This is a genomic window from Mycobacterium sp. URHB0044, from assembly GCF_000620625.1.
Taxonomy (GTDB): Bacteria; Actinomycetota; Actinomycetes; order Mycobacteriales; family Mycobacteriaceae; genus Mycobacterium.
Genome location: NZ_JIAW01000005.1, coordinates 1 through 111,083 on the forward strand (window position 1 = coordinate 1; position 111,083 = coordinate 111,083).

The 111,083-nt window shown below is 64.9% G+C and carries 124 protein-coding genes and 6 pseudogenes (1 of these 130 running past the window's edge); 60 read left to right on the plus strand and 70 right to left on the minus strand.

Annotation, left to right across the window (positions count from 1 at the left end):
• The 11 genes from N536_RS0111470 to N536_RS38110 form a co-directional block, all read right to left on the minus strand.
• Positions 1-545 (minus strand): DUF222 domain-containing protein (locus N536_RS0111470; RefSeq protein WP_036436075.1); only part of this gene is annotated, 545 nt, incomplete at its 3' end.
• Between the two features lie 158 nt (positions 546-703).
• A complete protein-coding gene (locus N536_RS0111475; protein ID WP_369798418.1) occupies positions 704-1,480 on the minus strand; it encodes a hemolysin III family protein in 777 nt (258 codons plus the stop codon).
• Between the two features lie 169 nt (positions 1,481-1,649).
• The gene (locus N536_RS0111480; RefSeq protein WP_029113745.1) at positions 1,650-2,315 is read right to left on the minus strand and encodes an MOSC domain-containing protein; all 666 of its coding nucleotides are present in this window, start codon (positions 2,313-2,315) and stop codon (positions 1,650-1,652) included.
• 10 nt (positions 2,316-2,325) lie between these two features.
• Positions 2,326-2,937 carry an AAA family ATPase gene (locus N536_RS38100; RefSeq protein WP_036436078.1) on the minus strand — a complete coding sequence of 204 codons (612 nt, stop codon included), beginning with the start codon at positions 2,935-2,937 and terminating at the stop codon, positions 2,326-2,328.
• Positions 2,938-2,990: 53 nt separating this feature from the next.
• A complete protein-coding gene (locus N536_RS0111490; protein ID WP_029113746.1) occupies positions 2,991-3,380 on the minus strand; it encodes a hypothetical protein in 390 nt (129 codons plus the stop codon).
• A 66-nt stretch (positions 3,381-3,446) separates the two neighbouring features.
• Positions 3,447-3,962, minus strand: coding sequence for a methylated-DNA--[protein]-cysteine S-methyltransferase (locus N536_RS0111495; protein WP_036436080.1), 516 nt, complete (start codon positions 3,960-3,962; stop codon positions 3,447-3,449).
• Positions 3,959-4,270 (minus strand): Ada metal-binding domain-containing protein, encoded by a 312-nt coding sequence (locus N536_RS38105; protein ID WP_051574428.1) that lies wholly within the window; start codon positions 4,268-4,270, stop codon positions 3,959-3,961. Before N536_RS38105 ends, N536_RS0111495 begins: the two co-directional genes overlap by 4 nt.
• Positions 4,271-4,284: 14 nt before the next feature.
• Positions 4,285-5,001, minus strand: coding sequence for a 2OG-Fe(II) oxygenase (locus N536_RS0111505; RefSeq protein WP_029113748.1), 717 nt, complete (start codon positions 4,999-5,001; stop codon positions 4,285-4,287).
• 8 nt (positions 5,002-5,009) lie between these two features.
• Entirely contained in the window at positions 5,010-5,612 is a 603-nt protein-coding gene (locus N536_RS0111510) for a methylated-DNA--[protein]-cysteine S-methyltransferase (protein ID WP_029113749.1), read from the minus strand.
• A complete protein-coding gene (locus N536_RS0111515; protein WP_036436203.1) occupies positions 5,609-6,082 on the minus strand; it encodes an RNA polymerase sigma factor in 474 nt (157 codons plus the stop codon). The genes N536_RS0111510 and N536_RS0111515 overlap by 4 nt, the downstream gene beginning before the upstream one ends.
• A 46-nt stretch (positions 6,083-6,128) precedes the next feature.
• Positions 6,129-6,614 (minus strand): MarR family winged helix-turn-helix transcriptional regulator, encoded by a 486-nt coding sequence (locus N536_RS38110; protein ID WP_064751538.1) that lies wholly within the window; start codon positions 6,612-6,614, stop codon positions 6,129-6,131.
• A 105-nt stretch (positions 6,615-6,719) separates the two neighbouring features.
• Between N536_RS38110 and N536_RS0111525 the strand changes: the two genes are divergently transcribed.
• From N536_RS0111525 to N536_RS0111545, 5 genes are read left to right on the plus strand one after another with little or no spacing between them, the layout of a single operon-like run.
• A complete protein-coding gene (locus N536_RS0111525) occupies positions 6,720-8,105 on the plus strand; it encodes a hypothetical protein (RefSeq protein WP_231514494.1) in 1,386 nt (461 codons plus the stop codon).
• On the plus strand, positions 8,102-8,500 hold the full coding sequence (locus N536_RS38115) for a FixH family protein (RefSeq protein ID WP_051574429.1): 399 nt from the start codon (positions 8,102-8,104) through the stop codon (positions 8,498-8,500). Before N536_RS0111525 ends, N536_RS38115 begins: the two co-directional genes overlap by 4 nt.
• A 28-nt stretch (positions 8,501-8,528) precedes the next feature.
• On the plus strand, positions 8,529-9,647 hold the full coding sequence (locus tag N536_RS38120) for a hypothetical protein (protein WP_051574430.1): 1,119 nt from the start codon (positions 8,529-8,531) through the stop codon (positions 9,645-9,647).
• Between the two features lie 35 nt (positions 9,648-9,682).
• Complete coding sequence (locus N536_RS38125; protein WP_231514495.1) at positions 9,683-10,183, plus strand: hypothetical protein; 501 nt, start codon at positions 9,683-9,685, stop codon at positions 10,181-10,183.
• Between the two features lie 39 nt (positions 10,184-10,222).
• A complete protein-coding gene (locus N536_RS0111545) occupies positions 10,223-11,206 on the plus strand; it encodes an NAD-dependent epimerase/dehydratase family protein (RefSeq protein ID WP_029113752.1) in 984 nt (327 codons plus the stop codon).
• On the opposite strand, the gene N536_RS0111550 is transcribed toward N536_RS0111545, so the two are convergent.
• On the minus strand, positions 11,203-11,604 hold the full coding sequence (locus tag N536_RS0111550; protein WP_231514496.1) for a helix-turn-helix domain-containing protein: 402 nt from the start codon (positions 11,602-11,604) through the stop codon (positions 11,203-11,205). The two genes, N536_RS0111545 and N536_RS0111550, sit on opposite strands and share 4 nt — an antisense overlap.
• A gap of 62 nt (positions 11,605-11,666) precedes the next feature.
• On the opposite strand from N536_RS0111550, the gene N536_RS0111555 reads away from it, so the two are divergent.
• Together N536_RS0111555 and N536_RS0111560 are read left to right on the plus strand one after the other, a co-directional pair.
• Positions 11,667-12,542, plus strand: coding sequence for an SDR family oxidoreductase (locus N536_RS0111555; protein ID WP_231514497.1), 876 nt, complete (start codon positions 11,667-11,669; stop codon positions 12,540-12,542).
• A gap of 25 nt (positions 12,543-12,567) precedes the next feature.
• Positions 12,568-13,458, plus strand: coding sequence for an alpha/beta fold hydrolase (locus tag N536_RS0111560; RefSeq protein ID WP_197040115.1), 891 nt, complete (start codon positions 12,568-12,570; stop codon positions 13,456-13,458).
• A gap of 132 nt (positions 13,459-13,590) precedes the next feature.
• Here N536_RS0111560 and N536_RS40700 read toward each other — a convergent pair whose 3' ends face one another.
• The gene (locus N536_RS40700; RefSeq protein ID WP_051574432.1) at positions 13,591-15,624 is read right to left on the minus strand and encodes a caspase family protein; all 2,034 of its coding nucleotides are present in this window, start codon (positions 15,622-15,624) and stop codon (positions 13,591-13,593) included.
• A 263-nt stretch (positions 15,625-15,887) separates the two neighbouring features.
• On the opposite strand from N536_RS40700, the gene N536_RS0111570 reads away from it, so the two are divergent.
• From N536_RS0111570 to N536_RS0111580, 3 genes and pseudogenes are all read left to right on the plus strand, one after another.
• Positions 15,888-16,376, plus strand: coding sequence for a GNAT family N-acetyltransferase (locus N536_RS0111570; RefSeq protein ID WP_029113756.1), 489 nt, complete (start codon positions 15,888-15,890; stop codon positions 16,374-16,376).
• Between the two features lie 61 nt (positions 16,377-16,437).
• Positions 16,438-17,078 (plus strand): annotated as a pseudogene (locus N536_RS38135) (PaaI family thioesterase).
• Between the two features lie 161 nt (positions 17,079-17,239).
• The gene (locus N536_RS0111580) at positions 17,240-18,118 is read left to right on the plus strand and encodes an alpha/beta fold hydrolase (RefSeq protein ID WP_197040116.1); all 879 of its coding nucleotides are present in this window, start codon (positions 17,240-17,242) and stop codon (positions 18,116-18,118) included.
• A 1,050-nt stretch (positions 18,119-19,168) separates the two neighbouring features.
• On the opposite strand, the gene N536_RS0111585 is transcribed toward N536_RS0111580, so the two are convergent.
• Positions 19,169-20,554: an APC family permease gene (locus N536_RS0111585; RefSeq protein WP_036436082.1), complete on the minus strand. Its 1,386-nt coding sequence runs from the start codon at positions 20,552-20,554 to the stop codon at positions 19,169-19,171.
• 641 nt (positions 20,555-21,195) lie between these two features.
• On the opposite strand from N536_RS0111585, the gene N536_RS38140 reads away from it, so the two are divergent.
• On the plus strand, positions 21,196-22,173 hold the full coding sequence (locus N536_RS38140) for a DMT family transporter (RefSeq protein ID WP_197040117.1): 978 nt from the start codon (positions 21,196-21,198) through the stop codon (positions 22,171-22,173).
• Here N536_RS38140 and N536_RS38145 read toward each other — a convergent pair.
• Together N536_RS38145 and N536_RS0111605 are read right to left on the minus strand one after the other, a co-directional pair.
• Complete coding sequence (locus N536_RS38145) at positions 22,138-23,091, minus strand: LysR family transcriptional regulator (RefSeq protein ID WP_051574434.1); 954 nt, start codon at positions 23,089-23,091, stop codon at positions 22,138-22,140. The two genes, N536_RS38140 and N536_RS38145, sit on opposite strands and share 36 nt — an antisense overlap.
• 64 nt (positions 23,092-23,155) lie before the next feature.
• Complete coding sequence (locus N536_RS0111605) at positions 23,156-24,643, minus strand: NAD-dependent succinate-semialdehyde dehydrogenase (RefSeq protein ID WP_029113759.1); 1,488 nt, start codon at positions 24,641-24,643, stop codon at positions 23,156-23,158.
• Between the two features lie 175 nt (positions 24,644-24,818).
• Here N536_RS0111605 and N536_RS42970 point away from each other — a divergent pair.
• Positions 24,819-24,929: pseudogene (locus N536_RS42970) on the plus strand (hypothetical protein); the annotation flags it as partial.
• Between the two features lie 39 nt (positions 24,930-24,968).
• On the opposite strand, the gene N536_RS0111615 reads toward N536_RS42970, so the two are convergent.
• Positions 24,969-27,839, minus strand: coding sequence for an FAD-binding and (Fe-S)-binding domain-containing protein (locus N536_RS0111615; RefSeq protein ID WP_029113760.1), 2,871 nt, complete (start codon positions 27,837-27,839; stop codon positions 24,969-24,971).
• A 123-nt stretch (positions 27,840-27,962) separates the two neighbouring features.
• The gene (locus tag N536_RS0111620) at positions 27,963-29,033 is read right to left on the minus strand and encodes a tartrate dehydrogenase (RefSeq protein WP_029113761.1); all 1,071 of its coding nucleotides are present in this window, start codon (positions 29,031-29,033) and stop codon (positions 27,963-27,965) included.
• 153 nt (positions 29,034-29,186) lie between these two features.
• Between N536_RS0111620 and N536_RS40705 the strand changes: the two genes are divergently transcribed.
• From N536_RS40705 to N536_RS38170, 9 genes and pseudogenes are all read left to right on the plus strand, one after another.
• Complete coding sequence (locus N536_RS40705; protein ID WP_051574435.1) at positions 29,187-29,879, plus strand: GntR family transcriptional regulator; 693 nt, start codon at positions 29,187-29,189, stop codon at positions 29,877-29,879.
• Between the two features lie 81 nt (positions 29,880-29,960).
• Positions 29,961-30,434 (plus strand): hypothetical protein, encoded by a 474-nt coding sequence (locus N536_RS38155; RefSeq protein ID WP_155948552.1) that lies wholly within the window; start codon positions 29,961-29,963, stop codon positions 30,432-30,434.
• Positions 30,435-30,561: 127 nt separating this feature from the next.
• Positions 30,562-30,777, plus strand: coding sequence for an aminotransferase class III-fold pyridoxal phosphate-dependent enzyme (locus tag N536_RS42975; RefSeq protein ID WP_231514498.1), 216 nt, complete (start codon positions 30,562-30,564; stop codon positions 30,775-30,777).
• An 18-nt stretch (positions 30,778-30,795) separates the two neighbouring features.
• Positions 30,796-31,806, plus strand: a pseudogene (locus N536_RS38160) (aspartate aminotransferase family protein); the annotation flags it as partial.
• Positions 31,807-32,617: 811 nt separating this feature from the next.
• Positions 32,618-34,327, plus strand: coding sequence for a choline dehydrogenase (locus N536_RS0111640; RefSeq protein ID WP_029113762.1), 1,710 nt, complete (start codon positions 32,618-32,620; stop codon positions 34,325-34,327).
• Positions 34,328-34,409: 82 nt separating this feature from the next.
• On the plus strand, positions 34,410-35,864 hold the full coding sequence (locus N536_RS38165) for an FAD-binding oxidoreductase (protein ID WP_051574436.1): 1,455 nt from the start codon (positions 34,410-34,412) through the stop codon (positions 35,862-35,864).
• Positions 35,865-35,875: 11 nt separating this feature from the next.
• Positions 35,876-36,910, plus strand: a complete 1,035-nt coding sequence (locus N536_RS0111650; protein WP_197040118.1) for a phosphotransferase — start codon at positions 35,876-35,878, stop codon at positions 36,908-36,910.
• A 20-nt stretch (positions 36,911-36,930) separates the two neighbouring features.
• Positions 36,931-38,253, plus strand: coding sequence for an aspartate aminotransferase family protein (locus tag N536_RS0111655; protein WP_231514500.1), 1,323 nt, complete (start codon positions 36,931-36,933; stop codon positions 38,251-38,253).
• A gap of 233 nt (positions 38,254-38,486) precedes the next feature.
• A complete protein-coding gene (locus tag N536_RS38170; RefSeq protein WP_051574437.1) occupies positions 38,487-39,182 on the plus strand; it encodes a GntR family transcriptional regulator in 696 nt (231 codons plus the stop codon).
• Positions 39,183-39,267: 85 nt separating this feature from the next.
• Here the strand turns inward: N536_RS38170 and N536_RS0111665 are convergent, their stop codons facing one another.
• Both N536_RS0111665 and N536_RS0111670 read right to left on the minus strand, forming a co-directional pair.
• Entirely contained in the window at positions 39,268-40,104 is an 837-nt protein-coding gene (locus N536_RS0111665; protein ID WP_029113765.1) for an MBL fold metallo-hydrolase, read from the minus strand.
• Positions 40,101-40,925, minus strand: a complete 825-nt coding sequence (locus N536_RS0111670; protein WP_029113766.1) for an MBL fold metallo-hydrolase — start codon at positions 40,923-40,925, stop codon at positions 40,101-40,103. Before N536_RS0111670 ends, N536_RS0111665 begins: the two co-directional genes overlap by 4 nt.
• A gap of 214 nt (positions 40,926-41,139) precedes the next feature.
• Between N536_RS0111670 and N536_RS0111675 the strand changes: the two genes are divergently transcribed.
• Both N536_RS0111675 and N536_RS38175 read left to right on the plus strand, forming a co-directional pair.
• Positions 41,140-42,543 carry an aldehyde dehydrogenase family protein gene (locus N536_RS0111675; protein WP_029113767.1) on the plus strand — a complete coding sequence of 468 codons (1,404 nt, stop codon included), beginning with the start codon at positions 41,140-41,142 and terminating at the stop codon, positions 42,541-42,543.
• Positions 42,544-42,675: 132 nt separating this feature from the next.
• Complete coding sequence (locus tag N536_RS38175) at positions 42,676-43,647, plus strand: D-2-hydroxyacid dehydrogenase (RefSeq protein ID WP_036436090.1); 972 nt, start codon at positions 42,676-42,678, stop codon at positions 43,645-43,647.
• Between the two features lie 624 nt (positions 43,648-44,271).
• Here the strand turns inward: N536_RS38175 and N536_RS0111685 are convergent.
• The 3 genes from N536_RS0111685 to N536_RS0111700 all read right to left on the minus strand — a co-directional run bounded on the left by N536_RS0111685 (position 44,272) and on the right by N536_RS0111700 (position 47,073).
• The gene (locus N536_RS0111685; RefSeq protein WP_029113768.1) at positions 44,272-45,636 is read right to left on the minus strand and encodes an NAD-dependent succinate-semialdehyde dehydrogenase; all 1,365 of its coding nucleotides are present in this window, start codon (positions 45,634-45,636) and stop codon (positions 44,272-44,274) included.
• 904 nt (positions 45,637-46,540) lie between these two features.
• Complete coding sequence (locus N536_RS0111695) at positions 46,541-46,840, minus strand: type II toxin-antitoxin system PemK/MazF family toxin (RefSeq protein ID WP_029113769.1); 300 nt, start codon at positions 46,838-46,840, stop codon at positions 46,541-46,543.
• Complete coding sequence (locus N536_RS0111700; protein ID WP_029113770.1) at positions 46,837-47,073, minus strand: YlcI/YnfO family protein; 237 nt, start codon at positions 47,071-47,073, stop codon at positions 46,837-46,839. Before N536_RS0111700 ends, N536_RS0111695 begins: the two co-directional genes overlap by 4 nt.
• A gap of 456 nt (positions 47,074-47,529) precedes the next feature.
• Here N536_RS0111700 and N536_RS0111705 point away from each other — a divergent pair, with 456 nt between their 5' ends.
• Positions 47,530-48,081, plus strand: a complete 552-nt coding sequence (locus N536_RS0111705; protein ID WP_029113771.1) for a YaeQ family protein — start codon at positions 47,530-47,532, stop codon at positions 48,079-48,081.
• Between the two features lie 100 nt (positions 48,082-48,181).
• Here the strand turns inward: N536_RS0111705 and N536_RS0111710 are convergent, their stop codons facing one another.
• The 3 genes from N536_RS0111710 to N536_RS0111725 form a co-directional block, all read right to left on the minus strand.
• Positions 48,182-48,430 carry a DUF3297 family protein gene (locus N536_RS0111710; RefSeq protein ID WP_029113772.1) on the minus strand — a complete coding sequence of 83 codons (249 nt, stop codon included), beginning with the start codon at positions 48,428-48,430 and terminating at the stop codon, positions 48,182-48,184.
• Between the two features lie 327 nt (positions 48,431-48,757).
• Positions 48,758-49,360, minus strand: coding sequence for an LGFP repeat-containing protein (locus N536_RS0111720; protein ID WP_029113773.1), 603 nt, complete (start codon positions 49,358-49,360; stop codon positions 48,758-48,760).
• Between the two features lie 140 nt (positions 49,361-49,500).
• Positions 49,501-49,929: a cellulose-binding domain-containing protein gene (locus N536_RS0111725; RefSeq protein WP_029113774.1), complete on the minus strand. Its 429-nt coding sequence runs from the start codon at positions 49,927-49,929 to the stop codon at positions 49,501-49,503.
• A 322-nt stretch (positions 49,930-50,251) separates the two neighbouring features.
• Between N536_RS0111725 and N536_RS0111730 the strand changes: the two genes are divergently transcribed.
• Complete coding sequence (locus N536_RS0111730) at positions 50,252-50,674, plus strand: TIGR03618 family F420-dependent PPOX class oxidoreductase (RefSeq protein ID WP_029113775.1); 423 nt, start codon at positions 50,252-50,254, stop codon at positions 50,672-50,674.
• Positions 50,675-50,823: 149 nt separating this feature from the next.
• The gene (locus N536_RS0111735; RefSeq protein WP_029113776.1) at positions 50,824-51,981 is read left to right on the plus strand and encodes a serine hydrolase domain-containing protein; all 1,158 of its coding nucleotides are present in this window, start codon (positions 50,824-50,826) and stop codon (positions 51,979-51,981) included.
• Positions 51,982-52,090: 109 nt separating this feature from the next.
• Here N536_RS0111735 and N536_RS42155 read toward each other — a convergent pair.
• The 5 genes and pseudogenes from N536_RS42155 to N536_RS0111760 all read right to left on the minus strand — a co-directional run.
• Positions 52,091-52,183, minus strand: a pseudogene (locus N536_RS42155) (dihydrofolate reductase); the annotation flags it as partial.
• Positions 52,184-52,260: 77 nt separating this feature from the next.
• Entirely contained in the window at positions 52,261-52,581 is a 321-nt protein-coding gene (locus N536_RS38180) for a hypothetical protein (RefSeq protein ID WP_051574438.1), read from the minus strand.
• A 437-nt stretch (positions 52,582-53,018) separates the two neighbouring features.
• On the minus strand, positions 53,019-53,912 hold the full coding sequence (locus tag N536_RS0111750; RefSeq protein ID WP_029113777.1) for a helix-turn-helix transcriptional regulator: 894 nt from the start codon (positions 53,910-53,912) through the stop codon (positions 53,019-53,021).
• A gap of 64 nt (positions 53,913-53,976) precedes the next feature.
• A complete protein-coding gene (locus N536_RS0111755) occupies positions 53,977-54,771 on the minus strand; it encodes an SDR family oxidoreductase (protein WP_029113778.1) in 795 nt (264 codons plus the stop codon).
• 246 nt (positions 54,772-55,017) lie between these two features.
• Positions 55,018-55,227 carry a hypothetical protein gene (locus N536_RS0111760; protein WP_155948555.1) on the minus strand — a complete coding sequence of 70 codons (210 nt, stop codon included), beginning with the start codon at positions 55,225-55,227 and terminating at the stop codon, positions 55,018-55,020.
• Between the two features lie 75 nt (positions 55,228-55,302).
• Between N536_RS0111760 and N536_RS0111765 the strand changes: the two genes are divergently transcribed.
• Both N536_RS0111765 and N536_RS0111770 read left to right on the plus strand, forming a co-directional pair.
• Complete coding sequence (locus N536_RS0111765) at positions 55,303-56,988, plus strand: GMC family oxidoreductase (RefSeq protein ID WP_029113780.1); 1,686 nt, start codon at positions 55,303-55,305, stop codon at positions 56,986-56,988.
• Positions 56,989-57,086: 98 nt separating this feature from the next.
• Positions 57,087-57,896, plus strand: coding sequence for an LLM class F420-dependent oxidoreductase (locus N536_RS0111770; protein ID WP_029113781.1), 810 nt, complete (start codon positions 57,087-57,089; stop codon positions 57,894-57,896).
• Between the two features lie 36 nt (positions 57,897-57,932).
• Here the strand turns inward: N536_RS0111770 and N536_RS0111775 are convergent, their stop codons facing one another.
• The gene (locus N536_RS0111775; protein WP_029113782.1) at positions 57,933-58,499 is read right to left on the minus strand and encodes a TetR/AcrR family transcriptional regulator; all 567 of its coding nucleotides are present in this window, start codon (positions 58,497-58,499) and stop codon (positions 57,933-57,935) included.
• Positions 58,500-58,595: 96 nt separating this feature from the next.
• Between N536_RS0111775 and N536_RS0111780 the strand changes: the two genes are divergently transcribed.
• Positions 58,596-59,450, plus strand: coding sequence for an alpha/beta hydrolase (locus tag N536_RS0111780; RefSeq protein WP_029113783.1), 855 nt, complete (start codon positions 58,596-58,598; stop codon positions 59,448-59,450).
• Between the two features lie 67 nt (positions 59,451-59,517).
• Here N536_RS0111780 and N536_RS0111785 read toward each other — a convergent pair whose 3' ends face one another.
• The 4 genes from N536_RS0111785 to N536_RS0111805 all read right to left on the minus strand — a co-directional run bounded on the left by N536_RS0111785 (position 59,518) and on the right by N536_RS0111805 (position 61,198).
• A complete protein-coding gene (locus N536_RS0111785) occupies positions 59,518-59,829 on the minus strand; it encodes a type II toxin-antitoxin system PemK/MazF family toxin (protein ID WP_029113784.1) in 312 nt (103 codons plus the stop codon).
• Positions 59,819-60,052: a hypothetical protein gene (locus N536_RS43525; protein ID WP_029114147.1), complete on the minus strand. Its 234-nt coding sequence runs from the start codon at positions 60,050-60,052 to the stop codon at positions 59,819-59,821. Before N536_RS43525 ends, N536_RS0111785 begins: the two co-directional genes overlap by 11 nt.
• 340 nt (positions 60,053-60,392) lie before the next feature.
• Positions 60,393-60,758 (minus strand): DUF1330 domain-containing protein, encoded by a 366-nt coding sequence (locus N536_RS0111800; RefSeq protein ID WP_029113785.1) that lies wholly within the window; start codon positions 60,756-60,758, stop codon positions 60,393-60,395.
• 41 nt (positions 60,759-60,799) lie between these two features.
• On the minus strand, positions 60,800-61,198 hold the full coding sequence (locus tag N536_RS0111805; RefSeq protein ID WP_029113786.1) for a VOC family protein: 399 nt from the start codon (positions 61,196-61,198) through the stop codon (positions 60,800-60,802).
• A 56-nt stretch (positions 61,199-61,254) separates the two neighbouring features.
• Between N536_RS0111805 and N536_RS0111810 the strand changes: the two genes are divergently transcribed.
• Entirely contained in the window at positions 61,255-61,902 is a 648-nt protein-coding gene (locus N536_RS0111810; RefSeq protein ID WP_197040119.1) for a TetR/AcrR family transcriptional regulator, read from the plus strand.
• Positions 61,903-61,996: 94 nt separating this feature from the next.
• Here the strand turns inward: N536_RS0111810 and N536_RS0111815 are convergent, their stop codons facing one another.
• On the minus strand, positions 61,997-62,425 hold the full coding sequence (locus N536_RS0111815; protein ID WP_029113788.1) for a RidA family protein: 429 nt from the start codon (positions 62,423-62,425) through the stop codon (positions 61,997-61,999).
• Positions 62,426-62,469: 44 nt separating this feature from the next.
• On the opposite strand from N536_RS0111815, the gene N536_RS0111820 reads away from it, so the two are divergent.
• Entirely contained in the window at positions 62,470-62,937 is a 468-nt protein-coding gene (locus tag N536_RS0111820; RefSeq protein ID WP_029113789.1) for a MarR family winged helix-turn-helix transcriptional regulator, read from the plus strand.
• Between the two features lie 99 nt (positions 62,938-63,036).
• Here the strand turns inward: N536_RS0111820 and N536_RS0111825 are convergent, their stop codons facing one another.
• The 4 genes from N536_RS0111825 to N536_RS38190 all read right to left on the minus strand — a co-directional run bounded on the left by N536_RS0111825 (position 63,037) and on the right by N536_RS38190 (position 65,533).
• Positions 63,037-63,660: an NADPH-dependent F420 reductase gene (locus N536_RS0111825; RefSeq protein WP_029113790.1), complete on the minus strand. Its 624-nt coding sequence runs from the start codon at positions 63,658-63,660 to the stop codon at positions 63,037-63,039.
• 129 nt (positions 63,661-63,789) lie between these two features.
• Positions 63,790-64,215, minus strand: a complete 426-nt coding sequence (locus tag N536_RS0111830; RefSeq protein ID WP_029113791.1) for a nuclear transport factor 2 family protein — start codon at positions 64,213-64,215, stop codon at positions 63,790-63,792.
• Positions 64,216-64,250: 35 nt separating this feature from the next.
• Positions 64,251-65,195, minus strand: a complete 945-nt coding sequence (locus tag N536_RS0111835; protein WP_029113792.1) for an SDR family oxidoreductase — start codon at positions 65,193-65,195, stop codon at positions 64,251-64,253.
• A 38-nt stretch (positions 65,196-65,233) separates the two neighbouring features.
• The gene (locus N536_RS38190) at positions 65,234-65,533 is read right to left on the minus strand and encodes a dinucleotide-binding-like protein (protein ID WP_197040120.1); all 300 of its coding nucleotides are present in this window, start codon (positions 65,531-65,533) and stop codon (positions 65,234-65,236) included.
• A 214-nt stretch (positions 65,534-65,747) separates the two neighbouring features.
• Between N536_RS38190 and N536_RS0111845 the strand changes: the two genes are divergently transcribed.
• Positions 65,748-66,230 carry a MarR family winged helix-turn-helix transcriptional regulator gene (locus N536_RS0111845; RefSeq protein WP_029113793.1) on the plus strand — a complete coding sequence of 161 codons (483 nt, stop codon included), beginning with the start codon at positions 65,748-65,750 and terminating at the stop codon, positions 66,228-66,230.
• Positions 66,231-66,502: 272 nt separating this feature from the next.
• On the plus strand, positions 66,503-66,871 hold the full coding sequence (locus tag N536_RS0111850; RefSeq protein WP_029113794.1) for an ACT domain-containing protein: 369 nt from the start codon (positions 66,503-66,505) through the stop codon (positions 66,869-66,871).
• Here N536_RS0111850 and N536_RS0111855 read toward each other — a convergent pair.
• Entirely contained in the window at positions 66,836-67,339 is a 504-nt protein-coding gene (locus tag N536_RS0111855; RefSeq protein WP_197040121.1) for a YiiD C-terminal domain-containing protein, read from the minus strand. The genes N536_RS0111850 and N536_RS0111855 overlap by 36 nt on opposite strands.
• 61 nt (positions 67,340-67,400) lie before the next feature.
• Here N536_RS0111855 and N536_RS0111860 point away from each other — a divergent pair, with 61 nt between their 5' ends.
• Positions 67,401-67,952, plus strand: coding sequence for a TetR/AcrR family transcriptional regulator (locus N536_RS0111860; protein ID WP_029113796.1), 552 nt, complete (start codon positions 67,401-67,403; stop codon positions 67,950-67,952).
• A gap of 57 nt (positions 67,953-68,009) precedes the next feature.
• Entirely contained in the window at positions 68,010-68,480 is a 471-nt protein-coding gene (locus tag N536_RS41460) for a class I SAM-dependent methyltransferase (RefSeq protein ID WP_081809171.1), read from the plus strand.
• Between the two features lie 55 nt (positions 68,481-68,535).
• Here N536_RS41460 and N536_RS0111870 read toward each other — a convergent pair whose 3' ends face one another.
• The 9 genes from N536_RS0111870 to N536_RS0111910 all read right to left on the minus strand — a co-directional run bounded on the left by N536_RS0111870 (position 68,536) and on the right by N536_RS0111910 (position 74,678).
• Positions 68,536-68,892, minus strand: a complete 357-nt coding sequence (locus tag N536_RS0111870) for a VOC family protein (protein WP_197040122.1) — start codon at positions 68,890-68,892, stop codon at positions 68,536-68,538.
• A 2-nt stretch (positions 68,893-68,894) separates the two neighbouring features.
• Positions 68,895-69,350: an SRPBCC family protein gene (locus N536_RS0111875; RefSeq protein ID WP_036436232.1), complete on the minus strand. Its 456-nt coding sequence runs from the start codon at positions 69,348-69,350 to the stop codon at positions 68,895-68,897.
• Between the two features lie 2 nt (positions 69,351-69,352).
• Positions 69,353-69,682 (minus strand): helix-turn-helix transcriptional regulator, encoded by a 330-nt coding sequence (locus N536_RS0111880; RefSeq protein ID WP_029113800.1) that lies wholly within the window; start codon positions 69,680-69,682, stop codon positions 69,353-69,355.
• Positions 69,683-69,797: 115 nt separating this feature from the next.
• Entirely contained in the window at positions 69,798-70,556 is a 759-nt protein-coding gene (locus N536_RS0111885; RefSeq protein WP_029113801.1) for an alpha/beta hydrolase, read from the minus strand.
• A 149-nt stretch (positions 70,557-70,705) separates the two neighbouring features.
• Complete coding sequence (locus tag N536_RS38195) at positions 70,706-71,236, minus strand: hypothetical protein (protein ID WP_155948556.1); 531 nt, start codon at positions 71,234-71,236, stop codon at positions 70,706-70,708.
• An 88-nt stretch (positions 71,237-71,324) separates the two neighbouring features.
• Complete coding sequence (locus N536_RS0111895; protein WP_197040123.1) at positions 71,325-72,161, minus strand: enoyl-CoA hydratase/isomerase family protein; 837 nt, start codon at positions 72,159-72,161, stop codon at positions 71,325-71,327.
• Positions 72,162-72,223: 62 nt separating this feature from the next.
• Entirely contained in the window at positions 72,224-72,727 is a 504-nt protein-coding gene (locus tag N536_RS0111900; RefSeq protein ID WP_029113803.1) for a DinB family protein, read from the minus strand.
• Between the two features lie 243 nt (positions 72,728-72,970).
• On the minus strand, positions 72,971-73,900 hold the full coding sequence (locus N536_RS0111905) for a histone deacetylase family protein (protein WP_029113804.1): 930 nt from the start codon (positions 73,898-73,900) through the stop codon (positions 72,971-72,973).
• Positions 73,901-74,063: 163 nt separating this feature from the next.
• Positions 74,064-74,678 (minus strand): dihydrofolate reductase family protein, encoded by a 615-nt coding sequence (locus N536_RS0111910; RefSeq protein ID WP_029113805.1) that lies wholly within the window; start codon positions 74,676-74,678, stop codon positions 74,064-74,066.
• Positions 74,679-75,091: 413 nt separating this feature from the next.
• Here N536_RS0111910 and N536_RS42160 point away from each other — a divergent pair, with 413 nt between their 5' ends.
• Positions 75,092-75,478: a hypothetical protein gene (locus N536_RS42160; protein WP_155948557.1), complete on the plus strand. Its 387-nt coding sequence runs from the start codon at positions 75,092-75,094 to the stop codon at positions 75,476-75,478.
• Positions 75,479-75,504: 26 nt separating this feature from the next.
• On the opposite strand, the pseudogene N536_RS43530 reads toward N536_RS42160, so the two are convergent.
• Both N536_RS43530 and arr read right to left on the minus strand, forming a co-directional pair.
• Positions 75,505-75,594: pseudogene (locus N536_RS43530) on the minus strand (DUF1905 domain-containing protein); the annotation flags it as partial.
• Positions 75,595-75,625: 31 nt separating this feature from the next.
• Positions 75,626-76,066 (minus strand): NAD(+)--rifampin ADP-ribosyltransferase, encoded by a 441-nt coding sequence (arr, locus tag N536_RS0111915; RefSeq protein ID WP_064751539.1) that lies wholly within the window; start codon positions 76,064-76,066, stop codon positions 75,626-75,628.
• 399 nt (positions 76,067-76,465) lie between these two features.
• Here arr and N536_RS0111920 point away from each other — a divergent pair, with 399 nt between their 5' ends.
• The 4 genes from N536_RS0111920 (at position 76,466) to N536_RS0111940 (ending at position 79,940) form a co-directional block, all read left to right on the plus strand.
• The gene (locus N536_RS0111920) at positions 76,466-77,380 is read left to right on the plus strand and encodes an MBL fold metallo-hydrolase (RefSeq protein ID WP_029113807.1); all 915 of its coding nucleotides are present in this window, start codon (positions 76,466-76,468) and stop codon (positions 77,378-77,380) included.
• 567 nt (positions 77,381-77,947) lie between these two features.
• A complete protein-coding gene (locus N536_RS0111930) occupies positions 77,948-78,541 on the plus strand; it encodes a dihydrofolate reductase family protein (RefSeq protein WP_029113809.1) in 594 nt (197 codons plus the stop codon).
• Positions 78,542-78,575: 34 nt separating this feature from the next.
• Positions 78,576-79,238, plus strand: coding sequence for an FKBP-type peptidyl-prolyl cis-trans isomerase (locus tag N536_RS0111935; protein ID WP_029113810.1), 663 nt, complete (start codon positions 78,576-78,578; stop codon positions 79,236-79,238).
• A 12-nt stretch (positions 79,239-79,250) separates the two neighbouring features.
• Positions 79,251-79,940 (plus strand): alpha/beta fold hydrolase, encoded by a 690-nt coding sequence (locus tag N536_RS0111940; RefSeq protein ID WP_029113811.1) that lies wholly within the window; start codon positions 79,251-79,253, stop codon positions 79,938-79,940.
• Between the two features lie 33 nt (positions 79,941-79,973).
• On the opposite strand, the gene N536_RS0111945 is transcribed toward N536_RS0111940, so the two are convergent.
• Together N536_RS0111945 and N536_RS0111950 are read right to left on the minus strand one after the other, a co-directional pair.
• Positions 79,974-80,402, minus strand: a complete 429-nt coding sequence (locus N536_RS0111945; RefSeq protein ID WP_029113812.1) for a pyridoxamine 5'-phosphate oxidase family protein — start codon at positions 80,400-80,402, stop codon at positions 79,974-79,976.
• Positions 80,399-81,235 (minus strand): NAD(P)H-binding protein, encoded by an 837-nt coding sequence (locus N536_RS0111950; protein WP_029113813.1) that lies wholly within the window; start codon positions 81,233-81,235, stop codon positions 80,399-80,401. The genes N536_RS0111945 and N536_RS0111950 overlap by 4 nt, the downstream gene beginning before the upstream one ends.
• 88 nt (positions 81,236-81,323) lie before the next feature.
• On the opposite strand from N536_RS0111950, the pseudogene N536_RS38200 reads away from it, so the two are divergent.
• A pseudogene (locus N536_RS38200) lies at positions 81,324-82,223 on the plus strand (AraC family transcriptional regulator); the annotation flags it as partial.
• Between the two features lie 31 nt (positions 82,224-82,254).
• Here the strand turns inward: N536_RS38200 and N536_RS41465 are convergent.
• Positions 82,255-82,539, minus strand: a complete 285-nt coding sequence (locus N536_RS41465) for a YdeI/OmpD-associated family protein (protein WP_081809172.1) — start codon at positions 82,537-82,539, stop codon at positions 82,255-82,257.
• A gap of 163 nt (positions 82,540-82,702) precedes the next feature.
• On the opposite strand from N536_RS41465, the gene N536_RS0111960 reads away from it, so the two are divergent.
• Together N536_RS0111960 and N536_RS0111970 are read left to right on the plus strand one after the other, a co-directional pair.
• Positions 82,703-84,616, plus strand: a complete 1,914-nt coding sequence (locus N536_RS0111960; protein WP_155948576.1) for a serine/threonine-protein kinase — start codon at positions 82,703-82,705, stop codon at positions 84,614-84,616.
• 516 nt (positions 84,617-85,132) lie between these two features.
• Entirely contained in the window at positions 85,133-85,498 is a 366-nt protein-coding gene (locus tag N536_RS0111970) for an RNA-binding S4 domain-containing protein (protein ID WP_029113816.1), read from the plus strand.
• A 10-nt stretch (positions 85,499-85,508) separates the two neighbouring features.
• Here the strand turns inward: N536_RS0111970 and N536_RS0111975 are convergent, their stop codons facing one another.
• From N536_RS0111975 to N536_RS0111995, 5 genes are all read right to left on the minus strand, one after another.
• The gene (locus N536_RS0111975) at positions 85,509-86,120 is read right to left on the minus strand and encodes a hypothetical protein (RefSeq protein ID WP_029113817.1); all 612 of its coding nucleotides are present in this window, start codon (positions 86,118-86,120) and stop codon (positions 85,509-85,511) included.
• A gap of 182 nt (positions 86,121-86,302) precedes the next feature.
• Positions 86,303-86,605 carry a putative quinol monooxygenase gene (locus N536_RS0111980; RefSeq protein WP_029113818.1) on the minus strand — a complete coding sequence of 101 codons (303 nt, stop codon included), beginning with the start codon at positions 86,603-86,605 and terminating at the stop codon, positions 86,303-86,305.
• 84 nt (positions 86,606-86,689) lie between these two features.
• Positions 86,690-88,048 carry an NAD(P)/FAD-dependent oxidoreductase gene (locus N536_RS0111985; protein ID WP_029113819.1) on the minus strand — a complete coding sequence of 453 codons (1,359 nt, stop codon included), beginning with the start codon at positions 88,046-88,048 and terminating at the stop codon, positions 86,690-86,692.
• Positions 88,049-88,160: 112 nt separating this feature from the next.
• A complete protein-coding gene (locus N536_RS0111990; protein WP_029113820.1) occupies positions 88,161-88,496 on the minus strand; it encodes a cupin domain-containing protein in 336 nt (111 codons plus the stop codon).
• A 79-nt stretch (positions 88,497-88,575) separates the two neighbouring features.
• The gene (locus tag N536_RS0111995; protein WP_369798419.1) at positions 88,576-89,433 is read right to left on the minus strand and encodes a helix-turn-helix transcriptional regulator; all 858 of its coding nucleotides are present in this window, start codon (positions 89,431-89,433) and stop codon (positions 88,576-88,578) included.
• Between the two features lie 78 nt (positions 89,434-89,511).
• Between N536_RS0111995 and N536_RS0112000 the strand changes: the two genes are divergently transcribed.
• From N536_RS0112000 to N536_RS0112010, 3 genes are all read left to right on the plus strand, one after another.
• Positions 89,512-90,306: an SDR family NAD(P)-dependent oxidoreductase gene (locus N536_RS0112000; RefSeq protein WP_029113822.1), complete on the plus strand. Its 795-nt coding sequence runs from the start codon at positions 89,512-89,514 to the stop codon at positions 90,304-90,306.
• Between the two features lie 73 nt (positions 90,307-90,379).
• Positions 90,380-91,126: an SDR family oxidoreductase gene (locus N536_RS0112005; RefSeq protein WP_029113823.1), complete on the plus strand. Its 747-nt coding sequence runs from the start codon at positions 90,380-90,382 to the stop codon at positions 91,124-91,126.
• A gap of 69 nt (positions 91,127-91,195) precedes the next feature.
• Positions 91,196-91,948, plus strand: a complete 753-nt coding sequence (locus tag N536_RS0112010; protein ID WP_029113824.1) for a S9 family peptidase — start codon at positions 91,196-91,198, stop codon at positions 91,946-91,948.
• Here N536_RS0112010 and N536_RS0112015 read toward each other — a convergent pair.
• Both N536_RS0112015 and N536_RS0112020 read right to left on the minus strand, forming a co-directional pair.
• On the minus strand, positions 91,920-92,921 hold the full coding sequence (locus N536_RS0112015; protein WP_029113825.1) for a helix-turn-helix domain-containing protein: 1,002 nt from the start codon (positions 92,919-92,921) through the stop codon (positions 91,920-91,922). The two genes, N536_RS0112010 and N536_RS0112015, sit on opposite strands and share 29 nt — an antisense overlap.
• A gap of 218 nt (positions 92,922-93,139) precedes the next feature.
• On the minus strand, positions 93,140-93,652 hold the full coding sequence (locus N536_RS0112020; RefSeq protein ID WP_029113826.1) for a GNAT family N-acetyltransferase: 513 nt from the start codon (positions 93,650-93,652) through the stop codon (positions 93,140-93,142).
• A 60-nt stretch (positions 93,653-93,712) separates the two neighbouring features.
• Between N536_RS0112020 and N536_RS0112025 the strand changes: the two genes are divergently transcribed.
• The gene (locus N536_RS0112025) at positions 93,713-94,291 is read left to right on the plus strand and encodes a TetR/AcrR family transcriptional regulator (RefSeq protein ID WP_029113827.1); all 579 of its coding nucleotides are present in this window, start codon (positions 93,713-93,715) and stop codon (positions 94,289-94,291) included.
• Positions 94,292-94,317: 26 nt separating this feature from the next.
• On the opposite strand, the gene N536_RS38205 is transcribed toward N536_RS0112025, so the two are convergent.
• Positions 94,318-94,968 (minus strand): bifunctional 2-polyprenyl-6-hydroxyphenol methylase/3-demethylubiquinol 3-O-methyltransferase UbiG, encoded by a 651-nt coding sequence (locus N536_RS38205; RefSeq protein ID WP_081809173.1) that lies wholly within the window; start codon positions 94,966-94,968, stop codon positions 94,318-94,320.
• A gap of 161 nt (positions 94,969-95,129) precedes the next feature.
• On the opposite strand from N536_RS38205, the gene N536_RS0112035 reads away from it, so the two are divergent.
• Complete coding sequence (locus tag N536_RS0112035; protein WP_051574441.1) at positions 95,130-96,470, plus strand: acyltransferase family protein; 1,341 nt, start codon at positions 95,130-95,132, stop codon at positions 96,468-96,470.
• 9 nt (positions 96,471-96,479) lie between these two features.
• Positions 96,480-97,136 carry a maleylpyruvate isomerase N-terminal domain-containing protein gene (locus N536_RS0112040; protein WP_029113829.1) on the plus strand — a complete coding sequence of 219 codons (657 nt, stop codon included), beginning with the start codon at positions 96,480-96,482 and terminating at the stop codon, positions 97,134-97,136.
• Positions 97,137-97,153: 17 nt separating this feature from the next.
• Here the strand turns inward: N536_RS0112040 and N536_RS0112045 are convergent, their stop codons facing one another.
• Positions 97,154-97,945 (minus strand): SDR family NAD(P)-dependent oxidoreductase, encoded by a 792-nt coding sequence (locus tag N536_RS0112045; protein WP_029113830.1) that lies wholly within the window; start codon positions 97,943-97,945, stop codon positions 97,154-97,156.
• A 160-nt stretch (positions 97,946-98,105) separates the two neighbouring features.
• On the opposite strand from N536_RS0112045, the gene N536_RS0112050 reads away from it, so the two are divergent.
• On the plus strand, positions 98,106-99,116 hold the full coding sequence (locus N536_RS0112050; RefSeq protein ID WP_036436107.1) for a sigma-70 family RNA polymerase sigma factor: 1,011 nt from the start codon (positions 98,106-98,108) through the stop codon (positions 99,114-99,116).
• A 3-nt stretch (positions 99,117-99,119) separates the two neighbouring features.
• Here the strand turns inward: N536_RS0112050 and N536_RS0112055 are convergent, their stop codons facing one another.
• Together N536_RS0112055 and N536_RS0112060 are read right to left on the minus strand one after the other, a co-directional pair.
• Positions 99,120-99,557: an SRPBCC domain-containing protein gene (locus tag N536_RS0112055; protein WP_029113832.1), complete on the minus strand. Its 438-nt coding sequence runs from the start codon at positions 99,555-99,557 to the stop codon at positions 99,120-99,122.
• Positions 99,554-99,886 carry a helix-turn-helix transcriptional regulator gene (locus tag N536_RS0112060; RefSeq protein WP_029113833.1) on the minus strand — a complete coding sequence of 111 codons (333 nt, stop codon included), beginning with the start codon at positions 99,884-99,886 and terminating at the stop codon, positions 99,554-99,556. Before N536_RS0112060 ends, N536_RS0112055 begins: the two co-directional genes overlap by 4 nt.
• Positions 99,887-100,020: 134 nt before the next feature.
• On the opposite strand from N536_RS0112060, the gene N536_RS0112065 reads away from it, so the two are divergent.
• The 10 genes from N536_RS0112065 to N536_RS38210 all read left to right on the plus strand — a co-directional run bounded on the left by N536_RS0112065 (position 100,021) and on the right by N536_RS38210 (position 108,469).
• Positions 100,021-100,770 carry a DUF899 domain-containing protein gene (locus tag N536_RS0112065; protein ID WP_029113834.1) on the plus strand — a complete coding sequence of 250 codons (750 nt, stop codon included), beginning with the start codon at positions 100,021-100,023 and terminating at the stop codon, positions 100,768-100,770.
• Positions 100,767-101,441 carry a maleylpyruvate isomerase N-terminal domain-containing protein gene (locus tag N536_RS0112070; protein ID WP_051574442.1) on the plus strand — a complete coding sequence of 225 codons (675 nt, stop codon included), beginning with the start codon at positions 100,767-100,769 and terminating at the stop codon, positions 101,439-101,441. The genes N536_RS0112065 and N536_RS0112070 overlap by 4 nt, the downstream gene beginning before the upstream one ends.
• Before the next feature lie 39 nt (positions 101,442-101,480).
• Positions 101,481-102,200 carry a DUF899 family protein gene (locus tag N536_RS0112075; RefSeq protein ID WP_036436243.1) on the plus strand — a complete coding sequence of 240 codons (720 nt, stop codon included), beginning with the start codon at positions 101,481-101,483 and terminating at the stop codon, positions 102,198-102,200.
• Positions 102,201-102,261: 61 nt separating this feature from the next.
• Positions 102,262-102,978 (plus strand): hypothetical protein, encoded by a 717-nt coding sequence (locus N536_RS0112080; RefSeq protein ID WP_064751540.1) that lies wholly within the window; start codon positions 102,262-102,264, stop codon positions 102,976-102,978.
• 102 nt (positions 102,979-103,080) lie between these two features.
• The gene (locus N536_RS0112085; protein ID WP_155948577.1) at positions 103,081-103,461 is read left to right on the plus strand and encodes a helix-turn-helix transcriptional regulator; all 381 of its coding nucleotides are present in this window, start codon (positions 103,081-103,083) and stop codon (positions 103,459-103,461) included.
• Between the two features lie 5 nt (positions 103,462-103,466).
• The gene (locus N536_RS0112090) at positions 103,467-103,877 is read left to right on the plus strand and encodes a VOC family protein (RefSeq protein ID WP_029113839.1); all 411 of its coding nucleotides are present in this window, start codon (positions 103,467-103,469) and stop codon (positions 103,875-103,877) included.
• A gap of 87 nt (positions 103,878-103,964) precedes the next feature.
• Positions 103,965-106,370 (plus strand): excinuclease ABC subunit UvrA, encoded by a 2,406-nt coding sequence (locus N536_RS0112095; RefSeq protein ID WP_029113840.1) that lies wholly within the window; start codon positions 103,965-103,967, stop codon positions 106,368-106,370.
• A 100-nt stretch (positions 106,371-106,470) separates the two neighbouring features.
• Positions 106,471-107,406: a co-chaperone YbbN gene (locus N536_RS41470; protein ID WP_051574443.1), complete on the plus strand. Its 936-nt coding sequence runs from the start codon at positions 106,471-106,473 to the stop codon at positions 107,404-107,406.
• 75 nt (positions 107,407-107,481) lie between these two features.
• Positions 107,482-107,730: a hypothetical protein gene (locus tag N536_RS0112105; RefSeq protein WP_029113842.1), complete on the plus strand. Its 249-nt coding sequence runs from the start codon at positions 107,482-107,484 to the stop codon at positions 107,728-107,730.
• A gap of 31 nt (positions 107,731-107,761) precedes the next feature.
• The gene (locus N536_RS38210) at positions 107,762-108,469 is read left to right on the plus strand and encodes an HAD-IA family hydrolase (protein ID WP_231514502.1); all 708 of its coding nucleotides are present in this window, start codon (positions 107,762-107,764) and stop codon (positions 108,467-108,469) included.
• On the opposite strand, the gene N536_RS0112115 is transcribed toward N536_RS38210, so the two are convergent.
• The 3 genes in view from N536_RS0112115 to N536_RS0112125 are tightly spaced (each overlapping or abutting the next) and all read right to left on the minus strand, a layout consistent with a single transcriptional unit that may run on beyond the window.
• Positions 108,462-109,415, minus strand: coding sequence for a 1-phosphofructokinase family hexose kinase (locus N536_RS0112115; RefSeq protein ID WP_029113843.1), 954 nt, complete (start codon positions 109,413-109,415; stop codon positions 108,462-108,464). The two genes, N536_RS38210 and N536_RS0112115, sit on opposite strands and share 8 nt — an antisense overlap.
• Complete coding sequence (locus tag N536_RS0112120) at positions 109,412-110,200, minus strand: DeoR/GlpR family DNA-binding transcription regulator (RefSeq protein WP_029113844.1); 789 nt, start codon at positions 110,198-110,200, stop codon at positions 109,412-109,414. The genes N536_RS0112115 and N536_RS0112120 overlap by 4 nt, the downstream gene beginning before the upstream one ends.
• Positions 110,197-111,083: the 3' portion of an L-fuculokinase gene (locus N536_RS0112125; protein WP_036436250.1), read on the minus strand. It continues 373 nt past the right edge of the window; the window shows 887 of its 1,260 coding nt (coding positions 374-1,260); its start codon lies off the right edge, out of view; the stop codon is at positions 110,197-110,199. Before N536_RS0112125 ends, N536_RS0112120 begins: the two co-directional genes overlap by 4 nt.

Sequence of the window (111,083 nt, forward strand, 5' to 3'; positions counted from 1 at the left end):
CCGTCCTGATCGAGCAGGAAGACGGTGCGTTTCACCGTGTCGGCGAGCTGCTTCGGTCCGGTGCCGACGGCCGTGCGGACCCAGTCCACTTCGATCTGGCTGCGGGTGGGGGTGTCGACGAAGCTGGGGAGTTTGGCGATGCCTTTGCGGATCTCCTTGACGTGCTCTTCGGTCAAAAACCCCAACGCTTGCGCAGCAGCGGTCGCGGGCAGCACGGGTCCCAGCGGCTCCCCGGACAACGCGCGCCGCGGTCCCAACAGCGTCGCTTCGGTGAGCCGGCGGCTGGCCTCGGCGCCCGACAGCCGCCAGCGGGTCATGAGCACCTCCCGCCACGACTTGGCGCCCAACTCCCGCGGGGTGGTTTGGCCTTGCAGTTGGGTCAGCATGCGGTGGCGTTGGGCGGGCAGCTGACACGCCACCGCCTCCAGTTCGTCCATCTCCCGCATCAGGTCACCGTGGGTCAGGGTGTCGATGGCGCAGGCGGCGAGCTCGTCGTATGCGGCACGAAAAGCGGCGACCCTCGCCCGGAGCACCTCTGCCTGCATGATTCGAACGTATGTTCGGACTCTAAGGGTTTGGCGGCGGCGTTCATGAGGAAACTCGAAGGGAAAGTTGAGCCTCAAGTGGCCGCTGAAACCCAAGTGACACAAGAGATCTCACTGATACGCGAGCGCGCGCAAACTCCCGCCGCCCGGTCGGCCCGCTACAGGACCACGAACCAGATGGCGATGTAGTGGCAGATCGCCGCGGCGGCGGTGAAGGCGTGGAAGAACTCGTGATAGCCGAACGTCCGCGGCCAGGGATTCGGCCAGCGGATCCCATAGAAGACGGCCCCGATGTTGTACAGCACACCGCCTGCCGCGAGAAGGACGACGGCGGCCAGCCCGGCACCGGCCAGCAGCGTGCCCGCGAACCAGATCGCCGTGTAGCCGAGCAGTAGGTACAGCGGCACTCCGACCCACCGCGGGGCCGAGGGCCACAACATCTTGAGCGCCACGCCTGCTGTTGCCCCGCCCCACACCATGAGCAGAACCCGGTCCCCGGTGGCGGGTGGCATCGACAACAGGCAGAACGGGGTGAAGCTGCCCGCGATGAACACGAAGATCAGCGAGTGATCGATGCGCTTCATCCACTTCAGCGTGGTGGGGGAGTGCCAGTGCACGCGGTGGTAGAGAGCGCTGAAGCTGAACATCGCGACGATGGTCGTGGTGTAGATCAGGGCCGCCCAGACCGCCTCCGACGACGACGCGATCAATGCGGCCGTCACCAGTGCGCCGCCGGCCACGACCGCGGCGGCCGCTGAGCAGAAGTGGATCCAGCCGCGAGCACGGGGCCTGCCGAGGAAGTCGGTGACCGTGTCGGCGAGAACTTGGGGCAGGTCGTCGTCGACGCCGGTGTTCTGCGGCAGATCGTCGTCGAGGCCAGGAGGTGCCCAGCCGTCCGGGTAGGAAGGCGGTTGCGGGTCGGCTCGCCCGGAGATCGTCGTACTTGTCGCCGATGAGCGATCGTTCAGGAGAACTCCGGTGTCGAGGTGCTGGCCCTCGTGCCTGCGCCAGGGCCATCGCAAACGCGACGACACAGGGCGAGCGTACAGGCGGTACTTGGCCGCACGGTGCCGCGCAGAGTGTGCGTCCTGTCGCGATTTGGTCTCAGGCGGGCTGCGCGCCGCGCCGTCGCGCGAGCGCCTTGATGTCCTCTGGCAGCGCGTCCACGTGAAGTAGCTGGGGCAACAGGGCGGGTTCGCTCAAGACTGCGCGGAAGACCGTTGCGACGGTGATGTCGTGGTCGGGGCGGTGCGACACGACGACCGGGTCGCCGGCGCGCACGGTCCCCGGCGTGATCACCCGCAGATACGCGCCGGGGATCGCCGCCTTGGTAAAGGTCTTGATCAGGCCCGGAATCTCGAGAAAGGCCGCGAAGGTTCGGCACGGGGTGCGGGGAGATGTGACTTCCAGCACTAGACCGTCCGACCCGACATGCCAACGCTCACCGATCCGGGCGCCCGTCACGTCGATTCCGGACGTCGTCAGGTTCTCGCCGAAGTTGCCGTTCCCCAGCGTGCGCCCCAGCCGCTCTTGCCAGTCGTCGAGGTCTTCGCGCGCGTACGCGTACACGGCCTGGTCGTCGCCGCCGTGCAGCTTCTTGTTGCCGATGACGTCGGTGTCGAGGCCGCTGCCGATCCCGCCACGCTTGGGCCCTGGCGACCTGACCGCGACCGGCTGATCCGTCGGGATCTTGTCGATGCCGGTGAGCGCCGAGGGCTTGTCGGGGTTGGACCGCGGCCGGGCGAGATTGACCGTCAAGACACGTGGCATGGCGTCAAGACTAGGACGATGTCGGGCCGCCGGCCTCTTGCGGCCAGTCGTGTCTGGGCAACCGCAGCGATGACGGCGTCCAGTCCGGCCACGACGGCGAGCCGACCGCGATGCCGCCGCTGAATTGGGCGACGATCCGCGGACCTTGCCTGCGTGAATTGTCGTAGATCGTCGCGGTGTCCGACCCGGTGATGGCGGTGACGACCAGCGGCCACAACCGGCGGTGCCGATCCCGAATCTTGTTCTCCGGCACGTCGTGTCCGCCTGCGAGCACGCGGCGCTTGACGCGCTCGACGGCGAGGTCCTCGGGGATCATGACGACGTGCAGGGCGACGGTGAAGTCAGCGGCTCGGGCGGTGCGCAGCAGTTCGAGTTTGGAGGGATGCGAGAACACCGTCTCGGCGATGAACGACCGGCCCAACTCGATGAGTTTGGCCCGGGTTTCCGCCGCCACTCGGGCGGCGTCGTAGGCATGTGACAGCGGATCGTCGGGCCAGCGTTGCTTGGCGATCTCGTCGGCGTTGACGAACACGCTGCGGGGCAGCAGCGGCGCGAGCGTCAGGGCGACGAACGTCGACTTTCCCGCCCCGTTCGGCCCGACGACGAGGTCAAGGCGCTTCACGGGCGGTGCCGCGCGGCGGCGGGTGCGGCGTCACCGTTCAGCGCTCGGCCATCTCAGTGCTCGGCCATCAGAACGGCCGACGTACCGTCCGGCCAGTACTCGACGATCTGCCCGTCGTCGTTCAGCGCGACCATCGTGATGCCCCGCGCGGCGAGGACGTCCCCATAGTTGGTGCGCGAGAGGTTCTCTTCGATGGCGGCGGAGATCTCGGCGTTGAAGACGACGCCCTCCTCGACGGTCAGGTCGTTGGTGTCGAGGTCACCGGCGAGTGCCGCTTCCACCCGGCGCCGGGATGCGGTGTGCTGGCTCGATACGGCGCGGCCCACGCGTGCCCAATGGTCCAGCTGTTGCTTGGCCGAGCGACTCTGGCGGGCGCCTTCGGTGGTGGCGCTGTCCATCAGGTCTGCGGCGACTCGGGTGACGCGGTCTGCTACCTCGGACATCAGGGCACCTCCAGGGTATGTAGCAATCTGTAACACAGTGTAGCAAGTTGCTACAGGGCTGGCTCGTCAGATGCCTTCGAGCGCGAGGCGGGCGTCGCTGGACTCCACGTCGAGCAGCGCACGCTTGGCGGCCATTCCGCCGGCGTATCCGGTGAGGGCGCCGTCTGCGGCGAGCACGCGGTGGCACGGCACGACGATCAGCACCCGGTTGCGGGCCAGGGCGCCGCCGACCTTGCGGGCATCGGCCGCGGTGCGACCCATGCGCTGCGCGATCGCCCCGTAAGTCGTCGTCTCGCCGTAACCGGTCGTGGCGAGAACGTCCCGCAGGACGTCGGCGTCGAATCTGGTCGTGCCCGACCAGTCGACGGGGACGGTGAATGCGCGACGGAGTCCGGCGAGGTATTCGTCGATCTGACTCCGGGCGTCTACGACATGGGCATGCGCCGTACCGGTGGCTGCAAAGGCCGGCGCTTCGGTCTCCTCGGTGAAGGCGACCCGCGTGAGGCCGGCATCGCTCGCCTCGATGACGAGGTTGCCGATTCGAGTGGCGTGCACCGTCCGTGCAATCGTCGTGTCCATCATGGTTCTTCGCTCCCGTCGTTGAGGTTGTCGTCGGGTAGACGGCGATGCCGGCCGGAATGTGAGATCGCCGCCTTCCAAGTGGCGTACTGCTCGGGCAGGCACACCGCGCAGGGGCGGTAACCCGCCGCGAGGGCCGTCTCCTGGTCGGCGAAGAAGACCCGGTGCTGCACGTAACCGCCACGCGCGATGGCCCGTTGGGCGGCGGGGCAGTCGAGCCTTCCGAAGAGCTTTCCGCGTCGATGGCCGCCGAGGCGCCCAGGAGTCTGACTTGCGAACGGCCGGCCGTCGGCGTCGGTCAGCACGAACATGGTGTCCTACTTGGTCATTCGGCGTCGTGCAGGACCAGGCCGAGCGTGTGTCTGCGGCCAGATCGGATTCGGCTGACCCCGTGCCGTACCGGTGACCGCGACCATCCCCGCTTCGTCGGCGACGGACGGTCACGGGTGGTGAAGATCAGCCCGTGGCCGCGTTCGAGCACGGTCACCGTTCCCTTCGACTGGGCACGGGCTCGCTGCTCGACGAGCAGGAACTCGCCGCCGGTGTGGTCGATGCCCGGCCGGTCGAGCCCGACCACGACCTGAAGCGGAAAGACGAGGTCGCCGTACAGGTCTCGATGCAGTGCATTCCAGTCACCGGCGCCGTAGCGCAGCAGGATCGGGGTCGGTTTGCGCTGCCCGGCCGCATGGCAGGCGTCGAGCCAGTCGTCGAAGTCATCGGGCCACGGTGCCGGGTCACCGAGGCGGTCGGCCCACTCCCGCGCGATCGGGAGCAGGCGGCGATAGAACGCGGCGCGCATCTGCATGATCGAATCCGGCACTGGTTGACCGAAGTAGCGGTACGTGCCTTGCCCGAATCGGTACCTCGCCATGTCGATCGTCGAACGGAACAGCCGGTCCTGATCCCACATCGAGGTCAACTCGGCGCACTCCTGTGCGGTGAGGATCTGCCCGGTCTGCGCGCAGCCGAACTCGTCGATCTCCGCGGTGAGCGTGGACCAGTCCTGTGCGGCGATACGCTCGGCCACAGTCGTTTTCGTCATCGTGGATGTCATGCTGCCTCCAAGGTCAGGAGAGTTTGCTTGGCGTCGGCGCCGCCGACGTACTGGCCGATCGAGCCGTCCGTCCGGACCACCCGATGGCACGGGATCACCAGCGGCAGCGGGTTGCGTGCACAGGCACTGCCGACGGCACGCACGGCGCGCGGGTTTCCGATCGCGGCGGCGACGGCGGCATAGCTCTCGCGATGCCCGAAGCCGATTTCGCGGAGATGCTCGATCACCTGGCGGCGGAACCCGTCGGCGAGCCGCATGTCCAACGGAAGGTCGAACTGCGTGCGGCTGCCGTTGAAGTACTCGTCGATCTCCCGTGCGGCGGCATCCAGTCGGGCGGGTGCCCGCAAGATCCGCGGGCTGACCTTGTCGGCGAGCGCGCTGAGGACGGCATCGTGGCCTTCGATGGCGTACGCGACGCGGACGAGACCGACGGGTGTCGCCGCGAGCAACAGCGACCCGAGTGGGGTGTCGAGCGTCCGGTATCCCACGTCCAGTAGGTCCGCGGTCTCGGCGTCGCGTTCGAGGCGACGGTGCAACCGGGCGAGCGTGGCGGCGTCGTTGCCGCCCAAGGCGTCGAAGAGGTTGTCGAGTTTCGTCATGGCTTGTCCTTCGGGTAGATCCGTCTCAGCGTCTTGATGCCGTCGGCGGCGGCTCTGCGCGCGGCCTCGGGGGAGTTGCCCAGCAGTTCGGCGATCTCGGCGTGTGGCAGCCCGGCGAGATGGTGGTAGGCCACGGCCTTGCGCTGTTTGTCGGGCAGCGATTCCAGCGCCGCCCACAGATCGGGGTGGTCGGCCGATGAGCTCCCCGACTGTGCGCGCGGTTCGGGAAGCGTTTCGGCGGGCACCGGTGCACGCGAGATCGTGCGTCCCACGTCGATCGCTCGGCGGTGGGCGATGGTGACCAGCCAGGCTTCGACGTTGGCGTCGGGATCGAGGTTCGGATAGGCGCGCATGGCCGAGATGAACGTCTCCGACCAGGCATCGTCGGCGTCGACGGGCCCGAGTACGGCGCGGCACACGCGCAATACCATCGGGCCGTATTCGGCCACTAAGTCCTCGAACGGTCGCACACTCACATCCTGTAGACGCATCCCAGCGTTGAGATGTGAGATCGACTCAACCAGGTGGTGAGCACTGCGTGGCTTCGACGGAGCGGGCGGTTTCGACGACGACGCGGGCCGTCCTGACCAGCGCAGTGCGCTGCGTTGCCGACAGGGGAGCGGTGACGACAGTCAGGGCGTCCCGGATCTCGGCCGCGCCCTCGCGGGCGAGCTCGCGGCCCAGGGCGGTGATCACCACGCGTACCCCGCGCCCGTCGCTGGGGTTCGTCTCACGGCGCACCATGCCACGCCGTTCGGCACGGTCGATCAGCCCCGTCACGCTGGACTTGTCGAGCCCGAGGCGTTGCGCGAGCTGCTGCATGCTCGGTTCGTGGTCACGCAGGATGCCAAGCAGGCGAAGCTGGGTGAGTGACAGGTCGTGCTTGGCCCCGGTGCGGGTCAGGACGCCCTGGATGACGAATGACAGTTCCGCCAACGCGTCGACGAACTCGTCGGCGCCTGCCAGCCGCGCCCGTCGAGCCGCCGGATCGTCGATGTCCACCGGCCGAGCCTACCGCGACTTAGTTTGTGGCACCAACCAATATGTTGGTGGTACAAACTAAATGTGAGTCCGCGCCGACAGTCCCGCCCTTCACGGACGGTCGGCGTGATCCTGTTGGTCTTGCTGGCGCTGATCTGCGTACCCGCGGCAGTGGCAGGCGCCGACGGGATGGGTTCGGACACCGACATTCACGTGGCCCAGACGTTGGGCGGCCGGGAGTTGACGGTGACGATCCGCCGCGTCGGTCCGGTGCTGGGGCCGCTGCACGTCGACGTCGTCACCCATCGCGGCGACGCGCCGGGAGCACTGCAGCTCACCGCGACCGCGGCCGGCGCGACCACCAGCACCGCACGCGTGGACCTCGGCCCGCAGCCCGGCATCTACTCGGCCACGTTGAACGTCGACCGGGCCGGCCCGTGGGAACTGCTCGTCGACGACGGGACGACCGTCGGCCGGATTCCTTTTCTCATTCCGGCGCAAGTCACCCCGCCGTGGAAGAAGGCCAGCGACTACGGGTTCTTCGTTGCCGGCGTACTGCTGATCGTCTCGCTGGCCGTGACACTGCGGTTCCGCCGAAACTGGGCCGCACTGGTCCCGGCGACCGGCATGGTCGTCGCGTTGACGGTCGCGGTCACCGGCGCCATGTTGTCGGCGTATTCACCGCCCCCGCCGCAGCCCGGTCACGACCTGGATCCCACGCTCGAGAACGTCAACGACCCGTATGCCCGGGTCGCGGCGAATTCCCTGACCCCGACGGACTATTCGCGCCCGCCGGTCAACCTTTCGGTGTCCCGAACGCCTGCCCCGAATGGCCGGTCGACGCTGCATCTTCAGCTGATCGATTCGGCGACCGGCCGCCCCGCCGACGACTTGCTGATTCATCACGGCGCACTGATCCATCTGATCGTGGTGTTGCCGTCGGGCGCCATGTTCCATCTGCATCCCGTCCGCGTCGCACCCGGTCGCTACGAGGTGCAACTCGAACAAGGTGAACGCGGCACCTACGCGATGGCCGCCGAAGTCGCGCGCCGCGGCGGCGGGGTTCAGCTGCTGCGGGCCTCGGTCGACGCCGACATCCCCGGCTCACCCCCAGCCCCGGGCCCCGCGACACCGTCGCCGGGACGGATCACCGCCACGGTGGCGCCGGCCGGGAGTCCCAGCACCGTCCGAGCTCGATTCGGGGACGGGTCCGATCTGCAGCCGTGGCTCGGCATGGCCGGACACATGATGGTGGTGGGCCCGCTACCCGACGGCCCCGACGTCGGCAAAGTGGCTCTCGGAGCACCGATTTGGTCACACGTACATGCCATGGTGCCGGCCACTCCGGGATCGGCCGGCGGGCAGCCAGACGAATCAGTGGCTCGCTACGGACCCGAGGTCGATTTCACGTACACCTTCGCACTCCCTGGTCGGTACAAAGTGTGGGTGCAGGCCGAACGCGACTACGCCATCCTCACCGCGCCTACCGAAGTCGAGGTTCCCCGACCATGAACCGCCAGCGTCTGCTCGTCGTCGTTGCGATTGCCGTCGCCGTGATCGGTGCCGGAGTCTGGCTCCTGTGGCCCACCGCGAAGGACTCGACCACGTCGGCCGCCACCGCCGGCCCCTATCTGGTACGCGTGGTCGGAGATCCGCCCAAGGTCGGTGTCGGCACGCTCACCGTCGAGGTATCCGGCGACGGACGGGCACCGGAATCGGTAACCTTCGAGCCCGCCATGCCCCAAATGGGCCACGCCGCAACACCCGTCGCGGCCACCCAGGAGAGCCCGGGGCGTTACCGCGCCGACGTCGACCTGTCGATGCCAGGGCAGTGGGAGATCACCGTGCGCATTGCGGCGGCCGGTCAGGTCCACGAAGCAGTTCTGAGCGTTACCACCAGCGGCTGATGATCACACCAGGGAAGGACTCATCGTCATGACACTTGCAGACGAGGCCGAGCGGCAGGGGGCAGGCCCCGCGACGGGGTCGTCGGGCGTCGTGCCCGCGTTCGTGATGCTGGTCGGAACTCTGATCTCGTTCTCGGGATTGGCGTGGGACATCGGCTGGCACACCGACGTTGGGCCGGACAGCTTCTTCACGCTGCCGCACCTGTTCGTCTACTCCGGTGGTGCGATCGCCGGGTTGACCAGCCTGGTGATGGTGCTGCGGGCCACCGCGGCGCAGCGCCGGGGCGTCGATCCCGATCCGGCCGTCGGCGGTCGTGCGTTCAGGGTGCTTGGCGCCTTCTCGGCGCCCATCGGCTACCTCATCGGTGGTATCGCTGCCGCCTCCTTCCTGCTGTACGGGCTCTGGGATGAGTGGTGGCACAGCCTGTATGGGTTCGACGTCACCATCGCCTCGCCACCGCATCAAGGGTGGCTGAACTCGATCTGCATGACGATCATGGGCACCGCGATCGTCTTCGCCGCGGCACGTGAACACCGTTGGGGTCGTTACGGTTTGATGGTCGCGTTGGCGACGTTCGCCTCGTACTTCTCCATCACCAGCGAGGCGCTGGGCGACATCAATCTGGACTCACCGGCCGAGTGGGTTCTCGTGGCGGTGGTGGTGATTCCCATTGCGTGCGTCCTGTTGGGTGCGCGAGTGCTGCCTCGGGGAGGTGCGCTCGGAACCGGATTCGTCTACCTGGCCCTGAATCTGGTGGTCTGGAACTTCGCGAACTGGGCGGTCGTCTGGTACGCCGACGTTCAACACCTCGCCCTTCGCGACTTCAGCGAGCTGGGCTTCCCCATCGAGCAGCTCCTGATACCAGCGAGCGTTTTCGTGTTCAGCGTCGTCGTCGAACTGCTGGTGCGGTGGCGTGGCGCTTCGGCGTGGATCTTGGGCCTGTGTGGGGGAGTCGGCGCGATCGCGATCACCTGGTGGCTCACCGCCTCTGGCGATGAGGGGCAGTCCGGCGGCGCAGTGCTCACCTGTGTTGCGGCCGGGGTGGTTGCCGCCCTGCTGGGAGCAGCCATCTGGCGCCTCGGTTACGCGATGCGCGTGGCGAACACCCGGCGCACCATCGGTTCTGCCGCGGCGGCCGCAGCATGACCATTCGCAGCAGAATTCGGGCATGTGTCGCTCTCATGTGCACGGTAATCGCGGTCTCGATCGGTGCGGCACCGTCCGCTGCGGCGGGTCCGCTGGACTACGTCGTCCACACCGAGCGCGTCCAAGTCGGGCCCTACCCGATGACCGTCGGATTCACCGTCTGGCCCATCCGGGCCATGCAGTCCCTGGACTTCATCTTCGAGCCCGACGGCGGGATTGCCGACAAGTCGGGGACCGTCACGCAGATCGCACCCGACGGCAGGGACGGTTCGAGGCGGTTGTCGCGGCATCCGCGTGATCGCAGTGTCTGGGGACTGGACGTGCATTCCCTGGACGCCTCGGGAACGTGGACGCTTCGCTTCGAGATCGACGGTCCGCAGGGGCCAGGAACCGGAGAGCTGGCCATCGACGTGCTCAAGCAACCCGGTCCTCCGCTTCCGCTGAGCTGGGCGATCGGACTGGTGCCGCTGGCGTTGGCGGTGGCGTTCTACGTCGCGGTGTGGGTGCGGACGGGCTCGCCGACCAAGCGACAGTAGGTCGTTTCGGGCGTTCGGAACCCGGGCACACCCACCGACATGGGGCTCGTAATTGCGGTGACCGGGCCGACGGGCGAGATCGGCCTTTCGGCGATTGATGCGCTGGAACGCGATCCGGCGGTGGAACGCATCATCGGCATGGCCCGACGACCGTTCGACCCGGCCGCGCACGGATGGACCAAGTCGAGCTACCGGCAGGGCGACATCCTGGACCGCGCTGCCGTCGACGATGTGGTGGCTGAGGCCGACGTCGTCATCCACCTCGCCTTCATCATCATGGGCTCGCGCGAGGAGAGTGCCCGCATCAACTTGGCGGGCACTCGCAACGTCTTCGAGGCGACGGTGGCGGCCGATCGGCCCAAGCGGTTGGTGTACACCTCGTCGGTCGCCGCCTACGGATATCACTCGGACAACCCGGTTCCGCTCACCGAGGACGTACCGACGCGCGGCTCACCCGAGCACTACTACTCGGCGCAGAAGGCCGAGTGCGAAGCCGTGCTCGAAGAGATCACCCGCGGCACGTCGCTCGAAGTGTTCGTGTTGCGGCCGTGCGTCGTCGCGGGCCCGAAGGCCCCCGCGCTCGCGGATGCGATGCCGTGGAACCAATTGCCGGGACCGGTCCGAGCGGTAGGACGGTCGCTGCCGGTCTTCAAGATGCCGTTTCCGGACCCGGGGATCCCGATGCAATTGGTGCACCACGACGACGTCGCGGCGGCGATCGCGTTGGCCGCCACGACTACGACGGCACCGCCCGGCGCGTACAACATCGCGGGCGACGGAGTGATCACCGCTTCGGAGATGGCTGCCGCACTGGGAGGACGCCCGGTCCGCGTGCCGCACATCGCCGCGAGGGCCACATCGGCGTTGATCGCGCGCTTGCCGTTCGTGCCGACACCGCTGGAGTGGTTGCACGTCGGGCGCACGTCGGTCGTGATGGACATCGGCAAGGCCAGAACCGAACTTGGCTGGAACCCGAAGTACACCTCGGCCGACACGCTGGCCGCACTGGCTGAGACGAACTAGTTTCCGCGGCTCTGGCGCCGCGCCGCATCGAAGGTGCGCCGCGAGTGTTCCACCTGATCGAGATTGACCGACCATTCCCCGAGTGCTGCAAAGACCGGTGCGAGACTGCGCCCGAGGTCGCTGATGGCGTACACCACCCGGGGCGGCATCTCGGCGTGATACGTCCGCTCCACCAGGCCATCGCGCTCCAACCGGCGCAGACGTTCGGTCAGCACCTTGGGTGTGATCGTCACGATGCGCCGCTCCAGTTCGACGAAACGGTGTGGACCGTGATGGTGCAGCGTCCACAGGATCGGTGTGGTCCAGCGGCTGAACACGATGTCGACGATCGGAGCGATCGGGCAAGCGTTCTCGGGAGCCACGTCATCCGTCGCGTCGAGGACTATGCGCTCGGTCACATTCAGCCCTTCCGCCGTTACTTTCGTCTAGGTACCTACTACCTCACAGATAGTACCGTCGCGTGGTCGATCTCGAACGGGAAGGAATGGACATGATCGTGGTGACCGGAGCGGCGGGGAATGTTGGGCGGCCACTGGTGCGGGCCCTTGTCGAGGCGGGAGAGCGAGTCATCGCCATATCGCGCCGGCCCGTTAGCTCGGAAGTCCTTGCGGGGGTGGAACATCGGCAGGCCGATCTCACCGAGTCAGAACAGCTCGCATCAACCTTCGACGGCGGCGATTCGTTGTTTCTCATGGACACCGGTGCGAGCGCTCACCTGATCGACGCCGAAGCCATTCTCGCGGCCGCACGCAGAGGCGGCATCGGCCGGGTGGTGCTGCTGTCCTCCCTTGGAGTCGCGACCCGCCCGGAGTCGCCTTCGCACGGGCGGCTCATGCGGTCCGTCGAGGAGGCGGTGCTGCGGTCGGGAATGGAGTCGACGATCCTGCGGCCCGGCGGTTTTGCGTCCAACGCCCTTGCCTGGGCCGAGTCGGTCCGGGCCCGGCGGATCGTCGCCGCCCCGTTCGGGGACGTCGGCCTTCCCCTCGTCGACCCCGCCGACATAGCCGCCGTCGCCGCGGCGGCCCTGCGGCAACCCGGCCATACGGGCAAGACGTACCAGCTGACGGGGCCTGCACTCATCACGCCTCGGCAGCAGACCCTGGCGATCAGTGAAGCGCTCGGTGAGCCGGTCGAATTCGTGGAACAGAGCCGCGCCGAGGCCCGCGAGCGCATGCTGCGGTTCATGCCGGGACCCGTGGTCGAAACCACCCTCGACGTCCTGGGAACGCCGACGCCGGACGAAGTGCAAATCAGCCCCGACGTGGAACGGATTCTCGCTCGACGGCCCCGCTCGTTCATCGACTGGGCCAATGCTCACGTCGCCGCCTTCAAGTAGCCGTCCGCGAGAGAGGTACTACACAGTGTCGAAACCAGTGTTCCAACGACCCTTCGAAGTCTCAGCCGAGGAGTATCCGTTCACCGACCACTGGCTCGAGTTTCGTGACGGCCACATTCACTACGTCGACGAAGGCGACGGGCCAACCGTTCTGCTTCTTCATGGCAACCCGACGTGGTCGTACCTCTACCGCAACGTCATCAAGGAGCTGAGCAGTGAGTGTCGCCTCGTCGCGCTGGACTATCCGGGCTTCGGGATGTCGAAGGCGCCAACTGGTTACGGATATACGCCGCAAGAACACTCAGAGATGCTCTTCGAGTTCATCACGCATCTCGATCTGACGAACTTCGTGATGGTGGTGCAGGATTGGGGTGGCCCCATCGGCATGAGCTACGTCGTGAAGCACCAAGACAACATCAGGGGCGTCGTCCTCATGAACACGTGGGCGTGGCCTTCCACGCTGCCCAAGGTGCGGCTGTTCTCCCTCGCGATGGGTGGCTGGCCCATCGGCTACTGGCTGCAGACCAAGATGAACTTCTTCGCCAAGACGATCCTGCCGGCCGGCATCTTTCACAAGGAGAAGGTCACGGAGACGCTCCGAAAGGCCTATACCGATCCATTCCCGACACCGCGGTCCAGGATGCCCACGTGGGTGTTCCCGCGGCAGATTCGCAAGGCCGGATCCTGGCTCGCCACGATCGAGGCGGAGCTTCCCACGCTGTCTGGTCTTCCGACGCAGATCCTGTGGGGCGCGCAGGACAGTGCTGGGTTTCCCCGCGAACTCATGGAGCGTTGGCGGGGCTATCTACGGGCCAACGAGACGGAGGTCTTGGACGACGCAGCCCATTTCGTCCAAGAAGACCGGCCCGACCGCGTCGTCGCAGCGATTCGGCGAGTCCTGGAACGTACGGCGTAGGGGCCTTCGGGGCGGTGGCGATCTTGATTGCAGCATGCGGCCTGAACCGCAACCGTGGAGTTGTGAGGAGATTTCAGTCTGGCAATCCCACCGGCGGCCGCATTCACCGTCAACGGTTGCTGATGCTGCGAGTCAAGAAACGAGGGCCGCGAGGAACATCCGTTCTGGTGCTGCGTCCTCGAACGTCTGGATTCCGGGGTGTTGCCGTCCGTCGTCGCCGAACTGCGTCTTGACGTCAGCGAGGAACTGAGCGTTGGTCCTTGGCGTATCGTCCAGAACGCTCATCGAGTTCTTGGTGAAGTGGCCGACTCCGGAACTCTCCCAAGCTACTTCGTCATCCTGGCATGCGCTGAACATGACCTGGTGACGGACGTCGATTGCCGGCCGCGCTGACCGAGACTTGTTGACCTCCTTGAACATCGAAGGAGTGAAGGGCAGATACCGATCCACCCAGCCGTCCGGCGTAGGTGACGGCGGAGGCTTGAATCCGCGGAACGCCGAACCTGAGTGACAACAATCCAGGAACCCCGTGAGGCTCACAGTGGCTTTGAGGTTGGTCGCGACGATGCTGTAGATGTCATCGTCGAGGAGGAGGCCTGCCTGGTCGTAGTCGTGGGGGCAGAGCGCCTCGTCGCGGCCATCGATCTCCTCGCCGTCGCGGCGCGGTCCGAGATAGAGGTCCGGCACGGTGGTCCCGTGGCCGGCGTACTGGAAGACCACGACATCGCCGTCCTCCGTCTTGGAGAGCAGCGTCGTGAAGGCCTCGACGATGCCCGCCCGAGACGCGTCGGCGTCGTACAGGGCTGTTACGGAGAAGCCCAGTTCCCGGAGGGCGTTCGCCCACTTCTGCGCATCCGCAACCGCACCCGACAGGGGTTTGGTTGGGTAGGAGTCGATTCCGATGCACAGCGCGTGTCGCTTGCCCTGGTGCACGCGCGCGGGTGCACTGGTCGCGAAGGACTGCGCAGGGGTGGGCGCGATATCGGTGATCGGGACCATCGGCCCCGTCGAGTAATCGCGCCATACGGCCCTGCCCGTCTCAACTGATGCAACCTTGGGAAGTTTGACGACGGGATCCGGCACACCGGCGCTGCGCAGTACCCGGTAGGCCACGCTCTCCAAGGTGGGATTGTCGTTGTCGAGCCCACCGTGACTCGTCGATTGGGTACGCCTGCCGATGGAGGCGTCGGCGGAAGACACCGACCACAACACCTCGGCATCAGCCTTCCCGGATCCGGTGTTCAGACCAAACAACGACACCAGGTCGGGATCGCCACGCAAGGAGTCTTCGAGGCCCAGAATCGGCATGTTCGGAACGGGCTCGAGCGCTCGGCTCACCAAGTAGAGCAATGACTTCCGGTACACACCGATCACGCTGTCGTCACGCTCGTGCTCGCGACGCATCGTGAACACCGCGGCTTCGTCGATTCCCCGGCCCTTTCCGACGAGGGTGGCGAGCGTGCTCTTGAACAGGGGCACGGTGATGGCAGGCGCCAGCAAGGCCAAGGACGCAAACGACGGCACTCCCGCCGCACGGGCCGCTGGAATGAAGTGCGCATGGAAGATCGAGCCGGCGCTGTGCCCCGCGGCGTGAAGTGAAACCGCGTTCGGATGGTCACGGGTGAACTGCGCGAGCCGCACGGCCGTGTAGTGAGCGCCGCCCTGGGGATCGACGTCGGTTTCTGGTTGGCTGGCCAACTGCGCGCTCTGTTTCATGGCGAGCCACAGTTTGGAGGCGATCGGGCGGACGAGCACCTCGATCATCGGGTCGACGGTGTAGTCGGCGAGGTCGCGAGTGGCGAGCGTCGGACCGAGGATCTGCTTGATCGCATCGAGTGCGCCTGACTCCCAGACGAAGTGCAACGGGTACACACCGTTGGACAGCCACCAGTCGATCTGGCCCTGCGCGATCAGGAGGCCCTTTTCTTCGTCGATTAGTCCGCCGTGCGCCCAGATCATCAGCGGAACCGGATGTCCGCCGGAGGCCTCGATGAACCTTGGGAGGTGCTGGTCGAAGATCGCGTCGACGTCGGACGCCGTCGTGGTGTACCTGCCAGTGGACGAGAACCGGCCCTGGGTGAGATTGATGACGTAGGGCGGTAGCCTGCCGAGGTCATCGGCGTTCAATTGGCGCGCACCCGCCGGTGTGGTTCGTTCCAGTTCCATCGTCGATCCCCTCCAGATTTCGCTGTGTCGCGAAATGGCCCAGCGAGCCGGGCCATTTCGGAGTCTCCCCAGTTCCACATGCTAAGTCGGCAAATGAGCTCAAACGTGCGATGGAGGCAAGTCACGACAAGTCGAGTAGCGCACTACTCAGGTGAGTGCCGTCGGGCCATTCGGAGATGGCCGCGGACGCTCGCAGTGGATGAAGCAATGTGGCCGCGGGTATCCTGAACGGTCGCGATGACCAGTGATCAGGAGTCCCGTGGATGATCCGGGAGAGGCGACCGGAAGACCTCGACCGACTCTGCGCTGTTCTGCAAGCCATCGAGCCTGAGTCCCCCCTGCTTTCGGGTCTTGACCTCAAGGGATGGCTCGAGGAGCACGACGCAGAACGATCGTGGGTCTTCGACATGGCGCCGGTCAGCGTTGCACCGACGAAGAACGTCGTCGGGCACGTACAGATAATCCGGCCCGCCAAAGATTCACCGGTTGCCAGGTCGCTCGCGAATACCCATGCGACGCCGGACAATTCGTTGGCGATCGTAAAGTTGTTCGTCAAGCCCAATGGCTATGAATACGGCATCGGACGATACCTACTGAAGGAATCGATCAAATACATCCAGGGGCAGGGGAAGATTCCCGTCTTGGACGTTCATGGGAATGCGTTTCTCTCGAAGGAGTTCTACGCAAAGTACGGGTTCGAAGAGGTCCCGTCGGCAGACCCCGCAGTTGCTCCCATGATCTTCGCCCGATGATTCGACTCGGAGGTGAATCGTCGCCTCGTGATGTTTCAGCAAACATGCGGCACGCACGGACATGAGGCGTACAGTCCGGTTTGTGTTCGAGTTCGAACAGCTGAGCTACGAAGAGGGTGAGCGACGAAGACGGCGGTATGAACCGCTGACGGAGTCGGTGCGCCAGCTCATCGACGCCACGGTCAGGACGGAGGCCGACGACGCGACGTTGGCGACCGTCACAGCCGAGATCGACGCCGCCTTGGCCAAACTTCGAAACCTCCAGCGGGAGGGCACGTTCGGCGTCGGCGCCCCCCCGACGGCAGGACCTTTCCCTGGGGCAACGTCGCCATGGGGCCGCGGAACCCCATCGCGCCGCCGTTGGTGGTTCAGCACGACAGTGCCGACACCGCTCACCTCGACGTCCACCTCGGCGCGGCGTACGAGGGCCCACCCGGCCACCTCCACGGCGGTTACAGCGCGCTCGTCCTCGACCATCTTCTCGGTGTCACTGCCAGTCGCAATGACTATAAGACGGCAGCTGCGACGGGAACCATCACGTTCCGGTACCGGCGGCCCACGCGGTTGGGTCAACTGCACGCCGAGGCGGAGATCCAACGCACGGAGGGGCGCAAGGTGTACGTCGTCGGCCACATTGCCGATGCCGAGGGCGTCACGGTCGAAGCCGAAGGATTGTTCATCGTCGTGAAACAACCGGGCTGACTACCGCGAACGTCAACCAACCGAATCGTCGGGCGTTGCGATGATAGTTCGGCTCATGCATAGTTTCAGATATGAACGATATCATGTCCGAAGTACATCACCGGCAGCTGAGTGTCAACGGGATCGACATGCACGCCGCGGAAAGTGGGCGGGGCCCTCTGGTGGTGCTGCTGCACGGCTTCCCTGAAACCTGGTATTCGTGGAGACATCAATTGCCGGCGCTCGCGGCGGCCGGTTACCACGTCGTGGCTCCTGACCTCCGCGGCCACGGATGGACGACCGTCCCGACTGACGTCGCCGATTGCGACATGGCCCACCACCTCGACGACTTGACTGGCCTCCTCGATGCAATGGATGTACCGGAAGCCGTCCTGGTCGGCCACGATTGGGGCGCTCACACGGTGTGGGCTGCAGCCCAATTACGACCAGATCGGGTGTCCGCCTTGGCCGTACTTAGCGCACCGTATTCGGTACGCGGCGCGGCGCCACCCACGGAACAGCTTCGTCAGTGGGCGGGTGACCGCTTCAATTGGATGTTGCACTTCCAGCCGCCAGGCCTAGCCGAAGCGGAGATGGACCCCGATCCAAAGCGGACCATCCGGTTGATCGCCTACGGATTGTCGGGAGAGGCCGGTGATTTGGGCAAGCACTTGATCACGGAGTTACCCAGGGGCGCTGGCCTGTTGGACTCCATTCCCGAACCGGATGTCGAGCTTCCCTGGCTGGGGGAGGACGATCTTGATGTCTACGCGAAGGCATACGCTCGCACAGGATTTGCCGGCAGTCTGAATCGATATCGGAACGTGGATCTCGACTGGGCGAAGTTACCCAGTCTCGGGGTCACCACAGTCACGGCGCCGACGCTGTTCATCGGCGGCAGCGTCGATACGGGGGTTCGGCACGCCGACTTCGCGGAGATGCGCTACTGGGTGCCCGGACTGCGTGAGCCGGTGATACTGGACGGCTGTGGACACTGGGTACAGCAGGAACGCCCCGCTCAAACCAACGAAGCTTTGGTGTCTTTCCTCGGCTCGCTGTGACACTACATTCGGGCAGGGCGCCTGAACGTCAACCGCTGGCGTGTTCCAAGAATCCGCCAAGCCATTGGCCGCAAACTTGCGCGACCGGGCACACGTCGCCGTGCAAATGAGGGGAAGCCGTGATCGTCACTATCCGCAACATGAAGAAGATGGCTGGCATTGCTTTGCTCTCGTGCGGCCTCGGGCTGGCCGCAATGGGGATGGGCGCAGGTAGCGCCCAAGCCGATTCTGGCCCATTCCATTGGTGCCCAGGCGATTCCATGCAGTACCCACAACCGGCCCCCCGATCGGGTGGCCAGGCGGGACCAGGACTCTATTACAACTGGGACATGAATATCTGCCACACCTGGTATTGGGTCGCACACGAACAAGGCAACGTTCCGTACCAAGGCAGCCTACCGAGCGGCGTCTGGGACGGAGAAAATCCGCCTGCCCTCGAGCCCAATAGGTGCGACTTCTGCTGGTAGGACCGGTTCGAACTGCAGATCCTTCGGAGCTGCTTGAGGTTCAAAGTGTCTGTGCCACAAGACTATTAGCCACAGTGGCGAATAGACTTGTGGTGGCGCCCAAACGTGGGGAAGCGGTACTCCGGTGTGGACGTGAGTGCGTTGTGGCGGGCGATTGCGGGCAGGGTCCTCCATCGCAGCCTCCGTGCGTGAGAGCGATTCCTCTCCTTTTTGTCACAGTGATGTATTAGCGGTGGGATGGTGGGGCGATCGATGGGCGGCCCAGTGACCTCAAGGGGCAGTTCGGCACGCCAACGGACGCCGTGGCGTGGTGATGTCCATTTGGTCAGGTTCATAGTCGGAACGACTGGCGTGAGATCTGATCGCCTTCGCCGCCGCCAGGAGTGCGGGCCTGCTTTCTAGCGGCACATCAACTGATGCGCCAGGGGCGTAGAGGCAGTCACCCCAGCCGGCGCCCTCGTCGAGCGACCCGCCGAAGGACCTGGTTCGGATAGCCCTTCCCGACGAACACACCGGCGACAAGCTAGGTGCCCTATTGCCCTCGTGCCGAATGGAGTTCGAGCGGCCCGCTAGTGGCGCAAAATTAAACATTCTGGCGACCGATTCGCCGATACACATCCGGTTTCGTCTTCCGGTAGATCGCAGCCAATACGGCGCCGGCGCCGGCGACTAGGTATGTCAACACAATCACTGTTACGGCCAGACCGCCAGAGAGCCCACTGATCAGATCAATGTGTTCGGTCGCGAGGTAAAGCACGCCGCTGAACCCGAGAATTGCGACGACGGGCGCAACCGTTGTCTTGATTGACGAGATCTCTGGCTGCGGATTCCGCCGGAAGTACACCAGAACTGCGATGCTGGCGAGGAGCATCAGAACGGCGATCGCGTAGGTGCCCACACCGATCATCTTGCCGTAGAACGACATCGGCTCACTTGCAAGAAACATGAACGGGAAGGCGAGCAGCCCAATCATCGCGGTCACTACGAGCGATGCGCGGTAGGGGGAGTGGTGCTTGGGATGCGCGACGCCCAGTGCTTCGGGAAGGACTCCGTCACGACCCAGCGAGAAGAGGTAGCGCGACAGCATGTTCTGAAGCGAGATCTGCGATGCAAAAACCGAGTTGACGAGCAGTACAGCGCAGATGTCGACGAATACCGGCGCGACGAACATACCGAGCGCATCCGAGAACATGCCTTCGGCGTTGTCTGTCGCCACTGTCTGGGCGTTGTCCTGCCCGTACGCCAGGACGATGAGTGCAACGCTGATCGCATAAAAGACGCCGATCAGCAGAACCGACAGGTACATGGCGCGCGGAACCGTCTTCTCAGGATCCTTCGCTTCCTCGCGGAAGATTGCAGTCGACTCGAAGCCAATGAAGCAGAGCACACAGAACAGCACACCAATGGCCAGACTGCCCGATGTGAACACCTCGGACTGCATGACCGGTGCCTGCAATCCGTCTGCCCCATTGCGGGCCGCGATGCCGACGTCGAGGATGAGGACAATGCCCACTTCGAGCACCATTGCCGCGGTCAGGACCTTGGCTGACAGTTCAACATTTCGGTAGCCGATCACGCCGACGAGCGCCCAGCCGATGATCTGCCACCAGTACCAAGCGATTTCTGGGCCACCGAATCCGAGGATCAGTCGGTTGGTAGCGGACCCGAGGAAGGCGTAGCTTGCGGTGGACATCAACCAGTAGGCGAACACTGCCAAGAACGCGCCGCCGAGACCGGCGTGGCGACCGAGTCCAGAGGTTACGTAGGCGTAGAAGGCGCCTGGGTTCGGTACGAAACGCGACATCGTGGCCAGTCCGACGGCAAAGCACAGCAGGATGCCGGTAGCGATCAGGTAGGCGAGGGGAGCAGCTGATCCGGCGAAACTGACGACGATCGGGAAGACCCCTGATGCGCTGGCCAGTGGGGCAGCGCAAGCCAGGACGGTGAAGACCAAGGCAGCGGTGCCCATGTGGCCCCGTAGACCGGTGCCTTCTGGAGGACTGGTCCTGGCGCGTCGCGGCAAGGGTGTCGCTGCATCGGGTGCGGCATGTAGATCGGACATACATCTTCTCCATCGTGTCGCTTCGAGCCGGAGCTGGTCAGCGGAATGAGCGTGCGTACGGGACTGGGTTCGGCTGTGAGTGGATGGCGCATGGGTGACGTACATCACCACCGTGGATACTCTAGTAGATTGTCAACAATAGTCAATGAGTTGGATCTTTATTTACTGATGGTTTACACGGAGCGGGATCCGGTTGACACCGATCAGCGTGTCTTCGACGATGTCGCGGCAGCGCGATGATTGACCTCGACGAGGTTTGCTGGCGCTCGCCTTCTCCATGATCCGGTCTTGGTCGCCGACTGGCAGGTCCGTATTCTGCATGGTCCGCCTATCCAGCCGGCGAACTGCAAGGCGCGCCGGTGACCTCCCCCGGGCGGCGTGCCGGCACTACTCATCAGCCGTCAGATTGTCGCGGATGGCCCGCAGGTCGGCGCCGAAAAATACTGCGTGCGGTTCGGAAGAATTACCCGAGGATTAAGTGAACGTCACTCTGCTGCAGTATAAATCGACGATTGTCATGCGGCCGCCATGGCCTCAAGATGCATGATGTGACGCACGAAGTGACTGCTAGGCCGAAGATCGCGGTGGAACCACGGCACGGTGGCGCGTTAGGAAACCGACTTGCGGTGTTCGCCGGCGCTTCGTGCATAGCGCTGAGTGGGGTCCTCACCAGCTTCGCGGGACAGACTCCGGCCACCGTGGTGTTCTTCAGATGCTCTCTTGCCCTGCCGATACTGATCCCTCTGGCGTACTTCGAGATCCGCCGGCGGGGCGTCGTTAATGGGCGTGATCTTGTTTTGAGCGCGTTTGGTGGAGTACTGATCGGAATCGACTTCGCTTGCTCGGTGCGGGCCCTCGAGCTGGTCGGCGTGGGGGTATCCACTGTTCTCGGCAATGTGCAGATTTTGGTGGTGCCGGTGCTGTCGTGGCTTGTCTTCCGCGCCACCGTTCCAAGGCGATTCTTCCTGACTTTGCCGGCCTTCACTGTCGGAATCGTGCTACTCGGAGGGGGATTCGACAGCGAGGCCGACTACGTCGGGGTGCTCTTGGGATTGTGCTCCGGGACGGCCTACGCCATCTATGTCCTCATCATGAGGCGTCCATCGGCGGACAGTGGGCCGGCAACGCTAGCTGCGGCCGTCACGGTGACAGCGGGTATTGCCGGTGCCATTCTCGGATCTATCTGGGGCAAGATAGATTTGACGCCGGACGCGGCAGCGTTGGCCTGGTTGGCGCTGCTCGCGTTCGGTAGCCAGGTTCTGGGATGGATGCTGATCACCCACGGCCTGCCCGGGGTCCGACCAGAAGTGGCAGCGACCTTACTGTTGATCATGCCCGTCGGCGCCTTGCTGGCAGGGATCGTACTCCTTGGCGAGCGTCCGGAGGGCATCCAGTTGGTGGGCTGCGGATTGATTCTCGCCGCAATCTGGTTTGTGTCGATTCCGGTACGAAATGAACCCGATCGTCCGGGGCGGCAACGATCGGGCATCTCAAGAGGGTCGGGGCTGATCAGAGGTCCGCGGTAGCGATTGCGGCGACAAATCATTCGTGATTGCCTCGAAGACCTGGGTCAACGCCCCAATGCCCGCCCGCACCGATGGGCGGTCGTTGTCCTTACGTCGAACAGCGAAGATGTCTCGCCGCAGTTCAGGTTGTACTGGTACAAGGACGACATCTTCAGGAACCCAGACCCGAGCGAGCCGGGGTATTAATGCTGCTGCCAGCCCCCGTGCCACGAACTCGAGCTGAGAGCTGAATTCTGGAACCTCGTAAGACACGTGCGGTTCGACGCCCTGTGAGCGGAGCGTGTGAATCAGCCAGGTGTGGAACGACTCGCCCCTTCGCCATGTAGTCCAGGGCAACTCTGCGATCTGTCTCAAATGGATTGTTTCTGCGGAGGCGAGCGGATGGCCGGCGGGCAAAGCCACATCGGCGAGATCGGAATGAATGCGAGTCGCGGCCACCTCGTCTGGCAGATGCAGCGGCATCGTGACCCAGCTGTCGACGATCGTGAGGTCGACCTCGCGCTGCACTACGGCCGGCAGTATGGCGTCGGTGTCGTCTGCGATGAAGCTCACGTGCAGCAGCGGATGCAGGCGACGTAGCTGCGCGATGGCCTCGGGCACCACTACGCGGCCGGCAGAGACGATGGAGCTGATACGCAGATCTCCAGAGACGTCGCGATCCAGCGATGCAACTTCGGACTGGGCGCGGGCGAGCAGCGAGATGATCTCGTCGCCACGCTGGGCAAGCAGTTTGCCCGCCTGAGTGAGCTGCACGCCCCGCCCCGCCTGAACCAACAGCGCTACGCCGACTTCTTTTTCCAGTTTGGTCAGCTGCTGTGACACCCCTGAGGGTGTCAGGTGCAAAACTCTTGCTGCAGCCGCAATTGAGCCGTGGTCGGCGACAGTGCAGAGCGCGCGGAGGCGGTCTATCCCTACCATTCCGCCGATGCTGGGGGATCTGCCTCTCATGTCTCACGTGAGCTCGCCATGCGTTGCCGCGGCGCTAATGTACGCCGCGCCGCCGAGGGGTCGTGACGTATTTGTACTCCAGGAAATCGTCGATGCCGACCTTGCCGCCTTCGCGGCCGAGGCCGGATTGCTTGACGCCACCGAAAGGTGCCGACGGGTTGGCCACCATGCCGGTGTTGATGCCGACCATACCGACTTCCAGCCGCTCGCTGAGATCAAGTGCACGGTCGATGTCCTGGGTGAACACGTAGCCGACGAGGCCCCAATCGGTGTCATTAGCCAGGCGGATCATCTCGTCCTCGTCATCGAACGGCACGACGGGAGCGACAGGTCCGAAGATCTCCTCGGACATCAGGTTGGCGTCGGCCGGGACGTCGGTGAGCACGGTAGGCGGGTAGAAGAAGCCGGGACCATCAGGTGTCTGGCCACCGGTTACCGCGGTGGCACCCCGCTTGAGCGCATCGTCGACCAGTTCCTGAACTTTGTTGCGGCCGGCCTCGTCGATGAGCGGGCCGACCTGCGTCTCGGCTTCCATGCCGTTACCGACCTGCAGCGCTTCCATGCGAGCGGCCAACCGCGCGGAGAATTCGTCAATGATGTTGCGGTGCACGTATAGGCGGTTCGCGGCGGTGCAGGCTTCACCCATGTTGCGCATCTTGGCTGCCATGGCGCCCTCGACAGCTATATCGAGATCGGCGTCTGCACAGACGATGAACGGAGCGTTGCCGCCGAGCTCCATCGATGCTTTCATCACGTTGTCGGCCGCTTGGCGCAGCAACACCTTGCCGATTTCGGTGGAGCCGGTGAAGCTGACCTTGCGGGCTTTTTTGCTCGACATCCAATTGCCGACAACAGAACCGGCGGATGTTGTGGTGACGATGTTGAGCACTCCGGCGGGGAGGCCGGCCTCGATGAGAATCGATGCGAGTGCCAACGACGTCAGTGGAGTCTGCTGCGGTGGCTTGAGAACCATTGTGCAGCCCGCGGCGACAGCCGGAGCGATCTTGCGAGTGCCCATGGCGAGCGGGAAATTCCATGGGGTGACCAGGACGCACGGGCCAATCGGCTCGCGGGTGACGAAGACACGATTCTTGCCGTCACCGGAAACCCCCGCGTCGCCGGTGACACGCACTGCTTCTTCAGAGAACCAGCGAAGGTAGTCGGCTGCGTAGGCAACCTCACCCTTGGCTTCTGCGAGGGGCTTGCCCATCTCGGTGGTCATGATCTCGGCAATCCAATCTTGCCGCTCCATCACCAGATTGTAGGCGCGGCGCAGGATTTCGCCCCGTTCGCGGGGTGCGGTCCTCCCCCAGGAATGCTGCACTTGTGCGGCGGTCTCCAGAGCGGAATCGGCGTCGTCGCCTCCGCCATCGGCGATGACGGCGATGACCTCACCGGTTGCGGGGTTGCGAACCTCGAAGGTCTTACCGCTCTTGGCGCTACGCCATTCGCCGGCGATGAGCAACTCGGTGGGGACGGCGCGCCCCCCGATGGTCGGAGTGAAGGCAACAGCGGTAGTCATGGCCGCGATCATCCAAGGTAGATTGTAAATTGTCAACAATTCAGTCTAGGCGCGGCGGAGTCGAGAGGTATGTGAGCCGCAGTGATGCAAGGCGCGAGCAGTGATGGTGCCATGGCTATTGTCGGTACTGCGCACGTTAAGCGCGGCGTGGCGGAAATGGTCAAGGGCGGCAGGTCCCTACGATCTGGTCGTCGAGGTGGCGCAGACCGGCAAGCTGCCCGTGACACTGTTCACCGCCGGCCTGGGCGAGGCGATGGTCGGAATCAACGTGGAGGACATCGCATAACCTCACCGGCTTGCCGAACGCGGCTGGTAGTCCGCTTCGTCAGCGTTCAGGATCCAGCAGCTCCGCCAGATGCACTGACGTGCGATCGGCGGCGAGCTGCCGTACCTGCATATGGCAGCTGAAACCGTCAGTCAACACCGCGGTGTCGGAGTCCGTATTGAGCAGTGCAGGTGCTAGGGACTGTTGGGCCACCTGCATACTGATGCCGTAGTGCTGAGCCTCGAACCCGAAATTACCTGCGAAACCGCAACATCCGGTAGCTTCGTTCACCTGGGTCACCCCAATCGATGTCAGCGCCTTGCGCTGCGCGCCGGCGCCGAACACCGCGTACTCATGACAGTGGGTCTGAACGGTAACTTTGTCGGGCACCGTCGTGGAAGGGCGCCAGCCGCCGTCAGCATTCTCTGTGACGGCTTGCGCGAAACTGCGGACGCGGGCCGCCACCCGGCGAGCGGCATCGGAGTTGACGAGCTCGGGCAGATCCTTGCGAAACGCCGCTGCGCAACTGGGTTCGATCACCACGATGGGCCGGTCAGACCCGTCATCGAGAAGCACTGCAGCCTTGCGGAGTTGGCGTTTGGCCTTGCCCAGCTGACCCGTCGAGATGAAGGTCAGACCGCAGCATGCGTCAGTGCGGCACTCGCTGGTCTGGCCCGCTTCAGCGAGCACCCGGCGCGCGGAGCTGATGACCTCGGGCCGGAATCCCCGGGTGAACGTGTCGGCGATAACCACGACGTCTGCCGAAGGGCTCTTCGTACCAAGGGCTCGCCGGATTCGGCGCCGCGAGGCGAACTCAGGTAGCCTCCGGTGCGGAGTCAACCCGCCGCAGGCAGCGAGCACACGTGCCATCGGCCCACGCACCATGACGTTGACCAGAGGCGCGATCCATTGGGTCAGCTGCAGCCAGGTCGGCAGCCAGCCGAGCGAGTAGTGTGAGATGGGCCGAATCCGCCATCGGTAGAAGTGGTCGAAGAATTCAGATTTGTACGTTGCCATGTCGACACCCACTGGGCAATCCGTCGAACAGGCCTTGCACGACAGACAGAGATCGAGTGAATCGCGAACGTCCTGGGAGCGCCAGCCCGCCGCAACTGTCGGAGAGTTTCGCACCATCTCCTGCAGGGCGCGGGCCCGACCACGGGTTGAATCCTTCTCGTCCCCGGTAGCCCGAAAGCTGGGGCACATCACGCCTCCGGTGGTGGCGCGGCAGCGGCCGACGCCGATGCAGCCCTGCACCGAATGCACAAACGGGTCAAGCGTCTGGTCGTTGGTCGATTTTAGGTGGAAGCTGGTTTGCCATTCACGAGGTGTGACATCGGCGAGAGAAAGGCTGTCCGTCAGCGGCTCAGGATCAACGATAATGCCCGGATTCAGTTGGCCCGCCGGATCCCAGATCCGCTTGAAAACCTGGAAGGCCGCCACGACCTCCGCGCTGTACATCAGTGGCAACAACTCTGAGCGCGCCCGGCCGTCACCGTGTTCGCCCGACATCGACCCGCCGAAGCTGACACATAGGCGTGCCGCGCGGTCGACGAACCTGGACATGAGCGCCCGGCCCGCCTCGGTTCGCAGATCGAAATCGATCCGGATATGCATGCAGCCCGCACCGAAGTGGCCGTACATGACCCCGGTGAGCTCGAACTCCGCAAGTAGTGCCTTCATGGCCACCAGATAGTCCGCGAGTTGACTTGGGGCGACGGCGGAATCCTCCCAGCCGGTGTAAGATTCGCGTCCATCGATCAGTCGAGCCGACAACCCGGCGCCGTCTTCACGGACGCGCCACAGGGAAGCACGTTCGACCGGTTCAGCGACGACCCGAGCGTCGACTAGGCGGCCCTGGGCCGTTAGCTTGGCGAGCAGTTCGCCGCCGCGCCGCTGCACTTCTTTCGTATCGTCGCCGTCGAGATCGACATAGAGCCAGGATTTTCCGTCGGGTAGACCTATCACCGAGTCTGACCCGCGCAGCCCGCGCATGGTCTCGACGATCACTGAGTCGATGCCTTCGATGGCGGCGGGGGAGTATTGCAGGATCACTGGATTGTCCCGCGCGGCGTCGATGAGATCGCGGTATCCCAGGCACAGCAGCATGGCCGCGGGCGGGACGGGAACGAGTTTCACGGTGGCCGCGACGACGATCGCGCACGTGCCTTCGCTGCCGACCAGTGCGCGGGCCACATTGAACCCGTTCTCCGGCAGCAAGTTCGACAAGTGAAAACCAGAAACCTGACGGGGGATTCGGCCCAGTTCCAGCCGGAAGGACGCCAGATTGGTCTGTACCAGCGCGTGCAACTCGGACTCGATACGGGTGGCTTCGGCGACTGCGCCAGTATCCGCAGGCTCGGTGGCGCGCACTCCGTTGGAAGTGGCGGTCAGTCGGTGTCCGGACGAGGTGACGAGGTCGAGCGATATGACGTGATCGGAGGTGCGTCCGTAACGGACCGAATGGTTGCCACACGCATCGTTGCCAATGGCGCCGCCGACCGTCGCCCGCGACTTGCTGGAAGGATCTGGAGCGAAGGTGAGGGCGCCGTTGCTGGCATCGCTGACGGCTTTCTGCAGTTCGGTCAACACGATGCCGGGGTCGACCACCGCGGTCCGGTTCCTTTCATCGAAGGACCGCACGCGGTTCATGTGGCGCGAGAAATCGATGATGAGGCCGCGTCCGATGGCATTGCCTGCCAGCGAGGTACCACCGCCACGACTGGTGATCGGTATACCGGCGCGCACCGCCTCACGGACAATGACGGCGACCTCTCCGGGGGTGCGCGGGAAGGCGACGGCTTGTGGTGGCACGCGGTAGTTGGAGGCGTCGAAAGAGTACTCGGCGCAACGTCGGGAATCGGTGTCGATCACGATCCCGACCCCCGCGAGAATGCGCTGGAGGGCCTCTATGGCGGTAACGTCTTCCATGCGACCTTCACCTCATTCTCGACTGGCTGGATGCAGCTCACTCAGGGGTGTGTGGCTAGCCCGACAGATTGTCAACAATCTACATGTGATGAAGGCACGTGCCAACGCCGCTCGAGCAGGCCGCTAGCGCGGAATCCTGTCGAGGATCGCAGCGGCCATTTCGACGGTGGTGGCTGTCCCGCCGAGATCCCGCGTCAAAGTGCCTTCGCACAGTGCGAGGGTGATGGCTTCGAGAATCTCCGCTGCGGCGTCAGGGTGACCGAGATGGTCGAGCAACATCGCGGCAGACCAGATGGCTCCCACGGGATTGGCGATATTCTGGTTCGCGATATCGGGGGCCGATCCGTGCACCGGTTCGAACATCGACGGACATTGACCGGACGGGTTCAAATTGGCGGACGGCGCGATGCCGATAGACCCAGCCACCGCAGCGGCGAGGTCGGACAGAATGTCACCGAACAGGTTCGATGCCAGCACCACGTCGAAATCGCCGGGCTTGAGGACAATGCGGGCTGCAAGGGCGTCAATGTGTTCCGAGCGCCATCGCACACTCGGATGGCCCGCGGCGCGATCGCTGACGACCTCGTCCCAGAACGGCATGCTGTGAATGAGCCCGTTGGACTTGGTGGCGGACACCAGATTGCCCTGCCGCTGAGCCGCGAGCTCGAAAGCATAGTCAGCGATCCGCGATATCCCCTTGCGCGTGAAAACGGCTTCCTGCAATGCGAACTCATCGTCCCCGGCACCGAAGCGGCCACCGATGCGCGAGTATTCGCCTTCGGAGTTCTCCCGCACGATGACCAGGTCGACACCGCCCTGGACGTGGCTGGGCAGAGCCCGTTTCAGCGGTGAGTCGACACCCTCAAACACACGAGCGGGCCGCTTATTCACAAACTGGTCGAACTCGCGGCGCAACGGGATCAGCAGGCCCCACAGCGAGACGTGATCGGGCACTCCGTGCCAACCGACCGCGCCCAACAGGATGGCGTCGTGGGCCCGGATCTGATCCAAACCGTCGTCGGGCATCATTGCACCGAGGTTGGCGTAGCGCTCGCAGGACCAATCAAATTCATCAAACGTAAAGTGCAGGCCGTGCCGTCGTCCGACGGCATCGAGGACCATGGTTGCCGGGGGAAGAACCTCGCGGCCAATGCCGTCACCGGGGATGAGGGCTATGCGGTAACTCGATTTCATGGACACGGTGTGCCCTCCTCTGTTGATACAGGTGGCGGATACTCGGCAGGAGCCCTACTGTAGAACAATAATGAGAACTCTTGATCCGCGCGCACCTGCTAAGGCTGGGCGTGCCGGCAACTTCGCAGCCCACCGGCGATATACGGTGTCGCAGTGACCGGCTTCCGCGCCTTGAAAGTGTCGCGAACGACCACACCGCAGCAGGTCGTCGACGAGCTCAAGGACATGATCCTGCGTGGCGACCTCGGCCCCGGGGAGCGAATCAACGAAAGTACGATCGCCTCGGAATGGGGATTGTCGCGTAACACTGTGCGCGAAGCGCTGCGGTTGCTCGAATCCGGCGGTCTTATCCGTAAACACCCTAAGCGGGGCATGGCGGTGTGGGATCCCTCAGACGCGGAAATTCTCGATCTCTATTCCGCACGGTTCTATCTAGAGACGCTGGCCGCCTCTACCGTGACGCCCGCGACAGACCTCAGTGCTGTTCACGGCGCCTACGAAGCGTTCAAACGCGCACTGAGTACCCATGATCCTTATCAGATCGTGGTGCGAGACCTGGACATTCACGGCGCAGTTGTCGGGCTTCTGGGCAATCAATTTCTCGATGCGACATATGCAAACCTCAGTACTCAGCTGCAGTACTTTTTGATGGTGCTGTCTCTGGAGCACCTGGAGTACGACGACGTCTCCGGCATCGAAACCGAGCACCGTGCGATCGTGGACGCCCTCGAAAGCCGCGATGCACAACGGGCAGAGTCGACCGTGGGAGAGATCACCATTAGGAACCGTGATTTCGTGCGGCAAGCAGTTCAGCGGCGTCGCGACGCCGTTCACACGACCAGCTAGCGAAAACAGAAGATAGGTCTGTTGTGAACGGTAGCTCATGATACTGTTCTACAGTAGAACAAATTGAACGAAGTTAGGGCGATGCCGCAACGTGTGACACCTTTGGTCGTACCCGCGGGCGCCATCCTGGAAAGTCTCGATCGGGCCGACCACGTGAACGGTGGCCCCGCTGCCGTTGGTGAGGCCAGCTCGCATCGGCTGCTTGCCGGCGCGGGGCGGGATGCCGGGCTGACGCGTCTGATCACGCTTGGCGGATTTGACGCGCAACTGCTGCGTTTTGTCGTGACCTGGCGGCCCTACGGCGGGCCGCCAGAAGACGAACTTTTTCCTGCTTTCGGCCTCACCCGCGCACAGGTAAGCGATCGGATTCGTGAACTAGTGACCCAAGATGGCGGCACCACACTGCACGTCGACGACGCGGTGCTACTCGTCGCTGCCGCCGAAACAATGGGGATCTCGATCTCGCTCACCACGCGTCGTGTACCGACTGGAACACCGCGCACACCCAGCAATCGCCAGTCGCCGCCGACCGGCCTACGGCCCAACCGCGGATAGGCCGCGGCTGAACCTCGTGTTTGGAACTACGTGGTCGCCGACAGCCGTACCTCAGCAAGTGCGGCTCAAGAAACTCGCCACAGGACGAAAAGATCTGTCTCTCAAACAATCAACCGATGGAGGAAAGATGATCGGAGATGCGCTGTGGAGCTCCCAAGCCCACATGCCAACGGTGCTCGGTGAGCGAATCACCATAACGACGGGCGACGGAGCCTGGTTGAGCACCGACGACGGCCGCCGGTTACTCGACGCCACGGCAAGCCTTTGGCACGCAAATATTGGCCACGGACGCCGTGAGCTGGCCGACGTCGCGCACAAGCAGATGAGTGAACTGGAGACCTAACACACGTTCGGGCGGTTCGCGAACGAGCCAGCGCTGCGGCTCAGTGATCGCCTCGCCGACATGATGCCGATCGACTCCGCGAAAATCTTCTTCACCAGCGGTGGTTCGGATTCCGTGGACATGGCCTGCAAGCTGGCGCGGCTGCACTGGCAGCTGGACGGCAAATCAAGCAAGAAGATGATCATCAGCAGAGACCGCGCATATCACGGACTTCATGCCTTCGGTACAAGTATCGGCGGACTGTGCCATAACCGCACCGGGTACGGCACTGCTTCGTTGGTGCCTGAAACCGCACGCATCCCTACCTACGGGCTGGCCGATGCGATCGAGAGGATGGACGAGATTGGACCCGACAACATTGCCGCGATCATTACGGAGCCGGTGCTGGGTACCGGCGGCGTCCACGGTCCCGAGGACGGCTATCTGATCGGCCTGCAGTCGTATGCCCACGCCAACGACATCCTGTTGATTCTTGACGAAGTCATCACCGGCTTCGGACGCACGGGACGGATGTTCGCCGCTCAGCGCTGGGGCGTCACGCCGGACATGATGACCATGGCAAAGGGAATTACCTCGGGTTACCTACCACTCGGTGCAGTCGCAGTGGCTCCCAATGTGTGGCAGCGATTCTTTGACGACTCCGACGCACCGAGCTTCCGCCACGGGCTAACCTACGCAGGCCATGCCACGGCATGCGTTGTTGCCGAGGCGAATCTGGACATCATTGAGCAGGAAGGTCTGGTGGCGCGCGCGGCAGAATTGGAACAGCTGTTGGTCAGCTCTCTGGCTCCGCTCGCGGCGCATCCGAAGGTGATGGAGGTTCGTTCCGGTGCCGGGCTGCTGGCCGGCGTGCAACTGCACGCGGCGGTCGACGGCGCCTCCGTGGTCGAGTCCTGCCTGTCCAACGGAGTCATCCTGCGTCTTCTGTACGAGAACACCATTCAGATCAGCCCGCCATTCGTCGTCAGTGACGCCGACATCGCGCTCATCGTCGATTCGATTGCAGCTGGGCTCGCTGGTGAAACCTGACGTGACGAACGCGACGGAATCCTGCTTCGTGTGGGACTCGGTGCGACGGAGTGAATGGAGCTCGGGGATAGCACAATTGGTGAAGGCACGCGGGCAACGAGAGTAGTCGCTGTGGCGGTGAGGGCCATGTTGTTCCTCGCTTGATGATGGCGACGGTGGCGTTCGCTGATCTCGGTATGGCGCACGGTGTCATAGACGTGTCTGTTGGCCCCGCCGGCGGTCGAGGCTGAACTTTGGCTGTCGTGGTCGCCGGTCGCCCCGGCCGGCATTAGGTGGTCACGAACCGGCGGTATCGGATGCGTAGGTGTCTTCGCCGCTCGGGCCGCCACCGGTGAGGCGGGGGACCACGTCAACCATTGCGGGCAGCTGGGCTGCCGCAGGCCAGATGTCGCACGAGGCGGTGCATCGCGCACCCCTGATCGTGGGCTTCGGTCCGGTTCGTTGAATTCTCGGTCGCCTGGTGATCCTTGCTCTTCGACGAACGCCGCGGCGGTGCGCCGAAGGCAGACGCGCGGATACGAACCCGATGTCCAATCGATGGTGAAGGGGCCGAGGCAGGCGTGCGCCCGACGCTGCTTTCGTGGGCAATGTGCGGATTGTCGACGACCTGTCTCGGCTATGTTAGCTCAAGATCAATATTGAAGATTGTTTACAATCGACGAGCGGCGAAGTAGTGTTCACGTCAGATGTATCCCGGTAGGTGACCGTGGAATAGGCGTGTCTGGCTTCGGATTCGCGGCGCTAGGGGCCGGAACATCGATCACGCGGTCCGTCTTCCCCGGCGGTTGGCAAAGAGAAAGTAAAGGACGGCATGGCGATTAAGGCATACGATTACATCATCGTAGGTGGCGGCTCGGCGGGTTGTGCACTTGCCAACCGCTTGACATCCGACGGATCCGCCAACGTCCTCGTGATCGAGGCCGGACACCGCAGTTCGCGGTTCGATCTTCCGGTGCGAGTCCCCTCGGCATTTCTGTTCATGTTCGGAAAGTCGTTCTACGACTGGCAATTCAAGTCCGAGCCCGAGCCGCACCTGAACAACCGCCGCATCGAGCACTACCGCGGCAAGCTCATGGGCGGATCAAGCTCCATCAATGGCATGTTCTTCCAGCGCGGCAATGCGCTGAGCTTCGAGCAGTGGGGCGAGCTGCCGGGCATGGAGGCGTGGGACTACGCCGGCGTGCTGCCGTACTTCAAGCGCTGCGAGCGCTACACCTCGTCCAATGTCAACGACATCTACCGCGGACGATCAGGACCGATCCCGGTATCCGCCAGCCCGGCCGACGGTCCACTGTTCGGCGCGATGTTCGACGCTGTTCGCCAGGCAGGATATGAGGTGGTCGATGATGTCAACGGCTACCGGCAGGAGGGTTTCGCCCAGTTCAACCGCAACATCGAAGGCGGCGAACGGTATTCCTCGGCACGGGCCTACGTCGATCCCATCAGGGATCGAAAGAACCTCGAGGTCGTGACCGGTGCGCTGGTCACCCGTGTCATCTTCGAAGGCAAGAAGGCCGTGGGCGTCGAGTTGTCCTCCAAGCGTGGGGGCCGGCAGGTCGTGCGGGGTACCGAGACCATTCTCTGTGGAGGTGCGTTCAATTCTCCGCAGCTCCTGCAACTTTCGGGTGTCGGAAATGCCGGGGAGCTGAGCAAGCTGGGCATCAAGGTCGTGCACGACCTGCCAGGTGTTGGTGAGAATCTGCAGGACCACCTGGAGGCGTTCGTGATGTACGCCTGCGCCCAGCCGGTCTCGATAATGCCGTACCTCAAGCCGATCAACTGGCCGAGTGTCGGGCTCAAATGGATGTTCGGCCGCAAGGGAGTCGGTGCGACCAACCACTTCGAGGCCGGCGGCTTTGTTCGGTCGAACGACGACGTCGTTATGCCCAACCATATGATGACCATGCTGCCGGTCGGCGTCCGCAATGACGGCTCTCCCGCCCCGACGCCGCACGCATACCAGATCAACATTGCGCCACAGACGCCACAGTCGATCGGCCACGTCAAATTGCGGTCGGTAGACCCCACCGCCCACCCGGTGCTGAAGTTCAACTATCTATCTACCGAGCAGGATCGCAAGGAGTGGATCGAGGTCGTGCACATCGCGCGCGACATCCTCAACCAGCCGGCATTCGCACCGTTCAACGGTGGCGAGCTGTCACCAGGACCGGGTGTCATGACCGACGAGGAAATCCTTAAGTGGGTGGCCCAGGACGCCGAGACGTCCTACCACCCCTGCGGTACCGCGAAGATGGGCATAGGTGAGGACGCAGTGGTACACCCCGATACCATGCGTGTTCACGGTGTTGAGGGCCTGCGCGTAGTCGACGCATCGGTCATGCCGATCATGCCGAACGCGAATCTGTATGCGCCGGTGATGATGATCGCAGAAAAGGCCGCAGACCTGATCCTCGGCAACGAACCCCTTCCCAAGGAGCACGTTCCGTTCTACCGGCATCAGCCCGCCGCAAGAACGACACCCAACGGCGTTAGGCCCGCAGAGGCCGCCACGCGAAAGTAGTGCCTGCGATAGTCGCGAAGACCGGGGGCACGGGCTTCCGGTCATCGCACCTATTCACCCGACAACCAGGAAGTATCTGGAGATGAATAGCAAGACCGATTCCGTGCCGCTCAATGGCGCGGTGTACTGGCTGGACGAGGCGTTGGCCATCGAGGACCAGCCGGCGTGTCCGCCACTGGTCGGAGAGGTCACCGCAGATGTATGCATCGTCGGGGGCGGCTACTTAGGTCTGTGGACTGCGATCGAGATCCTGGAGCAGGCGCCCGATACCCGGGTCGTCCTAATCGAGGCCGACGGTTGTGGATTCGGAGCCAGCGGCCGAAACGGCGGCCAGACGACCGGTTGGCACGACGAGTTGGACGTGCTAATCCGCCTTTATGGTGTCGAGGAGGGGCTTCGCCTTGCGCAGCGGTCGTCTTGGGCCATCGATCGTGTCGTCGACTTCTGTGACCAGTATGAGATCGATGCCCATATTCGCCGGCACGGTATGACCAAGGCTGCTGTCAACAAGTACCAGATCGGCAAGTGGCGCAACGCTGTTCAAGCGTGTGACGACCATGGCCGCGGCGATCTTCTGGTTGAGGTCGACGGTCTCGAACTGCGTCGCCGCACCGGGTCTCCGTTGCCATTGTCTGGGGCTACGCAGACCGACGGCGCTACCCTGCAACCGGCGCTCCTGGCGCGTGGGCTGCGCCGTGTCGCCCTGCAGTTGGGTGCGAAGATCTATGAGGGCACGCCGATGGCGGGACTGAGCCGTTCACAGCCTGCCCAGGTGCGCACCACCGCAGGCTGTGTGACCGCGGATCAGGTCGTGCTCGCGATCGGGGCCTGGATGGGCCAGGTGCGTGAGCTGCGACGCGCCTTCGTCCCGATCGGAAGCTCGATCGTGGTGACCGAACCCCTGGGCAAGCGACTACTTGATCGTCCGTTCGCCAACGGCTCAGGCTTTGGAGACCAACGGCTTTCAGTGCATCACATGCAGGTAACGCCTGACGGTCGACTGATCTTCGGCCGCGGCGGGGGCCCGCTGGGACCCGCGGGCAAGATCACCCCTTCCGTTCTCTACGACCCCCGGTCGATGCGATCGATCGCCAAGGATCTGCGCCGTTGGTTCCCAGACCTGGCCGATGCGAAGATCACCCACGCCTGGAGTGGCGCCGTGGACCGTGCCCCTAGCCACCTCCCGTTCCTCGGGCACCTCGGCGACCACAGCAACATTCATTACGCAAGTGGCATCTCGGGCAACGGCGTGGCCCCGACGGCCTACCTTGGCCGCGTGCTGGGCCGGATGGTCCTGAACATGGAGGACGCAGACACCCGATCGCCGTTGACCCACGGACCCACAGAATACTTGCCGCCCGAGCCGTTCCGGTCTGTCGGTGGGGCCGTCGTACGGGCGATGGTGGAGCGCATCGAGAATCTTCAAGAGATGGGGCTCAGGCTCAATGTCAACAAGCCCATGAAGAAGCTGATCTCGACCACCACACCGCGCTTACTGGAACCGCGCCTTTGGGGTCGCGGCGATGCCAACCGCTGAGGAAGACCATCGTGAGCGTTGATCCTCTGACCGTGGCGTCGGCACAGGTGCCAGAGACCGAGGCCCAACGAATATCGGCCGAACACTTCGACATCCCTGGAAAGGCCTTCCGGCTCGCAGGAGAGAAAGACCAGATCTTTCGCATCGAGTCCGAGCGCGCAGGAGAGAGCTACTTCCTCAAAATTGCTCACGAAAGCGAGCCGGAAGCCGCTTACGGACTCGTCACCCGGGCATTGACGCATGTCGCCGATGCGTCACCTGCAGTGCCGGTGCCCCGCATCGTGCCCGACGTCAATGGCGCTGCACAACTTGCCGTTTCGGTCCTCGGTGGCCCGCTGCGGTGGACCAGGTTGACGACCTACATGCCCGGTCAACTGCTGAAGACGGTTGTTGTGACGCCAGTGATGCGACGCAACGTCGGCCGCGCTCTCGCGCAGTTGGCCGTGGCGTTGGAATCGTTCAATGATCCGGCCGCCGAACGACGAGTAGGCTGGGACATCGCCCATGCTGGCGACGCGTACCGAATGTTGGATGAGCTAGATGACATCGAAGACCGCGATCTGTTGCTTCGCATATTCGAGCACCACATGGCCGTCATTGGACGTCGAGTCGCTGAGCTCCGCCGTCAACCCGTTCACAACGACCTGAACACCGACAACATTCTGGTCGACCCCGAGAATGATCAGGTTTGCGGGCTGATCGACTTCGATGATCTGACTGTGTCGCAGGTCATCAACGATCTCGCAGTAGCCGCTGCCGGCCATATCGCGGATGATTCCGACCCACTGACGCCCGCACTGGAAGTGGCCCGCGGGTATCACAGCATTTCGCCGCTGGAACCCAGCGAGCTGGCGCTGTTACCGGCGCTGATGACGGTCCGGCTCGCAATGTATCTCGTGATCGGCAACTGGCGCGCTCGGCGTTTTCCTGAGAACCGCCAGTACATCCTGCGCAAAGCTCCGTTGGTGCGTGCGCAGATGCGCCGACTTACCGATGTGCCTGCGAGTGCCGCCATCGAACAAGCCATGCAAGTACGCAACCGCTGAAAAGGAAACTAATGTCTCCAATGAGTCTGATGCCGAACGGCTTTGATCCGGCAACCCTGAGCGATCTTGCCCCCGAGCTACAGGCGATGGTAAGTCGGCGTCAGGAGGTCCTGGGGCCAAGCATGAAGTTGTTCTATCGCAATCCCGTTGAGGTCGCTCGCGCGTCCGGGGTGTACCTGTATGACTCATACGGCAATACCTACCTCGACGCGTACAACAACGTCCCCTGCGTGGGGCACTGCCATCCGCATGTCGTTGAGGCGATTTCAAAGCAGGCGGGCATCCTCAACAGCAACACCCGTTACCTCACCACTCAGGTTCTCGACTACAGCGAGCGGTTGCTCGCCACCCACGCGGCGGGCTTGGACAAGATCATGTACGCATGCTCTGGCAGCGAGGCCAATGATCTGGCTATGCGCATCGCGCGGTACGCGACAGGAAACGAAGCGGTCATCGTGACCTCGAATGCCTACCACGGCATCACGGCGGCGATCGCCGAGATGTCGCCGAGCCTCGGTAGCAAGGTGCCGTTGGGTGCCCGGACTGTTCGGGTACCCGCACCACCCCAGGTCGCCGAAGGAGACCCCGTCGAGGCTGGCCGCCTATTTGCCGCGAACGTCGAAGCCGCCGTCGCACATATCGAGCGCCACGGGATGCGCCTGGCCGCCCTGATGGTCGATACCCTCTTCGCAAGTGACGGGTTGGCGCCGGAGCCTGCGGGCTTTCTTGCGCCCGCCGTCGACGTAGTGCACCGGGCCGGCGGACTCTTCATTGCCGACGAAGTGCAGGCTGGTTTCGCACGCAGTGGTGACGCCATGTGGGGCTACCAGCGTCACGGGATCACACCCGACATCGTCACCATGGGCAAGCCCATGGGCAACGGTCTGCCGATCTCGGCGGTTGTCGCGAACGACGCGCACTTGGAGCAGTTCGGCAAGGACATCCGCTATTTCAACACCTTCGCGGGAAATAGCGTATGCATCGCCGCTGCGGCCGCCACACTCGATGTCATCGAGAAGGAAGGGCTACTCGACAATTCGAAGAGGATCGGTGCCCAGATGCGTACCGGTCTGGCCGAGCTGTGCAAGACCTACCCGTTCCTGATCGAGGCGCGCGGCGCCGGCCTGTTCCTCGCAGCCGACCTCGTGGACCCAGAGACGGGTGCCCCGGATGGTGATCGGGCCCTTGAGGTCGTCAACGGGCTGCGCGAGCGCCGGATCCTGGTGAGTGCCTCCGGTGTGAACGAGAACGGGCTGAAGGTCCGGCCACCGCTACCCTTCACGGCAAAGGACGCCGACTTCTTCTTGACAGAACTTGACGGGGTGCTCGCCGCACTGGCATAGGTCCTCTGGCAGCAGAATTGGTCGCCCGGGGGACCAATTCTGTCTGTGGGTAACGCGGACCGCGTCGTCGGGATCCTCCCGGCCGGTCTGGAGTGGCGTATATGTCGCGTGGCGTCTATGTCGCTTGTCGACAGTTGACTATACTTAGAGCCCTGTACACCAGGGCAGCTCACACGTCGGCCGACGCTCAATGCTCCGGAGTTTTTGCACAGGCGAAGGAGAGCGCGTACGTAATGGCATTCGACAATGTTCCGTCGATCTCGCTGTCGACGGCCCCGGCCCGGATCGCGGACATTCTCAGGTCTTCCATCCTGGACGGCAGTTTCGCGCCGGGCTCTCAGCTGACCGAAGCCCAACTTGCAGAACGCCTGGACGTCAGCCGGGGCCCCGTGCGAGAAGCCATGCAGCGGCTCGTGCAGGAGGGCCTGCTCTCGACGAGGCCCCACCACGGTATGTTCGTGGTGGAGTTGGGCGCATCAGACGTTCCGGACGTCTACCTTGCGCGTCGAGCGATCGAGAGTACGGCCGCCGTGCGGGTGATGGCACGCTCAGACAAGGCAAAGGCGTTGAAGGCCCTGGAGGCAGCGCTGACTGACCTTCGCAAAGCGATTACCAGCGGAGATTGGCGCGGCATCGTGTCGACAGATCTGCGGTTCCACGAACTCTTGGTCGCCGAGGCCGGTAGCGAACGACTCAGTCGGATGTTCCGTACCCTCACCGCCGAAACGCAACTCTGCATGGCCGCGTTCCTGGAGGTTCGACTGGAATGGACCAAGGGCCTCGTGAAGGAATACAAGGAACTGCTTGCCGCGATGAAACGCGGTGACACGACCGGCGCACTGACTTGCATCGACCGACATTTCGAACTCGACGAGACACTGAGGTACTACGGAGACGTCGATTCCCATCTGCGGCACACCGACGCGTAGTTCACGGAGGCCGGCGCCCGAAAACGTGCTGCCTCCCGTGAGCACGTTCTCGGGTCCGCCGGTGGTGACCTGTTGGACCGCTGCGTTACTGCATCGTGAACTGCTTGGCCAACTTCCGCATGCCGTCCTTGACCTTCGGCAGGGTGATCTCCGGATCGGAAATGCTGCTGCCGTGAGCACCGCAGACCAATTTGGTCGGATACTCAACGTCCAGCATGTGGTTGAGCTGAGCGATCTTGGGCTCCACGCTCTTGAGGCGTGACCAGTAGAGGGCGTACTCCAAGAAGATGCCGGTGAGTTCGGCGATCGGCAGGTCCGGGATCTCCTCGGCGAACTTTCCGCAGTGCTCCTCGCCGTGGTAGTGGCCGAATCCCATACCGTCGCTGGAAAAGAGCACCTGCTCCTGCACGTCGTAACCCCACAGCGTGTTCAGCAAGTCACGGAACACCGCCTCGACGAACTTGAACTCGCGATTGCCCAGATTGATCGAGTCTCCTGCCTCCTTGTGCATCAGGCGGTGCTCGTGCTGCGGGAAGATCAGGTGCTGATCGCGCATGTCTCCGACCGCGACAGCGTCTGGGTAGCGCTCGAGCAGCCGACCGAGATTACCGGAGTGGGTCACCTCCGGATGGGTCGGGAACACGTACTTCAGCGGGGCCAGGCCCTTGCCGACGAGCAACTCGTCGAGCTGCTTCTTCTCGACCTCCCAGTCTTTCGGGTGGCCGGTGTCGACGAGAAGGCTCGCGTCGTCACCGGACACCAGGAAGATTGCGGTGTAGGAGTGTTCGAGTTTTTCCTGTCCGGGCCACAGCATGCAGTCGCCAAGCCAGTGCACCCCGGGTGCGATCTGGCGGGGAAGAATCTTGCCCGCGGTGTTGTCGGGATCGTCGACGACACCGAACTGGTTGATGATCGCGGTCATAGGATGTCCTCCATTTCCTTCAGCTGGCCCAAAGCGTTGTCGACCAGTTCGTGGTGGCGTTCGACGGTGTCGCGCCCTTGCAACACGCATCCGATGGTTGGGGCAATCGTCGTGATGTCGTGATTGGTGAAGACATCGTCGAGGAAGGCTCGCAAGGGGTCGGTGAATGCTGCGGCCAGCCAGTCGTACTTGGTCAGCAACTGAGCCTTGACATCGTCGGCAGTGGTGGTGTCGTTCTCCGCCGTGAGGACCTGGACGCCGGGCTTCGGTGCCATTCCGTGTGAAAAGGCATCCGAGGTGAAAAGGATGCCTGTCGCGGGATCGAACACCCACGCGCACGCCAGCAACTTCAGGCGTGCATCGATCAGTTCCACGGGTCGGCCCGGGACGGGCTCGATGGTGGTGCCCTTCTTGTACACCCGGGGCTCGAAGTCAGGCACGCCGTCTTCGTCGCGGAACGTCGTCCAGTCCTGCGGCGGGAAGAACAGTTCGGCGTAAACGGCGTCGACGTTGAAGTTCCGAAGCAGGTGTTCGGTGTTACCCATGCTGTCGAACTCGACGGGGCGCGTCATGAGGATGGTCAGGCTGTCCAGCTCCAGATCTTGGAGTTGGCCAACGATCGAGTCGCCCATGACGGGCATCGAGGTGTCGACCATGATCCCGCGACTGCCCTGTTTGAGGACATAGGCGTTCAGCGCGGCCGAGCCCTTGGTGTCGGGTGGTATCCAGCTGATCCGGTTTTCGTGTTCGACGGTGCCGCCTAGTACATAGGCCTTGCCCTCGACCAAGGCGGCAGGGGAGGGGGCTGTGTGCAACTTCATACCGGCGACGCTAGAACCAAGGGTCCAGTATTGTCAACAATGTACATTCTACCGTCAGTGACGTTAACCGTAGGTGACGTGTTTTCAGCAGCCGCGCCGTCCGGGCATTGCGTCGAGACATCGACTGTTGTAGATTGTTGACAATTATCGTAGTAACTACTCGGCATGGTCGCCCATGGCTGTGTGGATGAAACAAGCCCAAGGAAGTTGATCGATGACTGATACCGCAGTAGCTCCGACTCAGGCGGACGCGACGTTCGAGGTCGTCAATCCTGCCGATGGCACATCGCTTGCAGTGCTGCCGATGGATACCGATATCGATGCGGCAGTAGCGGCGGCGGCAGCGGCGCTGCCAGCATGGTCAGCCCTCACCCCGGGCGAGCGCAGCTCTTATCTGCTGCAGATCGCCGATCGGCTCGAAGAATATGGCGACGAGCTGGCCGAACTGGAGTCCCGCAACGTCGGTAAGCCGTTAAGTCATGCACGTGAAGAGATTTCACCGTCCGCGGATGCTATGCGGTGGGCCGCTGGCGCTGCTCGGTCGGCACACGGCCTGAACGCCGGAGAGTACGCACCGGGGATTCTGTCCTACGCGCTGCGTGAGCCGATCGGCGTCGTCGGTCTGATTACACCGTGGAACTTTCCGCTCTTGGAGGCGATCTTCAAGCTCGCCCCGGCGTTGGCGGCGGGGAACACTGTGGTGCTCAAGCCCTCGGAGTTGACACCGCTGACCACAATCCGTTTCGCCGAACTGGTCGCAGACATTCTGCCCACCGGCGTCCTCACGGTCGTGCTCGGAGACGGTCGGGTGGGTGCCACGTTGGTCAGCCATCCGGGCGTCGGGTTGGTGTCGCTCACCGGCGATGTGTCCACAGGCATGAAGGTGGCGGCAAATGCCGCCTCGGGACTCAAGCGCGTACACCTCGAACTCGGCGGCAAGGCACCAGTTTTGGTCTTCGACGACGCGGATCTCGAAGCCACGGTGGCGGCTCTGGTCGCTTGCGGATTCGGCAATGCCGGCCAGGACTGCTGTGCCGCATGTCGAGTCATCGTTTCCGACGCGGTCTATGACGACTTCGTCGACGCCTATGTCAGACGAATCGCAAATGTCGTTGTTGGTGATCCGTCGGACGACGCAACCGTCATGGGGCCGGTGGTATCGGCCAAGCAACTCGAACGTGTCATCGGTTTCGTCGATCGCGCGCGTGCGGATGGCGCGACGGTGCGCTGCGGCGGCGCCCGAGTAGATCGTGACGGGTACTTCTACGCGCCTACGGTAATCACCGACGTCGACCAAAGCTCCGAGATCATTCAGAAAGAAGTCTTCGGGCCTGTCGTCACCATCCAGCGCGCTGCGGATGACGACCAAATGCTGCAGATGGCCAACGACGTCGTCTACGGGCTAGCGGCCAGTATCTGGACGAAGGATCTGGACCGCACGCAACGGATGACCGCGGCATTGGCTTTCGGCACGGTCTGGGTGAATCACCACCAGAACACGGTTCCCGAAATGCCTTTCGGCGGCTACGGCCATTCCGGCTATGGGAAGACCCTTTCGTCGATCTCGCTCGACGACTTCAGCAACGTCAAGCACGTCATGGTGAAGCCGAAGGCCTGATCTGCGAAAGTAACCGGCAACCGATGGGCTCCCTGCAAAGGGTGTCACCCGTAGTTTCGGGTCGATCCCTAACATCTCGGCCGCTTGGGTAGAAGCCTGATTCGATATCGACAATAAGCGATTGGATCCAATATGAGTCGTCCCAATGTCGCAGTCATCCGCCTTGAAGGCTCGGTGTTGCCACCAGCGTTTGCTGCGCTGGAGGCGAAAGCGAACATTTTCGACGTGTCCGACGAGAGAGGGCTGCGAGAGGCGGGCCAAAAGGCCGAGATCGCATTCATCTGGGATTTCAAGAGTGACCTCCTGCGAAAGTTCGGACCGGGAGACCTGCGCTGGATCCACACCAACAGCGTCGGCTTGGATGCTCTGCTAACCACCGAGATCGTGGACTCTGCAGTCACGATCACCAACACGCGTGGTGTGTTCGAACCGCCCATGGCGGAATGGGTACTCGCTGCGCAGCTGTACTTCGCCAAAGACCTCCGGCGTTCTGTCGAGTCCCAACGGGCCGCCCTATGGGACCATCGGGCCGTCGGAATGATTCGCGGTCGGCGCGTGCTATTGCTCGGACCTGGTGGTGTTGGGCGAGAGATCGCCTTGCTACTTCGCGCGGTGGGCATGGTGGTTGAAATCGTCGGTCGCTCCGCGCGTGAGGACGCTGAGTTGGGGCCGATTCACGCGCTGTCCGATCTGCAATCCTTGTTGCCCCACGCCGATGACGTCGTCGTGGCGCTGCCGCTGACGCCGGAGACTAGCGGAGTCGTCGATGCTCAGTTCCTGGCGGGTATGAAGCCGGGATCGCGGCTGTTCAATGTCGGTCGCGGCCCCCTGGTGGACGAGGATGCGCTATTGGCGAGCCTGCGGTCCGGGCATATCGCCGCGGCCGGACTCGATGTCTTCGTGCAGGAACCGCTGGCGGCCGATTCTCCGTTCTGGGGAATGGAGAATGTGCTGGTCTCGCCGCACATGTCCGGCGATGTCATTGGATGGCAAGATAGTTCGGTTGCGCTCTTCCTTGACAATCTCGACCGCTGGCGTCGGGGGGCTCCGATGCTGAACGTCGTGGACAAGCGCAACCTGCCGGTCACTACGACGACTTCTTGACCGTCGTAGCGCGGCGGCCTTGGTGCGGATCTAGAACCATTGTCGTGTCTTGATGAAGGCTCTCGCGGTGCACGACATGCCCCGACCGTGGTGGCCCGAAATGAGAAGAATTTGGTTCGACAAGGCCTGCGGCACGAATCCGCCCTCGGTACAACGACCATTGAGTTAGACCGTGAGGACATCGCCAATTCCTACCTGTCCGCGATGGTCGTGTTAAGCCCTTGCGGTGGAACGGGGTGGTTGGACCGGCACCGTCGCGACAGACGAGCACCTTCGCGAGGTTGAGCTGTTCGCACATCGACATGCCCGATCCACAAGGCATCGCCATCCACGAATTAAGCTATGCACCAAAAGTGTTCGCTGGATGGGTACGAAGAACCCAAGAAAGTAGCTCGCTTCTGGCGCCGGTGACGAGGCTCGTCGCCGTACTCTGTGGGAACCGGGATGAGACGGCTCCACCGCTCGGGGTGGACGGTGTGTCTGGACGACTCGCCGAACTTCTGCCGCGATGCCGGGCACGACAGGCCACGGCCGAGCGGACGCTCGGAAACTGCTGAGGAGCACCGTAAGGAGCCACCCAGGACGGGTGGCTCCCCACGATGATCCTGGTGCCAGACCTATGAACTAGCCGACGCGGATGAGTTTCTTGTTGACGAACTCCTCGGCGCCCAGCCGGCCCAGCTCGCGACCGAAACCGGACTTCTTGACGCCACCGAACGGCACCTCCGGGCCCTCACCATCGGTGGTGTTGATGAAGACCATCCCGGCCTCGATCTGATCGGCCACCCGCTGCGCCTGCTCGGCGTCAGTGCTGAAAACATAAGAGCCCAGTCCGAATTCGGTCGCGTTTGCCAACTCGATGGCCTCCGCCTCGGAACCCGCCCGGTAGACCTGAGCCACTGGACCGAAGAATTCTTGGCCGAAAGCATCGGACTCCGGGGTGATATCTGTCAATACGGTCGGTGCGAAGAAGGTGCCCTGCCGGGTGCCCCCGAGTACCAACGTGGCTCCCTGATCGACGGCCTTCTTAACCTGCGCCTCCAGGCGTTCGGCCGCGCGGGCGGACGACAGCGGGCCGGTGGTGGTGTCCGCGCTCCGCGGATCGCCGGGTGCGCGATCGGCCATTTTCGCTGCGAACTTCGTGACGAAATCGTCGTAGAGCCCATCGGCCACGATGAAGCGTTTGGCAGCGTTGCACGCCTGACCCGCGTTGCCCATCCGCGCACCCACTGCACTTCCGACGATCCCGTCCAAGTCATCGGTCGACAGAAGGATGAACGGATCGGAACCGCCGAGCTCGAGTACGACCTTCTTGAGGTGACGGCCGGCGAGCTCGGCGACTGCGGAGCCGGCTGCATCTGAACCGGTCAGCGATACACCGCGAACCCGCGGGTCGGCGATGACGGACTCAACTTGCTCATTAGTCGCCAGGACACTGATGTAGGCGTCGGCCGGGACACCGGCCTCGTGGAAGATCTTCTCCATCGCAGCCGCCGATTCCGGACACTGCGGAGCTGGCTTGAGCAGCACGGTGTTACCGACCAAGAGGTTGGGTCCACCGAATCGAGAAACCTGGTAGTACGGGTAGTTCCACGGCATGATGCCCAGCACCACGCCGATCGGGGACCGCCGGATAACAGCAGAACCGTTGCCCCCCAATAGCTCAATAGGTTCATCGGCGAGAAGAGAGTCAGCGATGTTCGCGTAATAGCGGTAGATGGATGCGGTGAACTTGGCCTCGCCGATCGCCGATGTGATGGGCTTACCCATTTCCCGGGTAATGATCGCGCCCAGCTCGTCGGCGCGCTCCTCGTACAGGTCGGCGACCTTGCCGATGATGGCAGCGCGTTCGGCAACCGGCCGGGTCTTCCAGCTGCGCTGCGCCTCGTCGGCGCGGCCGATCGCGCCAGCGATCTCGGCATCGGTGATGTTCGGATATTCCGCCACGGTCTTACCGGTCGCGGGGTTGATCACTGCGTAGGTAGCCATAGAAATTGTTCGTTCCCTTCTGACACAAGACGTGATAAGCCTCACGAAGCGCCTACACTATCGTAGATTGTTAACAATAGGCACGTCGGGTGGGCTGAACGTTCAGCACAGTGTGGCCCACATGCCGGCGTCGGTGACGACCGTTCGGCTGCGGAGCAGGGACACTTTGTCGGAGGCTAGGAAGTCGGCCGACGCGGCGCAGACGTACTGAAGGCCAATCTCAAGCAGGGCGCGGACGCGCAAACCTGTCTGTTGATAGGCACGTCTTGTTGGAGGAAACGTTCGGTGAACGTGACGATGTTGGGATACCAGGTGGCGAGATCTTTAGCAGCGTAGGGCGGTTTGTCGGCGTGGATGCCTAGCGGCGGGCTGCGATCTGCGGTCGGAGATCACCAGGCGTTGGTTGGCGGTCAGGACGTCGCCACAACCTGTGGCGATCATTGAGGAACTCGGCGAACCAGTCGGGATGCGAGACGACGTCCTGGGAGGCGGCTGCACCACGTGGTTACGTCACAGTGACGAATTGGGTTCTGCGTGCAGGGTTTCGCGATCGGGAGTGTCCGCCGGTGTCAGGTAGTTCTAGACCGTCAATCGTCCGGTCCGGCGCTGTCGGGTAGTCGCGGATTCAGGCCCAGTGCCATGCGTTCGCCGGCCGAAACAACCGCAGGTGCACCTCGGCGGGTGGCACTGTCAGATAGTTCTGGAACGCAATGCGAGAAGTCGGACAGCCCTAGATTTCTCGGGATTACTCTCAACTGGTTCCGGATCGGACATCAATTGCCTTGCGGCACTGCAACGGCTACTCACCAGGCAGCGCGATCTTGTGCCGATAACCTACACTATGTCAAGTAAAATACGCCGTGTTCATCAGGTGAATCAAGACGGCCTGCTGCGTAATCCCCTGTCAATCGAGATCGAACGCGTGGTGGATCGCCGTTGTTAGCAATTCCTCTTGATCAGGAAGAAAGAACCCGATCTGACGACCCAGTGCCGCAACCGGGATCGTGACAATGTTGTCGACGCTGACGACGGAATTTTTCTCGAGCCCGTTACGCACACCTACTGGAACTTCGGTCGACAAGCCGCGAACTGTTCCGGTGATCGGTGCCACGGTGACCCTGGTTAGGTGAGGCCGTACGAGCTCCCGAGTCAGGATCAGAACCGGCCGAGCCTTATCAAGCTGGGCGACGTGAATTGGTCTCAATCGATATCCAGTTCGAAGGCGGAGGCATGAGCAGCGAGTGCATCCAAGTCATCGTTTGCGGTGGTCCGCTCGGCGAGAATCGCCGCATCGCGGGCAGCGATCAGCCGCCGACGCTCGCGTTCGAGCGCTTTGAGTACAAATGATGCGCGGCTCTCGACGTGCCGCTGGTCCACTTCCCTGTCAATGAAATCGACGACTTCATCCGGAAGCCGAACGGCGATCTGCTTGCTCATAGCGGAATGGTACCAATGTGGGATGCTAAACGCTACCGTACATGCAGAATGCGTGGATGCCTTCAGCAAACAAACTTGTGCCAGAACCAATCGCGAAGACATGTCAATTGATCGCGCCGCAGTGGTCCCGGCAATAGCGACGTCTCCACCTCAACGAACGCAAGGGGTTTCGCGTTGTCGGCCAAGGCAATGGTCCCCTAGGGCTCGCATTGGTGCTGTCTCCAAGATCTGTGCTCAACCATTACTAGATGGTGTCGCGCTGCCGTCTCATTTCTAGAGAAACGAGACAGGCGCCGGCACACGACTCCCCTGCTGCAAAATCGCAGCTCGAACCGTGTCATACCGTCTCGAATCCATCGGCTACCGGGCCGACTCGATCCGGCGGCCAGCGCGGTCGCCTGACCAGTCGAAGCGGCCTGACTATTCGCGGAACACCACCAGGGTGGACACTATGACGTGGCCCTTTCTGCAACAGTGTTCAAAGTCGAACTTGGTGTCTCCGATGTCGATCACGGTTACTACGCCGATCACGCGCTGACAATGGCCCGTCATCCCAGTGAGACCGATGAGCGGATGGTGGTGCGGTTGTTGGCTTTTGGGCTGCGCGCGCACCGGCTCAGCGACATCGACGGTGAGTTGGCGTTCGGGGCGGGGCTGTCCACCCCTGGCGTACCGGACTTGCGGCTCGCGGACTACACGGGCCGGATCTTGGAGTGGATCAACGTTGGCCAGCCCGATGATCGCGCCTTGACCAAGGCGGCCAGCCAGGCCGACCAGGTGCTGCTGTTCCCGTTCGCCGCCGGCGTGGGCACCTGGTGGCGCACCGTGGGACCCAAAGTGTCGGGGCTGCGGAACCTGTCGGTGGTGCAGATACCGCACGCACCGGTGCAGCAGCTAGCCCAGACTGTCGATCGTCGGGTCTCGGCGCAGGTGATGGTGATGGAGGGTCAGGTGACCATGACGGTGGGCGGTGTGGACGTCACCTTCACCCCCGAGCCATTGGAGTGAACGTCTGAGCCCGAGGTGCTACACCCACGAACTTGCGTTGCAGGACTGGCGCGGGACCATCGGCCTCGACCGGTGAAATTCCGGGCGTCCCCTATTCCGCTTAGCGGAAATAAGGTTCGACCGTGCCACTGAGCTTGACGACCATAGGATTTCCGCGGCGATCCTTCGCGGTCGGGACTTCAACACGCACCCAACCCTCGGCCACGTCGTATTCGTGAACATTGGTTTTCTCGACGCCATTGAACCGAATACCCACGTCGCGGCGAAGCACCTCTTCGCTGTAGAACGCGCTGCTCGGATCGATGGAGAGGTGATTCGGTGGAACGTCTGTGTTCTGATCCTCGGACATGATGGCCTTCGTTGAATGCTGCGTTAGGTGCTCGGATTGTTCTCAAGAATCTACGCGACCCTCCAGTAGCGGGTTGCGCGTAGGCCTAGTGGGCCACCCCATATTCATTCATCGAGCAAGGCCGAGGAATGCCATCATTGCCCGCTCGACCTCAACCAGTTGCTCCGCTGCTTCCACTAGCAGGCCGATAGCCGGGCGATCCTGGAACAAGTCCGTCAATACCGAGTGGTCCCCCAGTTTGGCTGATCTCGACTTGGTAAGTGCCCTAGGGATTTTCGCCAAATTGCATGCACGACGGCGGTTGCACGTAAACCTGCGCCGCGTTCATCAGAGCCCGGAAGGTACGACCTTGCCGTTGACGGTCACCTCGACCTGGTCGGTCTTCGGGTCGTACTCGATCTTGCCGTGTTCGAAGGTCGTGACGAGGAGATCGCCGACGGTGTTCTCGTCGCTGGTGGGCGCGCCCAGCGGACCCACTGAGCCGTTATCGCCGGTGACCGCAGGGACGCCCGCTGCGTCGCGCTGGACATTCCAGGCCTCGCGGATCTTGCCCCAGGTGATGCATCCAGGAGTGCCCGCTTCGTCGTTCTTAGCAGTGATCACGCCGCCCTGAAACTGCTGGAACACCACACCGCTCTCCCGCGCTCCCGCATTCCGGTCACCCGTCAGTGGCTTGCCGAGAGCTTTCCGTTGATACTCGGTTGCCGACGCGTACTTCGCCGCAATCGGACCGGTCAGCGTCACCTCGACGTCTCTCTCCCCGGTGAGCTTCACTTCGGTGGGCGGGGCTTCAGTTTCGGAGGTGGCGATCAACCCGACCTGCGGCGGCGCAGATGCGTCGACGCTCTTGTCATTGCTGCAGCCCGCGGTGATCAATGCGATGACGGCCATGCCGACGACTGCCGAGTGGCGGTATGTGATCGTCCTCATGGACTCACTCTCGCGCGTTCCATTGGCGTGGGTCAAATTTTCGGCTGAACCGCTCGCCCGGCCGGAACTATGACCGAATCGCTCAATTGGCATGCAGTGGGCGCGCATCGGAGTGGTCAAACCTAGGCGCACAAAAGCCTCTACGTGCAGGGGTATTGCCCGTTGAGCACACAATTCGACGGTGGTGTGTAGAAGCCGGTGACCACGCCTCTCAGACCACCTGTGGCCGAGCCGCCCGGCGCAATGATGCGATTCCACGTCGCAGGGGTGAGAACATAGTGCGTGCCGTGTTGCACGAGGGTGCTGCTCCACGTATGCGAGACGTATTCACCCGCCGGCAAGTCGAATTCGAGCCGCCAATCCGTCATCGCCGCCGTGCTCCCGTTGACGATGGTGAAGTGACCGATGAAACCGGTTTGCCACGTGGATGACACCGACAGCCTCGCCGCGGCGGCGGCCGCATGAGCCACCGGCGTGATCGCTAGTCCGGAGGTGACAATTATCAACGACGTGACTATTACGTGCATGGCCACCCGCCAGCGCGTCACACAATTGTCCAATCCGGCCACATCAGCCAACATTAAAGCCATGCAGTCGATATCGACCCTCGCATCGCGGGTTGACTGCGGTTCCTTTGCTCGATTGAAACCGCCGCGACATCATCGAATATGACGACATACCAGTACGGCCGGATTGCACTGAATCCCAGCCCCATTCGGGCTTCGATAACGCCGTTGCCCTGAGGGCATGACTCCCCCCCGATCCGATCGGCGCAATGCCGGGAACTGTCTTCGTTGATTCCGGTCGTCGGATTCCGACTGCACCGTTCGTCGGACTTAGTAGAGGGTGGAGCATCGGTTCCGCTCGTCATCAAGGACGGACAGTCGCATCATGAGACTCAACGACATGGCACGCCAACTCATCGGTTCCAACCCCGCAACGCTGGTCACCGTCAACCGGGACGGCAGCCCGCAAATCAGCCTGGTCTGGGTGAGGGTGCGGACTCTGGCCGACGGCAGCGATGCGCTAATCAGCGCTCATCTGCTGGAGCATCAGAAGATCCGCAACGTTCGGCGCGACCCCCGCGTGGCGGTCACTATCGTCTCCACTGACCGCAGCGGGCCGCAGACACCCTATCTGTCGATCAAGGGCACGGCCCGAATCGAGGAGGGCGGTGCTCCCGAACTGCTCGACGAGATCGCTACGTCGATATTCGGCCCCGGCACAGGTTTCCCGCCGCCCGATGCACCGCCCGGGTACCTGACTCACATCACGATCGACACGATTGGCGGCGTGGGATCGTGGGTGTCCTGAGCATCCCCGCCAAGCGCCTCTACGAACGCAAGGGGTTTCGCGTTGTCGGCCAAGGCAATGGCCCCCTAGGGCTCGCATTGGTCAAAGCCCTTCGATGAAGTGCCCAGATCCACACTCGACCAATACTAGAACGTGTTCTAATTCGATCTATGCCCAGTTCAGTGGCGGGGCACGCTGACCCCGCGTTTGCGGAAGTGAAGGCCGTCTTTGAAGCAGGTTTAGCCAACGGCGACGACCTCGGGGCCGCGGTGGCGGTATTCGTCGACGGTCGTGCCGTGGTGGATCTTTGGGGAGGCATCGCCGATAGACGGACCGGACGTCCATGGACGCGCGACACCGCTTGTCCGACCTTCTCCTGCACCAAGGGTGTGACGGCGACCGCGGCCCTCGTGGTCGCCCAGCAGCGCGGCCATGGTGCCGACGAACCAGTGAGCGCCTGGTGGCCGGAATTCGGACAACACGACAAGCACGAGACCACGCTGAGCGATCTGATGGCCCACCGCGCCGGGTTGCCCGTCTTGGAGCGCCCGGTTTCGGTGGCCGAAGCAGCGGATCCCGCGGCGATGGCCGAGCTGTTGGCGAGCCAATGCCCGCTCTGGCAGCCCGGGACCGAACATGGTTATCACGCTTTGACTTTCGGATGGCTGGTCGGCGAATTCGTACGCCGCCACACGGGTATGACAGTCGGCGAGTTCACCCGGCGCCAATTGGGTGATCGGCTGCTCATCGGCGCTTCGGGCGCGGCGGTGCGCGAGGCTGCCCGGATCAGCTCCCCACCCCCCGAGCAACGGGTCTGGAGCGCCGAGAACGCGCCGCCGATACCGGACGACACGGTCACCGAGATGGTGGCCGCAATGGCCGATCCAGAATCGCTGTTTATCAAAGCGTCATCGAATCCCGTTGCATCCTATAATGATCCAGAAGTACTAGCGGCCGGCTGGCCCGCAGCTGGCCTAGTCGCTACCGCTTGTGATCTGGCCAAATTCTATGGCGACCTGATCGGCGGAACCCTGGTTGCCCCGGATCTTCTGCGCGAAGCGATAACAGAACGCGTACGCGGCCGCGACCGGGTGCTGCGCTTGGAAAGCGCATTCGGCCTCGGCTACATGCTGCCGTCGCAGAACTTCGTGGTGCCCGAACCTGCGCGCCGGACTGTTTTCGGTCACCCCGGGGCCGGTGGCTCGGTGGGACTGGCAGATCTCGAACACAAGGTCGCTTTCGCCTTCGTGCCCAACCTGCGCCGCGACTGGCTGGCCGGCGATCGCCGTGCCTATCGGCTCATCGCCGCGGTGTACGACGCGCTGTGACACCGCGACGCAACTGACGCGCGGTGCTCCATCCCCGTACCGCCTCTCCCCCAAAAACCAATCGGGGTCAACTGCGCACCCGATAGCGCAGGCGAAGCACCCGGTTGCCCTAAATCACCACGTCAGGATTTTCGAGCAGGTGCTGTGCGTCGACCGATCCGACGTAGCGCTTGCCGGACCCGAACACGACTGGTACGGCGTCGCGGTCGGATCGTCGCTACCGCCGCGATGGCTGGTCGCGGGGCGTCGCAGCGGTGTGCTGACCTTGCGCACGTTGACTCAGTAGAGGCCCGGAACGGGCGACGGCTCGCCCTCCATGATTCGCCACCCCACTTCGACCTGCCCGTCGGTCGAGCCGGTGTGACCGGCGAAACCGTAGTACCAGGTGTGGCAGACGTTCATGTCCCACTTGACGTTCGGTTGCATACCGGAGCCGCCGACCGGCAATGGCTGTCCGGGGCACCACACCTGGCTGCACTCGCTCAGCGCGTTGCACCTGGCTTCGGCGATGCCGGGAGTCAGCGCGACGCCGGTGAGGGCGAGGCTGCCCGCGAGCACGGCGCTTGCGAGCAACCGGGTGCCCTTCTTGTGACTGGTCATGTTCGTCCTTCCCTGTGTTGCGCCACACCGTGTGGCGTCGTTCAGACAAGCTGACCCGACCTGCTCGGCTACCGATCCCAAAAATAGTGGCCAGAACCCCCGCCAACGGCGGCAGCCGTGGCCAGTAGCGGATTGGCCGTCCTCTGCGGTCCCCGGGAGCCCGTACCGGGAGAACTACTGCGCATTGACACGGAAAGGTCCTTTGCATTCAGCCGACTGCAGAGAAAGTGTGCTCTGTCGTGGCTCTGCGCATGAGGCGTTTACCGCATATTGCACCCCATTGGGCCGGGACGACCCAGGCTTCTGCGAAGTGGCCGGAGCCGGGTTGACGCGTTCCCCGAGACAGTGATCACTGGCCGCCTGTAGCGCTCCTCCTATCGCCGCCGGGACGCAGCCGCAGCCAATGCTTCGCTGACGCGGACGGACTGAAGGGTGGGCTATCCGCTGGCGGCATGAAGCTCGGTCGTCAACGTTTCCTGGCTCGCCCACGACGCCAACAGGGCCAGACTGCCAGCGGCCGGGCCGCCCGCCGGTGCGGTGTAAACATTCAACTGCAGGCCAGGGTCGGTGGGCAGATCCATGGACTCGAAGTTCAAGTCGAGCAGTCCCACCACCGGATGATTCACCCGCTTGCTCCCGTTTCCGTGCAGCCGCACGTCCTGAGATGCCCACTGCTGCCGGAACAGCTCACTGCCCGCTGATAATTCGCTCACCAAGGCGATGAGCTCCTCATCATGGGGACTACGGCCCAATTCCATGCGCAACATCGCGGCCGCATTTCGCGCCGCATGGTCGTAGTCGACGAAGAACGTCTCGGCCTCGCTGGGATGCAAGTACACGAACCGCACTGTGTTGGCGGGCCGTCGCGGATCGGCCAGCATCGGGGAAAAGAGTGCCCGGCCAAGGTGATTCGTGGCGAGCACGTCATGGCGCCCATTGCGGATCAACGCCGGCGCCCCGGTCATGGCGTCCAGCATCTCTTGCAGAGCGGGACGCACCGTTGCGGCAGGTTTGCTGTGCCGTCGACTAGCGGGCGCACCGGACTGGCGTGCGAGATGAAACAAGTGATCGCGCTCCGCTTCGCTGAGCTGTAAGGCCGTGGCTAGCGCGTCGAGCACGCCCTCCGAGGTGCCAGCCAGACTGCCGCGCTCGATGCGCACGTAATACTCGACCGATATCCCGGCGAGTAGCGCTACCTCCTCTCGACGCAGCCCCTTGACCCGACGATTGCCCCCGTAGGCGGGCAGGCCAGCCATCTCAGGCGCGATGCGGGCGCGACGCGACCGCAGAAATTCTTGAATCTCGGTGCGCAGATCAAGCACGGCGTCCATCCACTCACCGTAAGGGTGCACCGCAAGCGAAGGGAGGTACCGCCAATACCCCGAAGCCTCGGGGTCAGGCGGTCGTGGCGATCCCTCCGTCGACGGGGACGATGGTGCCCGTTAGGTAGGCGCCTGCACGGCTGGCCAGGAACACGGCGACACCCGCCATGTCGTCGTCGCGGCCGATCCGGCGCAGCGGGGCCGACGCAGCGATCGCCTCGCCGAACTCGTCGAGAGTTGCAGCCATCATCGTCGACGGGAAGGGTCCCGGCGCCACTGCGTTCACCGTAATGTGCTGCGGGCCCAGCTCCTTGGCGAGCACTCTGGTGAGTTGATGCAGCGCAGCCTTGCTGCTGGAGTACGAGTAGTTGGGCCGCGCAGGGATGTGTATGGCGGCGATGCTGCCGATGTTGATGATCCGCGCGGGATCATCGGCGGTCCCAGCGCTGCGAAGTGCCGGCAGCAGCGCCTGTACCAGCCAAAACGGCGACTTCAGGTTGAGGTCGATGACGGTGTCCCAGGCCGCGTCCGGGAACGTCGCCAACGGCTCGTCCCACATTGCGCCCGCATTGTTGACCAGGATGTCGAGACTCCCAGAGTCGGCCGTCACCAGGTGAGCGAGGCGGTCACACTCCTCGTGCCGGGACAGATCGGCGGGGACCGCCCAGACGTCGCCGTATTCGGACAGCTGTTCCTGCGCCTGAGCACACGCTTCCGCGCTGCGTGAGCTGATGACCAGGCGAACACCCGCCTGGAGGAGCCCGCGCGCGATCATCATCCCGATGCCCCTGGTGCCACCGGTGACCAGGCCGCGCTTACCGCTCAAATCGAAAAGTTCTGCATGCGTTGCGAATTGACTGGTTGCCACTTATCGCCCTTCTTGCTCGCCGAGAAGCTTTCATAGCAATCTAGGCTGCATTCCGGACGCCAAGGAGATCCCCGCAGTACGGGTACTGTCAGGGTCCCCCAGCCGGGTAGCCGCTTGGCGGAAGCCGTAATAGAAAGTGCCGTAACGTTACTCGCGCCCAGTGTCCTTCGAAATCCGACGTTGGCACCGAGTGCGACGTGGCGTTTCCGATCCTGCTGGAGATTCACACCGCCGCGATCGCTCGCGCTACTGAGAGTCGCCCTTCGCGGAATTGCGGCGGCCGATAAGGACGGCGCCGATAACGCCTGTCGCCGCGCCTACGCCCACGGTGCCCCAGCCTCCGGGCAGGCCCGCGAGCGAGGTGAGGACACCGACGCAGACCCCGGCCACGACGGCGAATGCAACCATGATCGCGACGATCTGCCACCACGGCATGGGCACTCCGGGACTCACCATGGCGACAAACTACCGCGCAACTAGCATCGCAGACACTAAGACACGCATGTGGTCCCCTGGAGGAACGAGCCGGAAATGAGCCCCGTCGCCGAGTTCGACTTCGTCATCGTCGGCGCGGGCAGTGCAGGCTGCCTGCTCGCCAACCGGCTCAGCGCCAATCCTGATCACCGTGTGCTCTTGATTGAGGCCGGCGGCAAGGACAACTGGTTCTGGATCAAGGTGCCGGTGGGCTACCTGTACACGATTGCCAACCCACGCACCGACTGGTGCTTCGCGACCGAGCCCGACCCAGGTCTGGCGGGCCGCAGCATTCACTACGCGCGGGGCCGGGTGATCGGCGGCAGCTCGTCGATCAACGCGATGATCCACATGCGCGGTCAGGCCTCCGACTACGAACTATGGTCACAGGCCACCGGTGACGAGCGATGGCTGTGGGGCGGACCGGACGGTGCCGGCGAGACCCTGGCGATCTACAAGGAGTTGGAAGACTACTTCGGCGGGGCCGACGACTGGCACGGCGCCGGCGGTGAGATCGCCGTCGAGCGGCCGCGAGTGAGCTGGAAGATCTTGGACGCCTGGCAGGCCGCCGCCGCCGAAGTGGGCATCGACCCGATTGAAGAGTTCAACCGCGGAGACAACGCCGGCAGTGCGTACTTTCACGTCAACCAACGGCGTGGCCGTCGCTGGTCGATGGCCGATGCCTTCCTGCATCCCGTCGCCCACCGGCCAAATCTCACTATTTATACCGACACTCAGGCCCTGCAGCTGCTGATGGACGACCAGGTCCACGAGGATCAGCGTCGCGGCGCCTGGACCACGGCTCGGCACCGCGCCACCGGTGTGCGGCTGCTCAAAGACGGCCAGATCCTCGACGTTCGGGCCCGCCGCGAGGTGATCCTGAGCGCCGGAGCGATTGGGTCGCCGCAACTCATGCAGGCATCGGGTCTGGGCCCGGCCGGGCTACTCACCCAGCATCAGGTGCCGGTGGCCGTCGACCTGCCCGGAGTAGGTGAAAACCTCCAGGACCACCTGCAGCTGCGAACGGTCTACCGGGTGCGGGGAGCCCGCACCGTCAACACGCTGTACCGCAATTGGGTCACCCGTGCAGGCATGGGACTTCAGTATCTGTTGCTGCGCTCAGGACCCATGACCATGCCGCCTTCCACGCTGGGAGCTTTCGCGAAAAGCGATCCAGCGCTGGCCAGTCCCAATCTGGAGTGGCATGTGCAGCCCTTGTCGTTGGCCAAGTTCGGCGAACCGCTGCATCCCTTCGGAGCGATCACTCCGTCAGTCTGCAATCTGCGACCCAGCTCGCGGGGTCATGTGCGCATAGCCAGCGCAGACCCGCTGACCTACCCGAAGGTCACCTGCAACTACCTGTCCACTGACGCCGATCGTGAAATCGCCGTGCGGGGCTTGAGGATGACCAGACAGATCATGGCGGCCCAACCCCTGGCCCGCTACTGCCCAGAAGAAATGCTTCCCGGCCCGCAACTGGTGAGCGACGAAGACCTCCAGCAGGCGGCCAGTGAGCTCGGTACCACCATCTTTCATCCGGTGGGCACCTGCGCGATGGGAGCCTTTGACACACGTGGTCTGCCGCGGTCGGCCGCTACGGTGCTCGACACCGATTGTCGCGTGTACCGCGTCGCCGGCCTTCGAGTGGTTGATGCTTCGGCGATGCCCACCATCACTTCAGGGAACACCAACGCGCCGGTCATGGTCATCGCAGAACGCGCAGCGCGAGCGATCCGGGGATAAGCGGCGGCACTGCAACAACATCGACGTTCCGACCCGGAATAAATTCTGCTCCCGTGAGCTTGGCCCAAGAGTCGCCCTCCCCCAACTCAGGAGCATCCATGACCCGTCCCGTCCGCGTCGCCGTGCAGATCCAGCCCGGTGGCACCCCCGATTACCGCACCTGGCGCGAGGCCGTCCTGGCCGCCGACGACCTGGGCGTCGACGTGATCTTCGGGTACGACCACTTCCACCGCCCCGCGATGAAGGGAATCGTCGACGGCAAGCCGGTCCTGTTCGACGAGCAGCCCGACGTCGCCAACTTCGAGGGTTGGACCGCGCTCGCATCGTGGGGCGAGATCACCTCGCACGCCGAGATCGGTCTCCTCGTCACCGGCGTCGGCTACCGCAACGCGGACCTGCTGGCTGACATGGCGCGCACCGTCGACCACATCAGCGGCGGTCGGCTGATCCTCGGCCTCGGCGCGGGATGGTACGAAAAGGATTACACCACCTACGGTTACGACTTCGGCACCTTCGGCTCCCGCTTCGATCTGTTCGACGAGAGCTTGATCCGCATCGAGAACCGGCTCGCGGCACTGATTCCGCCGCCCGTGCGCAAGCTACCGATCCTCATCGGCGGCACCGGCCCCAAGCGCTCGCTGCCGGCCGTCGCCCGGCATGCCGACATCTGGCACGCGTTTCAGGACCTCGACGCCTTCCGCAAGTCCAGCGACCGCGTCGACGAGCTGGCAGCGACGTTCGGCCGCAACGGAGACGATATCGAACGCTCGACGCTGTGGGAGAACGCCGACAGCGCCGATGCCTTCCGCGAGGCAGGAGTCACGTTGTTCCAAACCGAACTCACAGCTGACAATGGTTACGACCTCACGTCTCTCAAAGAGGTGCTCAGCTGGCGGGACAACGGGTAAGGCCGTGACGCCCGGCCCTCAATCAAGCTGAGCGCGTCAGCCTTTGGTCATTCGCAGGATCATGGCGACCGCGTCTTGCGAGTGACCTGCTGGCGCCAAGGCTTCTTGCAAGAGCAGACCACGAATCGCGGCAACGGCGACGGTGGCCATGTCCAGCGCTTCCTTGGTGTCATGCCCTTCGCGTTGCGCGAGCGAGGCCAGCAGGGTGGTCAGGTCGTCGAGCGAGTCGATGAACTCGTGAAAGTTCCCTGGGTTCTGCGCGGCGAGTCCTACGACGTGGAAGAAGCCGCGGACACGCGACAGCTGGTCCGGGCGGGTGTAGGCCCGCCAGATCGCCACGACGAGGTCGTCAAAGGTGCCCTGCTGGGCGGTCTTGAATAGCGCCTCGTTGTCACGAGCTCGCTGCACCGTGAGCATGGCCGCCAAGACACCCGAGAGTGACCCGAAGTGGTACCGCAGCAGGGCGTGGCTGGTCTCGGCCCGGGCGGCGATCTCACGCAGCGACATGTCCGGCGAGGGTAGGTCCTCCTCGAAGGCGTCGAGAAGCCGAGCCAGCAGACGGTCGCGTGCGTCGCCTTTGCGTTCCGCGCTTGACAAGCTCACTCCCACAGTTTATCCATTGGATAACCCATTATCCAATGGAAAAGAACTGCTGAGGGCGCCGTGCGGCGAGCCCCGCCGAATCGTGAAGGACCTTCGATGAGCTCCATGTGGCAAGGCTGTCTCGCCGACACCGACTATATCGAAATGCGTTCTAGCGGTGGACATGACTACGGCGTCTGGGTTACCACGCCGCCGGGCTACGACCGCGCCACGACAGAAGCGCCTGCCGTGTATGTGCTCGACGGCAACTGGGCTGTGGGCCTGACGGCTCCCCTCATCGTCACCCAGATGGACCCCATGCAACGGATCCAGCCCTACATCCAAGTCAGCGTTGGTTACGCGGGTGAGGAGGCGCAGGACTGGGATCGGCTGCGCAACAGAGACTTCGTGCCACCGGGCGAGCCCATCGCCAAGGAACTCATCGATGCCGTGGAGATGGGATTGGAAGCGGGAGCGAGGACACGCGAGGAAGCCGACGCCTACATCGCCGAATTACGTGACACTCACGCCGATGTGTTCCTGAGTTTCCTTACCGCTGACCTGCATCCGCGGATCGAACGCGACTATGGCACAGCCGCAAGCGGTCACGGACTCTTCGGCTACTCCTACGGCGGACTCTTCAGTCTCTACGCCTGGCTCACCGGAGCCACCCTCTTCGAGAGCATCGGAGCGGGCAGCCCCGGCGTCCTCGCTGAAGACAGTCAGATCTTCGACCAGCTCAGCGAAATGGGTGAAAGCCGGCGTGCCGCCAGGCTTCACGTGACCTTCAACGACCGAGAGCTGCTCGGAGACCTGGCGGTCTACCAAAACCTCGCGAAGAACGCCGCCACCGTGCTTCACCGCCTCACCTCGCGCGGCGAAGTGGTCACGAGCGAGCTCCTGCACGAAACGCACGTCACTGGTCTGCAGGCATCGTTCCTCAGCTACCTCAGGACCTGCCGTCCGCTGTAATCGGTTCGCCGTATTGCGCTGCACCCCAACTGCTTCGATTTCATGCGCGGTAGCGATGGCGCATTGCTCAGAGATCGAGGACGATGCGGAGTGCTGCATCAACGCGACGCATCTCGTCGAAGCTAAGGAACCCGACACTCTTGCCGAGGCGGCCCGGATCAACTGCGGCGGCCTGCTCGGCGAGCACCCTGGTGTTCACGCCGCGCACTTCAACCTCAGGACGAAAGCTGGCGGCACGAGCCGACGTAGACGTGGGCGCAACCAACCAGGTCGACAGAGGCAGTTGATCTGACTGGACGACGACGGCGTAGCGGGAACCAGACTGCTCGTGACCGCGACTCCCCCGCGCGGCATGCAGCCGAAAGACCTCACCACGCACGCAGCGTCTCCATGTCGCGCAGCACCTGCATGGCCTCAGCGCGATCGGACTCGTCTTCGGCAAGCCTTTCCGCTTCGGCGCGAATCGCCGCGTCGGCCTTCCGTCGCGCGGCATCGATGAGAGCAGATCGAACGGCTGCGGACACAGTCGTGCCATCTCTGGTCAAGACCTCCAGCGCTTTCGCTGTGTCTTCGTCTGGCCGGAAGGTAATGGTGTCAGCCATGGCAACAGTGTACGACGTTTTGTAAGACATCGGCAGGATCCGGCGTGCCGCGTCGAACGCCGCGGCGACGACTGTGTCGTCCCAGTCGGGCTGCTGACCGGTCGCGGTTGCGAGGTCCCAGGTGTGGACGGTCAGCTCGGAGAAGTACGACGCCAGCACCTCGGCGCCGCTGCCTTCGATCCACGGCAGCGCCATGGGTCGTTCGAGCACGGCGTCGTCGCTCCAGGCATCCCTGGCTCGTCTCCCCGACTCCCGCCACGCAGCGGGCCAGCGATCGTCGGCGACCTGGGTGTCGGTGACTGCAAACGGCGGCGTACTCGTCGACGCTAAAACCGCGACGTCATCCGACGGGAGTCGTGGCTTGCAGAACCGCCTCGACGAGCGCCTCGGTCCGCAAGTGTTCGAACTCGTGGTAGCTAGGATCCCTGACCATTTGGATGAAGTGTTGGCGGCTGGGGTATCTCACCAGGACGACCATGTCCCAGGCCTGGCCGTCTTCGGCGACCAACGCGGTGCTGCCTACCCCGGCATAGAGCACCTCGAGTCCATACTTTGCGTTGATGCCTGCGGCCTCGAACTGCGCGGCGTACTCGCCGTACTTCGCCTCGCCGCCGGGCCGGAAGCGCAGCAGATTGAGCATGACGACCGGTCCCCCGGTGTCTTCGTCTGCATAACGCTCCACCGCTGCGCTGTCGAATGCGATCATCCTTCTCTTCCTGGTCGGGTGGGTTGACGCTCGGTTGGTGGTCAGCCGTTGAACTTCGCGATGGCATCCTCGGTGACCGGTGTGAAGTAGTTGACGAGGTTGCCGTCGGGATCGCGGAACAAGATAGAGCGATTGCCCCACGGCATCGTCGTGGGTTCCTGCACCCAGTCGCTCACGATCGGCTTGAGCCGCTCGTACTCACCGTCGACGTCGGCGACCTTGAATTCGATGATGACGCTGTGATTGTCGGCAGGACGAGCGGAGTCCTCCCCGAACAGCTGTGTCGTCTGCGTGTGGCCGATCGCCAGCGTGAAGGACGGCAGGATCAGTTCGGCGAACTGAGGTGTATAGCGCACCGCTGCGATGCCGGTAACCCGCTCATAGAACGGGACCAGGCGATCGAGGTCATCGGTGATCATGCGAATGGAAACGAGATCCACGGCGTCAGCCTTCCCAGGTAGTAAAATGAAACGCTACGCAACAGTAGCGTAGCGTAGTGACATACTCAGTCATGTCCAAGAGCACCTCTGGTAGCGCTCGGTCGGCGGAGCGCTCCGAAACACCCGCGGCCGAACCCGGCGACGGCGAGGTCGATAGCCGTGTCCGACGGTCCCGAGATCGTGTGCTTACCTGCGCTTTCGACCTGCTCAGTGACAGCGGGGTTGGCGGGTTCACCGTCGATGAGGTGGCCAGCCGGTCGGGCGTCGCGAAGACCACCATCTACCGCCACTGGCCATCTCGTGAGGCGCTGGTTCTCGACGCTGCGTCGCGGATCAGCGCCGAGCAGGAGGTGCCGGATACCGGCCGTCTCGAGGCGGACGTCCGGGCGCTTCTTGCGAATCTCGGCCATCTGCTGAGCACGGCGCGATGGTCGTCGGTCGTGCCCTCGATTGTCGACGTCGCCGAACGTGATCCTGAGTTCGCCCGCATCCACGGCAAGATCCAGCGCGGACACGCGGCAGCGCTCAGGGAAGTCCTCGAGCGAGCCGTGCGTCGTGGCGAGTTGGCGGCAACAGCGGACCAGTCGGCCATGATCTCGGCACTGATCGGACCGCTCTACTATCGCCGCTGGTTCGTACGCGAACCGATCGACGAGCCGTTTATCCAGACAATCGTGCGGAACGTGATAAGTGGGGCAACGTAACCCGTTGGGATGTCGCAGATTCCAATAATCGCCGGCGATGTGGATCGTGTTGGCTCGAGGGCCTGTTAGAACCCGCGTTTCGTGCGAACCGGTGTCACCCAATGGCGGTGACACGGATCTCGACCCGCATCTTCGGGGCGCCGAGCACGGGTACGCCCGTCTGCGTCCAGATGGGTGCCCGGTCGGGCATGCGCCTGCGGAACTGATCGACCATGACGTGGTTGTGTGCGTCGCCAATCGAATCGGGCGCACTCGGCACGTGATACGAGTTCACGTGCACGACGTCACGCCAGCTCGCGCCGGCGGTCGCGAGGGTGCGCTCGACGTTGTCGAAGGCGCGGACGATCTCTTCTTCGAGCGATTCGGGGAAGTTGAAATCGTCGTCCCAGCCGCCCTGTCCCGATATCTCGACGCGGTCGCCGATCCGCACCGCTTGGTTGTAATGGAGGTTCCTCAACTGGCGGTCGCCGTACCCGGGGGTCGCGAAGAACTCGATCGGTGTCGCTGTGTTCACTTCACGCATGAAGTTAACCGTACACCATTGACTTCACGCGTAAAGTGACGACGATGAAACGCTCGGACGAGCCAACCTGGCTGACTCCCGAAGAGAAGGCGGCTTGGACGGGGTTGGTCTCCCTGATGCTGCTGCTACCCGGGAAGCTCGAATCCCCGCTGAGGGCAGTCGATCTGACGTTGTTCGAGTACCTCGCACTCAGTCACATTTCAGAAGCCCCGGGCCGGCGCATCCGGATGAGCGACCTGGCCTTCCTGGCCAGCGGCTCGCTCTCACGGTTGTCCAACGTCGTAAAGCGATTCGAGCAGCGCGGCTGGGTGACTCGCTCCCCCGACCCCGATGACGGCCGCTACACCTTGGCCCATCTGACCGATGACGGCTATCGCCTCGTAGTTCGGGCGGCCCCCATCCACCTCCGGTCGGTACGCGATTTGGTGCTGGATCCGCTGAATGCGGCCGACGTGCAAGCGCTCACCCGGATCGCGGCCAAGTTACGTGTGGTTCCGCCCGACTTCTCCTGACGGGCATGGCGCGTGGGAAGTGAATCTCCCCTCCCCGCAAGGCACTGCGAGGAGGGGAGACTTCTGACACACCAAGATGTTCACTGATCGATCAGCGGCTCAGCCGGCAAATTCGGTGGCGCCGAGGGCGACGTCGAAGTTTTCTAGCCCCTGACGGGCGATACCCATCAGCACGAGGCTCGTTCCTTCCAGCCAGTGCGCCATGTTCAAGCCGCCGACATCCAGCGCGCGCAGCCCGAGACTCTCGATGAAGTCCGAAACGCCTGCCTTGGCCTGCGCATCGTCGCCGGCGAAGAACACATCCAGCGTCCGGCCATCCTTCAGGACATGACCGAAGACGGTGTTGAACGCCTTCACCACACTGGCGCTGGCCGGGGCAGCCTTGGCAACATCCTGCGCGATCGAGGTGTCATCGGGGATGGACAGGCCGTCGGCCTCGGCATTGAAGGGGTTGCTGATGTCGATGATCACCTTGCCCGCCAAGGCGTCTCCGTACTGGGTGACAACCGGAACCACATTGGCGTATCCCAAGGCCACGATCACGATGTCCCCGGCCGGAACGGCGCCGAACTCCCCCGTCGTGGCCCCTCCGAGATCCTTGGCAAGGTCGGCGGCCTTGGACTGATTGCGACCGATGACCTCGACGGCGTTACCGGCTGCTACTGCCAGTGAGCCGATGGCGCGGGCCATGTTGCCGGTGCCGATGATGCTGATGCTGCTCATGAAATGTCCTATCTTCTCGTTTGCGTAAAAGGTTGACTCCTCCACCATAACTGCATTGGTTGGCGCGTCAATCAATCGGGAGGTGTGGAGGCGGCCCTTCGACGACCGGCGAAGGCACGGCCTTCGTCGTCACTCGTCGTTCGTGCGTAATTCCCAGGGCGGCATGCCAATTGCGTCGGCTAGGTTGCGCTGGAGCGCTACGCCAGCCGGTAGCGTGCGGTAGAAGATGCTTACCTCGGCGATCCTGCCGTCTGCGTCGAGCAGGACGAAGAAGATGCCGTTGACCGCCGCGTCTCCGACTTGCAGCCGGAAGTGTGCGGCGTGGTGAGTCTCGCCACTGAGAACCTCGAAGTAGGTGTCGTCGGACGACAGCTTGTTGACCCTCTTGATGGTTTCCACGGCGGCCTCGCGGCCAGTGACTGGCTCATCGCCGAACGGACCGTACAACGACACGTCCTCGGCAAGCAGGCTCGTGAGGACGTCTTTGTCGACACCGCCGTTGATGCAGTCGACGAAGGACTCCAAGGTGTCGCGATGCGGGGCGAATGCGGTCATGGTTACTCCTCGTAATGTGCGAATTGGTTTGTGCGCTAGGCCGTCAGCTGGCCGGCGAAGTAGTGACCGTTGTCCAGATCGGCGAACAGGCCGGGCTGCATGGGTTCCCAGCCAAGGGTCTGGCGCGTGATCAGGCTGGTCGCCGGGAAGGATCCCGTGGCCAAATTCATGAACTGGCCGAAGTATCCCGGCAGCATCAGGACATCCATGGGAATGCTCACGGCGGGCAGATCCAAACGGCTCCCGATCGCCTCGGCGATCTCCCGGAACGGGATGCCCTCATCCTGAACCGCGTGCCAGTATTTACCGGCAGCCCCCTTCTCCAACGCCAGGCGGAACAGGGAGGCGACATCGCGGATGTGTACGGCGCACCAAAGATTGGCCCCGTCTCCGGGGTAGCCGACGACGCCCTTCTCCTTTGCGAGCGCGATCAACCCCGGCAGGAAGCCAGTGTTATCGGTTGTGTCGTGCGCGATGAGCGGAAGCCGCACGATCGAGGACCGCACACCCCGCTCGGCGAGGCCAATTACAGCCCGTTCGACGACGTTTCGAGCCCGCAGGGTACCTTTGTGCTCCTCCCCGCTGGGAAGGGCTGGATCCTCTTCGGTGGCCGGTCGGCCCAGGCTGCCGGGCGAGCCGATGCTGCCCGCTGCGACGAGCGGCTTTCCGGTCCCTTCCAGTGCCTCGCCGTAGGCGAGCATGATTGGGAGTTCCGCGGCGGCCACGGCGTCCATCCCGCCCGTCGGAAGTAGGTCTTGCCTGTGCGCGACGTGGATGACGCCATCGGAGTCCGCGGCCGCCTCCTTGAGCCCCTCGAGATCGTGGAGTTCACCGCGACGCACGGTCGCGCCGAGCGCGGACAGGGCCTCTGCGGATGCGTCAGACCGGGCCAGACCGGTGACGTCGTGCCCGGCGGCGATCAGCTCGGGGATGATGTGCGAACCGGAATGGCCGGACCCGCCAGTGATGAAAACGCGCATGTTGCTCTCCTTTTGATGGTTTGTGTGGCTGGGTGCTATCAGCTGAAAATGCTGACTCCGATGGCGAAGTTGGTGTGCTTGATGGAGTGGGCCACGAGGCCGAGATGCAGCAGGGTGGCGTTCTCCAGAGCCGACGCCATTGGAAGCTGCCCGGTGTCCAGCGGGCGCATTCCCAGGCTCTCGATGAACGCCGACACGCGTGCCTTCGCCTGCGGTTCGTCGCCGGCAATGAACACGTCCAACGGGCGACCGTCGGGTGAACCGGCCGCCAGAACGTCGGCGGGCAGGGTGTTGAACGCCTTGACGACGTGCGCGCCCGCAGGGGGCGGCCTTCGCAATCTCCTGAGCGCCGGAACTGCCCTTGGGGGTGAGAAACCCCGTGAAATCGGGGGTGATGGGGTTGGTGATGTCGACGACGACCTTGCCGCGAAGTGCGTCCCCGTACTCGCTAATCAGGTGCCTCCCGTCTTCTAGACTGGTGGTCGAAAAGGTTGACTCCTCCACCATGCCATATTTGGTAGAGTTGTCAACAAAACTAGGAGGGCGTGGCCGATGGCACCGAAGTGGCTGAACCGTCGCGAAGAGCGCGCGTGGGGTGCCTTCGTCTTCGCCCACTATCAGCTCGAACTACACCTCAGCCGACGCCTGCAGGAATCTGGTCTGTCGGGGGCCGACTACGAGGTCCTCGCAGTGCTCTCGGCTCTGGAAGGGGATCGCATGTCCGCCCGCGAGCTGTGCAACGCGCTCAGCTGGGAGAAGAGCCGTCTCTCCCATCAGGTGCGGCGCATGGAAAAGGACGGGCTGATCAGCCGCGAGCGCAACCCCGCCGATGCCCGCAGCACCATGGTCTGCCTGCTGCCGGCCGGCCGCGCCGCCATCGAGAAGGCGGCGCCCGGGCACGTGGAGGACGTCCGCCGGAACTTCATCGACCTGTTCACCCCCGCCGAGCTCGACGTGCTCGCCGAGCTCAACGAACGAGTCCTGCAACACCTGGCCAAAGACGACGACTCCCCCGCCGACGACGAGCGTTCGTGATTCATCAGCCGCGACCTGGCTCGGTGACTGGCGGAAGGCGTTGGGTCAGCGGCTCACCCGAAATCGTCGAATCCCTGTACAGAGATCCAGTTCTCGACGCCATCCGGTGCGACCGGTAGGTCTGAGCGCATTGTGCTCAAGAAGAGGCGCCGGCTATCACTGTCATCACCTCGGCATCACTGGTACAACGAGTTTCGCGTAGGCGTCGGTGTACGCACACCGGTGCTCACATCGCGGAACACCAGAGGCGATCGATGTGCGACGATGCGGTGATGTCGGTCGCTGATCATCAGACGTTGCGGTTGCTGGAGGGTCGATACGTACTGCAGCGTCTGGTACCGGACGTCGAGGTTGCAGGCGATGCCGAGGTGCTCGCGGTGGTGCACGGCCCCGACGGCGGCGCTTGCATGCGACGCCAGGATCATGCCGACGACGCGTGGGTCGCGCTATGGAATGGCGACGAGGCGCACCCGCCGGACGCGACCGGCATGTTGGCTGCGATCGTGGCGCCCCTCGCCGCAGGCAATGTGCCCGTCTGGGTCGCGGCCAGCTTCGACGGCGACATCGTGCTGATTCCCGCTAATCGGGTGGAGGAGGCTGCTGAGTTACTGCGGCAGGCCGGCCACCGGGTGATCGGCTGAGGACTCCCCGTCGGCGGGTCCCGGTGTACCGCGACGGGGCCGCTGGCTGACGATGAAGTGACAGGAGCCGGTGGCTGTTCCCTCTTCGTCGAAAATCGTTACGTCGACGGGTGTATCGCATCCGCGGCCGGCGTCAAGCTCACGGCGGAGGTGTTGCGCTACGTCGTCCTGGAGCTTGCTTGTCGCTGTGATGCCGTGGCGTGCAGGGCGTTGGTAGTCAATGGCCGCGCTCTTGATCACCGTATAAGCCCCGCTGCCCGCCGGGCCAGCCGCAATGACTACCGCGCCAGCGCCGGCGACCTCCGCGACGGCATAGATGATGGGCGCGTTTACGTGCCGGTTGTGGTTTAGATGCTCGGCCTTGGGTCGACGCAGAATCACCCGCACCGACCCGTCGTCGTCGAACTCGGTGTCGAGATCTAGCCACGTGATCCAAGGCATCTCCGTCATTTCGGTGCTTGCAACCACTCGGCCATCCTCCTCGGTAAAATTAGAGCGTTGCTCTAGAATTGCGGTTACCCTAGCAGGTATGGGTGTCCATCCGGCGGCAGACGCCATTCTGCAAACCGCGCTGCAGCTCGTGGACCGTGAAGGCTGCGATGCGTTGACAATCCGGGCGTTGGTTCGAGAATCCGGTATATCCAACGGCAGCGTCTACCACCACGTCGGCTCGTTGGAATCGCTCCGCGCGCTCGTTGCCGACGAGGCGGTCAAGGACTGGGCTGCGCAATTCCTGCACGCTTTGGACGCACGCGGCTATGCAGGCGCGGCCGAGCATGACATGCACTGGTCGCGCGCGCACCCCGCCTTGGCGCAGCTCATCGAGTCGGAAGGGCAGCGTGGTCGACTGGGCCAGGGCGCCAAGGACTTCGGCATCGGGCTTCGTGTCTGGCTCGACACGCAGCACCTCGCCCCCGCCGCCCCCGCGCACCTCGTATCGGCTCTTGTCATCGGGCCGCTGATCGAACTTCGGCGGATCGAACGCATCACCGCGAAACAGGCCAGCACGGCCGACTTGCAAGCACTGGAGAAGGCGGTGATTGCTGGGCTGGCAGCCCTCGTTCAGGGCGCCGCGGGTTAGGCCCGAGACCTTCATCTCTGCGCACTCGCGGCATTCCCGTGGTCCACACTGGTGAGCATGGCCGATTCCGTTGGCAGTTCAGCCGGTGACCTATTCGCGGGAACTGCCTGGCACTACGCACGCTATCGGCCAGGCTATCCGCAGGCGTTCGTCGACGACCTCGTCCGGCAGTTCCGTCTCGACGGCACGGGGCGTCTGCTCGACCTGGGCTGTGGCACAGGACAACTCACACTCCCCCTCGCCCAGCACGTCGCGGACGCCGTCGGGATTGACCCAGAGCCGGGAATGCTCGTCGAAGCCGCAGGCCAGGCCCAGGCGCGCGGCGTCACGAACGTGACATGGACGCACGGCAGCTCGGCAGATCTCTCAGTCGAACTCGGACGCTTCCGGCTCGTCACCATGGGCCGCTCGTTTCACTGGATGGATCGTGAACGAGTACTGGCGCGTTCGAGGAGGCGATCACCGACGCATTGCTCGCGATCGACCCACGAGGACGGTCCACCGAGCCCGTCACCCTGGAAGTGCTGACGGCCACCAAGCGCTAGGGCCTCGAAGTCTTGGAGCTTGAGGGCTCGCCCGTTGGTCAATACTTCACCCGGAAGTTGCCGACCAGATGGATGACGTTGTCGTCGGGATCGGTGAGGGGACATAGTCGGACACCCTTGTTGGCGTCGATGATTTCCCCTGCGCCAAGACCCTTCTCGCGAAGTTCGCGAGCGCCCTCATCGATGTCGGACACGGCCAAGTTGAGCATCCCATTGCCCGCGCGAACGGGGTCCTCGGTCACCTGCAGCCAGCCGCCGTCGGTGACCTGCCATTCGACCAAATTCGGCATCGGGTTGTTGTCGGGCCCGCGGCCGAACAGCTTTGTGTACCAGGCCCGTCCCGCTTCGATGTCGCTCACCGCGACGACGGCCAGCACGAAGTCGACATGCACCATGATCAGTTGTTCCTTCCATCAGTGGCTGCGGCGAACTCGGCAGCCAGGGCATCAAGTTGCTCCGCAGTTCCGTGTTCTCGCCATTCGGGCCGCTCCTGGCCGGGGAGGTAGATCCCGTGCTCGGTCAGCACCAGCCACGTGTTGGCGTCCTCTGACCGGAACTCGACACTGGTGACCGAGACCGTCGACAGGCGATCCTCGGTGTGCAGCGTCGAGGTCGTGAGAATGCGTTCATTGGGCACGATTTCGGCGTAGCGCGCCTCATAGGTCAGAGTGCGACCCTCTCCGTCGAGTCCCTTGACCGTCTCAAGACCGCCGACCACGAAGTCCTGCGAATGCTCGGCTCCTTGAGCCATCCACCGTCTCCGGGCCTCTGGCGTTGCCCACGCCTGGAAGACCCGCTCGACCGCGGCCGGATAGCGACGCTCCAGCGTGAACGTCGAGTGCGTTACCTCCATGATCATTCTCCCTTCAGATAGTCGTCGAGTTGATCAAGCCGCCGTTCCCACTCCGTGCGCTGGCTACCGAGCCACTGCTCCGCTTCGCGCAATGCCTTCGGTTCGATCCGACAGCTGCGCACCCGGCCGGTCTTCTCAGTGACGATCACGCCAGCGGCCTCCAACACCTGGAGGTGCTGCATCACCGCAGGCAATGACATCGTCAGCGGCTCGGCCAACGCCTTCACCGCAGCTGGTCCGCGCATCAATCGCTCCACGATCGCCCGCCGGGTCGGGTCGGCGAGCGCCTGGAACACACGGCCGATCCGGTCGGTGTCGGAATGGTTAGGCACATGCTTAACTATTCCGCTCCGCCATGAGAAAGTCAAGTAATTGGTTAACCATGCGGCTTACGTCGACGGCGGTGTCTGCGTCCAGCGTGAGGCCGGACGCAGACACCCGTTCACGTCAGACCGAAACCGTGTCGGCTGCCCGACCAAGGTGGCGGGCGAAGAACCGAGCCGAGCTGTCACGCTCATAGTCGGGCACCGGGTGATGCCTGCCCGAGTAGGCGTGCAGCGTCTTCTCCTTCGAGGCGAAGGCGTCGAACAACGCGACCGCGGACATGCGGTCGAATTCCTCGTCGTCCCATGGAATTTGGTACTCGACCGGAATCGTGACCTGTCGTGCCGCCTCGATCAGTGCGTCGTCCACGAAGACCCCACCGAAGCTCGCAGCAGCGATCCGGGAGTCGACCGCCGTCAACAACAGCCCCGTTACGACACCCAACGACACGCCGCCGTAGCCGATTGGCGCGTCCATGCCGATCTCGGGCAGCGCCTGCAGGGCGTCCAGGGTCGCCTGCCATTCGGGCACCGCACGCTGGGCCAGCGACATGTTGAAGTCGATGACGATCGGGGCGATCGGCTGGCCCGCCGCCAGGGCCCGATGGATCGCTTCGGCCCACCGTTGATCTTGAAGATTTCGAGGCCGGTCACCGTGGCCGGGCGCGTCGATCGCGGCGACGGTGAACCCAAGAGTCGTGCAGTGCAGTGCACTGGCGACCAGCCCTGGCGCCTTCTTGTGCATGCCACCGGTGTGTCCCGCCAGCAGCAGGGGTGAGCCGGCGGTCGCGGTTGCGGGCGACCAGAGCACGCCAGTGATCTCGTCCAGAGTGAAATTGCGTTCGATGACACCGTTCGTCGATGTCTCAGAAGTGAATTGCATGGTGTTGCCTTTCGGGAGTGCCGTGTTGAGGCGCTCCTGGCGACACCTACGTCTACCGCGCGACCGTGAACACGAGTGGGAGCGCCCACTTGGTTACAACGTTCATGGGTCTCACCTCCTCGCGGGATGTCACGGTCTCGCGCACGCTATCAATCCGAACCGGATCCCGTCCAACCCTTTTCCGCGTCGAGCAGACGGTCGAGCAACTCGCGAGCTGATTGGGCGGTAGGCGCTCCGCTGCCTTCGTGTTCGGCCATCAGTTGGAGATGCTGCTTCAGGTTTCGGATAGGAGCAATGATCGCGTACCTGGGTCGGACGACGGTTCCAGAAGGATCGACGAACTCTTCGCGGTCGCTCCGGAAGGCAGTGAACTCGATGAGGATTTCCAATGCGGCCCAGCGGATCCAGCTTTCACGTTCACGGGCAACGCGGGCCAGAAGCGGCGCAGCCGGCACCGCGGCTGGGTACAGGAGCCCGGCGTGGTTGTTGCCGACGGCGAACAGCATCGCGTTGTAAGCCGCCCGTCCCTCGTCCTCATCCGAAACCGCCAATAGGAGCTCGAACGCCGCGGGCACGGTATCGGGTCGGTACCACTGAGCGGAGGGGGCCATCGCGTAGGCCGTCCAGTCAACCGCAGCAACTGCCTGCTGAATCCCTGGGCTCGCCGGACCGTTCGGCATCGTCACACCGCGAACTGCCCGTGCAAGACATGCGAGCGAATAAGCTGTCCCCCAGCGGATTCAGTGCCGGCGGCCATCGTTGACGCGTTCAATCCGGTGCCGCCAACGGGCGGCCCAAGTGGTAGCCAAGGCGCATCTCGTAATCACCAGCCTGATTGCGCCCGGCCGCGAGCGCGGCAGCGAGGCGGCGTTTCGAGCCTGGCCACGCGAACGAGGCGAGGTAGATGTCGAGGGACGACATCATGTCCTCCGGCGACGGCAACGTGTACCTGTTGATCTGTTGTTTGACCGCTTCGATGGACTCCTTGTCGTAGGAGGCGACCCGGCGGGCCAATGTGTCTACCAGCGCATCGAGGTGCTTATCGTCGACTGTTCGGTTGACCCAGCCGTAACGCTCGGCCAGGTCGGCCGAGTAATCGTCGCTGGACAGTGCAACTTCCAATGCCCTGGCCCGACCCAATAGGCGGGGAAGGTGTTCCAGACCGCCTCCGCCGGGCAGGTTTCCGCTGGCGGTTTCGGGCTGGCAGAAGAGCGCACGCTCGCTGGCGAACCGCATGTCCATCGCCAGGGTGAACTCGTTGCCGATCCCGCGCACCCGCCCCCGGATCTTGGCGATCGACACCACCGGCAACCGTGAGAGGCGGGTGCTGGTGTCGATGACCAGCGGGTAGCCGGTCTCCCCCGAGTCCTTCGGCGTTTCCGCGACACGCGAGGTGTCGTAGTGATTCAAGAAGTAGTCCGGGTTGGCGGACTCGAACACCACCACCCGCAGCTCGGGTGCGGATTTCATCTGGTCGATCAGCTCGGGCAATTCGACCAGCATCTCAGGGGTCACCAGATTGATCGGCGGGTTGTCGAACGTGACCCGCCAGAGACGCTCGTCTTCGATGGCAACTGAAAAATGCGTCCACTGCGCCACTTTCACGCCTCCTGACAACGTCGCCGCTCGAGCAGAAGACCAGGATACGCGGTGGCGGAGGCGACGTTTCAGGAGTTCGACTCTTGCGGAGGCGGCTTGTCGATCTGTTCACGGAGGATGTCTCCGTGACCGGCGTGTCTGGCGAACTCTTGCGCCATGAAGAGCAGCGTCCAGCGCATGCTGACGCATCCCCGTCCTGGAACGTCGATGGTGTCGTCGAGCTCGAAGCGGGACGCGATCTCACGGGATCGTTGGCTGGCGCGTTCGAACTCGGCGATGACGTCTTCCACCGACTCGTCGTCGGCGACGGCGAAGGTGCCCAAGTCGCGGCGCGCGTATCCATCGCATTCGGATTCGTCGAGTCCCGCCCAGAAGCGTTGGAACCAAATCCTTTCCGCGGCAGCGGCATGCTTGATCAAGGAGATCGGCGTCGTCAGTGATGCAACCAGCCGCCGGCGGGCGTCGGCTTCGGACAGCCCGCGTGCGGTCTCGATCAGCGCTTCGCGGTTGCCGTCGAGCATGTTCTCGATGATGGATCGTTCGGTGCCGTCGGTGATTCGTTTGATACTCATGGGGTTTCACTCCATTCTCTTCTGTGGTTGAGGTGATCAATCCCGGGGGAACGGGGATGACAGCATCCGGCGTCAGTGGTCGGCCGGTGAAGGAGAAACTGTGATTCGCCCGCCGCGCGCGTAGATGGCGCACGGAGCGTGACGCGGAGACCAGGCGTCAACGCCGTAGTCCAAACCCGTCAGGAGGCAGTGCCTCGACTGAAGGATATCGCAGAGAGCGTCAAACCGGCTGCGTTGCCGGGATCAGCCCTTCATCAGTTCGCCGACGTGCGCGCTGACCGACTCAGCGAGACCCTGCAGGTCGTACCCGCCTTCGAGGACTGCCGTCAGTCGGCCGTCGCAGTGTTTCTCCGCGGAATTCATGAGCTCCCGCGTGACCCACCCGAAGTCGTCGGCAGTCATCTGTAGCGACCCCAGCGGATCGCGTTCGTGCGCATCGAAGCCGGCCGACACGATGATGAGTTCGGGATGAAATGCGTCGAGCGCGGGCAGGATTCGGTCTTGGAACGCTTCACGCATCTCGGCGCCGCCGTCTCCGGCGGACAGGGGCGAGTTGAAGATGTTGCCGACGCCGGATTCGTTGGTTGCGCCGGTCCCGGGGAACAACGGCATCTGATGCGTCGAGGCGTACAGCACGCTCGGGTCCGAGTAGAAGATTTCCTGTGTGCCGTTGCCGTGGTGGACGTCGAAGTCGACGATCGCCACGCGTTCCAGACCGTGATTCTGCTGTGCGTGGCGCGCACCGATGCTGATGTTGTTGAACAGGCAAAAGCCCATTGCGCGTTCGGTTTCCGCATGGTGGCCGGGCGGCCGGCATGCGACGAATGCGTTCTGCGCTGCACCGGTGAGCACCTTGTCGACGGCCTGCAGCGTGGCGCCGACGCCACGCAGCACGACCTCCCACGTCGACGGCTCCATCATCGTGTCACCGCCGTCGAGGTAGACATAGCCTTCGGCCGGTCGAGCCGCTTCCAACTCGTCCACGTAGCGATTGGAGTGGACGAGTCGCGTCGCGTCGAGTTCGGCGAGCTGTGCTTCCTCCCGCACCAGTGCGTCGAACTGTTCGTGCCCCAGCGTCGCCTCGACGGCGCGATACCGGTCCGGCCGCTCTGGGTGACCTGGCTCCGTCGCATGCAGCGCGAAACAGGAGTGGTGCAGCAGCAGAGTGGACAATGTGGGGCAACTCCTCGATGGCTGACAGGTCAGAATACTGTATGCATGCCACTGTATCTGATGTGGTGGCTCGCCGGAAGACGCACTTCCCCCTGGGCCTTGTCGACTATTCGCAGGCGTTTTCGCGACGGCATCGCCGATTGTCAGCGCGTTCCAGGTGGGTTCACCGGATGACGCGGTAACGCAGATGGGCGACGCCCGGGGCTTCGAGCACGCGAACCAACTCAAGCCTGGGGGTGCCTGCCGAAAAGCCGTCGAAGAGGCGCTCGCCCGCGCCGAGGATCACGGGGCTCACTTGCAGGTCGATTTCGTCGACGACCCCGGCCTGGATTGCTTGCCGGGCGCAAGAGGCTCCCCCAGCGATGGATATGTCGCCGTCGCCGGCAGCCGCCTTCGCCTGGGTGTACGCGGACTCGATTCCGTCGGTGACGAAGTGGAAGGTGGTGCCACCCTCCATCTCGATTGGATCGTGTTCGTGATGAGTGAGGACGAAGACCGGGCAATGATACGGCGGGTTGTCACCCCACCATCCGGTCCAGTCCGAGCCTGCCCATTCGCCCCGAACGGGCCCGAACATGTTGCGGCCCATGATCGTCGCGCCCATGCCCTCCAACATGTCCGAGACCACCTGCCGGTTGACCGGGTGATCCCGGGCGGGGCCGATGTGCCATTCGTGGAGAGCCATCCCGCCAACGCCGATCGGGTTGTCCATGCTCTGATCGGGCCCCGCGACATAGCCGTCGGCCGAGATGGACATCGAGAGGTTGGTTCGGGTCATGGCAAGCTCCGTTCGGAATCAGGTCTGTTGCGTCTGACTAGGCAGACCGCTGCGCGGTGGGAAACTCATCGGCCCCGCGCAGACGGCTGAGAGACGAGGTCATCGCAAGTCCTTCAGCATCGCAAGCGGAGCGGGCCATGTCCGTCGCCGACCAGTCGAAAGCCCTTGCGCTGGTAAAGGTTCTGCGCAGGGTTCCGAACATGAAAGAGGGCAATCTTCGATGACGCAGGCGTGGCGTGCCATCTCAACGATGACGGCCGCATCTTCGGAGGTCGCCGAATGCAGTCGTATCGTCAGGTCAACGGGCACGGGCCAATTGTTGCAGTCCTCGGGACGGGGACGGACCTCTCGGCACAGGTGGACGCGTGAACTGTCGGTAAACGGGTACTACCTGGCGGTTGGAGGAGGAACCGATGAACTCACCGCTGATGGCGATTCGTCGGCGCACCGTCGGAGTGGTGATGGGGACTGCTTCGGTGCTGGGCCGCTTGGCAGGAGAAGCACGGGCCGTTGGCGACCGCACGCTACGTCATCTGGGGCTGGACGGGATGCCGTTCCTCCCTTCCCCACCCCAGGTACGTTCGGCGCCGCCAGCCCGACACCTAGGGCTCGTCGCCGTCGACGAATCGGTGGACGGTGATGGCAGCGCGGGCGCCGGCGGCGTCAACGTCGAGAGGGCGTTGAAGTTGGTCGGAGCGTTGGATCCAGCTACCTCGACGAGCCCGAAGGCCACCCGGCCAACGCCGAGGTCGGACTCGGGGGCGAAGGAAGCGATCGCCCCGCGTCAGCGTCGTCGCTGAGTCGACGGCTCCCTGGTGAACGAGGCCAGCTCGTGGGTGCCGTCGCCGAGAGCCATGAACGAACCGCGGAAGGGTCGGCCATCAACGGTGCCAACGACTTTCACCAGGCCGCGCGTGCATCGTCTCACCCATCTGCATGTGCTCGACTTAGTCGTAGATGACGGCGAGCCCGCGGCGCTGGAGATCGGCCAAGCCTTCCCGCATGGCTTGCAGTTGCTCGGGTGAATGCCCCGACCATTCGGTGAGCTCACCGATGATCTTCACAGGCTCCCGGGTGCGGTAGGAGTGGGTTGGGTTCCCGGGAAACTTCTTGTCCGTGACGTTGGGGTCGTCCTCCAGTTCGCCTTGCGGCTCCACGATGTAGATACGGCCGGGGCCCTCGCCCGTAGCCAGCTCGGCTCCCCACACTGCGGCATCCAGTGTTCGCGTCACGTAGACGTGGTTCGCGACGCGCCCCTCCTCGTAGTTCGACGGGCGACCGGGCACAAGCAGATCGCCGATGGACAGATCGGCTTTGGTGCCGTGCAGCAGCGCGCCGGATTCGTGCACTTCAAAGCGTTGCGGTGTGCTCGTCACATCGACCTCCATCGAGTTCGGATATTGAATCGCGGCCAGCCATCATCGTGTTGGTGAGATGACACGTCCGGATTGCTCGAATTGTGTTGTAGGACTTGACGGCAACATCGTGCACCACACTAGGGGCCTTGCCGCAAGCCCCCGTCCATGCCATATATTGGAGTGGGAACACGCAGAGGGCTCAGGCCTCGAGGTCTGGACTGCCGAGTTCCGCTCACCCCACCGGTACGTCGATCAAGCGTACGAATCGTGACATCGCTCGCCAGGCTCTACGCACCGCCGTGCGCGACGAACACGACTTCGCAACGAACCCGGCTCGATGGCTGGATAAATCCCGCCGTCCGATGGCGTTTACGGGGACGACACGCCATATCGGCGATGTCATCGGCACAGCCCTCAGGAGAAGAGAACATGAGCTTGGACACCACGTCACACCTCGGTACGTCGGTGCGAGACGAGTTGGTTCCGTCGCGCTATGCGCAGCGGGTCGGTGACATCGAGGTGCTGGTGATCAGTGACGGGGTACTGCCGATCACTGCCGTGACGATGGCCACGAACGCCCCTCCTGCCGATCTGTCGGCTTGGCTCAAGGACATGTACCTGCCGCCCGAGGTCCTCGACTGGCCGCTGAACGTGGCCGTCGTGCGCAGCGGCGGCAAGACCATCCTCATCGACTCGGGGCTGGGAACGGAGTTCCCGGACTTCCCGCGCGCCGGGCAGCTGGCCATGCGACTGGTCGCCGCCGGAGTCGATCCCGCATCCGTGACCGACGTGGTGCTCACCCACTTGCACATGGACCACGTCGGCGGGCTGCTGGTCGACGGGCTGAGGAATCAGCTGCGCCCGGACCTGCGGGTCCACCTTGCGGCGGCCGAGGCCGAATTCTGGGAGGCTCCCGATTTCTCCCGCACCGTCATGCCGGAACCGATCCCGGAGGTGCTCCGCAGGACCGCTGCGCAGTTCCTGGAGGTCTATCGCAACCAGCTGCAGCCCTTCGAGACCGAGTACGAAGTGGCGCCCGGCGTGTTGCTCCGCCGAACCGGCGGCCACACCCCCGGCCACAGCATCGTCCGCGTGGAGTCTCGCGGTGAGGCGCTGACGTTCGCCGGTGACGCAGTGTTCCAGCCCGGGTTCGAAAACCCCGAGTGGCAGAACGGATTCGAACACGACCCCGAGGAAGCAGCTCGGGTCCGGGTCGGTCTGCTCCGTGAACTGGCGGCGAGCGGCGAGCAACTGGTGGCCACTCACCTACCGTTCCCGTCCCTCTGCCACGTGGCAGTCGCGGGCAACGCATTTCGCTTCGTACCGACCAACTGGGATTACTGACCGCTCGATCGGACGAAAGGCATCTCGCCGAGGGACTCGCTGTCGACCGGGGGTAGCTCGCTCCGGTCGACAGCGCGGTTCACCATGCTCAGCAGCTAGATTTGAACCCGCACGGCACGGTTGCCTTGAGTGCCGGCTGAGCCATCGGTATCGGAATCGCTGTCGGCACCGGCGTCGTTGTGGTGGCGGACGCGCCGACTGACATCGTGGATGCGTTGACGTGCGTGGTCGGCGCGGTGCCTGTCGTTTCTGCGGCGAGCGCCGTGGTGAAGGCTCCCGCGGCGACAAGGGCCGCCCCGGCGAGGACGACTGCTCGCGTCGTTGTCGACTTCTGCATGAATCTGCTCAACTTTCGTGTGTGCCCGCTGTACATGGGATGCGCGCATCCTGAGAGTCTCTTGCCGAACTGAATCGGCGCTGAATGCGCTCTGGTAATCCCCTGCCAATCCCGCGACGAGCGTCAGGACAGGGAATACCGAAGAGGTGATTGGGCAGACGGCGATGATTTTCGCAGTGATCTCCCGTCTGTATCCACAGACCCGATCAACCGCACTCGAGGAGAGCACCGTGACCGCTACCTACACGTTCGACGTCTTTTCCAGCCTCGACGGCTTCGGCGGCGTCAGCGGTGGTGACTGGGGCGGCTATTGGGGCAAGCAGGGCCCCGAGCTGCTCGACCACCGCCTCGCCTCGTACGAGGCGGAGCAGCGAATGATCTTCGGGGCCAACACCTATCGCGTGTTCACACAGATTCTGGCCTCGGGTACCGAGGAGACCGTGCACGACCCATGGGTCACCCGGATGAGGAGCCTGCCGGCGACGGTGGTGTCGACGACCTTGGCTGGGCCGCTCGACTGGCCGGACGCAACCGTCGTGAGCGGCGACGCCGTCGACGTCGTCACCAGGCTCAAGGAGGAGTCCGACGTGCCGTTGCGCTCGCACGGCAGCTTGTCGATGAACCGCGCGCTGATGGCAGCCGGCCTGGTCGACCGCGTCCAGGTCACGCTCTTCCCCGTCATCACCGGTCAGACCGGTGATGATCCGATCTTCCAGGGTGCAGCGGACTTCGACCTCGAGCTGATCGAGAGCCGGACGCTCGACGGCCACATCCAAGAGCTCGTCTACCGGCCCACCCTGCACGTCGGATCGACTGCAGGCTGACCGGCGGGCAGCAGCCCGATGCCGCGTCTGTAGCGTGACGCCCGTGAACTCCTCCCGTGTGGCTACCTCCGTCGCGCTCGCGGCCTCCGCCGTGTCGCTCGTCATCACGCTCGCCGCCTGCGGCTCTGATACCGGAGCGTCATCGGCAAGCACCACGTCGTCGAGCTCGTCGCCGAGCGCGCCGTCGGTCGCCGAACCGGTCACGTCGTCCGTGACGGAGACCGCGCCTGCGGCGGCGAGCTGCCCAACTGCGGCTCCGCAGGACGGCGGCGCTCCGGAGTGGACGCTGTCCGGCGCCACCGGCAACGTGGCGGTCACCGGATCGACGGACACGGCGGCGCCCAACGTCAAGGTCGGTGCGCCATTCAGCGTCACCGAGACTCAGGTGCACACGCTGAAGGCCGGCGACGGACCGGTCGTCGCACCCACCGCGACGGTGTCGGTCTGCTACATGGGCGTCAACGGACGTGACGGGTCGGTGTTCGACAGCAGCTACCAGCAGGGCGCCCCGGTCGAATTCCCACTCGACGGCGTCGTGCCCGGCTTCCAGAAGGCGATCGCCGGACAGAAGGTCGGATCCACGGTCGCCGTCGCGATGGTGCCCGCCGACGGTTACCCCGAAGGCCAGCCCAGCGCTGGAATCCAGCCGGGCGACAGCCTCATCTTCGCGATCAAGATTCTCAACGCCTCGAGCTAGCCCGCGAGCGTCGTGAGCAGCTTCGCGTTGATTCACGGCGCCGGCGACGCCGGCTGGTACTGGCACCTGGTCGAGGCCGAGCTGCGCGCACGAGGGCACCATGCGGTGGCGCCCGACCTTCCCGCAGACGACGACTCGCTGGGACTGGACGACTACGCCGAAACGGTGATCGACGCCGTCGTCCATCGCCAAAACGTGGTCGTGGTGGGTCAGTCGTTCGGTGCATTCACCGCACCCCTGGTGGCCGACCGGCTGCAGGCCGATGCGTTGGTACTCGTCGCCGGAATGATCCCCGCACCGGGCGAGTCTCCCGGCGACTGGTGGCAGAGCACGGGCTACTCGGATGCGGTGCGGGAGCAGGCCGCGCGCGACGGCGGCTTGACTGGCAACGACGACCCCTACGTCGGCTTCTATCACGACGTGCCGCGACGTCTGGCCGACGAGGCGATCACACGGGAACGCTCGCATCCGTCGGCCGCGTCCCAGAGTGCACCTTGGCCCCTGGACGCCTGGCCCTCTGTGCCAACGAAGTTCGTGCTGTGCACCGAGGACCGCTTCTTCCCGCCCGCCTTGATGAGGCGGCTGGTCGCCGAGCGGCTGAACGTCACGCCAGATGAGATCGTCGCCGGCCATTGCGTTGCGTTGAGCCGCCCGAAGGAGCTGGCGGAGCTCCTCGACGGGTACGCCCGTTCGGCCACTTGACGCCGACTTCTCTGAAAGAGATTGCCCCTAAGGTCAATACGTATATCGGCTCACCGTCTCGGGGTGGATGACGAGCCGAACCTGCTCGGTGGCCAGTATCTCGGCGAGGTCCTTGGCTCGGACCGGGTCGTCGAGGTCCCAGTAGCGGGCGGCGAGGCGGTCGCACAACTCGTATGCCCCGTCGGGTTCGATCGTGGTGCGGCCTGCGACCGCCACCCAGCGCTCGCGTTCACCCACCGGGGCAGCGACGACGAGCGATGCACGGGGGTCGCGGCGCAACCGGCGGACCTTCAGAGTGTCTGGGCCCGTGAACAATTGGATCGTGCCCTCGGCGGTGGCCTCGAACCAGACCGGCCGAGGCTGCGGCGGCAGTGGGCCCGCGGCCATGGACAAAAACCCGTGCAGGGGCCGCCGAAGGAACTCGAGGTCTGCCTGAGTGAGCGAGCCGGAGTCGGAGGTCATCGCTGCCACGCTCCCGCTGCGGCGGCCCGCACCACGTAGTCCTCGAACGTCCGGGGCGCACGTCCCAGCACGCTGGCAATGCCGTCCGTCGTCGGCGCGAACAGTCCGCGTTCCATGAGTACGAACATCTCAGCCACGTGGTGGGCGTCGTCCTCGCCCACTCCTTCCTCCACCAGCGTCGCGGCGTACTCGGCGGCGGAGACCTGCTTGTAGGTGATGGGCCGCCCCGAGGCACGGGAGATCAGCTCGACGGCTTCCTCGAAGGTGAGCCCACGGGGTCCCGTCAGCTCGAAGACCTTTCCGGCGTGTCGGCCGGGTTGGGTCAACACCGCGGCCGCAGCGTCCGCGACGTCTTCGACGTCGATGAACGGTTCGGGCACCGCGCCGGCCGGCAGGGCGAGCTCACCGGCAACGAGTGGCGCGTGGAAGAGGTCTTCGTCGAAGTTCTGGTTGAAGTTGGACGCGCGCAGGATGGTCCACTCCAGCGCGGAGCCGCGCACGGCCTTCTCAGCGTCACGCATGTCCAGCCCGAATGTGGAGTCACCCCATGTGTCGGCCGCGCGTCCAGACAGCAGGACCAGGCGCTGCACTCCGGCGGCCTCGGCGCGCGCCACGAAGTCGTGCACTGGGCCCGGCACGCCCGGGGCCACGACGTAGGCGGCCGCGAGTCCCTGCAGGGCGGCGTCCCAGCTGCCAGGGTCGAACCAGTCGAACGGCGTCTCGCTCGACCGGGAGGCGGCGCACACGGGTGTGCCGAGCAGCCGCAACCGGGCAGCCACGCGCCGGCCGGTCTTACCGGACGCTCCGAGGACGAGGGTGGTGTCGTTTCTCATGACACCGATTGAACGGGCCTGCCTCGGAGTAATCCATGGGTGAAAGACCGGATTGCCTGTCTAATCGTCTAACCTCGCTGAGGTGGATGTGTTCGACGACTTGATCCGCGGGGTGCGCGCCCATGGCGCGTTGTTCGGCAGCACCACCCTCACGGCGCCCTGGGCGCTGCACTTCGTCGACGGCGCGCCGTTGACCTTGTGCACGGTCCTCACCGGTTCGGGCTGGATCGTGCCGGAAGACGGTCCGCCCGAGTTGCTGCGCGCCTATGAGACGCTCGTCGTGCGGGGTCCCTCGACGTTCACCTTCGTCGACGAGATCGACACTCGAGCGCAGCCGATCGCGTGCGGCGAATTCTGCGCGACACCCGAGCAGGGCGGCACCCGGCACCGGCTCGGCTGGAACGACTGCGGCGAGAACGACGCTGGCGCAACGACTCTCATCGTTGGCGCTTACCCGGTGCGCGGTGAGATCAGCCGACCGCTGCTCGACGCGCTACCCGTCGTGCTGCGCGTCGACGCCGGCGGCACCGGCGACGCCGTGCTGGACCACCTCGCCGCCGAGGTCGCGCTCGACACCCCGGGCCAGCAGGTCGTTTTGGATCGACTGCTGGACTGGCTCCTGGTATGCACCATGCGCGAGTGGTTCGACCGGCCCGACGGCAAGCCGCCGGCCTGGTGGACCGCCCAGCGGGACCCGGTGGCAGGCGACGCGCTGCGCCTGCTGCACGCCGAACCATCGGCGCCGTGGACCGTCTCGTCTCTCGCCGACCGCATCGGGGTGTCGCGGTCGACGTTGGCCAAGCGGTTCGCCGACCTGGTGGGCGAACCGCCGCTGACGTACCTCACTCGCTGGCGCATGACGCTCGCGGCAGACCTCCTGGTCGAGCAGAAGACGGCTACCGTCGCGGAAGTCGCTCGCGCCGTGGGTTACTCGGACCCATTCGGATTCAGCGCCGCGTTCAAGCGGGTCCGGGGCGTCAATCCGAGCACCTTCCGGCGCACCGCGGCCAGTGTGACCCCTATTTCCGCCCACCGCTTTTCGCGGTCTTGTCCGAGCGGTGCTTGCATCCCGGCCAGCAGCAGGGTCGGCGCTTGCCTTCCTCCAACTCCTCCTGGGTCCGGCGAATGCGGCGCTCCCGGGTCGTCTCCTGCTTGGCATCCACGACCCAGCAGATGAACTCGTTGCGCGCCAGCGGCGTGATGTCCTTCCAGGCAGCAAGCGCCGTCCCGTTCGCGATCAGCGCCTTGCGTAGATCCGCGGGTAGCTGGTGAACGACACCACCCGGTACCGGTTGGCTGCCCATGCAGTGAGGGTAACCGGTGCAACGTCTGGGCCTGCCCAGAGCAAATCGAAAACCTGCGGCTCCCCTTCATGCCACGAATGCCGCGGCCGGTGGCTATCGTGAGCCGGTGGAAGGTACCCCATTCGGCCGCTACCAGCTGATCGAGTTGCTGGGTCGCGGTGGCATGGGCGAGGTGTGGCGTGCCTACGACACCGCGATCGACCGGGTCGTGGCACTGAAGATGCTGCTACCGCACCTCAGCGAAGACCCCGACTTCGAGAAGCGATTTCGTAGGGAGGCCCGCGCGGCTGGGCGCCTCGACGATCCACACGTCGTCCCGATCCACGACGTCGGCGAGATCGACGGACGGTTGTACGTGACCATGCGTCTGATCACCGGCACTGATCTGCAGACCCTGATCGACGCCGGCCCTCTCGACACCCAACGCGCGGTGTCGATCATCGATCAGATTGCCTCGGCACTGCACCACGCCCACCGGGCAGGGCTGGTGCACCGCGACGTCAAACCCTCGAACATCCTCATCGGGGAGAACGACTTTGCCTATCTCATCGACTTCGGAATCGCCCGCAGGGCGGAAGACACCGGCGTCACCGCGACGGGGGCGGCCATCGGCACCTGGGCGTACATGGCGCCCGAGCGCTTCAGCACCGGCGAAGTGCACCCGAGCTCCGACATCTACGCCCTTGCCTGCGTGTTCTACGAATGCCTCACCGGACATCGACCCTTTCCGGGAGACACACTCGAACAGATCGCCGTCGGCCACATCTTCACCCCACCGCCCCGACCCTCCGAGGAAAGCGGCACCGTCCCCACCGCACTGGACGCGGTGATCGCCACCGGCCTGGCAAAACAACCGGCGGACCGCTACCCCACCGCGGTCGAATTGGCGGCTGCCGCAAAGCAAGTGATCACCGATCCGGGCCAGCCTGTTCCCCACCGAGAACCACCTACGGCTCCCGCGACCGTGGCGAGTCAAAGCGCTCCGCCGTGGTCGCAACAAGGGTGGTCGCAGCAAGGGTGGATGCAATCACAGCCGGCGAATGGCGGCGCTCCGCCGATGACGGCTACGCAGTTGAGCGGCCCGCATATGTACATGCCACCGCCGGTTCCCAAGGGTCGAGGGCGGCGCCGCGCCGTCGTGATCGGTGCACTGGTGTCCGTCGTGGTCCTCGTGATCGCCGTTGGCGTCGTCGCCATCGTTGGTCTCACGCAGCGCGACCAAGCCGCCAACACGGCACCGTCCGTCGCGGCCGGCGGCGGGGCCGACTTCACGGGCACCTACCGGGCCGACTACGGGCCCGGGACGGATCTCGAAGGCATAACTGCCCCGAATGCACCTGCAACCACCAGCAATTGGGCCGTCCGCTCGCAGTGCGGAGCCAGCGGTTGCGTGGCGACCGCGGCCAACATCAGCAGCGGCGGCGGGGCTCTTCTGTCGAACCTGACGTTCGATCAATTGGGCGGCACCTGGGTGGCCGTCGGCGTCGCCTCGACGCCTTGCGGCGGCGACGCGCCCACGGAACTCTGGGTGGTGCTGACGCTGCGACCGGAACCCGACGGCACACTGTCTGGCGAGACCGTCAGGGCAGCCACCAACGGCTCCTGCTCCGCCAAGCGAACGGTGAAATTCACCCGCACCGGCGACCCCGACGTCAACAAGGTTCCCGACCCAGCAGTGCTACCGCCGCGGTCAGTCACTGCAGCAGAGGGACTTCGGGGCGGATATCAGCAGACGACTACCCTTGCTAACGGCAGTGTCATTGCAGGCAAGCCTCTTTCAGCGAATACGTACTGTCTTCGTACCGGTGGTCGGTGCATGAGCTTGTTCCATGGATCCGACGGGGTCGTCACGTTGATGTTCGCCGACGACAAGTGGACGCGAGACGAACAGGGTGCCACGCCGTGCCCCGCCGGTGGCACCGTGCAGATGACCATCACCGCGGAATATCCGATGCCGACGCAACTCGACGATCCCATCGCGCTGCTCACCGGTCATGGCAAGCAAACGATCGAGCCTGGAGGCGCGTGCACCGGCGGCGGCGACTTCCAGGACAAGTTCGAGCGCGTGGGCGACTAACCGAGAGTCCTACTGCCCCTACGGGTCTCCGCCGGTCAGGGTTGCGTCAGCCCTGGCAGGCAGTTGATGAACGGTATGCATGGCGGCGGCGGAGGCGCCGGCGGACCTGGGGGGTTGCCAGAGATCATGATCGGTTTGGTCAACGGAGCGTTCGGGTCGAAATGGAAGGTGTGGCAGACGTTCAGGTCCCAGCCGGGTACCGAATTCATGCCCGAACCGGGGCACCACAGCTGGCCGCAGTCGCCGAAGGCATTGCAAGCCGGAAGACCCTCGGGCGGCGCACACGGTGGGACGTTCGCGTTCGACGGCGAACAGTAAGGTGCGGCCTGCGCCGTACCGGCGGCGAGCCCCACAGCTGTTGCACCGAGGCCACCCGACACGAGGGCAGCGGTTGCCAACGCGGTGACGAGAGTTCGAGTCATCCCCAGACCGTGCGCCGAGCGCCTTGGAGGATTCTTGGAGCCGAGCTAGTGCGGGAGCCCACTACCTCCCCGCCGGCAGTCCATGATGGAAGACATGGAGGCGACCCGTGTGGATCGGTGGTTGTGGGCGGTCCGGCTGACGAAGACGCGGCCGGATGCCGCCGCAGCTTGCCGGGGTGGGCACGTTCGGGTCAACGATCGGCTGGCGAAGCCGGCGACGACGGTGGCACCCGGAGACGAGGTCCGTGCCCGGGTGGGTGACACGACGCGAATCGTCGAGGTGGTGCGGGTGATCCAGAAGCGGGTCGGCGCGGCTGACGCCGTCACGTGTTACCTCGACCGAACGCCCCCGCCTCCCGCGACGCCCGTCATTCCGGTGGCGGTTCGTGATCGCGGGGCCGGGCGGCCGACCAAACGGGACCGCCGCCTCCTGGACAGGTGGCGTGCGGCCCAGGGCTGAACGCCGTGGGTTAGGGCGTCGGAGGAACCGGCAGGAGCGGTGGCGGCGCGGACGGATCGACCGGGGCCGGTGCTTCGTACCCGGGCGGCGGTGGCCCGTTCAACGGGTAGTAACCAGGGGGCAGCGGCGGTCCACCCGCCTCCGGTCCCTTGGGTGCCGCGATCGTTTCGGAGCCCGGGGCGTTCAGTGACACGTAGCCGGGCGGCAGCGGCGGCGCCGGACCGGCGCCTGGGGGCGGCGTTCCCTGTGGCAGCTCGTCGGGTGAGCCGGAACCGGTGAAGCCGTACGGGTCTTGAGCCTGGTGCCAGGCGTCCCGAAGGAATCCCAACGGTCCCGACGACTTGCCCTCGCCGTAGACCGGGTTCGCGATCTCGGGCACCATCGGCGGCCCGCCCACCGGTGGCGGCGCGGGCGCCGCAACGGGCGCGTCGGCGGGTAGTGCGACGGGTTGGCCGGGAGCGGGGGGTGCACCCGGATCGGCTGGCACAGGGGTCGGGAAGGGCACCTCGGGTTCGGCGGCTGCCTGGCCGGCGAAGGCCAGTGCACCGCCGGCGACCAGCACGCCGGCGACGGCGAGCCTCGCAGCGGTGATGGACCGCGTAGCGCGGTGTTCTTCAGTCATGAATTCTGGCTGTCCTCTCCTGGTGGCTTCCGCGAGCACTCCCGTTACAGGGCGTCGCGCGGTCACCGGACCCGACTTCCGAGCAAGGCTAGCGCCTCCCCCGGTGCGGCGTCACCTCGTTCGCACTGCTGGCGGGGCGGGTCGCGAGCCTCCGCGGGCGCTGGCACACCCATGTGAGGTGGTCATTCGGTCTCTTCCCCGAACAATGTCCGCGTGCTGGCGACGTCATACTCGTCGACCGATCCCGAGACTATTGCGGCGAGTTGTTCGCCACTGGGTCCGCCGCTGCGGAAGGCGTCGACGGCCGCTTGCGACTCCCAGCGTTCGAAGATGTTGACGCGGCCGGCGTCGATCAGGTCGGCGGAGATGGCGAAGTCGAGGCAACCAGCCGTACGGCGTGCTTGTTCGACGACGCCCGTGCAGCTTGCGAGGTAGGCCTCACGCTGGGCGGGTTCGACGGTGAGATGCCCTGCGACGATGACCATGAGTCCTCTCCTTCGGCCGCTTCTTGCCCACCTGTGCCGATGGGGCACCTTGTCACGAAGGCAGACATCGGCGGTGCGCCAAACTCATCGCGTTGCACTGGGTTGGTGATGCCGAATGTTGGCGAGCAGGATGCGCGGTAGCAGTGCGGGGTCGCGCAGCCGTGTGGGCGGGTCGAGCAGGTTGTTGACGCGGAAGAACCGCTCCGTGACGGCGATGTCGTTCGCGGCAGCCTTCAGCGCTGCGTTGGCGCTCCAATTGGCGAGGCGTCGGCGCAGGGGGTGCGCTCGCCGAGTGCTGGATGGATCGATCTCATTGGCTTGGTTCATGGCCCAGACGGGACCGATGTGTCCAGCCGCCGCCCTGAAGAACCGCTGCGCGAGGTCGGCGTCGCCGAGCCGCAGACAATCACGCAGCGCGACGGTTTGCAGGGCGGCCACCGTCATGCCCTGCCCGTAGAGCGGATTGAGGCTGCACAACGCATCGCCGATCACCAACAGGCCCGACGGAAAGCGTGGCATCCGGTCGTAGCGCCGCCACACGGCGGCGGTGTGACGGAAGATGGCGGTGTCGCCAATGGGGCGCGCCTCGTGGAGTGCGGCCACCGCCGTTGCGGGGAACATGCTCTCGGCCAGCGTGAGCATGTCGGCGAAGTCGGCTGGTGGATCACCGTGGCCGACCGATCGGCCGATCGCCAGCATCCAGGTGTCGTGCTCGTAGGCCAACAGCAGTCCCCGCGGCGTGCCAATGCCCTTGTCGACCATCAGGATCCGCTCGGCAATGCGCTCAATCGGGAGGCTCATCAGTTGACTCGAGTAGCCCCAGATGGCCGCCGTGTGCTTTTCCGGTGGTCGCTGATAGCCGAGGCCGTCGAGGAATGCCGTCGTGCGCGCCGCGCGGCCCGTGGCATCCACGACGAGGCCGGTATTCAACTCCATGACTGTTCCCGTGGCGCGGTCGACGATTCGCACGCCGGTGACCGCGTCGGCCACCGCCAGCGGTTCCACCACGTCGTGCCCGTCGATGATCGTCACGTTGTCGAGGGCAGCGACCCGGCGGCGAACGTGGAACTCCAGGAAGGGTCGACTTGCCAGGTAGAGCACCAGCGCCTCGGGGTCGGCGAGCGTCTCGGAACGGTTCAATTCATAGCGCCCGACGCGCGCATAGATCCGAGACAAGTCGTCGTCGTCGAGCACGACTGCACCGGCGGCGGCCAACTCGTCCAACAGTCCTGGGAAGAATTCGCCGAGCACCTGCGTGCCGCGACTGAGTAGGTGGTGCAGATGACGTCCCTGCGGGACTCCCCTGCGGTGGCTCGGGTGATCGGGCAGCGTGTCTCGCTCCACGACGGTGACGGACCCGTAGAACTCCGAGAGCACCCGCGCGGCCAACAACCCGGCGATCCCGGCACCGAGGACCACGACCTCCTGCTTCGACGTGCTCATCGCGCTCCCTTCCGTCGGTGCCGACGCCGCGTTGCGGCACCTGGGAGGGCCAACCGTACACAAAGATTAAGAAAAATAAGAGATACTTAAGGTAACACTAAGGATATCTGCGCTAGCCCGCCGGATAGAAGAGGAACAGCGTGCAGCCGGTGGTCGTCGCGGGCACGTGCCACGATCCGGCCGGAGCATGCAGGAACGTCCCGGCCGGATAGTCGCGTGCTCCGTCGTTGAACGTGCCGGCGACCACGTAGACCTCCTCGGGTCCGGGCTGGTGGACGTCGCGGCGCGGCCACGACGTGCCTGGGTCCATCTCCAGCACGTTCGCGTGTGCTCCGTCCGGTCCCTTCCACAGCGGGCGAAGGCGGATGCCGGCGAAGAGTTCGCGGACGGGTGCCTCATGTACGGATGCGGAGGTGTAGCCCTCTTGGGCAAGGATTTCGGGATGCATGTCTCCACGATGCCGCGCGTCTTCAGAACGGGACAGTGTCAACAATGACGTCGTGGGGCATTTTCCTGCCAAGCATGGTTCAGCCCGGGGCGTCCAATCGCTGCGTTCCCACGACCGACAGCAGGCGCAGCGCCTCGTCCGATGGTGAACCGGGATCCGCCGTGTAGATCACCATCCGCTGATCGCGGTCGGCGATGTCGAGTGTGTCGCAGTTGACCGTGACCGGGCCCACCATGGGATGTCGAAACGTCTTGCGCAGCATGGTTGGGGCAGCCACGTCGTGAGTCGCCCACAGCGCCTCGAATTCCGCACTGCCCGTTAAAAGTTCGGTGACGAGGTCGGCGATCTCGGGATCGTCCGGATAGCGGGCGGCGGTGGCCCGCAGTTTGTGGGCCGATACACGAGCGAACTCATCGACGTCCGACACCCCGTACAGCCGAACACCTTCGGGGTGCGGGCCGAGGAATGCCCTGCGGACGAGGTTGCGGTCCCGCCGTGCCAGCGCAGAGAAGTCCTCCATCAGCGCGAGTGCCAGGTCGTTCCATGCGATCACCTCCATACTCGCCGAGACGACGATGGCCGCCGCTTGCGGTAGGCGGTGCAACAGATCCAGAATGCTTTGTCGCACAACGCGTGATGGCCCAACCGCAGGAGGCGGGACGCCCGCGAGGTGGTGCAAGTGCATGCGCTCGACGTCGGACAGGCGCAGTGCGCGGGCGAGCCCCGCAAGCACCTCGAGCGACGGGTGCGGTGACCGGGCCTGTTCCAACCGCGTGTAGTACTCGGTCGAGATGAAGGCCAGGTGGGCAACCTCGTCGCGACGCAGTCCCGGCGTGCGGCGACGCCGGCCCGCCGGCAAGCCGACGTCCGACGGCGTGATTCGTTCGCGCCTGCTTCGTAGGAACGCGCCGAGTTCTTGCCGGTTCACACCCCCCATCCTGCCGCGGTGGGTGAACGGCATCCAGGTATCGCTGGTACCTGGATGGCTACTGCCTTCGGATCCACTGTCGAAGGCATGGAAACCACCAACGGTCACACTCAATCAACATCCCTCGGACTGCTGAGCGGCAAGGTCGCGTTCATCAGCGGCGCCGGCCGCGGCATCGGCGCCGCCGCGGCTCGACTGTTCGCCCGCGAGGGGGCGCAAGTGTTGCTCGCCTCACGCACCGAGGACGAACTCAAGGCGGTTGCGGAAGAGGTCCGCGCCGAGGGCGGCACCGCCGAGTACGTGCTGTGCGATCTCGCCGACGCCGACAGCGTGCGCACCGCAGTCGACCGCACCGTCGACGTCTACGGACGGCTCGACGTCGCCTTCAACAACGGCGCAACCCTCTCGCCGCCGGGACCGATGGACCAGATCTCCATCACGGACTTGGACGACATCTACGCGGTGAACCTCCGCGGCGTGTGGCTGGCGATGGTCTCCGAGGTCGCCGCCATCCGAGCCACGGCCGGCGAAGGCGCCATCGTCAACACCTCCAGCGTCGGCAGCCTGATGGCGAATCCGGAGCTGCCGGCCTACGGCGCGATGAAGACGGCGGTCAACAGTGTCACCGCATCGGCGGCCGTTACCTACGGACCGGAAGGCATCCGGGTCAATGCAATTGCGCCAGGCGTCACGCTCACCGAGATGATCCGCGAGTGGAACGCGGCGTCGCCCGGCATCATCGATCAACTCTCGGCGGAGAATCCGCTCCGGCGTGCCGCCGACCCCGCCGAGGTGGCCGAGGCCGCCGCCTGGCTACTGAGCGATCGATCGTCGTTCGTGAACGGCACGGTCCTGCGCGTCGACGGCGGAGCACGGGCCTGAGCGGGAGCCGTGACTCGATAGAATCTCGCCGACGACGGATCGCAGCGTCGACCGACACGAGAGGAGTCGCGGGATGCGGGTTGCGGTGGCGGGTGCGACGGGCAACATTGGCGCCCGGACGATCTCGGCTCTCGAGCGGGACGGGCACGACGTGGTGCGCATCAGCCGTTCGCTCGGTGTGGACCTCACGACGGGCGACGGCCTGGACGCGGCGCTCGAAGGCGTCGACTCGGTGGTGGATGCGATCAGCGCGCCGCCGGTCAGTCGCGACGAGACGCTCGCGTACTTCGGCACCACGACACGCAACCTTCTCGCCGCCGAGCAGCGCGCGGGCGTGCGTCATCACGTGCTGCTGTCGATCGTCGGGATCCACGGCATCGAGGGCAATCCGCACTACGCGGGCAAGCGTGAGCAGGAGCGCCTGATCTCCGAGGGCACCGTGCCCTGGACGGTCGTGCCGGCCACCCAGTTCCACGACTTTGCGGCAATGGTGGCCAGCTGGACCGAGGAGAACGGCGTCGCCACCATCGCCCCGCTGCTCGTGCAGCCGATCGCGCCGGACGACATCGCCGATGTCCTGGCCGAGGTGGCCACCGGGGAGCCGCAGGGCCGCTACGTCGACGTCGCCGGTCCGGAGACCCAAGATCTCGTCGACATGGCCCGCCGCACCCACGAGGTGCGCGGCCAACGGATCAAGCTCGTCCCGACGTGGTCGGGCATCTTCGGCGAGTCGATGGCCGGCAGTGTCTTGCTCCCGGGTGACAACGCCCGCATCGCCCCGACCACGTTCGACGACTGGCTCGCGGGCGGCGCCAAATAGCGCCGTCGCGGTTGGCGTCGCCGCGGGTTGTCGGCTCGTCGCGTGGGCAAGGGTGACAGGATGACGCGCGTGGCCGAGCGCGTTCGTTTTCCCAGTAGTACCGGACCCATCCTGGCTGGGCTCATCGACCTGCCCGAGGGCGAGCTGCGCGGGTGGGGTGTCTTTGCGCACGGCTTCACGCTCGGCAAGGACTCGCCGGCAGCCAGCCGCATCTGCAAGCAACTCGCCAGCGAGGGCATCGGCATGCTGCGCTTCGACAACCTCGGCCTCGGCGATTCCGAGGGTGACTGGGGCGACGGATCGTTCTCGCACAAGGTCGCCGACACCGTTCGCGCGGTGGAGTTCATGGCCGGATCGGGCCGCGAGGTACGGCTGCTCGTTGGGCATTCGTTCGGCGGTGCCGCCGTCATCGCCGCCGCCCACGAGTGTCCGGCGGTGGCCGCGGTGGCCAGCATCGGGGCGCCGTTTCAGCCTGCCCACGTCGAACACAACTATGACGCCTTGTGCTCGCGGATCGAGGCCGACGGCGAGGCGCCGTTCCTCATCGGCGGCAAGGCCCTCACGCTCAAGCGACACTTCATCGAAGACGTCCGGGCCGCTGATCTGCGTGAGCGAATCCGCACTCTCCGTCGGGCCCTGCTCGTCATGCACTCACCCACCGACAACACCGTCGGCATTGCGAATGCCAGCGAAATCTTCAGGGCTGCACGGCATCCGCGCAGCTTCGTCTCGCTGGAGGGTGCCGATCACCTCCTCACCGGGAAGAATCAGGCGGCACGGGCAAGCCGGATCATCAGCGCGTGGGCCGATCCCTACCTGTGACTCGATCACCATCGCTGGTGAAGCAGGCGCGGTAGTCGCTGGGCGTGGTCCGCAGTTGCCGGACGAAGTGATGCCGGTAGGTCACCGCGGACTCGAAGCCGACCCGCGTGGCGATCTGCTCGATCGACAGTGACGACGATTCCAACAGGGCCAGGCTGGCCTGGATCCGCTGTTCGATCAGCCACTTGATCGGCGTCGTTCCGGTCGCCTTCGCGAACTGACGCAAGTAACTGCGCCGGGACGAGCCGGATTGGGTCGCCAACTCGTCCAAGGTGATTGGCCGGTCGAGATGGGCCAGCGCCCACGCCATTCCGGCCGCGATTCGTCCGTCGGTCGTCGGCTCGGGAACCGGAGTCTCGATGTACTGGGCCTGTCCCCCGGCTCGGTGCGGCGAGATGACCAAACGCCTGGCCACGTCGTTGGCGACTCGGACGCCATGATCGAATCGGACGATGTGCAAGCAGAGGTCCAGCCCCGCAGCACATCCCGCGCTGGTGAGCACGCTGCCTCCGTCGACGTAGAGCGGCGCTGGATCGACATCGATTTCGGGGTAGCGCTGTGAAAGCAGGTCCACGTAGATCCAGTGAGTCGTAGCCTGCCGGCCGTCGAGCACTCCTGCGGCGGCCAGTGCGAAGGCGCCAGAGCAGATCGACACCAGCCGCGCCTTTCGGTCGTGCGCCGTTCTGATCGCGTCGATGAGGTCCTGCGACACCGGTGCCGTCACGTCGCGAACGCTCGGAATGATCACGGTGTCGGCGGCGGCCAAGTCCGCCAAGCCGTAGGGCGTACGCACCGTGGCTCCACCCAGCATTCGCACCTCGGATGTCTCCGCACACAGCTTGACCGCGTACCACGGTCGGGAGATACCTGCCGAGAACATGTCCGAGAGCTCGGTGATCCCGAATATCTCTGCCGCCAAACCAGACTCGAATCCCGACATCCCGTCGTAGGCCAGGATCGCCACCGAATGCATGTCACTATCTTAGCGAACAGCGGCACCAGGGCCACTGTTGATCGCGCGGCGCGCGGGTCAGCATTGAAAGATGTTGTACAGAAGGTCATCTCCTTGGAAACGTCTTCGCCACCACCCCCTGGTTCGGCTTCTTTCCGCCTTCGCCGCCGGCCTCCACGCGGGCAACGGACTGGCGCACGGCGTCCGCGCGCCACGCAACTCCATCGCCAGGGCGCCCATCACCGCCGGATATCGAGCGTCCAGTTCTGCCCGACGAGATCGTGGCCGAAGCTGTGGTGGCGCTCCTCGTCGGTCAGGGTGAATCCGAACGACTCGTAGATCCTGCGTGCCGAGGCAAGCACGTCGTTGGTCCACAGGGTGACCCGCTGGTAGCCGGCGGCCCGGGCGAAGTCGAGACACGTCTCGACGAGTCTGGTGCCCACCCCGAGGCCGCGACCTGCGGGCGTGACCAGCAGGATGCGTAGCTTCGCCTCGCCGGGTCGGTCCCCCGCAACGCAGAGGATGCATCCGACGCGTTCACCGTCCACTTCGGCGACCCAGGCCCGCTCGTACGTCGGATCATGCCCGGTTGCGTAGTCGGCGACGATCTTGGCGACCAGCGCTTCGAAGTCGCGGTCCCAGCCGAACTGTTCGGCGTACACCTCGCCGTGGGCCTTCACGATCCAACCGAGATCACCGGGGTGATCGGCGTGACGGATGACGGCGCGGCGCCGGTCGTCGAGAACGGACATCGTTGCCCCCTGTGCCGTGAACACTGAAACAGTCGTTTCAGTGACTGCTAGGCTAACGCCGTGCAGGCAGCATCGACAACCCCCTCGGCGCGGAAACTCGAACTGTTGGAAGCCGCCTACCGATACGTGCTCGAACATGGCATGGCGGACATGTCTCTGCGGCCATTGGCGACGGCCATCGGGTCCAGCCCCCGCGTGCTGATATTCCTCTTCGGCAGCAAGGAAGGCCTCCAACGCGCCCTGCTGGCCCGAGCCCGCGTCGACGAACTGGCCATCTTGGAGCACCTCGGCCACGACGGTGACCCCATCGGCCTGGTGCCCGCGGTCGAAGGAGTGTGGACCTGGCTGGCCGCCGGAGAACACGGTCCGCTGCTGCGGCTGTGGGTAGAGGCCTACGCCCGCAGCCTGATTGAACCCGAAGGTGCCTGGGCCGGTTTCGCTGCCGCGACGGTCGGAGATTGGCTCGAGGTCCTGGCCAGTTGTCAACCAGCGCCCGAAAGGGACGGCGAGCACGGCGCCGCGCGGCGCAGTCTAGCGCTGGCCGTGCTGCGAGGCGCGCTGCTCGACCTTCTCGCAACGGGCGACGAACAGCGGGTCACCGCAGCCATGCGATTGCAGCTGGAATTGTTGCGCTCTTGACGTAATCGATTGCAGTGCAAAGGAATCTAACGCAAGCGGTGCGCGCGCAGTACGACGTCATGCGTGTGTTGCGCACCGGCGCCGGCTGGCACGTCGCGCGGGCGACGCTCGTGGACGGTGACCTCCCAATCGTCGCCGAGCAGCGCGGCTACGTTGGGAGGCAGCACGTAGTCGTTCGGGTCGAACCCGCGGGCCTTGGCCTCTTCCACGTCGATGTCGGCATGGTGCACGAACAGGAGAATTCCTCCCGGTGCGACAGCCTCGAGAAGCGCGCGTTCGGCATCCTTGCCCGGCGTACGCAGCAGAGCGGGGTACTGCGCGGATACGAGGTCGAACGCGCCAGGTGCGAGCGGCGCGTCCTCGATGCCCGACTGCAGCCACTCCACGTGCACTCCCGCGTCCTGGGCGCGCAGCGCCGCGCGGTCGAGTGCCACGCGCGAGACGTCCAGCGCCGTTACCTGCCAACCCCGACCGGCGAGCCAGACCGCGTCGCCACCCTCCCCGCAGCCGACGTCGAGCGCTCGGCCCGGTTGCAGCCCACTGACCTCGGTCACGAGCGCTCCATTGGGGCGACCGCTGAACATCTGCGCCGTGCTGGAGTACCGCTCGTCCCACTCGGCGGGGCTGTTGGTCATTGCGTCGCGGGCCGCGTGCCGCTCTGAAGGTGAACTCGTCATCGTCACAGCCTGTCTCAACCTGCTGCGGCTGCGCCAATGGATTTGCCGATCTGGCAACAATCGCAAAACCGTTGTGCCGGAGGCACCGCCGGGGACCTCGACGGGGCGGACGGATAGTCTCGAATCCAGGACGCAACCTGCATTCGTGAAGGGGCCGCTACATGGTGGGCGATCACACTCCTTCCTCGGCGTCGCCCGCTGCCCGTGACTCCACCACGCCGTCTCGCGAGTTGTCCGTCGACTTCTACCGGGTGCTTGCCATGGTGTTCGTCGTGAGCGGCCACTGGCTGGTCTCTGCCGTGACCTTCCGCGACGGTCGGTTCGGCAATGACTATCCCCTCGTCGTGCTGCCCTGGACGCAGTGGTTGACGTTGCTCTTCCAAGTCGTGCCGGTGTTCTTCTTGGTGGGCGGTTACGCCAGCGCCGCGTCGTGGATGCATCAGCGCGAGGCCGGGTTTCAGCATGGGCAGGGTTGGGTGCGGAGCCGGCTGGGCGTGATCCTCGGACCGACCACCGCATACGTCCTGCTGGTGCTCGCCACCGTGGCGGTGCTGGGCTGGATCGGCGCCCCGGGCTCACGGCTGTCGTTCGGCGGATGGGCGGTCGCCATGCATCTGTGGTTCGTGCCGGTCTACCTCCTCGTCGTGCTGCTGACGCCGGTGGCCATGGCTGCACATCGACGATGGGGGTTGGCCGTGCCCGCCGTTCTGGCGCTTGCCGTGGCAGGCGTCGACGGCGCCGCACGACTGGTCCCGGAAGTCGGGTTGGCCAACTACCTGCTGTGCTGGGCTGCGGTCTATCAGATCGGCATCTGTTGGCGCAGCGGCGCATTCGGCGGCCGACGGCCGATGGTGCTCGCCGCTTCGGCCGCCATCGTGGTTGCGGTCCTTCTGGCCACGGGCACCTACCCGATCGCGATGGTCGGGGCGCCGGGCGCGACCGCGCAGAACAACTTTCCGCCGACCGTGGCATTGCTCGCCTTCGCCGTGGCACAGTCCGGGCTGCTGATCGCCGTGGCGCCCGCGGTGACACGCTGGTTGCGACGGTCGCGGTTGCGGCGGTTTCTCGCGGCGGCGAACCGAAACGTGATGGCGGTCTACCTGTGGCAGATGGTTCCCGTGGTCGTGGTCGCACTCGTCGGCTATCCGACGGGCCTGCTTCCCCAGCCGGAACCCGGAACCGGGGCCTGGTGGCTATTCCGGCTGGCGTGGCTGGTGATCCTCGTGGCGGTCACCGCAGTCGAACTGACACTGCTGTGGTTGGCACGGGCGGTGTTCAATCGGGCACTTCCCGCAGTCACCATTCCGTTGCCCGCGTGGACATCGGCACCGTTGCTCGTCGTCGGCACCGCGGTCGCTGCGCTGTCCCTGGCGTACTTCGCCGTCGAGGGTTTCGCGCCGTCCGGTCACTTTCCGACGACGCCCGCGTGGCTCTACGTTCTGGCGGTCGGTCTGGTCTGCGTGCGGGCGAAATCGGCCGCAGCCGAGCCCCAACGCTGCTAGCTTGCCGCCGTGGAACTGTTCTCACGTTGTTGGGCGGCGTTGCGCACTGCGGTCGCCGAACTCCCCGACGACGACTTCGCGCGGCCGTCCGGTTGTAGCGGCTGGCTCGTGCGGGACCTGGTGTGCCACCTGATCATCGACGCCCAGGACGTCCTCATCACCCTCGTCACACCCGCCGAGGCCGAACCGACCCGCGACGCGGCGACCTACTGGGTGGTCTCCGATGCCCCGCCGACTGGCGACGATCCGCTCGACGCGCTGATCGTCCGACTGGCCGCCGCATACGAAGAGCCGCGGCTGCTGAAGTTTCACTTCGACGACGTCGGATCTGCGGCCGGACGCGCCGCCGAACTCGCGGATCCGACGCTGCGCGTACGCACCCGCGGCGAGGTGCTGACCGCAGCCGACTACCTCACCGCCTACGTCCTGGAATGGACACTGCATCACCTCGACCTGACAGCGCATCTTCCCGCGATAGCGGGTCCGCCCGCGGAGGGACTGGCCCGCTCGCGCGAGCTGTTGGAGACGATCGCCGGCGCGGCGTTCCCCGCGTCGTTGTCGGACGCGGATGCCCTGCTGATCGGTACCGGACGGCGCGCTCCGACCGATGCGGAGAAGGGCGCCCTGGGTGAGCTGACCGCGAAAGTTCCACTCGTCCTTGGCTAATGGTGGTAGCACGGTGCCTAGTCGTCGAGGCTGCCCATGGTCATGTTGACGGTCGTCCCGGTCAGCCCGCTGGCCCGGTCGGAGGCCACGAATGCCGCCATGTTCGCCACCTCGTCGACCGTCATCAGCCGTCGAGCGTGGGTCTTGCTCGCGAGGAACTCTTGCCACTGGTCCCAGGTCATTCCCGATGCCTTGGCGCGTGGCTCGAAGGCATCCTTGATCGTGGGCGTTTCCGGCATGGCCTGTGGCCGCAGTCCCACTACGCGAATGCCACGGGGCGCGAGTTCGGCCGACAGGTCTCGCGTGAGCGCCTCCTTGGCGGCCATCGCGGGGCCGTAACCGCCTACCAAGGGGATGCCCGTCCGCGAGTGCAGCGCGGTAACGGTCATGATCACCCCCGACCCGTTGGCGACCATGTGGCGCGCCGCCGCACGCGCGGTCAAGAAGTACGACGTCGTGTACGTCGCGACCGGCAGGGCGAACTGCTCGACGTCCAGATCGCTCAGCGGGATGCCCAGAATCCCGGCGTTGGGGATGCCGATCGCGTTGAGCGAGATGTCGACGCGACCAACCGCGTCGATCACGGACCGCAGATGCGCGTCGATGGCGTGTTCGTCGAGCGCGTCCACCGCCGCGGCTGCGGCCGAGCCGCCGGCCGAGGCGATGTCCTTGGCGACGACTTCGACGGGTCCGAGGTGACGTCCGGTGAGGAAGACGCGGGCCCCCTCGGTCGCGAAGGCCCGCGCGACGGCACCGCCGATCGCGCCGCCTGCTCCGTAGATCACGGCGACCTTGTCCTCCAGCAACATTCGCCTGCTCCCTTCTGCACGCTGGGTGATCCCCACGCGGTTGATGATGTAGGCACCGGGTCGTCGGAAAATTGGGCGCTGAAGAACCGCCCAGTTCGCTCCGAGGGCGGTGTCTGTACCTGAAGAGTGAGACACGGGGCCGGAAGGGAGGTGACGCGCGGTGGAACTCGCGACTGCGGAGTTGATCACGAGGGCCAGGGCGGGCGACGGCGCCGCATTCCGCGAGCTGACAGTGCCTCATCAGCGGGAGCTGCAGGTGCACTGCTACCGAATGCTCGGCTCGTTGCAAGACGCCGAGGAAGCCCTTCAGGACACCCTGCTCGCCGCGTGGCAGGGCCTCGACGGATTCGAGGGACGGGCTTCGCTGCGCACCTGGCTCTACCGGATCGCCACCAACCGGTGCCTCAACGCGCGTCGAGCGTCGAGTCGACGTCCTGCCCAGGAGTGGAACGTGCCCAAGGTGGAACCGCCCGAACCGACCCGGCTCGGCGAAGTGGTCTGGCTGGAGCCGTATCCAGACGACCTGCTCGAAGGGGTGATCGACAGGCCACTCGGGCCGGCGGCCCGATACGAGCAAGTCGAGGCCATCTCCCTGGCGTTCGTGACCGCTCTGCAGGTCCTGCCGCCCCGCCAAGTCGCCGTTCTGGTCCTGCGCGACGTCCTCGGATTCCACGCTCTGGAGGTCGCCGACATCCTGGACTCGAGCGTCGATTCGGTCAACAGTGCCCTCAAACGGGCCCGCGCCGGCCTACGCAAACTCCCGTCCGACGACGGCGCACCGCCGCCCATCCCCCACTCGCCTGCCGAGGATCGGCTCGTCGCCAAGTTCGTCCGGGCCTGGGAGGCGGCAGATCTCGACGCACTCGTCGCGCTGCTGTCCGACGACGTCTTCATCTCGATGCCGCCGATCCCCTTCGAATACGAAGGGCGAGACGTTGCTGCCCGCTTCTGCGCCAGCATCTTCCGCGCGGGCCGAAGGTTCGACCTGGTGCCGACGCGGGCCAACGGGCAACCGGCGTTCGGGGCGTACGTGCAGTCCCCCAACGGCATCAGCCACGGCACCGGCCTCTACGTCCTCGCTCTCGCCGGTGACCGAATCAGCGCCATGACCCGATTCGACAACGGCGTGCTCCCATCGTTCGGGTTGCCGCGCTCGATCCCGAGCCGGTAGCGGTCACCCGCTGCGCAGGAAGGTTGCGAGTTGCTCGAAGGTGAGCGTCCATCCGTTGTGGAAATTGTCGAATTCCTCTGGGGGAAGGAGGGAATGCTCGATGGACATCAGTGTCTCGTCGTCGCCGAACGGTTCGAAGGCCACGTTTACGACACTGGCCGCCGTCGGGTCCTGCCAGTCCGAGTTGCTCCACGTGAAGCGCAGCAGCTTCGGACGGTCGATGGTCAGGAAGCGTCCGACGATCAGAACGCGAGTGCCGGAATTGTCGACGTCGAAGCGGACGCTCCCACCGACGCGGGGCTCCACCTCGACGGCAAGCACCTCGACGGGCCGTGGACACATCCAGTCCGCCAACGCTTCCGGATCGAGCCATTGCTCGAACACCACGTCGGGCGCCGCGGGCATGACGCGTTGCAGCCGGACCGTCGCCGCATCGTTCATGGTGCCCGCCGCTTGCGGCGCAGTCGCGCGGACAACGCGTCGGCACGGGTCGACCAGAAGTCCGTCTGTTCGTTGATCCACTGCTCGGCCATCGTCAATCCGCCCGGCTGCAGGGAAAGCCAGTGCTCGCGGCCGCGCACCTCGCGTCGAACCAGTCCCGCCGATTCCAGCACGCCGACGTGGCGTGACACGCCGGCGAACGTCATCGGTAGCGGAGCGGCCAGGTCGGTGATGCGGGCGTCACCCTGGCGCAGCGTCTCCAATAGTCGGCGGCGGGTCGGATCGGCGAGCGCCGCGTACGCCCGATCCAACACCTGATCTTCAACCATTCTGTTGACTATAGCCGGTCGCCCATGATGTGCTGAACCTAGGAACGTTCAACTGCAATGTTGAATACCGCCGAGGAAGGCTGAAACTGCCTGCCGTGGCAATCCCGTTGCAGCAGAAGGGAAGGATAAAACGCATGACGACACCCTCGATCGTGTCGGCGCAGGACTGGGAGGCCGCGCGTCAGGATCTGCTGGTCAAGGAGAAGGAGTTGACCCACGCGCGCGACGCGCTGGCCGCGATGCGGCGGCGGATGCCATGGACGCCGGTCGAGAAGCGGTATGAGTTCGAGGGAGCCGAAGGCAAGATGAGCCTGCTCGACCTCTTCGCGGGCCGTCGTCAGCTGATCGTCTACCGCGCGTTCTTCCAGCCCGACGTTCACGGCTGGCCCGAACATGCCTGTGTGGGCTGTTCTCTGATGGCTGACCACGTCGGAAACCTTGCGCACCTCAACGCCCGCGACACCACGTTCGTCTACGCCTCCCCCGCACCCCAAGCCGACATCGAACGGGTGAAGGCGCGGATGGGCTGGGAACACATCCCGTGGTTCACCATCACAGACGACTTCGACAAGGACTTCGACTGCGACGAGTGGCACGGCACCAACGCGTTCATCCGGGATGACGACGGCAACGTGTTCCGCACCTACTTCATCAACAACCGTGGCGACGAGGTGTTCGTCAACACCTGGAGCCTCCTCGACATGACGGCCCTAGGACGTCAAGAGGCCTGGGAGGACTCGCCGCAGGGGTACCCGCAGACCCCGCCGTACGAATGGTGGTGCTGGCACGACGAATACGGCCAGCACGCGCCGTCGCGGTGGTTCGGCGACCCCGACCCCAACGACCCCAATGATCAACGTCCACCGCGTCGGGTCGACGCATGACCGACATGGCGGTCGCCGACCCCGTTCGGATCGCGCGGCTCTATCAGGAGACGCGTGAACGCGTCGTCGCGTTGATCACCGGACCCAGCGCGGTGTGGAGCACGCCCGTTGGAGCCTGTCCCGGCTGGTCGGTGCGCGACGTGGTGGCGCATCTGACGGGAGTCGCCGAGGATTCCGTGAATGGACGTCTGAACGGACCGCCCACCGACGAGGAGACCGCAGCCCAGGTCGCCCGGTTCGGCGACCGAGACGTCAGCGAGATCCTGGCGGTGTGGACCGACGCCGCCGCTCGGATGGACCGCATGGCGGAGACCACGGGGCTGCGACCGCCACTGGGTGACATCACGAGTCACGAGCACGACATCCGCGAAGCCCTCGGCCGGCCCGGGGCCCGGGACTCGGAGGCGGTCTGGCATTCCTCGGACCAGTTACTCGCCAACCTTCGGACGCCGGTGGCGCTGCGCGTGACGGTGGAAGACGGGACATATCGCAGTGGACCAGACGATGGCGTCGAGATAGGGCTGCGCACAACCCGATTCGAAGCCCTCCGCTGGCGAACGGGGCGCCGCAGCCCCGCCCAACTCGCCGCCATGGACTGGTCGGGCGACCCCACGCCGGTACTCGCCCACCTCTGCCTGTTCGGTCCTGCCGGCGCCGACTTCGTCGACTGAGAGGAGCACACCGTGCCGCACGAGTCCAACGCACCGAGCATGCCCGCGGCCGTCGACCGAGCCACCTTCCAGGCCGAACTGGATCGGCTGCGGGTTCGGGAGAAGGCGCACACCCGCGAAGGCGACGCCATCGCTGCGGCGCGACGTCGCCTGCCCATGGTCGAGGTGGACGCCAACCTGGAGCTCGTCGGGCCTCGCGGCCCGCTCACCCTGCTCGATGCGTTCGAGGGGCGCCGACAACTCATTGCGTACTACTTCATGTGGCACCGCGGCCATCCCGCCGCCGAGCAGTGCGAAGGCTGCACCTGGTGCACGACTCACGTCGCGGAACTGTCGTACCTGCATTCGCGTGACATCACGTATGCCGTCTTGTGCCAGGGCCCGTACGACGAAAGCCGCCGCTACCGCGACTTCATGGGCTGGGACGTGCCGTGGTACTCGGCGCAACCTTCCCTGGCCGCGCTACTCGTCGGCCGCCAAATCGGACTGATGCACCTGGTGTGCTATCTGCGCGTCGGCGACCGCGTCTTCCAGACTTACTGGACGAACTACCGGGGCGTCGAGGCGATGGACTACAGCTTCGCGCTGATGGACCTCACCGTGTACGGACGCCAAGAGATGTGGGAGGACTCGCCGCCCGGCTGGCCGATCCGCCCCGTCGCCAACAACGCCGAACGCGTCCGCACGAACGGGCGCCCGATCGCCCAGTGGTCACGGCTGGAAGCCGGGCGCTCCGACGACCTCACCGGCAGGCTCTGAACGCCAGCCTTGCCGCCGGTTTTCGCGGTGCAGACACGCCGACCGCCATACAGTTCGTGACGTGGCGAAGGCGAGCCCGTCCGGCGACGTGATCCAGCTTTCCGCTGATCACGTCGGGGACACGGTTGCCCAGCTCGAACGCCGCATCGACGCACGGTTCGGCGAACGGGGGCTGACGAAGGCGGCACGTGACCTCGGTGACCTGGTGGCGTTGGCGCGCAGCGAGGCCGGCGAGTCCCGCGACCGCCTACGCCGCACCACGTTGACTGCGCGCACGATCAGCATCGCGATCATTGCGGCGACGCTGTTTCTGCTGGCCCTCAGCCTGCGGCCGGCGGTCACCGATGGGCTGGCCGAGCCGACGGGGTGGGTGCCGCTGGCCGAGAGCGTCGTCAACGACGTCGTCTTCGTCGTGATCGCGGTGTTGTTCCTGTGGGCATTTCCCGAGCGGTTGGAACGGCGCTCCCTGCTGCGGCTGCTGCACCGGCTGCGCTCGTTGGCCCACGTCATCGACATGCATCAGCTCTCCAAGGACCCAGAGCAAGTCAGCCCGGGCTACACGCCGACCGCGCAAAGCGTGCGGCACGGCCTCGACGCCGACCAGATGCGCTACTACCTCGGCTACTGCTCGGAGATGCTCAGTCTCACCGCCAAGACCGCGGCGCTGTGTGCCGAGCACAGCACCGACGGCGTCGTATTGGAGACCATCTCCACCATCGAGACCCTGACCACCGAGCTGTCGAACAAGATTTGGCAGAAGATCTCGCTGCTCCCCTGATGGCGTCGCACGCGGCATGGCACGATTTCGCACGTGACGAGCACACCCGATGAGGCGCAGAAGCTGCGCGACCTCAAGCTGCTGCGCCGCGTCCGCGACCGGATGGACCGGGAGTACGCGCAACCGCTGGACGTCGAGGCGCTCGCCCGCGGCGTGAACATGTCGGCCGGGCACCTGTCGCGCCAGTTCAAGATTGCCTACGGCGAATCGCCGTACTCGTATCTGATGACGCGGCGCATCGAGCGCGCGATGGCGCTGCTGCGTCGTGGCGATCTGTCGGTGACCGAGGTCTGCTTCGCGGTGGGCTGTTCGTCGCTGGGCACCTTCAGCACGCGCTTCACCGAGTTGGTCGGCATGCCTCCCAGCGTGTATCGGGAACGGACGGCGCACGTGTTGGAGGGGATGCCGTCGTGCGTCGAGAAACAGATCACCAGACCGATCAGGAATCGAGAAGCGCCGGCCGTCGAGCTACACCTAGCGTGAATGCCATGGAAATCACCATTCACTCGAGCATGCTCCCGCACGAAGACCCGGAACAATCCCTCGCCTTCTACCGCGACACCCTCGGCTTCGAGGTGCGTCTCGACGTCGGCGGCGGCAACATGCGCTGGATCACGATGGGCCCGCCGAACCAGCCCGACACGAACATCGTCCTGTACCCGCCGGACGCCACCCCCGGCCTCACCGACGACGAGCGTCGCCTCATCCACGAGATGATGGCCAAGGGCACGTACGCCCAGATCAACCTGGCCACCAAGGACCTCGACGGCACGTTCGAGCGGGCGCAGGTCGGCGACGTCGAAGTGGTTCAGGAGCCGACCGACCAGCCATACGGGGTCCGCGACTGCGCCTTCCGCGATCCCGCAGGCAACATGGTCCGCATCCAAGAGGTGAGCTAACCCCACCGCCGACACTGCTGGGAGATCGCGATTTCGGCCGATTTCGCGATCTCCCAGCAGTTTCGGCGCACGACAGATGGAGACACGATGAGTCCGGCCAAGAAGGCGTCGGCGAAATCTGCCGCCCCGCACGCCGCTGACACCCACGACCTGATTCGCGTGCACGGTGCGCGGGTGAACAACCTCAAGGACATCAGCGTCGAGATTCCGAAGCGTCGCTTGACGGTGTTCACCGGCGTCTCGGGCTCGGGCAAGAGCTCGCTGGTGTTCGACACGATCGCCGCGGAGTCGCAGCGGCTGATCAACGAGACGTACAGCACCTTCGTGCAGGGCTTCATGCCGACACTCGCGCGCCCCGAGGTGGACGTACTCGAGGGGCTGACGACCGCGATCATCGTCGACCAGCAGCGGATGGGTGCCGATCCCCGGTCCACCGTCGGGACCGCCACCGACGCCAACGCGATGCTGCGGATCCTCTTCAGCCGGCTCGGCAAGCCGAACATCGGTTCCCCTCAAGCGTTCTCGTTCAACGTCGCCTCGATCAGCGGAGCAGGTGCGGTCACCATGGAGCGCGGCGGGAAGACCGTGAAGGAACGGCGCAGCTTCAGCATCACCGGCGGCATGTGTCCGCGATGCGAGGGCAGGGGCTCCGTCACTGACTTCGACTTGTCCGCACTGTACGACGACGCCAAGTCGCTCAACGAGGGTGCGCTCACCATCCCCGGTTACAGCATGGAGGGCTGGTACGGCCGGATCTTCAAGGGCTGCGGCTTCTTCGACCCGGACAAGCCGATCCGCAAGTACACCAAGAAGGAACTGGGCGACCTGCTGCACAAGGAGCCGACCAAGATCAAGGTCGACGGCGTCAATCTGACCTACGCGGGATTGATCCCGACGATTCAGAAGTCGTTCCTGTCCAAGGACGTCGACGCGATGCAGCCGCACATCCGTGCCTTCGTGGAGCGTGCGGTGACGTTCACGACGTGTCCCGAGTGCGACGGCACCCGTCTCACCAAAGAGGCCCGGTCGTCGAAGATCAAGGGCTGCAACATCGCCGACCTTTGTGCGATGCAGATCAGCGACCTCGCCGAATGGGTGAAGGGGGTGAAGGACGCATCGGTCGCGCCGCTGCTGGCGGCGTTGCAACACACCCTCGACGGCTTCGTGGAGATCGGGGTGGGCTACCTGTCGCTGGACCGTCCGTCGGGCACGCTGTCGGGCGGGGAAGCGCAGCGGGTCAAGATGATTCGCCAGCTCGGTTCGTCGCTCACCGACGTCACCTACGTCTTCGACGAGCCCACCACGGGCCTGCACCCCCATGACATCCAACGGATGAACGACCTGCTGCTGCGGCTGCGGGACAAGGGCAACACGGTGCTGGTGGTCGAGCACGAGCCCGACACGATCGCGATCGCCGACCACGCCGTCGACCTCGGTCCCGGTGCCGGTACCGCCGGTGGCCAGGTGATGTTCGAGGGCACCGTCGAGGACCTGCGCGCCAGCGGCACCGTCACCGGCCGCCATCTCGGTGACCGGGCCGCCCTCAAGGAGTCGGTGCGCACGCCGTCGGGTGTGCTCGAGGTGCGTGGCGCCGACGTCCACAACCTGCAGGACGTCGACGTCGACATCCCTCTCGGCGTCCTGGTCGTCGTCACCGGGGTGGCGGGCTCGGGCAAGAGCTCGCTGATCTCCGGCTCGGTGTCGGGACGCGACGGCGTGGTGGCGGTCGACCAAACCCCCATCCGCGGCTCGCGACGGAGCAACCCGGCGACGTACACCGGTCTCCTCGACCCGATCCGCAAGGCATTCGCGAAGGCCAACGGTGTGAAGCCCGCGCTGTTCAGTGCCAACTCCGAGGGCGCCTGCCCCAACTGCAACGGCGCCGGGATCATCTACACCGAACTCGGCATCATGGCTACCGTCGAATCCACTTGCGAAGTCTGCGAAGGGAAGCGGTTCGACGCGTCGGTGCTGGAATACCAGTTCGGGGGCCGCGACATCGCCGAGGTGCTCGCGATGCCCGTGACGGAGGCCTTGGAATTCTTCGGCGACGGGCAGGAGGCCCACACCCCCGCCGCGCACGCCATCCTCGAGCGGCTCGCCGACGTCGGGCTCGGCTACCTCAGCCTGGGCCAGCCGCTCACGACGCTGTCCGGCGGCGAGCGGCAGCGGCTCAAGCTGGCCACCCGGCTCGGTGACAAGGGCGCCGACAAGGGCGAGGTCTACGTCCTCGACGAGCCGACCAGTGGGCTGCACCTCGCCGACGTCGAACAGCTGCTCGGGTTGCTCGACCGCCTCGTCGAGTCCGGCAAGTCGGTCATCGTCGTCGAGCATCATCAGGCCGTCATGGCGCATGCCGACTGGATCATCGACCTCGGCCCCGGCGCCGGCCACGACGGCGGCCGCATCGTCTTCGAGGGCACGCCTGCCGACCTCGTGGCCAAGCGCTCCACCCTCACCGGCGAGCATCTCGCGACCTACGTCGAGGGCTGACTGGCGGTTCGCCCACGGTTCGGCGACGAAGTGGCGCAGCTCGGTGTAAGACCGTTGATAGCGCTCCGCCAGTCGTTCGCGGGCGCCCCGGAGGGATCCCATGGATCGCGATCACGAGTTCACCATCCCGCTGCCCGGCGAGGGCGCCTACGTCGTCAAGCTGCTCGAGGGCGTACGGCTCGACGAGTCCGACGGCACCACGGTCGGTCATTGGCCCGCCTTCGGCCTAGAAGCCGAGGGGCCCAGCGAGGCGGAGGTCTACGACGACTTGGTTGGTGAACTGCAGCAGCGGACCGGTGGCGGACCGGGCTCTCCGGAGTTCGAAACCTTCGCGGCGTACGTGCGTGAGCACGGCACGCGGCTATCGGACGAGGAGGTCGCCGCCCTGGAGCTGGCGCACGTTCGCGAGATCACCGTTCGCTGGCGCGTCACCGACGACGAGCAGTACGTGGTGCCGCTGTTTCAGGGCGTCGAGATGCGGCGTGCCGGTGACACGGTCACCGTGCGTGCGTTTGGGCTGGAAGGCAGCGGCGAGAGCGTCGGCCCGGCTGTTCAGTCGCTGAGCGCCTCCATTGCCGAGGCCAGCGGTGAGCACGACGCGCCTGGGCCTCGTTTCGACGAGTTGACGAGCTGGGTGCGGTCCAAGGGTGAGCGGGTGTCGGCCGACGACCTCGCCCAGGAAGCCCAGGACGAACGGGCATACGTGGCGGCACGCGACCAGTTGGCGGCCATCACGCCGGACGACATCACCGCCGAGAGCTCGAGGGGTGTTCCGCTGCTGGTCGACTTCTGGGCCGAGTGGTGCGCACCGTGCCGCATGGTGACGCCGGTGCTGGCCGCGCTATCCGAGCAGTGGGCCGGACGGATTGCCGTCCGCAAGATCGACGTCGACAAGTTCGACGGCGTCTGGGATCGGTTCCACTTCCGTGGCATCCCGGCCATGCTCGTGTTCAAGGACGGCCAGGAGATCCACCGGGTCATCGGGTTCGGAGGCAAGGCGCAGCTGATGACGGAGCTCGAGCCCCTCCTCGGCTGACGTGCGGCGGTCCGACTCGAAGCTCTTGCGCAGATCCGGGTACCCAGGTCGCGTCGCAAAGAGAAGGGAGAGATCGTGGCTGATGGGAGTGGTCGGACCTCGGCGGGCACGTGGGAGGTGGTCGTCGCGCAGCCCTACGACCGGGGCGACCCTGCGGACGGCGCAGAGGAATCCGTGGTCGCCCAGGGATCCGAAGCCGAAGCCCGACGCGTCTTCTCCGACACCGTCGCGGCGGCCGCCGGCATGGGATACCAGTACGTGAATCTGCGATCCGATGGGCAGGTCGTCGAGAAGTGGCCGCAAGCGACCGGTTGGACGTGTTAGCGAGAGGGTGCTGCCGGTAGCGTCATCGACCGTGGCAGGCGCTGACTCCGACGACGGCACGGTGCACCTCGGCGTTGATCGGCTCCTCATCGATTGCGACGGCGTTCTCGTCGACTCGCACGACGCCGCAGCCACTGCCTGGAATCTGTGGGCCCAGCGCTGGGCGCCGGAATTCGACTTCCACCGCGACATCGAACACGGCCGTCGGATCAGGGATGTGGTCGCCGGATTGGTCAACACACCCGGTGACGTCAACCAGGCCGTACGCGAACTGATCCAGTTGGAGTTGGAACGCGCGGTCGACGTGGTGGCCATCCCTGGGGCGCGGGAACTGCTCGTCTCCAGCCCGCAGGGAAGCTGGGCCGTCGTCACCTCCGGTGGACGCGCGATCGCCACCGCGCGCATGGCCTCGGCCGGTCTGCCGCGGGCCGCCGTACTCGTCACCGGTGAAGACGTGCAGAACGGCAAGCCATCCCCCGATCCGTACCTGCTGGCTGCTCGACGGCTACGGACTCCACCGGGCCGCTGTGCTGTCTTCGAGGACGCGCCCGCGGGAATCGCCGCGGCGGTTGCCGCAGGCGTGCCGACGATCATCGGAGTCGGTGCGGCCGCGTGCATTCCACAGGTGACGCTCGCGGTCTCAGACCTCACCGGCGTCCGCTTCGACGGACGCGAACTGTGCATCGACCGCAGCACCATCCTGTTGCCTGTCGCCGAACAGCCTGCGGGCCCTAGATAATCGGCGTCGGTGCCTCGGCCGCGGTGATGGTGACGGGTCGATCCGGGTCTGGCACGCCGAGCAGTGTGCCCTCCTGCTCGACGGCGGTGACGCCGAAACGCAGGGCATTCGCCAGCGCGTCGGCGGTAGTCGCACCGGAATGCAGGGCAGCGAGCCAACCGGCGAGCAGTGCGTCGCCCGCCCCGACCGTGTTGACGACGCGTCGGGCGGTCGCCATCCCATGCAGCGGCTCGGGCAGGTCGGCGTCCACCAGGAGGGCGCCACCGCGCCCCAGGCTGACCAGCACCGTGCGCACACCCCGCTCCAGCAGCGTCCGCGCCGCGTCGGTTGCGTCGCCGAGCGTCCTCAGTTCGCGGCCGGCGATCTCCGCGAGTTCCTCGGCGTTGGGTTTCACCAGGTGTGGTAGCCGGTCACCGCGTAGCGAAATCACCTGCGCCAGAGCGGGTCCGGAGGTGTCCACCGCCACGATTCTGCCGGTGGCCCTCGTATCCGCCACGGCATCGGCGAACCGCTCGGTGGTGAAGCCGCCAGGAAGGCTGCCCGCCCACACCACCCACTCGCCCTTGCCGCTCGTCGTCAGTGCGGCCGCGCAGAGCGCATCGACCTCGTCGTCGGACAAATGCGGGCCGGGTTCGTTGACCTTGCTGCTGCGCCCGTCGGCCTCGACGAGCGAGAGGTTGGTGCGCACGGTCCCGGCGATCGGCACGTCGACGTGGTCGAGGCCGAGATCACCTAGTAGCGAGGCGATTTCACGTCCTGAGCTGCCGCCCACCGGTAGCACCGCGCGGACGGGGATGCCGACGGCGTGCAGTGCCAGCGCGACGTTCACGCCCTTCCCGCTCGGCTCCACCATCGTGGACGTGGCCCGATTGACGTGGCCGGGACGGAAGCTGGCCAGGCGCATCGTGCGGTCGAGACTGGGGTTCGGTGTGACGGTGGTGATCATCCGCGCCTTCCCGCCACCTCGACCGTGACGTCGGCGGCGAGGAACAGCGCGCGTTGGTCATCCGTCATGGTGTCGTCGGTGACGAGGACGTCGACGTCGGCGAGAGTGGCGTGCCTGGCGAGGCTTTCGCTGCCGAACTTGCTCGCATCGACGAGGAACACCCGCTGGCGCGCCGCCACGAGCATCGCGTGTTTGACGGCGGCCTCGTCGGCGTCCGGTGTGGTGAGGCCGCGGTCGAACGACAGCCCGTTGGTGCCGAGGAACGCCACGTCGACGTTGATTCCTTCGAGCGCATCCATGGTGAGCGGTCCGACTGCGGCCATCGTCGGCGGCCGCACCCTGCCGCCCAGGCTGACGGCCGCGATGCCGCGCTGCAGCAGCGTCGAGAGCACCGGGACGGCGTTGGTGTAGGCGACGAGGTCGCGGTCGGCGGGTAGCAGTTCGGCCAGCCGCAGCGTGGTCGTGCCGGCGTCGAGCAGGATGGTGCCGCCATCCGGCACGAACCGCAGCGCATGTCGGGCGATCGCCAGTTTCTGCTCGGCCCGCTCGGTGCGGGTGGCGACGTCGGGCTCATCGCTGCGGGGCCTGCCGGGCACCGCGCCGCCGTGCACGCGGCGCAGCAGCCCGCGCGCCTCCAACTGGGCCAGGTCCTTGCGAACGCTTTCGGCGCTGACGCCGAAAACTGCTGCCAGACGCGCACTTTCGACACGTTGTTCGGCCGCGAGCAGGCGCAGTACCTCGGCCTGCCGCTCGTCGGCGAACCACGTCCGCTCCGCCGCCGTCATCGAGGGTCCAAGTGGTCGTCGGGGCCGATGGCTCCCGCGGCCCGCGCCGCTAGCACCGCGGCGCCAAGCGCGCCCGCCTCGTCGACGGCCGAGACCTCGAGGTGGTCGAAGCGTGCCGCCTTGGCGCGCATGACCTGTGCGCTGTGCCGCCACCCGCCGGTGACGATCACCCGCGAGGCCGGCCCGACGACGTCGTCCATCGCGCGGTGCAGTGCGAGCGCCTCGTCGGCCGCGGCGTCGACCACCGCCCGCCAGGCAGCCCCTGGGCCGTCCTGCGCGTGCTCGGCGTCGGCGTCGAGCAGCGCCAGCCCGTCGGCGTCCACGCCGAGCCGCTCGAGGGCACGGTTCTGCGCGAGGCCACCCTCGGTGCCGCCCAGCAGGCTCCAGTGGCCGCGCCGAATGCTCGGATCGGTCGTGATGCCCGCGGCGGCGAGCCGTGCGACGTCGGCGCGGCTCGGCACGCTGGGCACGGTGCGGACCAGTGCCTCCGCGGTGCCGGACGAATCCAGCTCGTAGCCGGGCCCGACCGCGCGTGCGCCCAGTGCCGCGGCCTGGTGGTCGTGGCCGGCGAGGGTGAGCACCGCGCCGCGCAGCAGCGGGCTGACTGCGTCCGACGTCACCGTGCCGACCGGGATGCCGGCCTGAACCAGCGGCGGCATGAGGTCGCGGCGGGCGCCCGACCACGCCAGCGCGTCGGTCCACCAGTCGCACGTCGCCACGTCGAGCCAGCCGGTGCGACCGGCCAGCGACAATTCGATGACGACGTCGCCACCAAGGCCGCGCACCACCCAGCCGCCCACGTCGAAGCGCGTCACGGCGTCCCGGCTGGCCGGCTCGTGTGCGAGCAGCCAGCGGTGCTTGGTGAGCGAGAACTGTCCTCGCA

Coding starts and splice junctions, on each gene's coding strand:
- N536_RS0111480 (WP_029113745.1), bottom strand. CDS start 2,315: ATGCCACGTGTCTTGACGGTCAATCTCGCCCGGCCGCGGTCCAACCCC.
- N536_RS0111490 (WP_029113746.1), bottom strand. CDS start 3,380: ATGTCCGAGGTAGCAGACCGCGTCACCCGAGTCGCCGCAGACCTGATG.
- N536_RS0111495 (WP_036436080.1), bottom strand. CDS start 3,962: ATGATGGACACGACGATTGCACGGACGGTGCACGCCACTCGAATCGGC.
- N536_RS38105 (WP_051574428.1), bottom strand. CDS start 4,270: ATGTTCGTGCTGACCGACGCCGACGGCCGGCCGTTCGCAAGTCAGACT.
- N536_RS0111505 (WP_029113748.1), bottom strand. CDS start 5,001: ATGACGAAAACGACTGTGGCCGAGCGTATCGCCGCACAGGACTGGTCC.
- N536_RS0111510 (WP_029113749.1), bottom strand. CDS start 5,612: ATGACGAAACTCGACAACCTCTTCGACGCCTTGGGCGGCAACGACGCC.
- N536_RS38115 (WP_051574429.1), top strand. CDS start 8,102: ATGAACCGCCAGCGTCTGCTCGTCGTCGTTGCGATTGCCGTCGCCGTG.
- N536_RS38120 (WP_051574430.1), top strand. CDS start 8,529: ATGACACTTGCAGACGAGGCCGAGCGGCAGGGGGCAGGCCCCGCGACG.
- N536_RS38125 (WP_231514495.1), top strand. CDS start 9,683: ATGTGCACGGTAATCGCGGTCTCGATCGGTGCGGCACCGTCCGCTGCG.
- N536_RS0111545 (WP_029113752.1), top strand. CDS start 10,223: ATGGGGCTCGTAATTGCGGTGACCGGGCCGACGGGCGAGATCGGCCTT.
- N536_RS40700 (WP_051574432.1), bottom strand. CDS start 15,624: ATGGAACTGGAACGAACCACACCGGCGGGTGCGCGCCAATTGAACGCC.
- N536_RS0111570 (WP_029113756.1), top strand. CDS start 15,888: ATGATCCGGGAGAGGCGACCGGAAGACCTCGACCGACTCTGCGCTGTT.
- N536_RS0111585 (WP_036436082.1), bottom strand. CDS start 20,554: ATGGGCACCGCTGCCTTGGTCTTCACCGTCCTGGCTTGCGCTGCCCCA.
- N536_RS38145 (WP_051574434.1), bottom strand. CDS start 23,091: ATGGTAGGGATAGACCGCCTCCGCGCGCTCTGCACTGTCGCCGACCAC.
- N536_RS0111605 (WP_029113759.1), bottom strand. CDS start 24,643: ATGACTACCGCTGTTGCCTTCACTCCGACCATCGGGGGGCGCGCCGTC.
- N536_RS0111615 (WP_029113760.1), bottom strand. CDS start 27,839: ATGGAAGACGTTACCGCCATAGAGGCCCTCCAGCGCATTCTCGCGGGG.
- N536_RS0111620 (WP_029113761.1), bottom strand. CDS start 29,033: ATGAAATCGAGTTACCGCATAGCCCTCATCCCCGGTGACGGCATTGGC.
- N536_RS38155 (WP_155948552.1), top strand. CDS start 29,961: ATGCCGCAACGTGTGACACCTTTGGTCGTACCCGCGGGCGCCATCCTG.
- N536_RS42975 (WP_231514498.1), top strand. CDS start 30,562: ATGATCGGAGATGCGCTGTGGAGCTCCCAAGCCCACATGCCAACGGTG.
- N536_RS0111640 (WP_029113762.1), top strand. CDS start 32,618: ATGGCGATTAAGGCATACGATTACATCATCGTAGGTGGCGGCTCGGCG.
- N536_RS38165 (WP_051574436.1), top strand. CDS start 34,410: ATGAATAGCAAGACCGATTCCGTGCCGCTCAATGGCGCGGTGTACTGG.
- N536_RS0111655 (WP_231514500.1), top strand. CDS start 36,931: ATGAGTCTGATGCCGAACGGCTTTGATCCGGCAACCCTGAGCGATCTT.
- N536_RS38170 (WP_051574437.1), top strand. CDS start 38,487: ATGGCATTCGACAATGTTCCGTCGATCTCGCTGTCGACGGCCCCGGCC.
- N536_RS0111665 (WP_029113765.1), bottom strand. CDS start 40,104: ATGACCGCGATCATCAACCAGTTCGGTGTCGTCGACGATCCCGACAAC.
- N536_RS0111670 (WP_029113766.1), bottom strand. CDS start 40,925: ATGAAGTTGCACACAGCCCCCTCCCCTGCCGCCTTGGTCGAGGGCAAG.
- N536_RS0111675 (WP_029113767.1), top strand. CDS start 41,140: ATGACTGATACCGCAGTAGCTCCGACTCAGGCGGACGCGACGTTCGAG.
- N536_RS38175 (WP_036436090.1), top strand. CDS start 42,676: ATGAGTCGTCCCAATGTCGCAGTCATCCGCCTTGAAGGCTCGGTGTTG.
- N536_RS0111685 (WP_029113768.1), bottom strand. CDS start 45,636: ATGGCTACCTACGCAGTGATCAACCCCGCGACCGGTAAGACCGTGGCG.
- N536_RS0111700 (WP_029113770.1), bottom strand. CDS start 47,073: ATGAGCAAGCAGATCGCCGTTCGGCTTCCGGATGAAGTCGTCGATTTC.
- N536_RS0111710 (WP_029113772.1), bottom strand. CDS start 48,430: ATGTCCGAGGATCAGAACACAGACGTTCCACCGAATCACCTCTCCATC.
- N536_RS0111720 (WP_029113773.1), bottom strand. CDS start 49,360: ATGAGGACGATCACATACCGCCACTCGGCAGTCGTCGGCATGGCCGTC.
- N536_RS0111730 (WP_029113775.1), top strand. CDS start 50,252: ATGAGACTCAACGACATGGCACGCCAACTCATCGGTTCCAACCCCGCA.
- N536_RS0111735 (WP_029113776.1), top strand. CDS start 50,824: ATGCCCAGTTCAGTGGCGGGGCACGCTGACCCCGCGTTTGCGGAAGTG.
- N536_RS38180 (WP_051574438.1), bottom strand. CDS start 52,581: ATGACCAGTCACAAGAAGGGCACCCGGTTGCTCGCAAGCGCCGTGCTC.
- N536_RS0111750 (WP_029113777.1), bottom strand. CDS start 53,912: ATGGACGCCGTGCTTGATCTGCGCACCGAGATTCAAGAATTTCTGCGG.
- N536_RS0111760 (WP_155948555.1), bottom strand. CDS start 55,227: ATGGTGAGTCCCGGAGTGCCCATGCCGTGGTGGCAGATCGTCGCGATC.
- N536_RS0111765 (WP_029113780.1), top strand. CDS start 55,303: ATGAGCCCCGTCGCCGAGTTCGACTTCGTCATCGTCGGCGCGGGCAGT.
- N536_RS0111770 (WP_029113781.1), top strand. CDS start 57,087: ATGACCCGTCCCGTCCGCGTCGCCGTGCAGATCCAGCCCGGTGGCACC.
- N536_RS0111780 (WP_029113783.1), top strand. CDS start 58,596: ATGAGCTCCATGTGGCAAGGCTGTCTCGCCGACACCGACTATATCGAA.
- N536_RS43525 (WP_029114147.1), bottom strand. CDS start 60,052: ATGGCTGACACCATTACCTTCCGGCCAGACGAAGACACAGCGAAAGCG.
- N536_RS0111800 (WP_029113785.1), bottom strand. CDS start 60,758: ATGATCGCATTCGACAGCGCAGCGGTGGAGCGTTATGCAGACGAAGAC.
- N536_RS0111815 (WP_029113788.1), bottom strand. CDS start 62,425: ATGCGTGAAGTGAACACAGCGACACCGATCGAGTTCTTCGCGACCCCC.
- N536_RS0111820 (WP_029113789.1), top strand. CDS start 62,470: ATGAAACGCTCGGACGAGCCAACCTGGCTGACTCCCGAAGAGAAGGCG.
- N536_RS0111825 (WP_029113790.1), bottom strand. CDS start 63,660: ATGAGCAGCATCAGCATCATCGGCACCGGCAACATGGCCCGCGCCATC.
- N536_RS0111830 (WP_029113791.1), bottom strand. CDS start 64,215: ATGACCGCATTCGCCCCGCATCGCGACACCTTGGAGTCCTTCGTCGAC.
- N536_RS0111835 (WP_029113792.1), bottom strand. CDS start 65,195: ATGCGCGTTTTCATCACTGGCGGGTCCGGCCATTCCGGTTCGCACATC.
- N536_RS0111845 (WP_029113793.1), top strand. CDS start 65,748: ATGGCACCGAAGTGGCTGAACCGTCGCGAAGAGCGCGCGTGGGGTGCC.
- N536_RS0111850 (WP_029113794.1), top strand. CDS start 66,503: ATGTCGGTCGCTGATCATCAGACGTTGCGGTTGCTGGAGGGTCGATAC.
- N536_RS0111860 (WP_029113796.1), top strand. CDS start 67,401: ATGGGTGTCCATCCGGCGGCAGACGCCATTCTGCAAACCGCGCTGCAG.
- N536_RS41460 (WP_081809171.1), top strand. CDS start 68,010: ATGGCCGATTCCGTTGGCAGTTCAGCCGGTGACCTATTCGCGGGAACT.
- N536_RS0111870 (WP_197040122.1), bottom strand. CDS start 68,892: ATGGTGCATGTCGACTTCGTGCTGGCCGTCGTCGCGGTGAGCGACATC.
- N536_RS0111875 (WP_036436232.1), bottom strand. CDS start 69,350: ATGGAGGTAACGCACTCGACGTTCACGCTGGAGCGTCGCTATCCGGCC.
- N536_RS0111885 (WP_029113801.1), bottom strand. CDS start 70,556: ATGCAATTCACTTCTGAGACATCGACGAACGGTGTCATCGAACGCAAT.
- N536_RS38195 (WP_155948556.1), bottom strand. CDS start 71,236: ATGCCGAACGGTCCGGCGAGCCCAGGGATTCAGCAGGCAGTTGCTGCG.
- N536_RS0111900 (WP_029113803.1), bottom strand. CDS start 72,727: ATGAGTATCAAACGAATCACCGACGGCACCGAACGATCCATCATCGAG.
- N536_RS0111910 (WP_029113805.1), bottom strand. CDS start 74,678: ATGACCCGAACCAACCTCTCGATGTCCATCTCGGCCGACGGCTATGTC.
- N536_RS42160 (WP_155948557.1), top strand. CDS start 75,092: ATGAACTCACCGCTGATGGCGATTCGTCGGCGCACCGTCGGAGTGGTG.
- arr (WP_064751539.1), bottom strand. CDS start 76,066: ATGGAGGTCGATGTGACGAGCACACCGCAACGCTTTGAAGTGCACGAA.
- N536_RS0111920 (WP_029113807.1), top strand. CDS start 76,466: ATGAGCTTGGACACCACGTCACACCTCGGTACGTCGGTGCGAGACGAG.
- N536_RS0111945 (WP_029113812.1), bottom strand. CDS start 80,402: ATGACCTCCGACTCCGGCTCGCTCACTCAGGCAGACCTCGAGTTCCTT.
- N536_RS0111950 (WP_029113813.1), bottom strand. CDS start 81,235: ATGAGAAACGACACCACCCTCGTCCTCGGAGCGTCCGGTAAGACCGGC.
- N536_RS41465 (WP_081809172.1), bottom strand. CDS start 82,539: ATGGGCAGCCAACCGGTACCGGGTGGTGTCGTTCACCAGCTACCCGCG.
- N536_RS0111960 (WP_155948576.1), top strand. CDS start 82,703: ATGGGCGAGGTGTGGCGTGCCTACGACACCGCGATCGACCGGGTCGTG.
- N536_RS0111970 (WP_029113816.1), top strand. CDS start 85,133: ATGGAGGCGACCCGTGTGGATCGGTGGTTGTGGGCGGTCCGGCTGACG.
- N536_RS0111975 (WP_029113817.1), bottom strand. CDS start 86,120: ATGACTGAAGAACACCGCGCTACGCGGTCCATCACCGCTGCGAGGCTC.
- N536_RS0111980 (WP_029113818.1), bottom strand. CDS start 86,605: ATGGTCATCGTCGCAGGGCATCTCACCGTCGAACCCGCCCAGCGTGAG.
- N536_RS0111985 (WP_029113819.1), bottom strand. CDS start 88,048: ATGAGCACGTCGAAGCAGGAGGTCGTGGTCCTCGGTGCCGGGATCGCC.
- N536_RS0111990 (WP_029113820.1), bottom strand. CDS start 88,496: ATGCATCCCGAAATCCTTGCCCAAGAGGGCTACACCTCCGCATCCGTA.
- N536_RS0111995 (WP_369798419.1), bottom strand. CDS start 89,433: ATGGGGGGTGTGAACCGGCAAGAACTCGGCGCGTTCCTACGAAGCAGG.
- N536_RS0112000 (WP_029113822.1), top strand. CDS start 89,512: ATGGAAACCACCAACGGTCACACTCAATCAACATCCCTCGGACTGCTG.
- N536_RS0112005 (WP_029113823.1), top strand. CDS start 90,380: ATGCGGGTTGCGGTGGCGGGTGCGACGGGCAACATTGGCGCCCGGACG.
- N536_RS0112015 (WP_029113825.1), bottom strand. CDS start 92,921: ATGCATTCGGTGGCGATCCTGGCCTACGACGGGATGTCGGGATTCGAG.
- N536_RS0112020 (WP_029113826.1), bottom strand. CDS start 93,652: ATGTCCGTTCTCGACGACCGGCGCCGCGCCGTCATCCGTCACGCCGAT.
- N536_RS38205 (WP_081809173.1), bottom strand. CDS start 94,968: ATGACGAGTTCACCTTCAGAGCGGCACGCGGCCCGCGACGCAATGACC.
- N536_RS0112035 (WP_051574441.1), top strand. CDS start 95,130: ATGGTGGGCGATCACACTCCTTCCTCGGCGTCGCCCGCTGCCCGTGAC.
- N536_RS0112045 (WP_029113830.1), bottom strand. CDS start 97,945: ATGTTGCTGGAGGACAAGGTCGCCGTGATCTACGGAGCAGGCGGCGCG.
- N536_RS0112055 (WP_029113832.1), bottom strand. CDS start 99,557: ATGAACGATGCGGCGACGGTCCGGCTGCAACGCGTCATGCCCGCGGCG.
- N536_RS0112060 (WP_029113833.1), bottom strand. CDS start 99,886: ATGGTTGAAGATCAGGTGTTGGATCGGGCGTACGCGGCGCTCGCCGAT.
- N536_RS0112065 (WP_029113834.1), top strand. CDS start 100,021: ATGACGACACCCTCGATCGTGTCGGCGCAGGACTGGGAGGCCGCGCGT.
- N536_RS0112070 (WP_051574442.1), top strand. CDS start 100,767: ATGACCGACATGGCGGTCGCCGACCCCGTTCGGATCGCGCGGCTCTAT.
- N536_RS0112075 (WP_036436243.1), top strand. CDS start 101,481: ATGCCCGCGGCCGTCGACCGAGCCACCTTCCAGGCCGAACTGGATCGG.
- N536_RS0112085 (WP_155948577.1), top strand. CDS start 103,081: ATGGACCGGGAGTACGCGCAACCGCTGGACGTCGAGGCGCTCGCCCGC.
- N536_RS0112090 (WP_029113839.1), top strand. CDS start 103,467: ATGGAAATCACCATTCACTCGAGCATGCTCCCGCACGAAGACCCGGAA.
- N536_RS0112095 (WP_029113840.1), top strand. CDS start 103,965: ATGAGTCCGGCCAAGAAGGCGTCGGCGAAATCTGCCGCCCCGCACGCC.
- N536_RS41470 (WP_051574443.1), top strand. CDS start 106,471: ATGGATCGCGATCACGAGTTCACCATCCCGCTGCCCGGCGAGGGCGCC.
- N536_RS0112115 (WP_029113843.1), bottom strand. CDS start 109,415: ATGATCACCACCGTCACACCGAACCCCAGTCTCGACCGCACGATGCGC.
- N536_RS0112120 (WP_029113844.1), bottom strand. CDS start 110,200: ATGACGGCGGCGGAGCGGACGTGGTTCGCCGACGAGCGGCAGGCCGAG.